This is a genomic window from Streptomyces sp. NPDC050658 (assembly GCF_044457025.1).
Lineage (GTDB): Bacteria > Actinomycetota > Actinomycetes > Streptomycetales > Streptomycetaceae > Streptomyces.
Genome location: NZ_JBITGM010000008.1, coordinates 330,685 through 435,659 on the forward strand (window position 1 = coordinate 330,685; position 104,975 = coordinate 435,659).

Genomic DNA, 104,975 nt, shown 5'->3' on the forward strand with positions numbered 1-104,975 from the left:
CGTGGGCAACCCGGACCGCCCCTGCCGCACCTGCGGCAGCGAGGGCTGGATCGAGCTGGGTGGCTGCGGCATGGTCAACCCGAAGGTCCTCACGGCCTGCGGCGTCGACCCTCAGAAGTACAGCGGATTCGCCTTCGGGTTCGGCATCGAACGGATGCTGATGTTCCGCCACAACGTCGAAGACATGCGAGACATGGTCGAGGGTGACATCCGGTTCACCCGGCCGTTCGGGATGGAGATCTGATGCGGGTCCCGCTTTCCTGGCTGCGGGAGTACGTCGACCTCCCCACCACCGAGACCGGCCGTGACGTACAGGCCAAGCTGATCGAGGTCGGCCTCGAGGTCGAGACCGTCGAGCAGCTCGGCGCCGGCCTCTCCGGCCCCCTGGTCGTCGGCAAGGTCCTCACCATCGAGGAACTGACCGAGTTCAAGAAGCCCATCCGCTTCTGCACCGTCGACGTGGGCTCCGCCAACGGCACGGGCGAGCCGCAGGAGATCGTCTGCGGCGCCCGGAACTTCGCCGTCGGCGACAAGGTCGTCGTCGTGCTGCCCGGCGCCGTCCTGCCCGGCGACTTCAAGATCGCCGCGCGCAAGACGTACGGCAAGACCTCGCACGGCATGATCTGCTCCGGCGACGAGCTGGGCATGGGCGACGACGGCAGCGGCGGCATCATCGTCCTGCCGCCCGAGCACGAGGCCGGCACCGACGCCATCGAGCTGCTCCAGCTGGTCGACGAGGTCCTGGACATCGCCGTCACGCCCGACCGCGGCTACGCGCTCTCGATGCGCGGCGTCGCCCGCGAGACCGCCACCGCGTACGGCCTGCCGCTGCGCGACCCGGCGCTCCTGGACGTGCCCGCGCCGAACTCGTCCGGCTACCCGGTCAAGATCTCCGACCCGCGCGGCTGCGACCGCTTCACCGCGCGCACGGTCACGGGCCTGCAGCCCGAGGCCCGCTCGCCGATCTGGCTCAAGCGCCGCCTGCAGAAGGCGGGCATGCGCCCGATCTCGCTCGCCGTCGACATCACCAACTACGTGATGCTGGAGCTCGGCCAGCCGCTGCACGCCTACGACCGCTCCCGCATCGAGGGCACCATCGGCGTGCGCCGTGCCGAGCAGGGCGAGAAGTTCACGACGCTCGACGGCGCCAAGCGCGTCCTCGACGCCGAGGACCTCGTCATCACCGACGACCGCGGCCCGATCGGCCTCGCGGGCGTCATGGGCGGCGCCAACACCGAGATCGCGGATCACGAGGAGACGGCGGGCACGACGGACGTCGTGATCGAGGCCGCGCACTTCGACGCCATCTCCATCGCCCGCACCGCCCGGCGCCACAAGCTGCCCTCCGAGGCGGCCAAGCGCTTCGAGCGCGGCGTCGACCCGCAGGCCGCGTCCGCCGCCGCGCAGCGCACGGTCGACCTGCTCGTCCTCCTTGCGGGCGGCACCGCCGACGCCGGGGTCACCGAGGTCATCGCGCCCTCCGCGCCCCGCACGATCAGCATGCCGGCCGACCACCCGGACAAGGTCGCGGGCATGGACTACGGCCGCGAGACCGTCGTACGCCGCCTCCAGGAGGTCGGCTGTGACGTCTACGGCCAGGACGCCCTGACGGTCACCGTGCCGTCCTGGCGCCCCGACCTCACCGAGCCGAACGACCTCGCCGAAGAGGTCATCCGGCTTGAGGGGTACGAGAACCTGCCCTCGACGCTGCCCAAGCCCCCCGCGGGCCGCGGCCTGACCGACCGGCAGCGGCTGCACCGCCGCATCGGCCGCGCCCTGGCCGGCAGCGGTTTCGTCGAGGCGCCGAACTACCCGTTCATCGGCGAGTCGGTCTTCGACCAGCTCGGCCTCGAGCCCGGCGACCCCAAGCGCCGCGTCGTGAAGCTGGTCAACCCGCTCTCCGACGAGGAGCCCGCGCTCCGTACGACGCTGCTTCCGGGCCTGCTCGGCGCGCTGCGCCGCAACGAGGGCCGGGGCAGCCACGACCTGGCGCTCTTCGAGACGGGGCTTGTCTTCCAGCCGCGCGAGGAGGCCCGGATCGCGGTCCGGCTGCCCGTCGACCGCCGTCCCACGGACGAGGAGATCGCCTCCCTGACCGAGGCGCTTCCCGTCCAGCCGCGGCATGCCGCCGTCGTCCTCGCGGGCGCCCGCGAGCAGGCCGGCTGGTGGGGCAAGGGCCGCCCGGCGGACTGGGCCGACGCGGTCGAGGCCGCGCGCACCCTGGCCGCCGAGTCGGGCACCGAACTGCTCGTGCGCCAGGGCCAGTACGGTCCGTGGCACCCGGGCCGGTGCGCCGAGCTGGCCGTGGTGATCGACGGTGCGGAGCAGGTCATCGGGTACGCCGGTGAGCTGCACCCGCGTGTCGTCAAGGCGCTGTCGCTGCCCGCGCGCACCTGCGCGATGGAGCTGAACCTGGACCGTCTGGAGGACGCCGGCGCCGGTGTCCCGCAGGGGCCGAAGATCTCCACGTTCCCGGTCGCCACGCAGGACGTCGCGCTGGTCGTCTCCCAGGACGTCCCGGCCGCCGAGGTCGAGAAGGTCCTGCGCGAGGGCGCGGGTGAACTCCTCGAGTCCATCCGGCTGTTCGACGTCTTCACCGGCGAGCAGATCGGCGAGGGCAAGAAGTCCCTGGCGTACGCGCTGCGCTTCCGCGCGGCCGACCGCACGCTGACCGTCGACGAGGCCTCCGCGGCCCGTGACGCCGCCGTCGCCCTCGCGGCGGAGCGTACGGGTGCGGTGCTGCGCGGAGCGTAGTCACCGCCTGTAGTCGTTGCCAGGCGCACAAGGGGCGCAAAGAAGGGCGTATCCGGACTTCCGGATGCGCCCTTCACTCGTTTGAGTGACAAGTAAGCCCTCTCTGACCCGATGGGCCCAGGCGGTCGACAGAATCTATCCGGCCGCGGGGGCTGACCTGCGCGGCTTGTACGGCCAGCACGCTGAACATGGCCTTAGGGGGGCCGTCGGCATGATCCGTATCAGGGCTGGAGCTCCCCGCAGAGTGCTGCTCGGGGTGAGGCGCGGGAGCGCGTTCCGGGCGAGGGCCGGTGCGCGGGCCGACCCGTTCCGTGCGCGTCGGTCGTCCCGTGCCGGACGGTCGCCCCGCGGGGATCCGCCGCGGATCGGGCGGGCCCTGATGCTGGGTCTGCCGACGGTCTGGGGCGCGGTGGCCATCACGTACAAACTCTTCTGCCCGCTCGCCCAGCAGGACGGACTCGGGGCGAGGATCGTCAGCAGCGCGGTCTTCTTCGCCGTCGGTACAGGGCTGATACTGCACGTCCGGAGTGTGCTCCTCGATGAGCTGAGGCAGCTGCGCGAGGTCGCGGGCGCCGCGCAGAACGTCCTGCTGAGGCCGTTGCCGCCGCGCGTCGAGGGCCTCACCGTCGCGGCCGGGCGGCTCTCCGCCTCCCGGGGCGCCAGTGTCGGCGGCGACCTGTACGAGGTGGCGGCCACCGATCACGGCGTCCGCGTCGTGATGGGCGATGTCCGCGGGCACGGCCTCGCCGCGATCGCGACGGCCGCCGCGGTGCTGGGCAGCTTCCGCGAGGCGGCGCACGAGGAGCCGGAACTGCCGCTGGTGCTGCGCCGGTTGGAGCGGGCGCTCGGGCGGCATCTGCGGGAGCGGTCGCGGGCCGAGCATCCGGCGGGCGGTGGAGCGGCGCCGGAGACTCCGGTCGGCGAGGAGTTCGTCACCGTACTCCTGATGGAGATCGGCCCCGACGGCGACATGGCCGCACTGAACTGCGGCCACCCCTGGCCGCACCGGCTGAGCGGAGCCGCGGAGCCGGTGGCCGCCGCCGAGCCGTTGCCACCGCTCGGCCCCTTCCCGCTCCCGGCCGAACTCCCGGTCCTCGACTGCGGATCACTCCTGCCGGGCGAGGCGCTGGTGCTGCACACGGACGGCATGGAGGACGCGAGGGACAAGGCGGGCCGCTTCTTCCCCCTGCGCGCGGCGCTCACGGATGCGGCACGGGTCCCGCCGGTGGTACCGCAGGCGGTGATCCGCACGGTGTACGACCAACTGCTCCGCCACACGGGGAGATTGCCGGCGGACGATGCGGCGTTGTTGGTGCTGCGCAATGACCGGAGGCGGGTGCCGGTGCAGCCGGGGGAGGCGGTGCAGCGGGCGGGGACGTTGGGCTGAGTCCTCGACTGCGGATCACTCCTGCGATGCGGCGTGCACCGCCGGTGCCGGCGCAGCCGACGGCTTCCTGGTGCCGTGGCCGGCCATGCGCCGCCCCGCCCCGCCTGGAGATGTCGGGCAGACGGCGGGGTGGGCGGCGCCTTATGAGGGCCGCCGCACTTTCGAGGGGGAGCCGGCGGCCCGGCCGGCCTCCTTGTGAGGAACCTCAGTGAAGCGTGACGGGAGTGGTCGCGGGCAGAGCGCACACCCCCCGGATTCGCGCACTCCGTTCACACCCCGTGTGAAGTCACCTCTACTACGCTGGCCACACCGAGCCACCGGAGGGCCTCCATGCAGCCCAACACCCTGCTCGACGCGATCCTCGACGAAGCCGGAATCTCCCATGCGGGCCTGGCCGCCCATGTGAATCAGGCCGGCAAGCGGCGGGGACTCGCGTTGCGGTACGAACACACCGCCGTCTCCCGCTGGTTGAAGGGCCAGCGGCCGCGCGGCCAGGTGCCCGACCTGATCTGTGAAGTCCTCGCGGGGCGGCTCCAGCGGACCGTGACCCTCGACGACATCGGCCTCGGCGTGCCGGGCATACCGGCCGCGAGACCAGGATCGGCGGCCTCGACGCTCTCCGGGTTCGTGGAACGGGCCACGGCCCTGTGGCGCTCCGACGAACAGCAGCGCCCGCATCTGCTCGGCGCCCCCGCGGTCACCGGCACGCCCGCCGTGATGCCCGTGTGGGAGTGGGAGAACCCGCCCGAGGACGTGGACGTGTCGCGTGGCGGGCGGCACCAGGTGAGCACGGCCGACATCGACATGATGCGCGCGGCCCGAGCCCACTACGAGCAGATGTACCGCAAGACGGGGGGCATCGCGACCCGCTCCCGCATCGTCGGCTTCCTCAATGCCGAGGCCGCGCCGCTCCTCCGCGGCAGTTACACCGACGCGACGGGGCGTCAACTGCACCGCTCGACAGGTGGGTTGGTGGCCATCGCGGGCATCTGCGCCTATGACTCGAACGCGCACGGTCTCGCGCAGAGGTACTTCCACCAGGCTCTGCGCCTGGCGAAAGCCAGCGGGGACCGGGGACTCGGGGCCTACGTCATCGCGCTGCTCGTCAACCAGTCGCTGTTCATGCGCGAGTACCGGCAGGCGGTCGCCTTCGCCGAGGCCGCGCTGCGCGCCGCGGGGCGTGACCTCACCCCGGCGCTCGCCTCCGATCTGTACGCCATGCAGGCAAAGGCGTACGCGCATCTGGGCGACGGCAGGAGCGCGCTGTCCTGCATCCGGCGTGCGGAGGCCGCGGCGGACCGGATCCGGCGGGGACGCGAACCGGCCGAGACCGGCTATGTCCAGCCGGGCCTGGTCAACGTACAGGTGGCGGAGGCACTGCTCAGTCTCGGCGACCTGGCCGGGGCACATGAACACGCGGCGGCGGCCGTGGACACCCCGGCGCACGACCGGGGCCGGGTCCACCGGCTCGCCATGCTCAGCCAGATCGAACTGCGCCAGGGGAACACCGACGAGGCCGTGGCCACGGCGGTGGAAATGGCAGAACAGGCACGGGGGATGGAGTCCCAGCGGTTGCGCGACCGGCTGCGGGCTGTGCGTGAACATCTCGTACGCAGCGACTGCGCGGGCACGGCCGAGGCGGCCGAACTGATCGACGGGGCACTGCGGGTACCCCTGTGACGTGAATCGCGTACCACTGCTCTGAACCCCCTCCTGCTGCGATATTGCCATCTACTCGGCGGAAGGTGGCAGAACCGTGCAGTGGACGAAACAAAGCGAACAAACTGTGTATGGAAACCGATGGTTCACCGTGAATCTCGCGGACGTCGAGCTGCCGGACGGCCGGCATCTCGACCACTTCCTCATCCGGCTGAGGCCGGTCGCGGTGGCCACCGTCGTCAACGAGGCCAACGAGGTGCTGCTGCTGTGGCGGCACCGCTTCATCACCGACAGCTGGGGCTGGGAACTGGCGGCCGGCGTCGTCGAGGACGGCGAGGACATCGCGTACGCGGCGGCCCGCGAGATGGAGGAGGAGACCGGCTGGCGGCCGGGCCCGTTACGGCACTTGATGAGTGTCGAACCGTCCAACGGGCTCACCGACGCGAAGCACCACATCTACTGGTCGGACGAGTGCACCTACATCGGCCATCCCGAGGACGACTTCGAGTCCGACCGCCGTGAGTGGGTCCCGCTCAAACTCGTCCCCGACATGGTGGCCCGTGGCGAGGTCCCGGCCGCCAACATGGCGGCGGCGCTCCTTCTCCTGCACCATCTGCGACTTGGCCAGGACCCGCACTAGCGGCCGATGGCCTGCCAGATGGCCACGGCGAGCGCGCCCACCGCCGTCAGGGCGAGCAGGGCCGGCAGCGGCCAGCGGGTGTGCTCGAGTGCGGCGACCCGTAGCGTCAGGTCGTCCTGGTTCTTCATGCTCTGTTCGTCGTGTTGGGTGAGCAACGCCAGCCGTCCGTCGACGCGAGCCAGGCCCACGTCCATGCTGCGGCGTAACTCGGCGAGTTCTTCGGGGACCACGCGATGCTCGGGGTCGGCGGCCACGTGTCCGCTCCTTTCTGTAGCTGTCCATCCCCCTGATGCGCACGGAAAGTCAACTCGCCTGGTGGCCAAGGCGGGAGAGTGTGCGAAGGGCATATGCGAGCCCACCGCGCACACGGTGTGTGAACGCCGCGGGCCCGGCACTCTGTCGAGTGCCGGGCCCGTGTGCGCTGACGAGGTGCCGCGTGGTCGGACGCGTCAGCTGTACGGATAGAAGCCCGAGCCGGTCTTGCGGCCGAGCCGGCCCGCGTCCACCATCCGCTGCAGCAGCGGGGGAGCGGCGTACAGCGGCTCCTTGTACTCGGCGTACATCGACTCGGCGATCGAGACGATGGTGTCGAGGCCGATCAGGTCGGCGAGCTTGAGCGGGCCCATCGGGTGGGCGCAGCCGAACTCCATGCCGTTGTCGATGTCCTCGCGGCTCGCGATGCCCGACTCGAACATCCGGATCGCGGAGAGCAGATACGGCACGAGCAGCGCGTTGACCACGAAGCCCGAGCGGTCCTGGGCGCGGATCGCGTGCTTGCCGAGCACCTTCTCGGCGAAGACCTGCGCCCGGCTGATGGTGCCCTCGGAGGTGGTGAGGGCCGGGATCAGCTCGACGAGCTTCTGCACCGGGGCCGGGTTGAAGAAGTGGATGCCGATGACCTGGTCGGGACGCGAGGTCGCGACGGCAAGCTTCACCAGCGGAATCGAGGAGGTGTTGGAGGCGAGGATCGCGTCCTGCCGGGTCACCACCTGGTCGAGGACCTGGAAGATCTCGGTCTTGACCGCCTCGTTCTCGACGACGGCCTCGATCACCAGGTCGCGGTCGGCGAACTCCCCGAGGTCGGTCGTGAAGCTGAGCCGGGCGAGCGTCTCGTCCCGCTCCTCCTCCGTGATCTTTCCGCGCTCGGCGGCCTTGGAGAGGGAGTTGTAGAGCCGGGTGCGGCCGATCTCCAGGGCCTCGCCGGTGGTCTCCGCGACCATCACGTCAAGGCCGGAGCGGGCGCAGACCTCGGCGATCCCGGCGCCCATCTGGCCGCAGCCCACTACTCCGACGCGCTCGATGTCGGGCATAGAGTCGGTCACCTCGTGCCTTTCGCTGATCAACGGGCCGGCAGGTCCCCCGGTCGATAACGGTGCCTGCCCCGCCGATGAACGTTACCGCCGAACCTCCGTTGAATGACGGGCCGGGTCGGGCATGCTGTCCCGTACAAGCAGCGGTTCCGGCGAATATCGGGCTCAGGGGGCGAGCGGATGAGGCGTATGTCACGCCGCGGATTCACGATTGCGGCGGCTGCGATGGTGGCGGGGGTCACAGCGGCGGGGGACGCGGCGGCCCTTCCGGGGCGCGCGCACGCCCGGCGCGAACTGCGCGGGATGTGGCTGGCGACCGTCGCCAACCGGGACTGGCCCTCGAAGCCGGGCCTGACGGCGGACGAGCAGAGAGCCGAGCTGATCGGCCATCTCGACACGGCGGTGCGGCGCCGCCTCAACGTGGTGGTCTTCCAAGTGCGGCCCACCGCCGACGCGTTGTGGCCCTCGCCGTACGAGCCGTGGTCGCAGTACCTCACGGGGGTGCAGGGGCAGGACCCCGGCTGGGACCCGCTGGGCACCGCGGTCCGGGAGGCGCACGCCCGAGGGCTCGAACTGCACGCCTGGTTCAACCCTTTCCGCATCGCCAACCACACGGACCCCTCCCGCCTGGTCCCGACGCATCCCGCGCGGCTGCACCCCGACTGGGTCGTGCCGTACGGCGGGAAGCTCTACTACAACCCGGGCCTGCCCGAGGTCCGGCGCTTCGTGCAGGACGCGATGCTCGACGCCCTGCGGCACTACGACATCGACGCGGTGCACTGGGACGACTACTTCTATCCGTACCCCGTCGCCGGACAGGTCTTCGACGACGACGCGGCGTTCGCGCGCTACGGCGGCGGCTTCCCGGACCGGGCCGCCTGGCGCCGGGACAACATCGACCGTCTGGTGCGGGAGATGGGCAAGCGGGTCCACAAGGTGCGCAAGGGCGCGAAGTTCGGGATCAGCCCGTTCGGGGTGTGGCGCAACGCCTCGACGGATCCGCTCGGTTCGGACACCCAGGCGGGCGTGCAGACCTACGACAACCTGTACGCCGACACCCGCGGCTGGGTGAAGAAGGGCTGGATCGACTACATCTGCCCGCAGCTGTACTGGAACATCGGCTTCACCGTCGCCGACTACGCCAAGCTGCTGCCCTGGTGGGCGGATGTCGTCGAGGACACGGGCGTACGTCTCTATGTGGGCGAGGCGCTCTACAAGGCGGGCGACCCGGCGCAGCCCGCGGCCTGGCAGGACCCTGGAGAGCTGTCCAAGCACCTGACGTATGCCAAGGGCTTCCGGCAGGTGCGCGGACATGTGTACTTCTCGGCCAAGGAAGTCGGCGTGGACAAGATCGGCGCCATGGCGCGGGTGGTCGCCGACCACTATCAGGAGCCGGCCAGGCCCTGAGTCACTCCTCGGTCGCGAAGTGCCGTACGACGGTGTCGGGACCCGGCGACATCAGGGTCTCGTGCCCGTCCTCGAAGCGGACGCGGTACGGGGGGCCGCCGTCCTGGCCGAGCACCTCGATGACCTCCGCGGTCCGGTCGTGCTGCCCGACGATCCTGCCGTGCACCAGCAGCTTGTCGCCTACGCTTGCCTGCATCTGGAGTGACCTCCTCGTCCCCCGGCGGTAGCGATCCGTGGCCATCAGTCTACGTCGGGTGGTGGGACGAAGGCCCTACCCGCGGGCCCGTTGAGTGACCGCGATGCACACCAGGACCGCGGCGGCGGTCAGCGGCGCGGCGACGGTGAGGTGCTCGCCGAGCAGGAACACGGACCAGACCAGGGTGAGCAGCGGCTGGGCCAACTGGAGCTGGCTCGCCTTCGGTACGCCGATGACGGCCATGCCGCGGTACCAGACGACCAGGCCCAGGAACTGTGAGCCGATGGCGGCGTAGAGCAGCCCGGCCGTGCTGTGCCCGGTGAGCTCGAAGGACTCGTACTGGAAGGCGATCACCGCACCCACCACGGAGAGCGGCAGGCACATGACCAGCGCCCAGCCGACGACCTGCCAGCCCGGCATCTCACGGGCGAGCCTGCCGCCCTCGGTGTAGCCGGCCGCGCAGATCAGCAGCGCGCCGAAGAGGTAGAGGTCGGCGGTCGACAGCGCGCCGCCGCTCTGCTGGACGGTGAAGGCGATCACCGCGGCCGCGCCCGCGAGGGCCGCCGTCCAGAACGTCCGCGAGGGCCGGGCGCCCGTGCGCAGGGCCGAGAAGACGGCGGTCGTCAGCGGCAGCAGGCCCACGACCACGGCGGCGTGCGCGGTGGTGGAGGTCTGCAGGGCGAGCGTGGTCAGGAGCGGGAAGCCGACGACGACCCCGGCGACGACGACCGTGAGCCCGGCCCAGTGCCGGCGGGCGGGGATCGGCACCCGCAGGGCGAGCAGCGCGCCGCCCGCGACGACCGCGCTCAGGGCGACCCGCAGAGCCACGAACGACCAGGGGCCGATGCCTTCGAGGCCCCAGGCGGTGGAGGGGAAGGTCAGCGAGAAGGCGATGACGCCGAGCGCGGCCATGAGGGTGCCGGTGCGGCGTGAACCGGACTCGGCCGACTCGGGCCGGGGGCTTGCGCCGTCGGCGGCCGCCGGGTGGAGGGTGCTGCTCGCGGTCTCGGCAACTGCTATCCGGCTCGGGCGAGTAGCGCTATCCTGTGCTGTCATGAGTGAGAGTAGCAGTGTGGCTGAGTTGGCGAAACGGCTGAGGGATGAACTGGATCGCTACTCTCCAGGTGGAAAGCTGCCGTCGAGTCGGGCACTGGTCGAGCGCTTCCGGGTGAGTCCGGTGACCGTGTCGCGGGCCTTGGGGCAGCTGGCCGCCGAGGGGCTCGTCGTGACGCGTCCCGGCGCCGGGGTGTTCCGTGCCGAGCCGCAGGCCGCCGCCGCTCCCGTGGGCGACACCTCGTGGCAGGAGGTGTCGCTGAGCGCGGACTCGGCGGCGGAGCTGGTGCCGCGGGCGGTCGACGCCTCCGGTGTGCTCGTCACCCTCACCGCGCCCTCGCCCGGCGTCATCGAGTTCAACGGCGGCTATCTGCACCCATCGCTGCAGCCCGAGCGCGCGATGGCGGCGGCGCTCGCGCGGGCGGGGCGGCGGCCCGGCGCGTGGGGGCGCCCGCCGATCGACGGGCTTCCCGAGCTGCGGGAGTGGTTCGCGCGCGGCATCGGGGGTGCGATCACCGCGGCCGAGGTGCTGGTCACCGCGGGCGGCCAGAGCGCGCTCACCACGGCGCTGCGGGCCCTCGCGCCGCCCGGCGCACCGGTCCTGGTCGAGTCCCCGACGTACCCGGGCATGCTGGCGATCGCCCGCGCGGCGGGGCTGCGGCCGGTGCCGGTGCCGGTCGACACCGACGGCGTACGCCCGCAGCTGCTCGCGGAGGCGTTCAAGGCCACCGGCGCGCGGGTGTTCGTCTGCCAGCCGCTGTTCCAGAACCCCACGGGGGCCGTGCTCTCGGCGGAGCGGCGCCCCGAGGTGCTGCGGATCGCCCGTGCGGCCGGGGCCTTCGTCGTCGAGGACGACTTCGTGCGGCGCCTGGTGCACGACGACGCGGGGCCGCTGCCGCGCCCGCTCCAGTCCGACGACCCCGACGGCGTCGTGGTGCACGTCTGCTCGCTCACCAAGGCGACGTCGCCGAGCTTCCGGGTGAGTGCGCTGGTCGCCCGCGGCCCGGTCCTGGAACGGCTGCGCGCGATCCAGGTCGTCGACCACTTCTTCGTGCCGAGGCCGCTCCAGGAGGCGGCGCTCGAACTGGTCGGCTCCCCGGCCTGGCCGCGCCATCTGCGGCAGGTGGCGGGCGAGTTGAAGGAGCGCAGGGACGCGATGGCGGCGGCCCTGCGCCTCACCCTGCCCGAGCTGGCCGTGCCGCACATCCCCGCCGGCGGCTACAGCCTCTGGCTGCGCCTGCCCGACGGCACGAACGAGTCGGCCCTGGTGGGCGCGGCCCTGCGCGCGGGCGTCGCGGTGGCCCCCGGCCGCCCGTACTTCGCGGCGGAACCCCCGGCGGCGCACCTGCGGCTGAGCTTTGCCGCGCTCGCGGGGGTCGGCGAGATCAAGGAGGGGGTGCGCAGGCTGCGGGCGGCGTGCGAGGAGGTGGGGGCGGTGGGCGGCTAGCGCCTGCCGTCGGTCTGCTTCCGGCCGGTCCGTTCGGCTTCTGTTCGGCTTCTATCCGATCCGTTCGGCGAGGGCGACGATGATGCCCGAGGGGCCGCGGAGGTTGCAGAGCCGGTAGACGTTCTCGTACCGCGCGACCTCGCCCAGGAGTTCGGCGCCGTGGCGGCGCAGCCGGGCGATCGTGTCGTCGATGTCGTCGACGGCGAACATGACCCGGTGCAGGCCCAGGGTGTTGGGCGGCGGGTCGGGCGGCCCCGCGGTGACCGCCGCGGGGTCGTGGAACTTCGTCAGCTCCAGCTTCCCGTGGCCGTCCGGGGTGCGCATCATCGCGATGGCGCTGCGCACCCCGTCGAGGCCGAGCATCTGATCCACCGGGGCTCCCGCCAACTCCGCCTCGCCCTCCAGCTCCATGCCCAGCTCGGTGAAGAAGTCGACGGCGGCCGCCAGGTCGTCGACGACGATGCCTACGTTGTCCATCCGCTGAATCGTCACGGGGTGCTCCTCTGCCGCGCGTGGTCCGCCCCGGCTACTGGTACCCCTGGGACGGAGCCGGCGCCGCGTTCTCGACGTCCGGTCACCCGGCCCGGCGTCCCTCGTCCACGCATCCGCGTACCCACCGTGAAGCCTTGACCTGGGCTGCTCGGCACTCCACGATCTGCTGATGCACATACGCCTCTCGCTCGTCGCCGCCGCCCGGAGCGCCTCGCTGCTCGCCGAGCGCTTCGACGACGACCGGCCGCTCGACCAGGCGGGCTGGCACGAGGTGCAGCTCGCCGCCCCCGCGCTGCTGCCGCTCGGCGCGGCCGAGCTGCGCTACTGCTCGCCCACGCCGCGCAGCCGGGCCACCGGCGACGCCCTCGGCTTCGCGCCGCTCGCCCAGCCGGCGCTGCGCGACTGCGACATGGGGCGCTGGCGCGGGCTGACCCTCGCCGACGTGACGGCCCGCGAGCCGGCAGCCGTCGACGCATGGCTGGCCGATCCGCGCTCGGCGCCGCACGGCGGCGAGTCGCTCCTCGCGTTCATCTCACGGGTCGGCGGCTGGCTCGACACCCGCCCGGTGGGCGACGGTTCGCGGATCCTCGCCGTGGCGGAGCCCTCGGTGGTCAGGGCGGCCCTGGTCTACGCCCTGAAGGCGCCCCCGTCGACGTACTGGAACATCGACGTCCGCCCCCTGTCGACGGTCACCCTGACCGGCCACGGCGGCCGCTGGAACCTGCGGATCGCGGGAGCGAGCGAAGGCGCCGCCACCGTGTGACGCGGTCAGCCGCGCGTCCGCCGGGTGTACGAGGTCGTGAGGATCAGATCCTTCTCCGGGCCGCCGACGCGCCACCGCGTCCACCAGTGGTCCGCGTCGTACACCTCGAACTCGCCCCGGTAGAGGTCGAGCGCGCACGGGTGGTCGGCGGTGTACCGGCCTGTGCGCAGGTCCAGGTCGTGGAAGGGGCGGCCGTCGGCGAAGCACACCCGTGCGGTGCCCGGAGCATCGCCGGGCAGATAGCGCAGGGTGCGTTCGGCGGGGCGCGCCGTGCCGCGCCAGGTGAAGGTGCCGGACTCGTGGTGCAGCAGGCCGTCCCCGGCCCGGCCGAAGTCCGTCGTACCGGAGAAGAACCCCTCGGCGTCCCCGGCCACGTCCCGCGCCGTCCGCTCCACCTGCCAGGTCCCGGCCAGATACGTCAGCACATCCGGTACGCCGTGGAACTCCCCGCCCCTCACACGCGCCACCCGGTGTCGGCCGCCCAGCGTTCGGCGCCGGCCATCAGGACATCGGTCGCCGGTGCCTTGATCTGGCCGTAGTCCGGCAGCTGCGGCACGCTCAGCGCGAGCCGCTGCTTGAAGGCGCCCCACGCGTCGCGCGCCGCGTCGTGCGCGCGCAGGTAGTCGCGGAACAGCAGGGCATAGCGGGCCCCGGGGCCGCCGTGCTCGCGCAGGTGGACGTTGCAGCGGCGGGCGCCGGGAGCGGGGGCGAGGACCAGCTTGGGGCGGCGGTGTCCCGACGAGGGCTCGGAGCGGTTCCACGGCTCGGGCCGGAGGCGGAAACCGATCGCGGCGAGCGGCGGGACCAGCAGCGCCTCGTCCAGCGCGGCCACCCGCACCTGGACGTCCACACAGTCCTTCGCCGCGAGCCCCGGCACAGACGTCGACCCCACATGGTCGACCGCCACCGCGAGTCCGCCGAGGGCGGCCCGGAGGTCCACGGCCAGCCGCTCGAAGTCAGCGGGCCACGACGGCCGGTACGGCACGACGGTCAGGGACTCGGCTGCTTCATCCGGAAAGGGCATGCCCGCAGGCTACGCGGCGACGGTCAAGGCGCTCAGGTGCTCAGGCGCCCAGGCGCTCGGCTCAGGTCCTCAGCTCTCGTCGGCCGCCCGGTACAGCTCCGCCACGACGATCTTCTTCATGCCGAGCATGGCCTTCATGGCGCGCTGGGCGCGGGCCTCGTCCGGGTCGGACATGAGCTCGCCGAGGGCCTTGGGCACGACCTGCCAGGACAGCCCGTACTTGTCCTTGACCCAGCCGCAGGGGCCTTCCTCGCCGCCTTCGGAGAGCTTCGTCCAGTAATGGTCGACTTCCTCCTGGTCGGCGCAGTCGATGGAGAGGGAGACCGCCTCGTTGAAGGTGAACTCGGGGCCGCCGTTGAGCGCGAGGTACGGCTGGCCGTCCAGCTCGAAGTCGACGGTCAGGACGGACCCGGCGGGGCGCGGTCCGGCCTCTCCGTAGTACGAGACGTTCTTGATCTCCGAATTCGGGAAGACCGAGACATAGAACTTGGCGGCCTCCTCGCCCTGCGTGTCGAACCACAGGTTGGGCGTGATGCGGGGCATGGCTCTCTCCTGTCGTCTGCGGGACCACTCTGACCCTTGCCTCTACAGACCCTGGGTCCGGAGGAAACTCATCGCCACTCCGCCGCCCTGTATTGCATTGCATAAAACTGCGGCCATGCGTATAGTCATGCTCTCTAGGAGGAGGGTTCCATGGCGGTACGCGCAGCAGTGGCAGGAGCGAGTGGGTACGCGGGCGGTGAGCTGTTGCGTCTGCTGCTCGTCCACCCCGAGGTGGAGATCGGCGCCCTGACCGGCAACACGAACGCGGGACAGCGCCTCGGCTCCCTGCAGCCGCATCTGCTGCCGCTCGCCGACCGCGTCCTGGAGCCGACCACCGCCGAGGTCCTCGCCGGTCACGATGTCGTCTTCCTCGCGCTGCCGCACGGTCAGTCCGCCGCCGTCGCCGAGCGGCTCGGCCCGGACGTCCTCGCCGTCGACATGGGCGCCGACTTCCGGCTGAAGGACGCGGGGGACTGGGAGAAGTTCTACGGCAGCGAGCACGCCGGCACCTGGCCCTACGGCCTGCCCGAACTGCCGGGCGCCCGCGCCGCGCTGGAGGGGTCCAAGCGCATCGCGGTGCCCGGTTGCTACCCCACCGCCGTCTCCCTCGCGCTCTTCCCCGCGTACGCGGCGGACCTCGTCGAGCCCGAGGCGGTGATCGTCGCGGCGTCCGGCACCTCCGGCGCGGGCAAGGCGGCCAAGCCGCACCTGCTCGGCTCCGAGGTCATGGGGAACATGTCCCCGTACGGCGTCGGCGGCGTGCACCGGCACACCCCGGAGATGATCCAGAACCTGAGCGGCGCCGCGGGCACCCCCGTCACCGTCTCCTTCACGCCGACCCTGGCCCCGATGCCCCGCGGCATCCTCGCCACCTGCAGCGCGAAGGCGAAGGACGGCGTCACCGCCGACTCCGTGCGCGCCGCGTACGAGAAGGCCTACGCCGACGAGCCGTTCGTACGGCTGCTGCCCGAGGGGCAGTGGCCCACGACGGCCGCGGTGTACGGCTCCAACGCCGTACAGCTCCAGATCGCCCACGACGAGGCGGCGGGCCGTGTCATCGTGATCAGCGCCATCGACAACCTCACCAAGGGCACCGCGGGTGGCGCGGTGCAGAGCATGAACATCGCCCTCGGACTTCCCGAGGACACCGGACTTTCCACGATCGGAGTGGCGCCGTGAGCGTCGCACGCGCGGCCACCGGGCCGCAGACAACGACGAAAGCCGCGCCGCCGCGCCGCGCGGGCGGAGAAGCGAACAAGGAGATGCAGTGAGCGTCACGGCAGCTAAGGGATTCACGGCGGCGGGCATCGCCGCCGGGATCAAGCAGAACGGCAACCCGGACCTGGCCCTCGTGGTCAACACCGGGCCCCGCCTGGCCGCCGCGGGCGTCTTCACCTCCAACCGCGTCAAGGCCGCCCCCGTCCTCTGGTCGGAGCAGGTACTCAAGGGCGGGACCGTCTCCGCGGTGATCCTCAACTCCGGTGGCGCCAACGCCTGTACGGGCCCGCAGGGCTTCCAGGACACGCACGCCACGGCGGAGAAGGTCGCCGAGGTGCTCGACGGGGTGAACGCGGGCGAGGTCGCTGTCTCGTCGACGGGACTCATCGGCGTCACCCTGCCCATGGACAAGCTGCTCCCGGGCGTCGAGACGGCCGCCGCCGAACTCTCCGCGCACGGCGGCGAGAAGGCCGCCATCGCCATCAAGACCACCGACAGCGTCCACAAGACCGCCGTCGTCACCAAGGACGGCTGGACGGTCGGCGGCATGGCCAAGGGCGCGGGCATGCTCGCCCCCGGCCTCGCCACGATGCTGGTGGTCCTGACGACCGACGCCGACCTGGAGTCCGACGCCCTGGACAAGGCGCTGCGGGACGCCACCCGGCTCACCTTCGACCGGGTCGACTCCGACGGCTGCATGTCGACCAATGACACGGTGCTCCTGCTTGCCTCCGGTGCCGCCCAAGTCGTCCCGGAATACGCGGAATTCGCCGAGGCTGTCCGGGAAGTCTGCGACGACCTCGGGCGGCAGCTCATCGGCGACGCCGAGGGCGCGAGCAAGGACATCAAGGTCGAGGTGGTCAACGCGGCGAGCGAGGCCGACGCCGTCGAGGTCGGCCGGTCCATCGCCCGCAACAACCTCCTCAAGTGCGCCATCCACGGCGAGGACCCCAACTGGGGCCGGGTGCTCTCCGCGATCGGCACGACCTCCGCCGCCTTCGAGCCCGACCGGCTCAACGTGGCGATCAACGGCGTCTGGGTCTGCAAGAACGGCAGCGTGGGCGAGGACCGCGAGCTGGTCGACATGCGCTACCGGGAGGTCGTCGTCACCGCCGACCTCGCGGCCGGCGACGAGACCGCGACGATCTGGACCAACGACCTCACGGCCGACTACGTCCACGAGAACAGCGCGTACTCGTCATGAGCGAAGACACGAGCACGGACCCGGGCAAGGACATGAACGGCCATCCCACCGCGCGCAAGCACACCGCGCTGCCCAAGGCGCAGATCCTCGTCGAGGCGCTGCCCTGGCTGACCCGGCACCACGGCAAGACCGTCGTCATCAAGTTCGGCGGCAACGCCATGGTCGACGAGGAGCTGAAGGCCGCCTTCGCGCAGGACGTCGTCTTCCTGCACCACGCGGGCCTCAGGCCCGTCGTCGTGCACGGCGGCGGACCGCAGATCAGCGCCGCCCTCGACCGGCACGGCATCGTCAGCGAGTTCAAGGCGGGCCTGCGCGTCACGACCGAGGACGCCATGGACGTCGTCCGCATGGTGCTCGCCGGACAGGTGCAGCGCGAGCTCGTCGGTCTGCTCAACCAGCATGGCCCGCTCGCCGTCGGCCTCACCGGCGAGGACGCGCACACCATCACCGCCACCAAGCACACGCCCCGCATAGAGGGCGAACTCGTCGACATCGGCCGGGTCGGCGAGATCACCGAGATCGACACGGGCGCCATCGAGGCACTGCTCGCCGACGGCCGTATCCCGGTCGTCTCCTCGATCGCCCGCTCCCAGGACGACGGACATGTCTACAACGTCAATGCTGATACGGCGGCTGCGGCACTTGCGGCTGCGCTGGACGCAGAGACCCTGATGGTCCTCACGGACGTCGAGGGCCTCTACGAGGACTGGCCCAACAGCGACGAGGTGATCAGCCGCCTCACCGCCGCCGAGCTGGAGAAGCTCCTGCCCGAGCTGGCCAGCGGCATGGTCCCGAAGATGGAGGGCTGTCTGCACGCCGTACGCAACGGCGTCGAGACGGCCCGGGTGATCGACGGACGCGTCCAGCACTCGATCCTGCTGGAGATCTTCACGGACGAGGGCATCGGCACGATGGTCGTGCCCGATGCGGAGGGGGAAGCGCAATGACCGGCAACCAGGAGCTGACCGAGCGCTGGCAGGGCGCGCTCATGGACAACTACGGCACGCCCAGGCTGCCCCTGGTGCGCGGCGCGGGCAGCAAGCTGTGGGACGCCGACGGCAATGCGTACGTCGATTTCGTCGGCGGCATCGCGGTCAACGCGCTCGGCCACGCCCACCCGGCGGTCGTCGAGGCCGTGAGCACCCAGATCGGCGCCCTCGGCCATGTCTCGAACCTCTTCGTCGCCGAGCCGCCCGTCGCGCTCGCCGAGAAGCTCCTCGCGCTCTTCGGGCGCGAGGGCAGGGTGTACTTCTGCAACTCCGGCGCGGAGGCCAACGAGGGTGCCTTCAAGCTGGGCCGGCTGACCGGGCGTCCGCACATGGTCGCCACCCAGGGCGGCTTCCACGGCCGGACCATGGGCGCGCTCGCGTTCACCGGGCAGCCCGGCAAGCAGGAGCCGTTCCTGCCGCTGCCCGGCGACGTCACGCACGTACCGTTCGGCGACGTGGAGGCCCTGCGCGCCGCGGTCACCACCGAGACCGCCCTCGTGATCATCGAGCCCATCCAGGGCGAGAACGGCGTCGTCGTGCCGCCCGCGGGCTACCTCAAGGCGGCCAGGGAGATCACCGAGTCCACCGGCACGCTGCTCGTCCTGGACGAGGTGCAGACCGGAATCGGCCGTACCGGCCACTGGTTCGAGTACCTCGCGCACGAGGACGTACGGCCGGACGTCGTCACGCTCGCGAAGGGTCTGGGCGGCGGACTCCCGCTCGGCGCGACCGTCGCGTTCGGCGCGGCGGCCGAGCTGTTCAAGCCCGGTCACCACGGCACGACGTTCGGCGGGAACCCGGTCGCGTGCGCGGCCGGCCTCGCCGTCATCGACACCATCGAGGCCGAGGGCCTCCTGGAGAACACCAAGCGGGCGAGCGAAAAGCTGCGCGACGGAATCGAGTCACTCGGACACCCGCTCGTCGGCCATGTCAGGGGCGCGGGCCTGCTGCTGGGTATCGTGCTCACCGAGCCGCTCGCGCCCCAGGCGCAGCAGGCGGCTCAGGACGCCGGCTTCCTGGTGAACGCGCCCGCCCCCGATGTCGTACGGCTGATGCCGCCGTTGAACGTCCGCGACGACGAGGTGGACGCGTTCCTCCAGGCACTGCCCGGCGTCCTCGACAACGCTTTGAAGGCCGCCAAGGCCAACGGGGACGGACGATCCGGAGAATGAGACGACGATGAGTCATGCGCAAGGCAACGAGCACGCGGAGCACCCGGATCACACCGGGCCCGCGGTGCCGCAGACCCGCACCGCACGCCACCGCCGGATCGTGGACATCCTCAACCGGCAGCCGGTGCGCTCCCAGAGCCAGCTGGCGAAGCTGCTCGCCGACGACGGACTGACCGTCACGCAGGCGACGCTCTCCCGGGACCTGGACGAGCTGAACGCGGTGAAGATCCGCAATGCCGAGGGCGATCTCATCTACGCGGTGCCGAGCGAGGGCGGTTTCCGCACCCCGCGCGCGCCGCTGGGGGAGTCGGCCAAGGAGGAGCGGATGCGGCGCCTCTCCGCCGAGCTGCTGATCTCGGCGGAGGCCTCGGCGAACCTCGTCGTCCTGCGCACCCCGCCGGGCGCGGCCCAGTTCCTCGCGTCGGCGATCGACCAGGCCGAACTGCACGACATCCTGGGCACGATCGCGGGCGACGACACGCTGATGCTGATCAGCCGGGAGGCCACGGGAGGCCAGGCGCTCGCCGACCACTTGCTGCGCCTGGCGTCCAACGAGCACTGATCAGCGGCGCGCCCGGCGTGCCATCCAGGCGGCGACCACCGCGCCGGACACGTTGTGCCACACCGAGAACACCGCGGAGGGCAGCGCGGCGAGCGGGCTGAAGTGGGCCGTGGCGAGCGACGCCGCGAGGCCCGAGTTCTGCATCCCGACCTCGAAGGCCATCGCGCGGGACGCCGGCTGCCCGAGCCGGGCCAGCTTGCCCGCGCCGTAACCGAGCGCGAGCCCGAGGCCGTTGTGCAGGAAGACGGCGAGGAACACCAGTGCCGCGGCCGACTTGATGGCCGCGGCACTGCCCGCGACCACGATCGCCACGATGGCGGCGATCGTCAGGGCGGACAGCCACGGCAGGGCGCTGAGCACCCGCCCGATGTACCGCCCGAAGAGCAGCCGCACGACCAGGCCCGCGACGACCGGCAGCAGCACGGTCTTGAGGATGTCCGTCACCATCGACCCGGCGTCCACGGGCAGATACTCGCCCGCGAGCAGCAGCGTCAGCGGCGGCGTGATGAGCGGCGCGAGCACGGTCGAGACGGTGGCGACCGAGACGGAGAGCGCCACGTCGCCTCGGGCCAGGTACGTCACCACGTTCGACGCGGTGCCGCTGGGCGCGCAGCCGACCAGGATCACTCCGGCCGCCAACTGGGGCGAGAGGCCGAGCGCGTGGGCGATGAGCCAGCCGAGCCCCGGCATGATGATGTAGTGCGCGACCAGGCCGAGCGCGACGGCCCAGGGCCGCTTGACGACGCCCTGGAAGTCGAGCGGGGTCATCGTGAGCCCCATGCAGAACATCACGACGCCCAGCAGGTACGGGACGTTGGTGCCCCATCCCTCGAAGGTGTCCGGCGTCGCGAGGCCGAGCGCTCCGGCGGCGAGCACGAGGACGGGGAAGACGGTGACGGCGAGCCGGGCCGCCTTGTCGCCGCTCTCGGTGGAGTCGGGGATCGTCTGTTCGGTTTGCACCCGGCGATGCAACGCCGCCGTCCCGCGCGGACGCAACCCCGTCTCGATATGTGGTCGCTACATCTACGAGGGCGGCGGACCTGGACTCGGGGCCGCGTGACTCCGTACCGCGTGACTCACTACGGCGTGACTCAGTACCGCGTGATCGCCGTGGGACCCGAACTCGTCCCGATCGCCATGTGCGGCCGCCGCTCCTCGTCCGCCCACCGCAGGATCCGCCGCATCGCGTCCGCGGACACCGACACGCAACCCGCCGTCGCCCCGCGCCCGTTGACGTGCAGGAAGATTCCCGCGCCCCGGCCCCGCACCGGACGGTCGTAGTTGAAGCCGATCACCAGCGCGTGCGCGTACTGGCGGTCGTACGTCACGAGGTGCTCCGACTCGGCGGCGCGGCAGTCGGCGGGGCGGGGCTGGGTCCAGCGGTTGTAGGAGCGGGAGTCGTTGTCCTGGCACCACCAGGAGTCCTTCGTCACGCGGCGGTAGCGGTAGTCCGTGCCGGGCGGCGCGGACTTGATGCCGAAGGCGTACGGAAGGCGGAAGAGCCCGGTGGGCGTCGTGTTCGTGCCCTGTTTGCGCGAGCCGCCCTCCGCCAGGCCCTTCGCGCCGAACCGTGCCGCCGCCGACCCCGCCTTCGTCCACTTTCCGCCGCTGCGGTCCCACCAGGTGACGGTGCCGGTGGTGGAGCCGGTGCGTGCCGCCCGCGCGGTGATGAGCTGGCTGCCGCCTCCGGTGTCGGCCATGCGGTCCGGGAGCGGTCTCGCCGGGGCGCCGGGTGCCGCCGGGACGGTGCCGGCGGTGGCGAGCAGGGCTGCGGACACGAGGGCGGCGGCACGGAGGCGCATGGCTCAGACCGTACTGGGCGGCAGGGGCAACGGCAGCCCCGGCAGGCCGTCGATGCTCTGCGCGATCCACTCCTTCTTGGCGAAGTACGCGCTCAAGGAGTCGTCGTCCTCGCGAGCGAAGCGCTTGCCGTGCAGGTCGCGGTCCTCGTCGTACGACATGAAGGGGACGCCGTATCCGCAGGTGTCGCGGATGAGTTCGGCCGTCACGACGATGATCGCGCGCAGCCCGTGCGGGGTGGGGTCGATGCCGGGGAAGTGCCCGAGCAGCTCCGCCCAGCGCGGATCGTCGCGGAAGACGGGTTCGCCGCGCCCGTGCACCCGGACGATGTTCGGCGGGCCCTGGAACGCGCACCACATCAGGGTGATGCGCCCGTTCTCGCGGAGGTGCGCGACCGTCTCCGCGTTGCTGCCCGCGAAGTCCAGGTAGGCGACGGTGTGTTCGTCGATGACCGCGAAGGATCCGGTCAGGCCCTTGGGGGAGAGGTTGATCGTGCCGTCGTCCGCGAGGGGGGCGGTCGCGGTGAAGAAGATGGGCTGCGCCTCGATGAAGGTGCGGAGCCGGCCGTCTATGCGTTCGTGAGTCTTTCCCATGGCCAGGGATTATTCGGCAGAGGTACTTCGGCTGTCTAACGACTTCGCGGGCGAGTGCCTCGCCGATTCGGGGCGGATTGACGAATCATGCAGGTGACTGCATACTCATGCATAACAGCGAATGTAGACCAGTACTTGAATGCAGACCAGTGCTTGCAGAGCGAGGAGAAGCCCATGACCGAGCGCGTCGTACTCGCCTACTCCGGCGGTCTGGACACCTCCGTCGCCATCGGCTGGATCGCCGAGGAGACCGGCGCCGAGGTCATCGCCGTCGCCGTGGACGTCGGCCAGGGCGGCGAGGACCTGGACGTGATCCGCAAGCGCGCCCTCGCCTGCGGTGCCGTGGAGGCCGAGGTCGCGGACGCGAAGGACGAGTTCGCCGACGAGTACTGCCTCCCGGCGATCAAGGCCAACGCCCTCTACATGGACCGTTACCCCCTGGTCTCCGCCCTCTCGCGGCCCGCCATCGTCAAGCACCTCGTGGCCGCCGCGCAGAAGCACGGCGCCGGGACCGTCGCCCACGGCTGCACCGGCAAGGGCAACGACCAGGTGCGCTTCGAGGCCGGCATCGCCGCCCTCGGCCCCGGCCTGAAGTGCATCGCCCCGGTCCGCGACTACGCGATGACCCGCGACAAGGCGATCGCCTTCTGTGAGGAGAAGGGCCTCCCGATCGCGACCACCAAGAAGTCCCCGTACTCCATCGACCAGAACGTCTTCGGACGGGCCGTCGAGACGGGCTTCCTGGAGGACATCTGGAACGCGCCGATCGAGGACATCTACGAGTACACCTCCGACCCTGCCGAGCCGCGCGAGGCCGACGAGGTCGTCGTCTCCTTCAAGGGGGGCGTCCCGGTCGCGATCGACGGCGAGCCCGTCACCGTCCTCCAGGCCGTCCAGCGGCTCAACGAGCGGGCGGGTGCCCAGGGGATCGGCCGGATCGACATGGTCGAGGACCGGCTCGTCGGCATCAAGTCCCGTGAGGTGTACGAGGCTCCGGGCGCGATCGCGCTCATCACCGCGCACCAGGAGCTGGAGAACGTCACCGTCGAGCGCGAACTGGCCCGCTACAAGCGGCAGGTCGAGCAGCGCTGGGGCGAACTCGTCTACGACGGCCTGTGGTTCTCCCCGCTGAAGCGCGCCCTGGACGGTTTCATCGAGGAGGCCAACCAGCACGTCACCGGAGACATCCGGATGACGCTGCACGGCGGGCGTGCCGTCGTCACCGGGCGCAGCTCCAGCGAGTCGCTCTACGACTTCAATCTCGCCACCTACGATGCGGGCGACACCTTCGACCAGTCCAAGGCGCAGGGCTTCATCGAGATCTTCGGGCTCTCGTCGAAGATCGCCGCGCGGCGGGACCTCGCGTAACCCATTCTCTTTCTCTCTTGTCAGCAACAGCCTTGAGGAGCACGTGCAGTGAGCAGCAACAACGGCGGTGACGTCCGGCTCTGGGGCGGACGGTTCGCCGACGGGCCCGCCGAGGCCCTGGCGAAGCTGTCCGCGTCGGTCCACTTCGACTGGCGTCTGGCGCCGTACGACATCGCCGGTTCCCGTGCCCACGCGCGCGTGCTGCACAAGGCGGGACTGCTCACCGAGGACGAGCTGACCCGCATGCTGGCCGGGCTCGACCAGCTGGAGGCCGACGTGGCCGACGGCTCGTTCGTCGGCACGATCGCCGACGAGGACGTGCACACCGCCCTGGAGCGCGGCCTGCTTGAGCGGCTCGGCCCCGACCTCGGCGGAAAGCTGCGGGCGGGCCGGTCGCGCAACGACCAGGTGGCGACGCTCTTCCGGATGTATCTGCGGGACCACGCCCGGATCATCGGCGGGCTGATCGCCGAGCTCCAGGAGGCGCTCGTCGGCCTCGCCGAAGCGCACCCGGACGTCGCCATGCCGGGGCGTACGCACCTCCAGCACGCCCAGCCGGTGCTCTTCGCGCACCACGTCCTCGCGCACGTCCAGTCCCTTTCGCGGGACGCCGAGCGGCTGCGGCAGTGGGACACGCGGACGGCCGTCTCGCCGTACGGCTCCGGCGCGCTCGCCGGGTCCTCGCTGGGCCTCGACCCGCAGGCGGTCGCCGAGGACCTGGGCTTCGAGCACGGTTCCGCGGGCAACTCCATCGACGGCACGGCATCGCGTGACTTCGTCGCGGAGTTCGCCTTCATCACCGCGATGATCGGCGTGAACCTCTCCCGGATCGCCGAGGAGATCATCATCTGGAACACGAAGGAGTTCTCCTTCGTCACGCTCCACGACGCCTTCTCCACCGGCTCCTCGATCATGCCGCAGAAGAAGAACCCGGACATCGCCGAGCTGGCGCGGGGCAAGTCCGGTCGTCTGATCGGCAATCTGACGGGTCTGATGGCCACGCTCAAGGCGCTGCCCCTCGCGTACAACCGCGACCTCCAGGAGGACAAGGAGCCGGTCTTCGACTCCTGCGACCAGCTGGAGATCCTGCTGCCCGCCTTCACCGGCATGATGGCCACCCTCACCGTCAACCGCGAGCGCATGGAGGAGCTGGCCCCGGCCGGCTTCTCGCTCGCCACCGACATCGCCGAGTGGCTGGTCAAGCAGGGCGTGCCGTTCCGTGTCGCGCACGAGGTCGCCGGCGAGTGCGTGAAGGTCGCCGAGGCCGAGGGCAAGGAACTGGACGGCCTCACCGACGAGCAGTTCGCGAAGATCTCCGAGCACCTCACCCCCGAGGTGCGCACCGTCCTGAACGTGCCGGGCGCCCTGGCCTCCCGCGACGGCCGCGGCGGCACCGCGCCCTCCGCCGTCGCCGTCCAGCTCGCCGAGGTCAAGGCCGATCTGACGGTTCAGCAGGAGTGGGCCGCGGCGCGTAAGTGACGCCGCCGCAGCGCGTGCCGCGTTGACGTGGGCATCGCGGGTTACGTTGGTCGCCGTCCGCAAGGAGCCGACCGAACGGAGCCCGCGATGCCCTTCTCGCGCTTGTCCGCAGCGACCACTCCCACCGCGCACATCGGGTTCGGCCTCGCCGCAGTCGGCAGGCCCGGTTACATCACGCTCGGCCGCGACGCCGATCTGCCGCCGACGCGCAGCGTGGAGGCCCTGCGCGAGCGCACCCTCGAACTCCTCGACGCCGCCTACGCGTCGGGGGTCCGCTACATCGACGTGGCCCGGTCCTACGGCCGCTCCGAGGAGTTCCTCGCCGACTGGCTGAATGCCAGGCCGGACATCCGTGACGTCGTCGTCGGCAGCAAGTGGGGCTACACGTACACGGCGGCCTGGCGCACCGAGGCCGACGGGCCGCACGAGGTCAAGGACCACAGCGTCGCCGCGTACGCCCGTCAGCGCGAGGAGAGCGCCGAACTGCTCGGCGACCGGCTCGACCTCTACCAGATCCACTCCGTCACGCCCGAGAGCCCGGCCCTCACCGACAAGGAACTGCACGCCAGACTGGCCGAACTGGCGGCCGACGGAGTGACCGTGGGCCTCTCCGTGAGCGGCCCGGAGCAGGCGGCCGCCATCCGCGCCGCGCTCGCCGTGACCGTCGACGGCGAGCCCCTCTTCCGTACCGTCCAGGCCACCTACAACGCCCTGGAGACCTCGGCGGAACCCGCGCTCGCCGAGGCCCATGACGCGGGGCTCACCGTCCTGGTCAAGGAGGGCATGGCCAACGGCCGCCTCGCGGGGGAGCACGCCCCGGCGGCCCTGCGCGAGGTCGCCGAGGAGACCGGGCTGGGCTGTGACGCGGTGGCCCTCGCCGTGGTCCTGCGCAAGCCGTGGGCGGGCGTCGTCCTCTCCGGGGCGGCGACCCCGGTCCAGCTCGTCTCCAATCTGCACGCGGCGGCCGTCGACCTCGACGCGGGGCAGCTGGAGCGGCTCGCCGGGCTAGTGGAGGAGCCCGCCGCGTACTGGGAGCGGCGCGGGCAGCTGCCCTGGCACTGAGCCCGACCCCTGAAGTGACCTCTCCATGAGAGCCGTACGCATCTGATGAGACAAAAATGTCTCACATGGCTTATGGTTGTCTCATGTCAGTCGATCGCGACCAGGTGCTCCGCAGCGCCGCGGCGCTCCTCACCCGCAAAGGCTCCGCCACGATGGACGAGGTGGCCCGTGCGGCGGGGATCAGCCGGGCCACGCTGCACCGGCACTTCGCCGGGCGCGACGCCCTCGTCCGCGCCCTCGAAGAGCTCGGGCTCCAGGAGGTCGAGGCGGCCGTCGAGGCCGCCCGGCTCGACGAGGGCCCCGCGGCGGACGCCGTGCGCCGCCTCGTGAAGGAACTCGAGTCCTCGGCAGGGCTGCTCGCGTTCCTCGTCACCGAGAACCAGCTCTTCGAGGGCGACGAGCAGCACGAGGGCTGGGCCCGGCTCGACGCCGAGGTGGCCGCGCTCTTCCGGCGCGGTCAGGAGAGCGGCGAGTTCCGCATCGACCTGACCCCCGCCTGGCTCACGGAGGCGCTGTACGGGCTCGTCGGCTCGGGCGCCTGGGCCGTACTGGACGGCCGAGTGGCCGCCAAGGATTTCTCATACATGATCGCCGAGCTGCTGATCGGCGGCGCGCAACGGAGAGTGGAACCATGACCAGCACCCAACAGCGGACCTCCCCGGCGGAGGTGGAGCGCAGTCCAGGGCGTTGGCTCGCGCTCGCCGTACTGGTGCTCGCCGTGCTGCTCGTCGCCGTCGACGCCACGGTGCTCGGCCTCGCCACGCCGTACATCAGCGAGGACCTCAAGCCGTCCGGCACGCAGCTGCTGTGGATCGGTGACGTCTACTCGTTCGTCATCGCCGGTCTGCTCGTCTCGATGGGCAGCCTCGGCGACCGTATCGGCCGCAAGAAGCTGCTCCTGACCGGTGCCGTCGCCTTCGGCGCGGTCTCGGTGCTCAACGCGTACGCGACCACGCCCGAACTCCTCATGCTGGCCCGCGCGTTGCTCGGTGTCGCGGGCGCCACGCTGATGCCGTCCACGCTCGCGCTGATCCGGAACATCTTCCACGACCCGCGCGAGCGCAGCATCGCCGTCGGCATCTGGGGTGCCATGGCGTCGGCGGGCGCGGCCGTCGGTCCGGTCGTCGGCGGGTTCCTGCTCGAACACTTCTGGTGGGGCTCGGTCTTCCTGATCAACCTGCCGGTGATGGCGGTCCTGGTCGTGGTCGGCATCAAGTTCATCCCCGAGTCGAAGAATCCGGCGCCGGGTCCCTGGGACCTGATCAGCGTCGTGCTCTCGCTCATCGGCATGATCGCCGTCGTGTACGCCGTCAAGGAGGCGGCGGCGCACGGTCCGCGCTGGGACGTCGCGGTGGCGGGCGTGCTCGGCGTGAGCGCGCTGACCTGGTTCGTGCGACGCCAGCTCACGCTGACCGCGCCGCTGCTCGACATGCGGCTGTTCCGCAACCGGGGCTTCTCGGGGGCCGTCCTCGCCGACCTGCTGACCATCCTCGGCCTGTCCGGCCTGGTCTTCTTCCTCTCCCAGTTCCTGCAACTGGTCCAGGGGCGGCGGCCGTTCGAGGCGGGTCTCGCCGAACTGCCCGCCGCGGTGGGCGCGGTGGCCGCCGGTCTGATCGCGGGCATGGTCGCGCGGCGGTTCTCGGTGCGCGCCGTGGTCGCCGGGGGACTCGCGGCGGTCGGCCTCGCGCTCGCGGCGCTCACCACCCTGAGCCAGTCGACCGGCTATCCGCTGCTGGGAGTGCTGCTCCTGGTCGTCGGCGTCGGCGCGGGGTTCTCGTTCACGGTGACCGCCGACGTGATCCTCTCCGGCGTGCCGAAGGAACAGGCGGGCGCGGCGTCGGCCGTCTCGGAGACCGCGTACGAACTGGGCGCGGCACTCGGCATCGCGCTGCTGGGCTCCATCGTGACCGGCGTCTACCGGGACTTCACCGCCCCGGCCGGCACCCCGCCCGAGGTGGCGTCCGCCGCGCATGAATCGCTGGGCGGTGCGGTGGAGTCCTCGGCGGGGCTCCCGGCAGGCCGGGCGGAGGCGCTGCTCGCCTCGGCGCAGGACGCGTTCGTGGACGGGCTTCGCCTGGCGGCGGGCGTGGGAGCGGCAGTGCTGCTCGCCGCCGCGGTGGCGGCCTGGTTCCTGCTGAAGGGCTCGAAGCTGGAGGACGGCGTCGAGCACTGATGAATGTCGAGCACTGATGAATACGGTCGAGCACTGATGAACACGACGGAGGGCCGCACCCCAGGGGGTGCGGCCCTCCGTCGTGCGCGTGAGCGTCAGGCCGCCTTCGCCTTCGTCGCGTACATGTCCACGTACTCCTGACCGGACAGCTGCATGACCTCCGTCATCACGGAGTCCGTCACCGCCCGCAGCACATAGCGGTCGCGGTCCATGCCCTCGTACCGGGAGAACTCCATCGGCTCGCCGAAGCGGACCGTCACCCGGCCGGGGCGGGGCAGACCCTTGCCGCCCGGCTGGAGCTTGTCGGTGCCGATCATCGCGAAGGGGATGACGGGCGCGCCGGTCATCAGGGTGAGGCGCGCGATGCCCGTACGGCCCCGGTACAGCCGGCCGTCGGGGGAGCGGGTGCCCTCGGGGTAGATGCCGAAGAGCTTGCCCTCCTCCAGGACGCGCCGGCCCGTCATCAGCGCCGCGACACCGCCGTGGCCGCCGTCGCGGTCCACGGGGATCATCCCGGAGCCGGTGAAGAACCAGGCCATCAGACGGCCCTTGATGCCCTTGCCCGTGACGTACTCGTCCTTGCCGATGAAGTAGACGGGGCGCGGGCACACGAGAGGCATGATCATCGAGTCGATGAACGTGAGGTGGTTTCCGGCCATGATGACCGGACCGGTGCCGGGAATGTTCTCTGCGCCTTCCACCCGTGGGCGGAACATCAGACGCAGGATCGGTCCGAGCACAGCCTTGATGAGCGCGAGACGGGACAACGGGCCCTCCGGTGTCAACGGGTCGACGACGAGTATGTGCAGGTGAGGACGATACTCGCGGGTCCCCGCACATCGCACATCGGGTTCACGCACTCGATACGCAGAGTTGACCTGAGTTTGCGTGGTGTTGCCCTTGAAGCGTTTCCCCTGGGACGACCGTATCTCCGTGGGGCGGAAGTGGCGCGTCCTAGTGGCTCTTGTCACGCGCCGCGGTCACGCGCGGCCACGATGTGACGGGCCCCGCGCGGCACACGGATCCCACCGAACGGATCCGGCCCTGCACACCAGTAGCCATCCCGCGTCACCCTTCCGTTCGGCCCAGGGTCTCCCATCCGTCACGCCGCGCCACCTACGATCGTGCCGCTTTGTCAGGTGCAAGGCAGCACATCGGGAGGAGCGCTCTATGGCTACGCAGAAGTCGAGGCAGTCGGGTTCGGGGGAGCAGCGGCCGGCGCGGCGCGCGGTACTGGGAGCGGCGGTTCTCGGGGCGGGCACAGCCGTCGCGGGACTGCCCGGCGTGGCGAGAGCCGACGCGAAGCACGGGCACGGGGGGTACAAGGACCTGCCGGTGCCCACGGTCGTCGCGCACCGCGGCACCAGCGGCTACCGCCCCGAGCACACGCTCGGCTCGTACCAACTCGCCCTCGACATGGGCGCCCACGTCATCGAGCAGGACGTCGTGCCCACCAAGGACGGCCATCTCGTATGCCGTCACGAGAACGACATCACCGCGACGACGGACGTCTCGGCGCACCCCGAGTTCGCGTCCCGCAGGACCACCAAGTCGGTCGACGGCACCTCGCTCACCGGCTGGTTCACCGAGGACTTCACGCTCGCCGAGCTGAAGACGCTGCGTGCCAAGGAGCGCATCCCGGGCACCCGGCAGCGCAACACCCTCTACGACGGCCGCTGGGACGTGCCCACCCTGGAAGAGGTCTTCCGGTGGGCCGACAAGCAGGGCAAGCAGCACGGCAGGCCGATCTGGCTGCACATCGAGACCAAGCACCCCACCTACTTCCGCAAGCTGGGCCTCGGCCTGGAGGAGCCGCTCGCCAAGCTCCTTCGCAAGTACGGGCGGCACAAGAAGAACTCGCCGAACTTCCTGCAGTCCTTCGAGCCCAGCAGCATCCAGCGCCTGAACAAGCTGGTCGACGCGCCGCTGGTGGTGCTCCTGTCCACTGCCGCGTCCCGCCCCTGGGACTTCGTCGAGGCGGGCGACCCGCGCACCGTGGCCGACCTCATCAAGCCCGAGGGCCTGGAGTGGATGGCCGGCTTCGCGCAGGGCATCGGCCCCACCCTCGACCTGGTCATCCCGAAGAAGCCCGACGGCAGCCTCGGCACCCCGTCCACGCTCGTCAAGGACGCGCACGCGGCGGGCCTGGTCCTGCACCCGTACACGATGCGCAACGAGAACACCTTCCTGCCGACGAACTTCAGGAAGGGCACCGACCCGGCCGCCTACGGAGACGCCTTCGGCGCCTTCAAGGCGTACTTCGAGACGGGCATCGACGGCATCTTCACCGACAACTGCGACACGGGCCTGCTGGCCCGCGAGGACTTCCTCAAGGGCTGAGGTTTCCGTCCGGGGCCGACGAGCGGCGTCAACAGTCGGCCCTCCGGCCCCGGTTGGGGTGAGAGACGGCCGCTCCGGCAACCGGCGCCGGGGCGGCCGCGTCACGCGGTGCATGACCCACCAGATCATCCCCGCGCTGCGTCCGCTCCTCGCCGCGGAGGCGTCCGCCGCGGCCCACGGCTCCGGCACCGACCCCTGCGACCTCGAACAGGCCGTCTGGCTGCGCCTCCTGGAGCGGATGGACGCCGACGGCCCGCCCGCCGACCCGGCCGCCTGGCTGAGCGGGGCGGTCGCCGCCGAGGCGAGCCGCAGCCGGCGGACGGCGGAGCGCGAGGTGCGATACGTGACCGAGCCCGCCGACGACACCGAGCGCGGGCCCGAACAGCGGGCGCTGCGCGCCGACCGTGACCGCACCCTGCACGCGGCGGTGCGCAGGCTGCCCGGCCGCTGCCCCGGCCTCATGGCCGCACTCCTGTCTCCCGCGGACCTCACCTACCGGGAGATCGCAGGCGAGTTGGGAATGTCACAGGGCAGTCTGGGGCCGGAACGTTCCCGATGCCTGGGATGCCTGCGCAGAATGCTCGCGGCGGAGGTTGCAGCTCCTGAACCGCGGGGAAAGGAGCGATAGACAACCGGCGGAGCAGGTGAGCGGGAGGCATGCACACATGGGCATGAGCGTGACCATCTCGGCGGCGGACGGCACGGACGCCGAGAAGATCCTCAAACTGCAGTACCTGTGCTACCAGAGCGAGGCCGAGCTGTACGGCGACTACTCCATCGAGCCGCTGACCCAGCCCCTCGACTCCATCAAGGCCGAACTGGCCGCGGGCGACGTCCTGGTGGCACGGCTCGGCGACGAAGTGGTGGCCTCCGTACGTGGATCGGTCGACCCCGACGGCACGGCGCGCATCGACAAACTCATCGTCCACCCCAGAATGCAGCGGCACGGCCTGGGCGGCCGGCTCCTGGACGCGATAGAACAGCGCCTCGGGGCGGGCGGTACGGCCAAGTCCTTCCAGCTGTTCACGGGGCACCGCAGTGAGCAGAATCTGCAGCTCTACCGCAAGCACGGCTATACGGCGGTGCAGACCCGGCACGTGAACGAACGGCTCACGGTGGTCACGCTCGCCAAGGACGCCGAGGCGAACACGTACGCCGCCAGCGTGTGATCCCGTACGGCCGCGGCTCGGGACGCTAGGACCCCTGGGCCGCGGCCTTGCGTGCCTTGTTCAGCCAGAACATCGCCGTCACCGGCAAGATCACCGGAATGAACAGATAGCCCATCCCGAAGTCCGACCACACCGTGGCGTCGGGGAAGGCGGACGGTTCGACCAGGGTCCAGGTGCCCACCGCGAGGACGCCCACCAGCTCGGCGGCGCAGCACACCAGCGCCGCCTTGCGGGCCTTCTCGCCGCCCCGCACCAGCGAGTACGTGATGAAGCCGTAGACGAGGCCCGCGAGCGCGGACAGCGTGTACGCCAGCGGGGCCTTGTGGAAGTCCGAGGAGATCTGCACGGCGGAGCGCGACACCGCGCCGACGACCATCACGCCGTACAGCCACACCAGGAGAATGCCCGGCCCGGTGATCAGCTTCTGCCGGGCGCCCGGCGTCTCTCCCTCTTCGGTCACCGTCACCTCAGCCTCCCCAGATGTCGTAGAGCCGCACCTGGAGCACGGCGAGCACCACGCCACCGGCGGCGACGGTGATGGAGCCCCAACGGGTGCGCTCCGCGAGCGACATGAACCCGGCGGCGGGAACGCAGGCGAAGGAGCCGAGCAGATACGCCACGAAGATCGTCGTGCCCTGGTCGGGCTTCTCGCCGCGGGCCAGCTGGACGATGCCGACGATCAGCTGGACGGTGGCCAGGAAGGTCACCACGCCCATCCCGATGAAGTGCCAGTCCTTGGTCGGCTGGTCCCGGTAGGCGGCGAAACCGCACCACGCGGCGAGCGCGAGCGCGGCCACGGCGGTCGCGATCGTCAGGGCAACAAGCATGCCGTGACTTTATTACGGGTCCTTCGACCCGATGCGCCCGCCCCTGGGGTGCCCCGTAGGCTCGGACACCATGAAGATCCAGGCTGAAGCGCTCCTGTTCGACAACGACGGCACCCTCATCTCCTCCATGGAGTCGGTGTACCGCTGCTGGACCCGCCTGGCGCAGGAGTACGGGATCACCGCCGAGGACTTCGGCAGGGTCGAGCTGCACGGCCGCCCCGCCGTCGAGATCATCCGCGACCTGCTGCCCGCCGAGCGTGTCGCCGAGGCCGTCGCCCGCATCGAGGAGCTGGAGGTCTCGGACGTCGCCGGCGGTGTCGTGCTGCTGCCCGGCACCCGTGAGCTGCTCGAATCGCTGCCCCCGGAGCGCTGGGCCGTCGTCACCTCCGCAGGACGCCGGCTCGCCGAGGCACGGCTCGCCGAGGTCGGCATCCGCCCCGAGATGCTCATCGCCGCCGACGACATCACGCACGGCAAGCCCGACCCGGAGCCCTTCCTCCTCGCGGCCCGGAAACTCGGCGTCGACCCGGCCCGCTGCGTGGTCTTCGAGGACGCGCCCGCCGGTCTCACCGCGGGCCGCGCGGCCGGCATGACGACCGTGGCGTTGACCACAACGCACCAGGCCGACGAGCTCGCCGCCGATGTCACAGACGTCGTCGTCAAGGACCTCTCGGCCGTGTCCGCGCAGGTCATCGCGGGTGGCGTGGAGATCACCGCCCAGGCCTGAGCACCGCCCCGCGGGTGTCCGCGACCGTCCACCGGTTGTCCGTATAGCGGACAACGGTGGCGGGGCGCGAGCCGACGCGTGTTTTACTGGTCCGCATGACCACGACGAGCAACCGCACCCCTGCGACCGAGGCGACCACGACGCCCGGTGCTCGTTGTATGTGTCGAATGTGCGCCTTCTGAGGGCCCCCGCACCACCCCTGAGCATCGCGCCCCGAAGCGAAGCCGCCGTGCCACGCCCCTGCGCCACGTACGCCTTACGTACCTGACGCGGGAAGCGAGCCCGCCCCGCGCACACGTCCCTCCGGTTCTTTTCGCCACCGCGAGAAACCGTGCCGCGTTCCCCACGAATGCCCCGTGCCCGGCTCCACCCGGCCGCGCACTCGACAGTGACGGAAACCCCTGTGATCACCACTTCCGGCCTCACCAAGGTCTACCGCTCACGCGGTCGTGAAGTAACCGCTCTCGACGGCGTCGATCTGCATGTCCGCGAAGGCGAGGTGTACGGCGTCATCGGCCAGTCCGGCGCCGGCAAGTCCTCGCTCATCCGCTGCGTCAACCTCCTGGAGCGCCCCACGTCCGGCACCGTGACGGTGGCCGGCCAGGACCTCACCGCCCTCGCGGGGCGCGGCAGCCGCGCGAGCAAGGAGCTGCGGCGGGCCCGCAGCCGTATCGGCATGGTCTTCCAGCACTTCAACCTGCTGTCGTCGCGCACCGTCCAGGACAACGTCGAGCTGCCCCTGGAGATCCTCGGCCTCAGCGGCGCCGAGCGCTCCCGCAAGGCCCTCGAACTGCTCGACCTGGTCGGCCTCGCCGACAAGGCGAAGTCCTACCCCGCGCAGCTCTCCGGCGGCCAGAAGCAGCGCGTCGGCATCGCCCGCGCGCTCGCCGGCGACCCGAAGGTGCTGCTCTCCGACGAGGCGACCAGCGCCCTCGACCCGGAGACCACCCGCTCCATCCTCCAGCTCCTTCGCGACCTCAACCAGCAGCTCGGCCTGACCGTCCTGCTGATCACGCACGAGATGGACGTCGTCAAGAGCGTCTGCGACTCGGCCGCGCTCATGCAGAACGGGCGGATCGTCGAGTCCGGCACCGTCACCGAGCTGCTCGCGACGCCCGGCTCCGAGCTCGCCACCGCGCTCTTCCCGGTCAGCGGCGACGCCACCGGCGAGGACCGCACCGTCGTCGACGTGACCTTCCACGGCGAGGCCGCGACCCAGCCGGTCATCTCCCAGCTGTCGCGCACGTACAACATCGACATCTCGATCCTCGGCGCCGCGATGGACACCGTCGCGGGCCGCCAGGTCGGCCGCATGCGCATCGAACTGCCCGGCCGCTTCGAGGAGAACGTCGTCCCGATCGGCTTCCTGCGCGAGCAGGGCCTTCAGGTCGATGTCGCAGGACAGGAAGCGCCTGTACCGCAGGACGCCACGCTGCTGGTCAAGGAAGGTGCCAAGTGACCTGGTCGGAGATGCAGCCCCTGCTGGAGCAGGCGTGTTGGGACACCCTCTACATGGTCGGCTGGTCGACGCTCATAGCCGTCGTCGCCGGACTGCCGCTCGGTATCCTGCTCGTCCTCACCGAGCGCGGCGGGCTGCTGCAGAACGCCTTCCTCAACAAGGTGATCGGGCAGATCGTGAACATCGTGCGCTCGATGCCCTTCATCATCCTCATGGTCGCGCTGATGGGCTTCACGCGCTGGGTCGTCGGCACCACGATCGGCCGCGAGGCCGCCCTCGTGCCGCTCGCCATCGGCGCCATCCCGTTCTTCGCACGACTCGTGGAGACCTCGATCCGTGAGGTCGACGGCGGGCTCGTCGAGGCCGTCCAGTCGATGGGCGGCTCCACCTGGACCGTCGTACGCAAGGTCCTCGTCCCGGAGTCGCTGCCCTCGCTGATCGCGGGCGCCACCACCACGATCGTCGCGCTCATCGGCTACTCCGCGATGGCGGGCACGGTCGGCGGCGGCGGACTCGGCGACCTCGCGCTGCGCTACGGCTACCAGCGCTTCGAGACCGAGCTGATGTGGATCACCGTGGCGATCCTCGCCGTGGTCATCTCGATCATCCAGTTCGCGGGCGACTACGCGGCCCGCAGGCTGCACCAGCGAGGCGGCAAATCCGGCGCCGCGCCGCGCCTGCGCTTCCTCAAGGTCGCGCCCTCGAAGGCTTCCTGAACCCACCCCGCACACCCACGCGGGGCCGCACCACAGAGCACCACAGAGCACCACCCATGGAGAAAGGCACTTTTCGTGCGTAACACCGCCAAGATCACCACCGCTGTCCTCGCCACCGGCGCCCTCACCCTCGGGCTCTCCGCCTGCGGCTCCGACAAGGACTCCGCAGGGGACAAGGACGGCAAGCTCGTCGTCGCCGCCACCCCGACGCCGCAGGGCGAGATCCTGGACTACGTCCAGAAGAACCTCGCCAAGAAGGCCGGCCTCGACCTCGAGGTCAAGGAGTTCACCGACTACGTCACGCCGAACACCGCCGTCCAGCAGGGCGAGGTCTTCGCGAACTACTTCCAGCACAAGCCGTACCTGGACGACTTCAACAAGAAGAACGGCACGGACATCGTGCCCGTCCCCGGTGCCACGGTTCACCTGGAGCCCCTCGGCGTCTACTCCAAGAGCCTCAAGAAGCTCGGTGACCTGAAGGACGGCGCCACCGTCGCCGTCCCGAACGACACCACCAACGAGGCCCGCGCGCTCAAGCTCCTCGCCGACAACGGCATCATCGAGCTGAAGAAGGGCGTCGGCTACGAGGCCACCCCCAAGGACATCGCCAAGAACCCCAAGAACATCAAGTTCAAGGAGCTCGAGGCCCCCACGCTGCCGCGCAGCCTGGGTGACGTCGACGCCGCGGTGATCAACGGCAACTACGCCCTGGAGGCCAAGCCCGCGCTCAGCCCCGCCAAGGACGCCATCGTCGCCGAGTCCGCCAAGGACAACCCCTACGGCAACTTCCTCGCCGTGAAGAAGGGCGACGAGAACGACCCGCGCGTGAAGAAGCTCGCCAAGCTCCTCACCTCGCCCGAGGTCAAGAAGTTCATCGACGACAAGTACGACGGCGCCGTCGTCGCGGCGTTCTGATCATGCGTACGTCCGTCATCGCCGCCGGGGCGGGCACCCTGGCCCTCGGCCTCGGCCTCACCGCGTGCGGCGCCGGATCGGACGGCGGCTCGGGAGGCTCCGACGACACGCTCGTCGTCGGGGCCACCCCGACCCCGGCCGGCGAAGTCCTCACGTACGTCAAGGAGAACCTCGCGAAGAAGGCGGGACTCGACCTGCGGATCACGGAGTTCACGGACTACGTCTCGCCGAACACCGCGCTCCAGGAGGGCTCCCTCGACGCCAACCTGTACCAGCACACCCCGTACCTGGAGGACTTCAACGAGTCCAAGGACACGGACCTGGCACCGGTCGCCGAGGTGTACCTGCCTCCGATGGGCGTGTACGCGAAGCAGCTGAAGGACGTCTCCGGGCTCCGCTCCGGCGCCACCGTCGGCGTGCCCAACGACACGACCAACGAGGGCCGGGCGCTCCAACTCCTCGCGTCCAAGGGCGTCATCGGGCTCAAGAAGGGCGTCGGCGGCACCGCGACGCCCGAGGACATCACGTCCAACCCGAAGAAGCTCACCGTCAAGCCGCTCGACCCCGCGCAGCTGCCCCGCTCGCTCGACGACCTCGACGCGGCGGTCATCAACAACAACTACGCGCTCGACGCCGGCTTGAGCCCCAAGAAGGACGCCATCCTTCTGGAGTCACCCAAGGGCAACCCGTACAACAACGTGCTCGCCGTCAAGAAGGGCGACGAGGACGACCCACGGGTCGAGAAGCTGGCGAAACTGCTCACTTCACCCGAGGTCAAGCGGTTCATCGAGGACAAGTACAAGGGCTCCGTCCTGCCCGTTTCGGCGAGCTGACGCACAGTCCGTTTCCGTCCCCACCACGGGGTCCGTTCCAGCTGAAGGAGCGGACCCCGTGGTGCGTCCGCGCCGAGACATGCTGCATGCTGGGCTCTTCAGCAGGCCCGAGGGTTCCAGGTTACGGAGCAGCGCATGACTACCACCTTCCCCGACATCTCCATCAGCACGGAGCGGTTGGTGCTGCGCCCGTTCGAGGACGCCGACGTCCCCGCGTACGCGGAGATGATGAACGACGAGCTGGTCACCGCCTGGACCTCCGTGCCCCAGCCGTACACCGAGGACCACGCCCGCCGGTGGATCACCGACCTCGCGCCCGCCGAGCGCACCGAGGGCCGCGGCATCGTCCTCGCCGTCACCGAGTTCCTCACCCAGCGCCTGGTCGGCATCGTCCAGCTGCGGGACACCGACTGGCGGGTGCGCTCCAGCGAACTCAGCTACGTCGTCGCCCCCTGGGCCCGCGGCGAGGGCTATGCGTCGGAGGCGGCGCTCGCCACCGCCCAGTGGCTCTTCAACGACCAGCGCTTCGAACGCATCGAGCTGCGCACCGCCGCCGACAACACCGCCGCCCAGCAGGTCGCGCAGAAGATCGGCTGCATCAGCGAGGGCGTCCTGCGGGGCGCCTGGATAGCGCGTACGCGCAACGGCGGCGACCCCTTCGGCGGCTGGCTCGACGTGCGGACCGACCTCATCGTGTGGAGCCTGCTCCCGGAGGACCTGGAGGGCGTCGGCGAGCAGCTCGCGGACAGCGGGTTCAGCGCGTTCTCCGACTGGAACTGACCCCTCGGGCGCCGCCCGGACCCACCAGGTACGCTCGCCCCTGGCCGCACCTCCGGTTGCCCCCTGCACCAAAACCCGGCCCCTTCACGCTTTGCCGACCCGCGAGACCCAGGAGACAGACGACGATGGCCGACCGGGTCACGGTGATCGGCTGGGACGGCTCGCCGCTGACCGCCGCGGCGCGCTCGGCGCTCGGCGCCGCGACGCTCGTCGCGGGCGCCGCCCACCATCTGGCACTCGCCGAGGTCCCGCAGGGCGCCGAAAGGATCCGCCTGGGCAGCGTGAGCCTGGCCGCCCGCCGGATCGCCGCCCACCGCGGCACCGCGGTGGTCCTCGCGGACGGCGACCCCGGCTTCTTCGGCGTCGTCCGCACCCTGCGCGCCCCCGAGTTCGGCCTCGAGGTCGAGGTCGTGCCCGCCGTGTCCTCGGTCGCCCAGGCCTTCGCCCGCGCAGGGATGCCCTGGGACGACGCCCAGGTCGTCGTCGCCCACCCGCGCACCCTGCGCCGGGCCGTGAATGTCTGCCGCGCCCACACCAAGGTCGCCGTCCTCACCTCGCCCGGCGCGGGCCCCGCCGAACTCGGACTGCTGCTCCAGGGCGTCCACCGCACCTTCGTGATCTGCGAGGAGCTCGGCACCGAGCGTGAGCAGGTCACCGTCCTCACCTCGGACAAGGCCGCCGACCACACCTGGCGCGACCCGAACGTCGTCATCGCCATCGGCGGCCCGGTCGCCGCGTCCGACACCGGCTGGATCGCGGGCCGCGATCCGGGCGCCCCGCGCGGCTGGGCGCTGCCCGCCGACGTGTACGGCGGCGACGCGCGGCTCGGCGAGGGCGAGAGTGAGCGGCTGCGGGCCGCCCAACTCGCCCGCATCGGCCCGCGCGTGGGCGACCTCGTCTGGGACATCGGCTGCGGCAGCGGCGCCTTCAGCACGGAGGCCGCGCGATTCGGCGCCGCCGTCATCGCCGTCGACCGCGATCCGGACGCCTGCGCCCGCACCACGGCCGTTTCACGCCATTTCGGCGTACAGCCGCAGATCGTGCACGGCACCGCCCCGCACATCCTCGAGGATCTGCCCGAGCCCGACGTCGTACGCGTCGGGGGCGGCGGAGCCGAAGTGGTCTCCGCCGTCGCCGACCGCCGCCCGGCCCGCATAGTGACGCACGCTTCCACGCGCGACGAGGCCGAACTCATCGGCAGGGACCTGACGGAGCACGGATACGCGGTGGAGTGCGCGCTGCTCCAGTCCGTCGAGCTGGACACGCGCGCGTGGACAGAACGCGAACGGACCGTCGTCTTCGTGCTGTCCGGACTGCTGCCCGATCGCGCCCCGTGACCCTGTGGCCGCGCGGTGCGAGGTAGGCTGGCCGATCGTTGTACCGCACCAGAGCGTCCGGCAAATAGTTGGTCAATGTCCGGAAAGCTCGCCCGTTTTGGGGGGTGTGTGGTACGGCATGACCGGAGGGCGCGCAACGTGGCGCAGTCCACAGCGAACCCTTGCGGATCAAGCTGCCGCGAGGGCGGCCCGACCGCGACAATGCCTGTTGTCCGTACGCGGTTCGTGCCGCGCGGCGCGCACGCTCGTTGAGAATGACGGGCGGTTGGTGCGCCGCTCCGGGCAATGGGGCTTCCCCGGCCGAAGGCTGAGGGGCGGTCGAAGAAGCACTAACCGATGGGCGAGGGGTTAAGCATGACCGACACCGGCCAGGTCCCGGCCGAGGGACTGCCGGAGAACGCAGGCTTGGTGGAGCAGCCGGGCGTCCCCGCCCCGGGTGCGTACACCTACCTCGACCCCTCCGAGAATCCCGCCGAGACCGTCGCGTCCGCCGAGGACGACGACCTGCTCCTGATGCCGGGCGCGCAGGGTGCCTGGAGCGAGCCGCAGCAGGGCGCGCCGCTGGGTGTCGCCCCGCAGCAGGGCGCGCAGCCCGTCGCGGCTCCGGCCGCCGCGTACGTCGACCAGTCGGCCGCGGGTCAGTATGCGGGCCAGCCGGTGGCGCAGCCGCAGGTCGCACAGGCGCAGCCCCAGGCCGTGCGGGCGCAGGCCGCGCACCAGCCGGGTCCGCACGAGACGGCGGGGCGCGACAGCGGCTCGGTCGATCTGAACGGCGTCCAGCTGCCGGGCACGGCGACTCCGCCGCCCGCGTCGCACGCGGGTCCCGCCCGCCGCCCGCTGCACCGTGGACCCTCGGGGCCCGTCGTGCCCGACGGCACGGGAAGTCCCGTACGGTCGCTGGCCGACCGGGGCCCCGCCGGAGCGCCGCAGCACGTGGCGCCGGTGCGGCACGCGGGTCCGCCGACCACGGGGCCCGAGTACCTGGACGTCCCGCGCGAGGGCGAGGGGATGCAGCCGGGTCCGCAGCTCGGCGAGATTCCGCCCCAGGGGGCCACGCCGTGGATGCCGCAGCCGGAGCCGCAGGTGCCTGCGCAGGCGGAGCACGCCGTTCAGGGCGAGCAGCCCGCGCAGCCCGTGCCGGCTGAAGCGCCGGTTCAGGCGCCGGTCCAGATGGCTCCGGTGGAGCAGCCCGCGCAGCCGGTCGCACCAGCAGAAACGGTCGTCCCAGAGGCCACCCCCGTACCGCAGAACGCACACGCCACACAGGGCGCGCAGGAACCGCAGGGCGCACAGGCCGCGCAGGAGACGCCCGTCGCCGAGCAGGCGCAGGCCGCGCAGCCCGCGCCCGTCACTGAGCTGCCGGAGCCCGTTCCCGCGGCTGCCCCCGCCCCGGAGGCCGTGCTGGCGCCGCCCGTCGCCGAGCAGCCGGTGCCGGTGCAGGGCCAGCAGCAGTTCGCCGTGGCCGCAGCGCAGCCCTGGGCGGACGCGCCTGCCATGGGCAGCGGACACCTCCCGCACGCCGGGCAGGGCCCGCACATCCCGCAGGACGCTCAGCAGGCAGAGCCTGTCGTGGCCCATGAGCCCGCGCCGCTCGGCCAGTTCGTGCCGGTCGAGGGCTCGGTGCCGACCACGCCCCACCTGGCGCCGACCCCTCCGCACCCGGTGGTCGTGGCCCCGGAGCACTTCGAGGCCCCGCAGCCCGAGGCCGCCGAGCCCGAGCCCGCCGCCGAGGCGGAGCCGCTCGCGGTCGCACCGCAGGCCGAGGCCCCGCAGACGCCGGAAGTCCTGGACACCCCGGCCCCCGTGGAGGCCGCGGAGGCCGCGGAGGTCGTGGAGGCCCCCGAGACTGCACCGGCCCCCGAGACGGCACTGGCCCGCGAGACCGAGCCGATCGCCGAGGCCGCGCCGGTCACCGACGCCCCCGAGGTCATCGAGACCCCGGAGATTCCTGAGATCACCGAGGCCGTCGAGGCCGTCGAGACCGTCGAAGCCCCCGAGATCCTCGAGCCCGCACCGCAGCCCGCGGCCACCGTCCCCGCCCCGCGTGACGGCGCGGAGCCCGCGGCTGAGGCGCCCGTGCCGGACGCGGCGGCAACTCCCGTACCGGAGCAGCCGGAAGAGCCCGTCGAGGCGCCCGAGCCGGTCGTGGCCGAGGCACCTGTAGTGGTCGGACCGGAGGCCGCGGCCGAGCCCGCCGAAGCAGCCGAGCCCGTCCAGGCCGACGGCCAGGCGGAGCCCCTGGAAACTCCCGCCGCCGACGTGACGGAGTCCGCCGCCGCTCCCGGCTACGAGGACGCCGAGCGCGAGGCCGTGCTGCGCGTGATGCGCGAGCGCCGCGACATCCGCAACGGCTTCCGCAGCGACCCGATCCCGCACGAGGTCCTCCTGCGCGTCCTGGAGGCGGCCCACACCGCGCCGTCCGTCGGCCACTCGCAGCCCTGGGACTTCGTCGTCATCCGCTCGGCGGAGACCCGGCGCACCATGCACGAGCTGGCGATGCGCCAGAAGGACGCGTACGCCAAGTCGCTCCCCAAGGGCCGAGCGAAGCAGTTCAAGGAACTGAAGATCGAGGCGATCCTCGACACCCCGGTGAACATCGTCGTCACCGCCGACCCGACCCGCGGCGGCCGGCACACCCTGGGCCGCCACACGCAGCCGCAGATGGCTCCGTACTCCTCGGCCCTCGCCGTCGAGAACCTCTGGCTCGCCGCGCGCGCCGAGGGCCTCGGTGTCGGCTGGGTCAGCTTCTTCGACGAACGCGAGATGGTCAGGACCCTCGGTCTTCCCGAGCACCTCGAAGTGGTGGCCTATCTCTGTGTCGGATACGTCGACGAGTTCCCGGAGGAGCCCGAGCTGATGCAGGCAGGCTGGTCCAAGCGCCGCCCGCTCTCCTGGGTCGTACACGAGGAGACGTACGGCCGGCGCGCGCTGCCCGGCGAGGACCCGCACGACCTGCTGGCCGAGACCGTCTCCAACATCCGCCCGCTGGACGCGAAGGCGCTCGGCGAGGCCTGGGAACGCCAGAAGCGGATGACGAAGCCGCCGGGCGCGCTCGGCATGCTGGAGATCATCTCCGCGCAGCTGTCCGGCCTGTCCCGGCAGTGCCCGCCGCCGATCCCGGAGCCCGCGGCCGTCGCGATCTTCGCGGGCGACCACGGCGTGCACGCCCAGGGCGTCACGGCCTGGCCCCAGGAGGTGACGGCCCAGATGGTCGCCAACTTCCTCGGCGGCGGGGCTGTCTGCAACGCCTTCGCCAACCAGGTGGGCGCCGAGGTCTGCGTCATCGACGTGGGCGTGGCCAGTGAACTCCCGGCAACCCCCGGCCTGTTGCCCCGCAAGGTCCGCGCGGGCACGGCCGACATGACGACCGGGCCCGCCCTGACCCGCGAAGAGGTCAAGGCGGCCATCGAGGTCGGCATCGAGACGGCCCGCGATCTCGTCGCGGCGGGCAACAAGGCGCTTCTCACCGGCGAGATGGGCATCGCGAACACGACCGCGTCCGCGGCCCTGATCTCCGTCTACACGGACACGGACGCGGCCGAGGTCACCGGCCGCGGCACCGGCATCAACGACGAGATGCACACCCGCAAGGTCGAGGTCGTCCGCCGCGCCCTGGAGCTCCACAATCCGGACCCGGCGGACCCGGTCGGCGTCCTCGCGGCCATCGGCGGCCTGGAGCACGCGGCGATGGTCGGCCTCCTCCTGGGGGGCGCGTCCCTGCGGACCCCCGTCATCCTGGACGGCGTCAGCGCCGGCGCCGCCGCCCTGGTCGCCCGCGCCATCGCCCCCGAGGTGCTCGCGGCCTGCATCGCGGGCCACCGCAGCGCGGAGCCGGGCCACGTGGCGGCCCTGAACAAGCTGGGCCTGCGCCCCCTGGTCGACCTGGACCTCCGCCTCGGCGAGGGCACGGGCGCCCTGCTTGCCCTCCCGGTGGTGCAGAGCGCGGCCCGCGCCATGCACGAGGTGGCGACGTTCGACTCGGCGGGCGTCACCGAGAAGTAGCCACGCCCGACACGGGGTGGGCAGGCCTCACACAGTCCCTGCCCACCCGCTGAGCCGCCCCGTTGGCGGGGCGGACCCGCAGACCTCGCCCACCTGTTGACCCGCCCCGTTTGTGGTGTGTCCCGCAGACCCCGCCCACCCCTTGCCCGGCCCCGTTTGTGGGCAGGCGTTCCGCACGGCGAGTGGGGTCTCCCCTGCTCGAGCGAAGCCGAGAGCTTGGGGAAGGGTGGGCACAAACGCCCACGGTCCGCAGCCGAAGTCGGGCCTGGGGCGAAGCTCCAGTTTTCGGGAAGGGGCGGGCTTGGGGAAGGAAACACCACCCCCGCCCAGCCATACTGAACCCGCACGTCAGAACAGCAGCCGCTCCACCGCCGCAGCGGCAGCCGCAGAGCAACGCAGCGCCCCGCACGGAGGAGCCCCGCCATGGCAGAAAACCCCGCCTACCCCGTAGGCCTCCGCCTCACCGGCCGCCGAACGATCGTCCTCGGCGGCGGCCAGGTCGCCCAGCGCCGCCTCCCCGCCCTCATCGCGGCCGGCGCCGACATCCTCCTCGTATCGCCGAGCGCGACCCCCTCCGTGGAGGCGATGGCGGACGCGGGCGAGATCACCTGGGAGCGCCGCCGGTACGCGGAGGGCGACCTCAAGGACGCCTGGTACGCCCTCATCGCCACCGGCGACACGGAGGCGAACACCGCCGCCTCCGCCGAAGCGGAGGCGAACCGCGTCTGGTGCGTCCGCTCCGACGACGCGGACGCCGCCACCGCCCTGACCCCCGCCACCGGCCGCTCCGAAGGCGTCACGGTCGCCGTCCTCACCACGGACATCCACGACCGCGACCCCCGCCGCACCGCCGCCATCCGCGACGCCCTCGTCGAGGGCCTGCGCGACGGCAGCCTCGTGGCCCCGCACCAGCGCAGCCGCACCCCCGGCGTCGCGCTCGTCGGCGGCGGCCCCGGCGACCCGGACCTGATCACGATCCGCGGCCGCCGGCTGCTCGCCGAGGCGGACGTCGTCATCGCCGACCGGCTCGGCCCGCGCGACCTCCTCGACGAACTGCCGCCGCACGTCGAGGTGATCGACGCCGCGAAGATCCCGTACGGCCGTTTCATGGCCCAGGAGGCCATCAACAACGCGCTCATCGAGCACGCCAAGCAGGGCAAGTCGGTGGTCCGGCTCAAGGGCGGCGACCCGTTCGTCTTCGGCCGCGGCATGGAGGAGGCGCAGGCGCTCGCCGAGGCGGGCATCTCCTGCACCGTCGTACCCGGCATCTCCAGCTCGATCTCGGTCCCGGGTGCCGCGGGCATCCCCGTCACGCACCGCGGTGTCGCGCACGAGTTCACCGTCGTCAGCGGTCACGTCGCGCCGGACGACGAGCGCTCCCTGGTCGACTGGCCGTCCCTGGCCAAGCTGCGCGGCACCCTCGTGGTCCTGATGGGCGTGGACAAGATCGGCAAGATCGCCGAGGCGCTCGTCGCCCATGGCCGGTCGCCCGAAACCCCCGTCGCCCTGATCCAGGAGGGCACCACCGCGGCCCAGCGCCGCGTGGACGCCACGCTCGCCACGGTCGCCGCCCAGGTCGCGGCGCACGAGGTGAGGCCCCCGGCGGTCATCGTCATCGGCGAGGTGGTGAACGTGGGCCCGGGCGACCCCGCGTGACCGCGCGCACCCCCGCGTAACCACCACGAGCCCCAACGTAACCACCGGTAACCCAACCCGCCCCCGGGCGTTGGCACCGCACCCAGGACAAGGCAGTATCACCCTGTGGCTGATCTCATCACCGTTGACGACCCCGCCGACCCGCGGCTGCGCGACTACACGGGTCTGACCGACGTCGAACTGCGCCGCAAGCGCGAACCCGCCGAAGGCCTGTTCATCGCCGAGGGCGAGAAGGTGATCCGGCGGGCCAAGCAGGCCGGCTACGAGATGCGCTCGATGCTGCTCTCCGCGAAGTGGGTCGACGTCATGCGCGACGTCATCGACGAGGTCCCGGCACCCGTGTACGCGGTCAACCCGGACCTCGCCGAGCAGGTCACCGGCTACCACGTGCACCGCGGCGCCCTCGCCTCGATGCAGCGCAAGCCGTTGCCGACCGCCGACGAACTCCTGACCACGGCCCGCCGGGTCGTGGTCATGGAGTCGGTCAACGACCACACCAACATCGGCGCGATCTTCCGCAGCGCTGCCGCCCTCGGCATGGACGCCGTCCTGCTCTCGCCGGACTGCGCCGACCCGCTCTACCGGCGCTCGGTGAAGGTCTCCATGGGCGCGGTCTTCTCCGTCCCGTACGCCCGCCTGGAATCCTGGCCCAAGGGCCTGGAGGGCGTACGCGAGGCGGGATTCAACCTCCTCGCGCTCACCCCGGACGAGAAGGCGAAGACCCTGGACGAGGCGGCGCCGCACCGCATGGACCGGGTCGCGCTGATGCTCGGCGCGGAGGGCGAGGGCCTCTCCACGCAGGCGCTGATGGCGGCCGACGAATGGGTCCGCATCCCGATGGCCCATGGGGTCGACTCGCTCAACGTGGGCGCGGCGGCCGCGGTCGCCTTCTACGCGGTGGCGACGGGCCGCCCCAACCTCTGACCGCCTAGGGCCTGTCCGGCGGATCAGGCCGCGCGAGGGTGGCGGCCACTCTTCGGTGCTGGTGAGCGGGGTCTGGTGCGTCGAGATGCAAGGCGGAGGAGGCGAAAACGCGGTGGGTTCTCCCCTGCTCGAGCGAAGCCGAGAGCTTGGGGAGGTTGGCAACCGACGGCAACGCCGCAGATCGCAGTGCCAGACCCCGCGACCCGCGGCATGATCCGCCGGACAGGCCCTAGGCCCTAGGCCCTAGGCCCTAGGCGCCCGGCCCCGGATCCAGTTGCTGGATCGCCCGTACGTCGCGTCCTTCGGGTACGCCGCTGTCGCCGAGCCCCTTCGCGGGGCCCTGGCAGCCCTGCGCCGCCGCGATGCCGAGCGCCACCAGGAGCGTCACGACCACGAACACGAAGAGCCGCTGCCGCAGCAGCCGCGGGTTGGCGGGCCTGCGGCCGGTGCCGGTGGTCCGGGGGCCGGTTCTGCCTCCGGAGCGGGTGGTGTTCCTGGACGGCGCGGGACGCGAGCCGGACCGGGAGGAGCTGTTGCCGGCCCGCGATGAGCCGGTCCGCGACCCACCCGGCCGTGACGCGCTGGGCCGCGGCGGGGGAGTGCCCTGCGGATTGCGCCGCTGGGTGCGCTGGTCCGCGTACTCCTCGGCGAGCCGCCCGGTGGGCCGGTCCTGGTCGTGCCGGGGCGCGGGCGGCCGCACATCGGAGAGACCGCCCTGGGCCTCACGCGCCGCGATCTCCTTGAGCCTGAGCGACAGTTGCAGCGTGCTGGGACGCTCCTCCGGAGCCTTCGCGAGGCAGGCCCGGATGAGCGGCGCGAGCGCGTCCGGCACCCCGGCGAGCTGCGCCTCCTCGTGCACCACGCGGTAGAGCATGACCTCCGAACTGCCGTGTCCGAAGGGCGAGTCCGCCATCCCCGCGTACGCGAGCGTGGCGCCGAGGGCGAAGACGTCGGTGGCGGGCGTGACGGCGGCGCCGCGCACCTGCTCGGGTGCCAGGAAGCCGGGCGAACCGACGGCGGTGCCGACATGGGTCAGGGTCGAGGCACCGGTCGCCCACGCGATCCCGAAGTCGATGATCCGCGGCCCCTTCGGGGACAGCAGGATGTTCGACGGCTTCAGGTCCCGGTGCACGACACCGGCTTCATGTACGGCGACGAGTCCCTCGGCAAGCGCCGAACCGACCACCGCCACCTCGGCCGCGGTGAGCGGCCCCTCGGCGGCGACCTTGTCGTGCAGCGAGGGCCCGGGAACGTACTGGGTGGCGAACCACGGCCGGTCGGCGTCGAGATCGGCGGCGACGAGCCGCGCCGTGCACCCGCCGCGAATGCGCCGGGCGGCCGAGACCTCGCGGGCGAACCGCGAACGGAACTCCTGATCCTCCGCCAGATCGGGCCGGATCACCTTCAGGGCGACGCGCTGCCCCCGCCGGTCCGACCCCAGGTAGACGACCCCCATGCCGCCGGCGCCCAGCCGCCTGTGCAGTCTGAACGAGCCGACGACACGCGGGTCCTCGCGCCGGAGCCGCATCATCGCCATGTCCATCCCCGCTGCCCGGTCCGTTGTCGAGCCACAGCTTACGTTTCCACGGCCGGGCAGGTGCAGAGGCCGCGCCCTCACGCCCCGACCGATTGTCAGTGCCGGGTGGGAAACTTGAAGAGTGTTCAGGGGACCTGGGGCGAGCGGCCGTTGGGCCGGCCGCTGCCCCCAACCATCCATCGCTGAAGGGGGATTGATCCCGTGAAGGGTGATCGCGTGGAGATAGTCGTGGACGCCGGGGACACGACACGGACGTACGAGGTGGTGGCGAGCCGAGCGGGCCGCCGGGTGGAGACGGCGGTGCGCAGGGGAGTGGTCGAAGTGAGCGAAGTCACCCGCAGCGGCTCCGTCGTGCGGACGGCGCGGTTCATGGCGACGAGGGTGCTCGCCCTCGTCGAGCAGCCCGTCCCGCGGGAGGACACATCCGAGCAGGCCGCCCGCCCCCTCCGGGAAGACCCTGAGACCTAGGCCCCCATCTCCACCCATGGGAGTACACGAGGGGCGATCGGTCATCCTCCGGGAGGCCCGGCAATCGGTACGAGGGCATGACGTCGCGGGCGGTCGGCGCACCTAGATTTGAAGTCAAGCGGCGGGTGCAGCACTCGTCCCCCGAGGTCAGACACCCGCCGCTGCCAGATCCACTACAGACCGGTCAGGAGAGGAACCATGGCGGACACGGCATCGCGGACGATGATCCGCACGCAGGGACGTAAGGCTTTCGCCACGTTCGGCGTCCGCCCGTCCGGCACGCGCCATCCCTTGGTGGCGACGGCCATGGTCCTTCCCCTGGCGGCCCTGCTCGTAGTCGTCTTCGGCGGCTGGGAAGCGGTGGTCACACAAGCGTCGTCCGTGGGCGTGATGCTGGGGCGCTGAGCGGCGCCCCGGGCCCGGATGAGCGGTCCGGGCGGGGACATCCGGCCAGGAAACCCCGTGGGGACGGGGGTGCGGCGGACGGCAGATGGGAACGCCCGCGCAGCTGGGGAGCTGCGCGGGCTTTTCCCTTTCTTGCGCCTGAGCCGGCGCCGCTCTCGCGTAGGTGGTTGATCGCCGTTGGGGTTGCTCAGTTGATGGTTGCGGCACCAGGCCCCCGGAAGTACCCCCGGAAGTACCCGCTGCCGGTGCGTACCCTCGGGGGGACCTGTCGACGCACCCCGAGGGACTCGTGACCGCACTGCTCCCCGCTCTCATCGCCAAGCTCCGCGCCGCGGTCCACACGGCCCCCTGCGACTGCCGCCCCCCGGATACCGTCCTCGCCGACCGCGACGACGCGACCGTCGTCCGCCACGGCGGCACGGTCGCCAAGGCCCACGCCCCCGGCACCGATCCCGCGGAGCTCGCGACCCGCCTCCAGGTGGCCGCCGCCCTCCACGGCACGCTCCTGCCCCCGCTGGACGAGACGGCGATCCCGCTCCACGGCCGCCTGGTCACCCTCTGGGAGGCCGGCACCCCCGTGGATCGCGACGACCCCGACGCCGCCCCCTGGGAGGAAGTCGCCATCCTCCTGGCCCGCCTGCACGCCACACCCCCCGCCGAACTCCCTCACCCGCTCCCGGACATGCGGGGCCCCGCGAAGGCCGCCCGCGCCATGGCCCGGATGCGCGCGGCCGGCCCGCACCCCGCCCAGGTCCCCGTGGAGCGCGCCTGGGCCACCCTCCCGCCCTGGGCGCGCGCCGAGGCCCCCGCACCACCCCCGGGGCTCCTGTGCCACGGAGACCTCCACCTCGGCCAGCTGGTCCGCGCCCCGCGAGGGCACTGGCTGCTGATCGACGTGGACGACCTGGGGCTCGGCAACCCCGCCTGGGACCTGGCCCGCCCCGCCGCCTGGTACGCCTGCGGGCTCCTCGGCCCGGACGAGTGGACCCGCTTCCTCGCCGCCTACCAGGCCGCCCAAGGCCCCGCGATCCCGCCCGCCGGCGCCGACCCCTGGCCCGCCCTGGACGTCCCCGCCCGCGCCCTCACCGCACAGACCGCGGCCCTCGCCGTGGCCAAGTCCGTCACCGGCGGCCGGCTCCTCGACGAGATCGAGCAGGCCGTCGTCGACGCCTGTGATCGAATGGCCGCCCTCCCGCCGGAGTTGGCGTCCACCACCACGAAGTAGGGTGCAACGCACCGAAGCCGGGCAGAGATCCGGCGAAGCAGTCACGACCGGCGAGGAGTTGAGCCGACCATGCAGTGCCCCAAGTGCCACGCACCGATGCACACGTACAACCGCAATGGCGTCCAGATCGAGCAGTGCAGCGGCTGCCGCGGGATATTTCTCGACTACGGCGAGCTGGAGTCCCTGACCCGGCTCGAGGGCCAGTGGGGCGCCCAGCAGGCACCGCCCGCGCCGCCCGCCCCGCAGCAGGGCTACCCGGCCGCCGCTCCCGCACCGCAGTGGGGCGCTCCGCAGCACGGCGGCCACCACGGCGGTCACGGCGGGCACTACGGCCACAAGCGCCACAAGAGCTTCGGGCACATGCTCTTCTCCTCCTGACCGGAGGAACGACGAAGCCCCCGGCCGTGGGAACGGCCGGGGGCTTCGTACGGATGGTGCGCGATACTGGGATTGAACCAGTGACCTCTTCCGTGTCAGGGAAGCGCTCTCCCGCTGAGCTAATCGCGCAGGTCAACCTGCGTGTGTAGCGTACTGCGTGCGCGATACTGGGATTGAACCAGTGACCTCTTCCGTGTCAGGGAAGCGCTCTCCCGCTGAGCTAATCGCGCGGGACCGGTCCCACACCATACGGGACCAGGGATTATTCAGTTCTGCGTGCGCGATACTGGGATTGAACCAGTGACCTCTTCCGTGTCAGGGAAGCGCTCTCCCGCTGAGCTAATCGCGCTTGGAGGTGGAGACGGGATTTGAACCCGTGTAGACGGCTTTGCAGGCCGTTGCCTCGCCTCTCGGCCACTCCACCAGGAGTGCGGGGTCTCGGGAAGATCCCCCACTTTCCTGCGAGCGGACGACCAGGTTCGAACTGGCGACCTCAACCTTGGCAAGGTTGCGCTCTACCAACTGAGCTACGTCCGCTTGTCTTTCCCGTTCCGCTTGCGCGTCCCGGCGACGTGTTGAACTCTAGCGGATTCCTGGGCCAGTACAAAAACGCGTTTGCGCAGCGTGCTGCGCTGTCGTCGGCCCGGGGCGCCACCAGGACGCCGGTCATAGACTCGCAGACGTGCACAGCCCCCCTCAGATGTCCTCCCAGCGGCCCTCCGGGACGCTCCCGCCCATGGCGCGCTTCGGCGGCCTGGTGGCCACCGGCCTCAGCGATGTGACCAGCGATCCCGCCGCCCTGGAAGCGGGCGGCTTCTGGGCCGTCGCGGCCGATTTCGAGGGCGGTCTCGTCTGCGCCCGCTTCGACGACGTACGCCAGGAGCCCGTGCCCGCCCCCGTGCCGGGCGCCTGGCACGGACCGGCCGCCGATGACTGGACGTCCTCGCTCGACCGCGCCGCGTACATGGACGGCGTACGACGAGTGCGCGAACACATCGCGGCCGGCACGGTCTATCAGGCGAACCTCTGCCGCGTCCTGTCCGCGCCGGTGCCCGCCGACGCCGACGTGGACGCCCTGACCGCCCTCCTCGCGCGCGGGAACCCCGCTCCCTACGCCGGGACGATCCGGCTGCCCGAGCACGGCGTGGAGATAGCCACGGCCTCTCCCGAGCTGTTCCTGCGGCGCGAGGGACGTGTCGTGGAGTCGGGGCCCATCAAGGGCACCGGCCGCACCGAGGCGGATCTCCTGGAGAAGGACTACGCCGAGAACGTCATGATCGTGGACCTCGTCCGCAACGACCTCGGGCGGATATGCGTGACCGGCTCCGTCACCGTCCCCGACCTGTGCGTGGTCGAGAAGCACCCCGGCCTGGTCCACCTCGTCTCCACTGTCCGCGGCGAGCTGCTGCCCGACGCGGGCTGGCCCGAACTCTTCGCCGCCGCGTTCCCGCCCGGTTCCGTGACCGGCGCCCCGAAGTCCAGCGCCCTGCGCATCATCGACGCCCTGGAGACCGCGCCGCGCGGCCCCTACTGCGGCGGCATCGGCTGGGTCGACGCCGACCGGGGCACCGGTGAACTGGCCGTCGGGATCCGCACCTTCTGGATCGACCGCCCCGACGGGGCCTTGCGCTTCGGCACCGGAGCGGGCATCACCTGGGGCTCGGATCCGGCAGGGGAGTGGCGGGAGACCGAGCTGAAGGCCCAGCGGCTGCTGGCGGTAGCGTCGGGGACGTACGAAGTGAGTGGAGGGACCCCTCGGTGAAGATCTGGCTCAATGGTGGCCTGCATGACCTCGATACCGCCCGCGTCTCCGTGCTGGACCACGGTCTGACCGTGGGGGACGGCATCTTCGAGACGGTGAAGACGGCCGAGGGGCGGACCTTCGCGCTGACCCGGCACCTGGACCGGCTCGCCCGCTCGGCGCGCGGCCTCGGCCTTCCCGAGCCGGACCTGGACGAGGTCCGCGCGGCCTGCGCCGCCGTCGTCGGGGCCAACCCGATGCCGCTGGGCCGGCTGCGCATCACGTACACCGGAGGCCTCTCGCCGCTCGGCTCGGACCGCGGGGACCAGGGGCAGACGCTGGTCGTCGCCCTCGGGGAGACCTCGCGGCGCCCCGACGCGACCGCCGTGATCACGGTTCCCTGGACCCGCAACGAGCGCGGCGCCCTGACCGGCCTGAAGACCACGTCGTACGCCGAGAACGTCGTCGCCTTGGCCCGCGCCCACGAACAGGGCGCTTCGGAGGCGCTGTTCGGCAACACCGTGGGGCAGCTGTGCGAGGGCACGGGGTCGAACGTCTTCGTCGTGCTCGACGGCGAGATCCACACGCCCCCGGTCGCCTCCGGGTGCCTCGCGGGCATCACGCGCGCGCTGGCCGTCGAGTGGACGGGCGCGCGGGAGACCGATCTTCCGCTCGACGTCCTGGACCGCGCCGACGAAGTGTTCCTGACCTCGACGCTTCGCGACATCCAGGCCGTACACCGGATCGACGGACGTGAACTGCCGGGCGCACCCGGCCCGGTGACCGTCAAGGCGATGCGGATCTTCGACGAGCGTGCCGCGGACGACCTCGACCCGTAGGCCGACCGGCAAGCGGGCGAAATAGTGGTGACGACGCGGTCCCGTGGCGGGTACAACACCACTGATGACGACGACCCTGCGGCCGACCGGGCCGCTTCAGCAGAGCGCTGACGGCGCGAAGTCACGCACGTACGAGGTGTGTGTGAACAGCCGTCCGGTGGGCGGGATAGAACTCGCCACGCACCCTGTGTTCGGCCCCGCGGTCGCACAGATCAAGGACCTGCAGATCGGTGAGTCCGACCGGCGGCGCGGCCGCGCGACGGTCGCCGCGCTCGCCGCGGAGGAGGTCGTGCGCGGCTGGGGCTGCGCGCGGATCGAGACGGCGGTGCCCGCCGAGGCCGCGGCGGCGCACCGGCTCGTGCTGGCGCTCGGCTACGTGGAGCGCAACCGGCAGCTGGCCAAGACCCTGGCCGGCGAGCCCCCCGCGCTGCCCGTGGGCACCGAGGGCCGGCCGATGAGCGACGCCGAGTACGAGGTGTGGCTGGCCCGCGAGAAGGAGGACTACGCCCGCACCTGGGTGGAGCGCGGCGTACCGGAGGCCGAGGCGCGAGCCAAGTCCGAGGCCGACCACGCGAAGAACCTGGGGCAGGGCCTGGCCACCCCCGGGATGCGGCTGAGCGTGCTCGCCCACGAGGGCACGCGGGTCGGCACGCTGTGGCTCGCGGTGCGCGACGACTCCGCGTTCGTCTACGACGTCGAGGTCGACGAGGAGTACCGGGGGCGCGGTCACGGCCGTTCCCTGATGCTCCTCGCGGAGGCCCAGGCCCAGGAGGCGGGCAGCAGCCGCATCGGCCTCAATGTCTTCGCGGGCAACACCCCGGCCCAGCGGCTGTACGAGTCGCTGGGGTACGAGCCGATCACGTACTACGTCTACAAGCAGCTTCTTTAAGAAGTCTCTCCAAGCGCAGCTTCTTTACGAAGCGGCGAGCAGGCGGTCCGTGATCTCCTCGACGCGCTCGCGCAGGCCCTCCTGGCTCTTGCCGCCGTCGAGACGCTCGCCGCCGACCACGTACGTCGGCGTGCCCGTGACGCCGATGGCCTTGCCCTCCGCCTGGTCGGCGTCGACGATCAGGATGTGCCGGCCGTCGATCAGCGCGGTGTCGAACTCCTCGGCGTCCAGGCCCAGGCTCCGGGCCGCGTCGACGAGGACGGCCTCGCCCTTGGCGTCGAGATCGTCGACCCTGCCGAGCACCGCCTCGACGTACGGCCAGCCCTTGCCCTGCTCGAAGGCCTCCTCGGCGGCCTGGGCGGCGGCGAAGGCGTGCTTGTGCTTCTCGAGGGGGAAGTGGCGCAGGCGCAGCTCCACGCGGTCGCCGTAGCGCTCCCGCAGGGCGTGTACGTCGTCGAGGGCGCGGGTGCAGTCCGGGCACTGGAGCTCGCACCAGAGTTCGATGACCACGGGGCCGGCGGGGGTGGCGGGGGAGGAGTCGTTCATGGGCCCAGTCTTCCACCGACCGGGACCTGGGGAGGATGCCGGACCCGGAGATGTCCCTGAGGTCGGCCCCGGGCGTGGCTCGGGGAGGCCCACCCGGTGCAGGATGGAGAGGACGACACCGTCACCGTCTATGCCGCATGCCTGGAGGACCGGATGATTGCCGAGACCGTCTGTTCCGCCGTGTCCGCGGCCGGCCTGGGCATCGCCGCGGTCACCGCCTACCGCAAGCGCTTCCTCGCGGCGACGCGCCTCGCCGCCTACTCCCTGATCCCGGTCGGCCTGGTGATGACCGGCGTCGTCGGCTGGCTGGCCGACACCGCCTTCAGCGTGAAGGCGTGGGCGGGCTTCGGCGTCCTCGGCTTCGCCTGGCTGCTCTTCATGACGACACGGGCCGTGGAGCGCCGCAGCGTCGGCACCCGCAAGGAGCGCAAGGCCGCCAAGGCCGCCCAGCGCGAGGCCGTCGCCCCCGCGGCCTCGGCGCCTTCGCTGGGCCAGACCGCCCGCCCCGCCGCGAAGGCCGAGGTCAAGGCCAAGCCGAAGGCCGCAGCGCCTTCGGAGGACTTCAGCGACATCGAGGCCATCCTGAAGAAGCACGGCATCTGACACCCCGGACGGCATCTGACACCCCCGATCCCCCGAGGGCGGGCTGCGTGAGCTGGGCGGCTAGCCGCCCAGCCGCAACTCGGCGAGGACGTTCACGTCGCTGATCCACGGCGTGGAGCCGTTGGCGCAGCGCACCGCGCGCCCCCGGCCCGGGAAGGCCGGATCCGGCAGGGCGAGGCCAAGGCGGTGGCGGCCGTGCGTCCCGGGCGGCAGGGCCAGCTCTCCGCGCACCGTCACGGTCTTCGGGCCCGCATGGCCGTCGTCCGTCTCCGCCCGCCCCTGTGGCAGCCACGCGCGCCAGTCCGCGCCCGTGTCCGCCGACGTGACTGCCTTGCCGTCCGCGTCCAGGAGCACGAAGCGCACCGGACGCGGGTGCTTGGGCGCCGCGAAGCCGCGGTTCACCAGGTCGACCTCGATCGGGAGGCGGCCGGCGCGGGCCCCCGACAGGTCGTAGCGGGCCTCGCGCACCTCGATCCGGTAGCCCAGGTGGTCCCGCAGGTATTCGAAGTGCGTGCGCGCCACGGGCCGCCCGTCACGCCCCCGGAAGTAGCCGTCCGAGACCGGGAGCAGCGCGTCCGCCGTCTGCCGCTCGGTCAGCTCCGCCGCCTTCCAGGCGGGCACGGTGACCGTCGCGTTGTGCACCAGGGACAGGCTGTCGAAGCGCAGCGTCTGAAGCCGCCGCGCGGCGGGCACGCCGGGGATGACGGTGCTCCAGGCGTAGGGATCGGAGCTCTGGCCCTTGTCCCAGGGCATCTCGCCGTCCACCATCCGTGTCTGTGACACGTCGAGATAGCTGGGCCAGCCGGGGTTGTCCGGGACGTAGTAGTCCCACTCGCCCTCGCCGAGCGTCACGTAGTCGTTGTGGTAGCCGACCCGGTCCAGGATCGCCCGGTTGGTGATGAGGTCGCGCTTCTCGGCGTACCGGACCTGGGTGTGCATGCCCGGCGGGAGCGCCTCGACGAGCGTCGTCATGATGGCGGTGACGGCGTCGGGGTACGTCTCGTGCTTGTAGTAACTCCCGTGCCACTCGCCCCAGGTGCCGAGGAATCCCGCCTGCCAGACGGCCACCACGTCGCTGTTGCGCGCCACGACCGGCGCGAGCTGCCCGATGTGCCGCTGGATGTCCTGCACGGTGTAGCGCCGGTTCTCCCGCACGCCGTCGTCGTACACGAAACGGAGGACGGCCGCGTACCCCTTCGCGCGCAGTCCGCGGAAGACGCTCTCGATGTTGTCGAGAGCGCTCTGCGGGATCGTGGTCGTCGCGAAGTCCCAGAGGTAGAAGTACAGCTGGGTCAGATGCGCGCCAAGGCCGTACTCGCGCTCCAGGACCTCAAGGGTCTTCGCCGCGTCGGGGAAGTGGTCCTGCTCGTTGGGCCAGGGGCTGGTCAAGTCCCGTGCGTTGTACGACATCTCGTAGCGGAAGCCGCGGCGCGGATTGGCCAGCGGGGCGCGGCCCGCTGGGTCGTCGGGGCGGATGCCGCGATGCGGGACCCGCTGCCAGGCCGCGGCGCGGGCGCCGGGTGCGGCGGACGCGGTGGAGAGCGGGACCATCGCGGCCGTGGCCGTGCCCAGGGCGGTCGTCAACAACCGTCTGCGATTCACTCGCATGTGGGACTCCCTCGTTCGTGTGGACGGCGGGCGAGCCGAGTCTGACGAGGTGCCGCGCTGGTGGGCCATGGACTTAAGCGCGCCGGGCACTGGACTTTTCCGGTCACGGAATTTGGCGAACTCCCGCCCTTTCCGGGCGTGTTGGTCGGCGGGGGTACGCCGACTGCGTCATCATCGCCGCGAGATGCTGGACACCACCACACCGGGCGATGCCGCCCCGCCGACCGATGAGCGAGCCGCGACGCCGCAGGAGCCGCAGGGCTGTCTCTTCGCGCTCTCCCAGCCACCCCTGATGATCTTCCTGGCGGTGATCGGCTTCCTGCTCCTGATGGGTTCGTTGCACGATCTGCTGAGCCTGTAGCGGCCGGCGGCGGGGCTCAGCCCGCGGCTTCCTTGCGCCGGGCCCGGTAGGCGGCGACGTGCAGCCGGTTCCCGCAGGTGCGGCTGTCGCAGTAGCGGCGCGAACGGTTGCGGGAGAGGTCCACGAAGGCGCGCCGGCAGTCCGGCGCCTCGCAGCGCCGCAGCCGCTCCTGCTCCCCGGCGACCACGAAGAACGCGAGCGCCATCCCGCAGTCCGCCGCGAGGTGGTCGGCGATGGAAGCGCCCGGCGCGAAGTAGTGCACGTGCCAGTCGTAGCCGTCGTGGTCGGTGAGCCGGGGCGTGGTGCCCGCCGCGGCGACCAGCTCGTTGATCACCGTGGCCGCCGCCTGCGGCTCGGGCGAGGCGAAGACCTGGCTGAAGCGCCCGCGGATCTGTCGTACGCCCTCGAGGTCACGCTCGGTGAGCACGCCGACGTCGCTGATGTCGTGGCTTCGCACGAATTCGCCCAGGGCTGCCACGTCCGCGAGCCCTTCGGTCTTCTCGGCGCCCGCGGCATCCGCGGCGTCTTCGTCGTCTGGTGCGGTGTTCACCAGATCGACCACGGCGTCGAGTGCGCACCGGGTGTCGTGGGTGATCAGCACGATTCGCTCCCTGGCCTGGGGGTCGGGCAGGTGTGCCCGCCGATGCCGGTCGATGCTAGCGGCTTCCCGACACACCGCACCGGCGCCGTCCCCGCGGGAATCCGCGGCGACGGCGCCGGTGCCTGGCCTATGCGGTTGTCGTGCCCGTGCCGTCGCCCCGAGTCGGACGGCGCCGGGCGCTCTCGCGCCGCCTGGATCTAGCTTTCGGCCAGGATGTGCGAGAGCTCCGTATCGAGATCGAAGTGGCGGTGTTCTGTGCCGGGCGGCACGGCCGCGTCCGTTCGCTTGAGGAACGATTCCAGGGCCCGCGCCGGGGCCTCGAGCAGAGCCTCACCCTCCGGGGAACTCAGGGCGATGCAGACGACGCCCTGACCGTGGCTCCGGGACGGCCAGACTCGGACGTCGCCGGTACCGGTGGGCCGGTGCAGGCCCTCGGCGAGGAGGTCGCGGGCGAACACCCACTCGACGGTTTCCTCGGCTCCGGTGTGGAAGGTGGCGTGCACGGCATAGGGATCGGCCGTGTCATACCGCAGTCCTGCGGGTACAGGCAGTGAGGACTCGCTCGACACAACGAGGCGCAGGTGCAGCTCGCAGCTGACCGTGGTGTTCATAAGCGCCAGGGCCTTTCGCTCAGTGTGCGCTCGGGGATTCGCACGTCGGCGAAATCGACATGCCACCTACGGTGCCGTTGTAAACCCCTCTGAGGGTTTTGCGTGTCTTTAGGTAGCTCGTACGGCGGGGTGTCGGTTCGGGGAGTGGAGCCATTCCGGTGACGGGTTTCCGTCCGGTAGGGTTTGGCCGTATGAATACGGGGAGTAACGAGCCGGGAGTCGCCGAGCCGACCACCGGTGAGAAGGCCGAACAGCCGCTTGGATCGCGTGCGCCGGAGTTCGTCCAGGCGCGCAAGGCGCTGCACCTCAGCTGGCAGGTGGGCGTGTTCATAGTGGGGCTCGCGGTCGTCGCCGCGGGCATCGTCATGTTGCCGCTGCCCGGACCGGGCTGGCTCGTGATCTTCGGTGGAATGGCGATCTGGGCGACCGAGTTCGTCTGGGCCCAGCTGGTCCTTCGCTGGACGAAGCGGAAGGTCACCGAGGCCGCGCAGCGTGCGCTCGACCCCAAGGTGCGCCGCCGCAACATCATCCTGACGACCATCGGTCTGGTGATCGTCGCCGTGCTCGTGGCGGTCTACGTCTGGAAGTTCGGCCTCGAGATGCCGTGGAAGATCAAGGAGTGACCTTCGGGTGACTCCGGGGTGGTCGGAGGCACCCGCTGACATGCGGTAATGTTCTCCGTGCGCCCGGGGCGATTAGCTCAGTGGGAGAGCGCTTCGTTCACACCGAAGAGGTCACTGGTTCGAACCCAGTATCGCCCACCCCGGAACTGCGGCCCGGAGGCTTTAAGCCTCCGGGCCGCAGTCGTGTTTCCCGTGTTCCCTTGTCTTTTACGGGAATTGACGGACCGTCCGAGAAAAGCGGACGGAAGCGGACGCAAGCGGAGTGGAGAGCGCGGAAAACGGATCAGCGCATTCTGCCGAGTGCGGAACGGACTTTACGGGCGTCGCGCAGTCGTTGTTCGTACGTCGCGCCGACGGCGAGCAGCAGCAGACCGGCGAGCGCGGGCGGCAGCCAGCGCGGCAGGGCGTCCACCACCTGGGCGACATGGGGCGCCAGTTCGTGCAGCGTGTCCAGGGCGAGCACGGCGGAGCCGAGGACGAGCGGCGCCTGCAGCCGCTGCCGGGCGCCCGCCAGGGTGATCAGGAGTGCCGCGATCCCCAGGAGCAGCGGCCGCTGCCAGTGCGGGTCGCTCCAGGCCGCGGCGAGGCTCGGCAGCAGGGTCGCCGCGAGGCCGGGACCGTAGGCCGTCCAGGAGGACGTGGCGGGGTCGCTGCGCCGCCGCAGGGCGCCGAGCAGCAGGGCGGGGACGGTGGCGGGCAGGGTGTACGCCTCGGGTGTCGTGACGTCCCAGGCGGCGAGGCGGACCCAGCTCGCGAGCAGGAACAGCACCCCGGCCGCGTAGCCGACACCGCGCCGGTCAGGGCGGACGGCCGTGCCCGCGGCGATGACACCGCCGAGCGCGAGCGCCAGGGCGAGCGTCGTGGCGTGCCCGGCGGCGAGCACGATCCCGAGCCCGCCGGCCCCGGCCCCGGCGACCTCGACCGGCACGGTCAGCCGGTGCCGGCCGAGCGGCGCGGCGGCGCAGGCGGCGAGCGCGGGGACGGCGAGGACGAGCAGCCCCGTGTGGTCGACGCGGAGGTCCATGGCAGCCCCCACGGCGCAGGCGAGTGCGGTGGCGTACGCGACGGCGGCGCAGACGGCGGGGACGGCCTCGTCGCGGCGGTCGGCGTAAGCGGCAGTGGCCAGGAACAGGGCCGTCAGGGCGCCGAGAGTGCCGAGCGTCGCCGCGGTGGTGGCCAGCGCGAGTGCCGCGACGCTGACGGAGGTCGCGAAGGCCAGCCCCAGGGCGGTGCGGGCCACGGCCTTCGAGTCGACGCGGGTGGCGAGGACGAGCAGCGCGGCGGTCACCGCGACGTGGGCCGACACCCCGGCCGCGTACGGGAGTTGGAGCGCGAACGGCAGGGTGAGGAGCGCGGCCCAGGCGAGGGAGAGGGCGAGGGCGAGGACGGCGACGCGGGCTGCGGCGGGCTTGGTGTGCGCTTCCGGGGTGGGCGCTTCGGCCTCCGTGGATACGCCCGGGCCCTGCTCGCTCGGCAGTGCCGCCCCGGTGCCCACCAGGCGGACCCCCGCGTACACCACCCCCGCCACCACGGCGAGCACGAGGGACGCCATCACCGGGTGCGGTGTGGGCAGTTCGGACACCGTGGCCCCTGCGCGGGCGTCCGTGGGAGCGCCCGACCAGGCCTCTCCGGTCCACCGCGCCGGGCCGAGCAGCACCGTGAGGAGTACCGGCAGCGCCCACAGCACCGCGAGACCGTGCACCAGGAGTGCCGCTGCGGCGGTGCCGCTTCGTACAGGGCGCGGCAGCGTGTCGCGTACGACCACCGCCAACAGCGTTACGGCGCACGCCAGATAGGCGGGGACGGTCCACGCGGCGGGCAGCGCCTCGCGGAGTACGCCGCCGGTCGCGGCGGCCAGGCACAGGGCGCCCGCAGCGGCCGCCCCCGTCGCCTGCTCCGGATTCGGCAGCAGCCACGCGGCGACGAGTGCGACCGCCGCGGCGAGCGCGAGGAGCGCGCCCGCGCGTGCCGCCTCCGGCACGTCCGAGGCCGCCCAGGACAGCCACCCCGAACTCAGCGTTCCCCACAGCCCCGCGGCGCAGGCGCCGACCGTGGCGACGACGCGTACGGCATCGTCGCCGGCCCGCAGCGCGAGCGCCGTGTCGAACGCCGCCGTCACCAGGAGCGCGGCCGCGACCGAGTGGTCGCCGGAGTCCGACGCCCAGAGGAACAACGGGAGTTGAGCCGCGGCCACAGCCACCGGCAGGGGCAGCCGCAGCTCGCGGAAGACGACTCCGTACGCCGCCCACAGCGCGGCAAGCACCGCCGACGCGGCCGCCGCGTACGCCACCGGGTCGGCGTCCGGCAGGGTGACGGCATGGAGGGCGTACGCGTCGAGGACGGTGAGCGCGAGGCCCAGCGCCGCGACCGTCTCCGCCGTCGAACGCAGCGAGCGGCGCAGCAGCACCGCGGGCACGGCGAGCGCCGTCAGGGTCAGCGCGGCCAGGACCGCGCTGCGGCCCCCGATGCCCAAGTGCCCCCAGCTGACCACCGTGAAGGCGACCGCCGCGACGGTCAGCAGGATGCCGCCGAGGGTGAGCAGCGCGTTCTGCACGTTCGGCGGCGTGGCCTCGGACGTGCGCGGGGGCTGCGGGTGCCGGGGCGGCTGCGCCGCCTGGAGGGTGCCGAGCAGCCAGGCGCGGCGCCGCAGCAACTGGGCCCGGCGCGCGTCGAGGTGGCGCAGCTCCTGGTCGAGGATCCGCAGCTCCTCGGCCGGGGGCGGGATGTTCGTCATGGACCGGAGTGTGGTCCAGGGCACAGTCCCGGACATCGGTGCGGATACTCAGGACGTACTCAGATCGCCCGCCTGCCGGACGAGCACGCCCTGGAGCGGCAGACTCGGTCCATGGACTGGTGCCACTACCGCTTCCGCAGCGTCTGGAATCTGCCCGCGCCGCCCGCCGACGTGTACGCGGCCCTCGAAAGTGCCGAGGACTATCCCCAGTGGTGGCCGCAGGTGCGCGCGGTGACCCCGGTCGACGAGCGCAGCGGCACCGCCCGGTTCCGCTCCTTCCTGCCGTACGACCTGTATGTGACGGCTCAGGAGCGGCGGCGCGACCCCGGCGCGGGGGTCCTGGAGATCGCGATGACCGGCGACCTGGAGGGCTGGGCGCGCTGGCAGGTCACCGCCGTGCCGGGCGGGACGCGGGCGCTCTACGACCAGGAAGTGGTGGTGCGCAAACCGCTGATGCGGCGCTTCGCCGTCCCCGGCCGTCCCGTCTTCCTGCTCAACCACGCCCTGATGATGCGCGGGGGAGAGCGGGGCCTGCGGGCGTACCTGGCGGACCGCTGACCGAGCGGGCGGAAGCGGTCCGAGGGAAGCGGTTTGATGGAAACCCGCCGGGACCTGTATTGTTCAGTCCGTTCCCGGGCGATTAGCTCAGTGGGAGAGCGCTTCGTTCACACCGAAGAGGTCACTGGTTCGAACCCAGTATCGCCCACCCGGAGAATGCCGGTCCGTCACCGACGGACCGGTTTTTTCATGCCTGCTTCCATGCCTGTACGGCACTGAAGGTCAAGCTGCCGCAGGCAGTTCGGGCCGCAGCGGCCACGCGGGATCCACCGCCTCCGGCGTACCACTGCGCGCGAACCACGCCTGCAGTCCCCGCGCCTGCGCCGCGTGCCACACCGCCTGCAACGCGTGCAGCTCGGCCGGCGAGAGGCGCTCCAGACGGGACGCGAAGCGCCGCCCCACGGCACGGACGACGTCGAGCGCCGCCTGTGCGTCGGCCGCCGCGTCGTGCGCCTCGTCCAGCTCCACCGCGTAGTGCGCGCACAGATCGGTCAGCGTGCGGCGGCCCTTGCGGTAGCGGTCCAGCTGCTTGTCCAGGACCCGTGGATCCAGGACGCACAGGGGGGAGCCCCCCATGTAGTGGCTGAGCGACGACGCGCGGTGCCTGCGCAACTCCCGGTCCAGGAGCGTCAGATCGAAGGGCGCGTTCATGACGACGATCGGCCGGCCCGCCGCGCCCTGCTCGGCCAGCTCGCGGGCTATCTCCTCCATCACCGGCGCGGGCCAGCGGCCGTTGCGCTGGAGATGATCCTCCGTCAGTCCGTGCACCGCGGTGGCGGCCTCGGGCACCGGAACGCCCGGGTTCACCAGCCAGCGGCTGATCCGCGGGCGGGTGCCCGCGCCTTGCTGGACGACGACGGCGGCCGACACAATGCGGTCGGTCTCGACGTCGACGCCCGTGGTCTCCGTGTCGAATGCGGCCAAGGGCCCCTCGTACCAGCACGCCATAGTGACGCAACTCCTCGTTCATGTCCGGCAGATGGCTTTCCTCCCCTGCCCACACCGGTGATACCCGGGCCGTTTGCGCTGTACGCGGCCCGGAGACAACACAGGTACAGGGCTTGGCGGTTGACCGGCCCGAAGCGGGGATTCACTGGTTCGGAAGGCTCGTTGGACATGGCGCTCGCGCAGCCCGAACAGGGTGGGCTGCTGCCCGAGCGGATCGCACCGCCGCGCGGCACACTCGCCACCACCGCCTGTATGGAGACCCTTCAGGTGGGCTATCTGCACGCCGTCGCCGCCGCGGCGGGGTGCTCGCTCTCCCAGCCCTTTCCGGACAACGGCATCGACTGGCACGTCAGCCACAGCGCCCCCGGGCACACGGTCGACGACGAAGTCACCATCAAGGTGCAGCTCAAGTGCACGTACCAGCTGGCCCCGAACCCTCCGGGGCCCGCCTTCTCCTTCACGCTGGACAACCCGCACCTGGAGAAGCTCGCCCGCACTCCGGTCTCGGTGCACAAGATCCTGGTCGTGATGATCGTGCCCAGATCGCGGGACGACTGGCTGCGCGCCGGCCACGACCGGCTCGACCTGCGGCACTGCTGCTACTGGACCAACCTCGCCGGACACCAGGTCACCGGCCGGCGCAGGACCACCGTGCGCGTCCCGACCTCGCGGATCTTCGACGACAGGGCCCTCTGCGAGATCATGACGCGGGTCGGGACGGGAGGGAGACCTTGATGCACCGCCCGATCGATGAACCAGTACGACCCGTCCGCCCGCACCCCGCCGAAGCGGGATGGCCGAGCCCGGCCGATCTGCCGGGCCCGCCCGCACCGGAGCAGGTCGACCCCGCCGTGCTCGGCGCGTTGCTCGGCCGCCACGGCTGGCATCGGCGAGGCGGCGCCGCGGGCCGATACGCCCGGTGGACCCCGCCCGGCCCCGGAGGCGGCGGCACCAGCCTGCTCGTACCGGAGAGCAGGGCCTTCCCCGACTGTGCGGACCTCATCGGCGAGGCGCTCGTCGCGCTGTCCCGCAGCGCGTCGCCGTCCGCCCGCGAGGTGCTCGTCGGCCTCGCCGTGCCCAGCGACGAGATCCGCTGGTGGCGGGATGTCCCGGCCGGGCCCGCGGGCGCCGCGACCTGGACGGCCGAGGAGCAACTGCGTACGGCGGCACGGCAGATGCTGCTCGCGGGCGCTCTCGCAGCGCGGGGCCGCGCCGGGTACTACGGGGCGCGGCACCGCGGGCCCGCCGCCGCGTCCCTGGAGAACGTCCTTGTGGGGCCCGCTCCCGGCGGGCGGCAGCTCACCGCGTTCGTGCCCGTCGCGACCGGGCGGCAGCTCGCGGTGCGGCTGCACCAGGCGCTGTTCGCCGCCCGCGAGGCCGTCGACTACCAGCGCGCCGCGGGTGGCATGGACGCCTTCGACGGGGCCGTGGAGGCGGGGGTCAGCCATGAGCTGACGGAGGCGATCGTGTCCCTGGTGCGGGGCACGGAAGGCGCGCGGATCGCGGTGCGGTGGGCGCCCGGAGCCGGGGTGCCCGAAGGGTGCGCGGCGCCCGCCGAGCCCGTCGAGTTCTCGCCCGGCGACCTGCCGGTGCTGCGTGAGGCGGGCGCCCGCTATCTGCGGGACGAGCCCGCGGTGGCGGTGCGGATCACCGGGGCCGTGGTGCGGATGCGGCGGTCGGGGCCGCGCGGGGACGGGACGGTGCGGGTGCGGGTGCTCGCGGGGGCCGAGGTCCCCCACGTACGCATGACGCTGGACGAGGAGGCGTACCGCATTGCCGGGCACGCGCATCTGGTGGGTCTGCCGATCCGGGTGCACGGCCGGCTGGAGAGCCGGGGCGGCTTCCGGCGGCTCACCGGGGCCTGCAAAGTGGTGCCGGTGCAGGTCGACGAGGCCGAGCGGGACCGGCTGATGAAGTCGCTCCAGGAGAATCTCGACTTCTTCGAGGAGGCGTGCAGCGGTGACTGAGGAGGGCTGCGGCGGTGACTGAGTAGGCCTGCGGCGGCGACTGAGTAGGCCTGCGGCGGCGACTGAGGGCGGGCGCGGCCGGTGCCGGAGGGCTGCCGGGGGATAACCGTTTCGCGATGGGTGCCCCGGGCTCGGTACGATTCGTTTCGCGTGCAGGAGCAGATCTGCCGCGACCCCCTTCAGGCAGGAGAGACCGGTGTCAGACGTCCGTGTGATCATCCAACGCGATTCCGAGCGGGAAGAGCGCGTGGTGACGACGGGCACTACGGCCGCCGAACTCTTCCCCGGTGAGCGCACCATCGTCGCCGCGCGCGTGGGCGGCGAGCTGAAGGACCTGGCGTACGCCGTCCAGGACGGCGAGGAGATCGAGCCGGTCGAGATCTCCTCCGAGGACGGCCTGAACATCCTGCGGCACTCCACCGCGCACGTGATGGCGCAGGCCGTGCAGGAGCTCTTCCCCGAGGCCAAGCTGGGCATCGGCCCGCCGGTCAAGGACGGCTTCTACTACGACTTCGACGTCGAGAAGCCGTTCACGCCCGAGGATCTCAAGGCCATCGAGAAGAAGATGCAGGAGATCCAGAAGCGCGGCCAGCGCTTCTCGCGCCGCGTCGTCACCGACGAGGCCGCCCGCGAGGAGCTGGCGAACGAGCCGTACAAGCTGGAGCTCATCGGCATCAAGGGCTCCGCGTCCAGTGACGACGGCGCGGACGTCGAGGTGGGCGGCGGCGAGCTGACCATCTACGACAACCTTGACCCGAAGTCCGGCGACCTGTGCTGGAAGGACCTCTGCCGCGGTCCCCACCTGCCCACCACCCGGAACATCCCGGCGTTCAAGCTGATGCGCAACGCCGCGGCGTACTGGCGGGGCAGCGAGAAGAACCCGATGCTCCAGCGCATCTACGGCACCGCGTGGCCCACCAAGGACGAGCTCAAGGCGCACCTGGAGTTCCTCGCCGAGGCCGAGAAGCGCGACCACCGCAAGCTGGGCAACGAACTGGACCTGTTCTCCATCCCGGAGCAGATCGGCTCCGGCCTCGCGGTCTTCCACCCCAAGGGCGGCATCATCCGCCGGGTCATGGAGGACTACTCGCGCCGTCGGCACGAGGAGGAGGGGTACGAGTTCGTCTACACCCCGCACGCCACCAAGGGGAAGCTCTTCGAGACCTCGGGCCACCTGGACTGGTACGCCGACGGCATGTACCCGCCCATGCAGCTCGACGAGGGCGTGGACTACTACCTCAAGCCCATGAACTGCCCGATGCACAACCTGATCTTCGATGCGCGCGGGCGTTCCTACCGTGAACTGCCGCTGCGCCTCTTCGAGTTCGGCACCGTGTACCGGTACGAGAAGTCCGGCGTCGTGCACGGTCTGACCCGTGCCCGCGGCTTCACCCAGGACGACGCGCACATCTACTGCACCAAGGAGCAGATGGCGGACGAGCTGGACAAGACGCTCACCTTCGTCCTGAACCTGCTGCGCGACTACGGCCTGACCGACTTCTACCTGGAGCTGTCCACCAAGGACCCGGAGAAGTTCGTCGGCTCGGACGAGATCTGGGAGGAGGCCACCGCGACGCTGCAGCAGGTCGCCGAGAAGCAGGGCCTCCCGCTGGTCCCGGACCCGGGCGGCGCCGCCTTCTACGGCCCGAAGATCTCCGTGCAGTGCAAGGACGCCATCGGCCGCACCTGGCAGATGTCGACCGTGCAGCTCGACTTCAACCTGCCGGAGCGCTTCAACCTGGAGTACACCGGCCCGGACGGCTCCAAGCAGCGCCCGGTCATGATCCACCGTGCCCTGTTCGGTTCCATCGAGCGGTTCTTCGCGGTGCTCCTGGAGCACTACGCGGGCGCCATGCCGCCGTGGCTCGCCCCGGTCCAGGCGGTGGGCATCCCGGTCGGCGACGCGCACGTCCCGTACCTCCAGGAGTTCGCGGCCGACGCCAAGAAGAAGGGCCTGCGGGTCGAGGTGGACGCCTCCTCGGACCGCATGCAGAAGAAGATCCGTACGCAGCAGAAGCTGAAGGTCCCGTTCATGATCATCGTCGGTGACGACGACATGAACGCGGGCACGGTCTCCTTCCGCTACCGCGACGGCTCGCAGGAGAACGGCATCCCGCGCGACGAGGCGCTCGCCAAGCTCCTCGGCGTGGTGGAGCGTCGCGAGCAGGTCTGATCGTTCCCCGCGCGAGCGGGGCAGGAGGCCCCCGGAGAGCTCAGCTTTCCGGGGGCCTCCTCTCGTCCTCGCGCGTGAACACCTGGAGCAGCCAGGAGGAGAACGACCCCGTCACCGCCCCGAGCAGCGCGAGCCCACCGCACATCAGGCCCACCGCGACGAACCTGCCGAGCCCCGTGACCGGCGCCAGATCGCCGTACCCGACCGTCGACAGCGTGGTGCAGGTCCACCACACGGAGTCGCCGAACGTCCGGATCGTCGCGTCCGGCGCGGTGTGCTCCTGCTGGTAGACGGCGAGCGCGCCCGCGAAGCCGAGCAGCAGCGCCGAGAGGCCCGCGTAGGCCATCACGCGCGCGTGCAGCGCGAGCCGCGGCTGTGCGTGGCGGCGCTGCACGGCCTCGTAGAGCCGCACGATCCGCAGCGGTCGCAGCAGCGGCAGGACGAGTACGAGGGTGTCGAGCCAGTGTCTGCGTACGAAGCCGAACCGCTGCCCGCTCAGCCGCCACCGCACCGCGTAGTCCACGGCGAACGCCGCCCACGCGGCCAGCGTGAGGGCGAGGAACAGGTCATGCCAGGCGTCCGGCAGGCCGGGGGCGAGGACCAGTACCGCGTACGAGGCGAGGAACAGCACCGAGGCGAGGAACAGCGGGGCCTCGGTGCGGTCCTCCCAGCGTGCCTGTCGGCTGTCTTCGGTCATCGGCCCAGCTTCCCCCGTGAGGCACCCGGCGGCTGCCCCGCCGACACGCTCCGAACGGGCGAAGTCATATGCTGCACTGCATGACGAGTGAGCCGGAGCAGCAGATCGGAGTGGGGACGCAGGACGCGTTCCAGCGCCTGTGGACGCCCCACCGGATGGCGTACATCCAGGGCGAGAACAAGCCGAGCGGTCCGGGGGCGGACGACGGCTGTCCGTTCTGCTCCATCCCGGCCAAATCCGACGAGGACGGTCTGGTCGTCGCACGCGGCGAGCACGTCTACGCGGTCCTGAACCTCTACCCGTACAACGGCGGGCACTTGATGGTCGTCCCGTACCGTCACGTCGCCGACTACACCGAGCTGACGGCCCCGGAGACGGCCGAGCTCGCCGAGCTCACCAAGCAGGCCATGACCGCGCTGCGGACGGCGTCGGGCGCGCACGGCTTCAACATCGGCATGAACCAGGGGACGGTGGCGGGGGCCGGCATCGCCGCGCATCTGCACCAGCACATCGTGCCCCGCTGGGGCGGGGACACGAACTTCATGCCGGTCGTCGGGCACACCAAGATCCTTCCGCAGCTGCTCGCGGACACCCGCAAGATGCTCGCGGACGCCTGGCCGACGAGCTAGGGACCGGTCCCCCAGCGGAGCGCCTACGCGTCGTACACATCCGCCTTCCTCGGCATCGGGTCCTGGACCGCGCCGCTGAGGAAGCCGGAGCGGGCGCCGAACTTCTCGGTGTCCACGCCGTTCTCGGCGAGGACCTTGATGGCCGCCGAGTGCACCACGCGAAGCACCGGTGTGGCCGCGCGCAGGGCGTCGTCGGCCATGAAGCGGTGCCGCCACGGCTTGTCCGCCCAGGCGTGCCGCAGGCCGAAGGGCTCGGGCAGGACCAGCTTGCCGCCGAGGTAGTCCAGGAGCGGCGGGTACCAGGTGAAGGGGGCGCGGACCGCGAGGCGTACGACCTCGTCCGCGTCGACCAGCGGCAGCTTGCGGTCGGTGGTCTCCCAGAACTTGATCGGCTTGGCGACCGTCTTCGTCTTGGGGTCGGGCTTGCTGGTGAACAGGGAGTGCACCGGGCCGAGCGCGTGACCGGTCACCTCGATGCGCAGCGTCTCGTGCAGGACCGTCACCGTGATCAGCATCGTGATGACCAACTGGCCGTCCCAGAGCGTGAACTGCACGCCCAGATAGTGCCGGTCGCCGCTGCCGAACTGCTGCTCGTTGCAGATCCGCTGTATCTCGTGGCCGCGGACCTGGAAGGCCTCGACGTCGGTGCCGCTGGGGCGGGCGACCGCCTTCGCGTTCTCCCCGATGGGGGAGACGATCCAGTGCTTGATCGACGGGGTCGGGAAGCCGCCGGTGTGCAGCGGGCCGCGCTCCAGCATGCGCAGCTGGTCGTGCACCGCCCGTATGACGTCCCAGCTGCGGAACGGGTGGATCTCCGTGCCGTCCTCGCCGGCCACCAGCTCCTCGGCCAGCTGCCAGCTGCCCCAGCGCGTGCCCATGCCCAATATGCCCTTGGGGCCCGCGTAGAAGACGGAGTTGCTCTGCTGCTCCGCGGAGAGCCGGGCCAGGCCCTGACGCAGCTGCTCGGCGGCCGTCTCGCCCGGGCTGCCCGGCACCGCCTCGGGGATCTTGGCGCCGATGCCGCCGCCCGCGAGCAGGCTGTCCCAGCGCTCCCGCAGATCCCTGGCCGTGCGCTCGGCGATCAGCTTCGCCCAGAACCAGCCGATCACCGGGACCACGATCGCCGCCCGTATGTACCAGGCCCAGAAGCCGTCGAAGGGCAGCCGGATCAGGAAGACCGCGGCGAGCACGCCGACGGCCACCAGGACGGCCGTGGCGATCGCGTTCGCCCGCTTGTCGTCCCGCTTCATCACCGCCTGCTTGCCCGTGAAGACAAGCAGCCAGGCCAGCAGGCCGGGCAGGAAGATCAGGCCGCACAGGGCCATCACGGCCGTCAGCCAACGGTCGCGGTCCTTGCGGATGTTGTTCGCCGCGAGGCAGTGCTCGACGATCGACTGGGGCTCCGTCCCGAAGGACTGGATCAGCGGCTTGCGGCCGCCGCCGAGCATACGCACCTGCACGGCGCGCGCGAACGCCTCGCCCAGATTCGGCGCGAAGAGCTTGAACAGGCCGCTCTTCACGTCGGACTTGTGCCACTCGCTGTTGGCGTCGAGGATCTTCTCCGCCGGGCTGTCCCGGTATGCCGCCGACGCGAGGGCGTGCGTCGCCGCCGTCTGCCCCGCGGCACCCGACAGCGGGACCTGCGCGCCGGGCTTGAAGTCGAATACGTCGTCCGCCACTGCCGCCCCCATCGCCGCAAGAACCTCGCTGCTGCGGCTTTTCCCGACTTCCGTCCCTGGCACACCTGTTGATCAGGTCATCGTTGATCAGGTCATCAGCGTATCGGTGCGCACCGACATCTGTCATGGGGCGGCCGGATGGCGCTCGCCCGGAGGGGAGAGAGCCAGCGGCAACCGGCCGCCCGGATCCCTGACGGTGCCTCAACTACGAGACGTCCTGCGCCTGTTCACGGATCCTCTCGGAGAGCTGCGGGGGCATGGGCTCGTGCCGGGCGTAGCTGCGGCTGAACCGGGCGGTGCCCTGTGAGAGCGACCGCAGGTCGACCGCGTACCGGCCGATCTCGATCTCGGGCACCTCGGCCCGCACGAGTGTCCGGCCGCCGGGCGCCTGCTCGGTGCCGACCACCCGGCCGCGGCGCCCGGACAGATCGCTCATCACCGAGCCCACGTGCTCGTCGCCGACCAGGACCCGCACCTCGGCCACCGGCTCCAACAGGTGGATCCTGGCGTCCGCCGCGGCCTCGCGCAGGGCGAGCGCGCCCGCCGTCTGGAACGCCGCGTCGGAGGAGTCCACCGAGTGCGCCTTGCCGTCGAGCAGCGTGATCCGTACGTCGATGAGCGGATACCCGGCGGCCACGCCCTTCGCGGCCTGCGCCCGCACCCCCTTCTCGACGGACGGGATGAACTGCCGGGGGACCGCGCCGCCCACCACCTTGTCGACGAACTCGATGCCGGAGCCGCCCGGCAGCGGCTCGACCTCGATCTCGCAGATCGCGTACTGCCCGTGGCCGCCCGACTGCTTCACATGACGGCCGCGCCCGGCGGACTTGCCGGCGAACGTCTCCCGAAGGGAGACCTTGTGCGCGACGACGTCCACCTGTACGCCGTACCGGCTGCGCAGCCGCTCCAGGGCGACGTCCGCGTGCGCCTCGCCCAGGCACCACAGGACCACCTGGTGGGTGTCCTGGTTCTGCTCCAGACGCATCGTCGGGTCCTCGGCGACAAGCCGCGAGAGCCCCTGCGAGAGCTTGTCCTCGTCCGCCTTGCTGTGCGCCTGGATGGCCAGCGGGAGCAGCGGGTCGGGCATGTCCCAGGGCTCCATCAGGAGCGGGTCGTCCTTGGCGGACAGGGTGTCGCCCGTCTCGGCGCGGTTCAGCTTGGCGACACAGGCCAGATCGCCCGCGACGCAGTGGGTGAGGGTGCGCTGGTGCTTGCCGAAGGGCGAGGACAGCGCGCCGACCCGTTCGTCGACGTCGTGATCCTCGTGCCCGCGGTCGGCGAGCCCGTGCCCCGAGACATGCACCGTCTCGTCGGGCCGCAGGGTGCCCGAGAAGACCCGTACGAGGGAGACGCGCCCCACGTACGGGTCGGACGCCGTCTTCACCACCTCCGCGACGAGCGGGCCCTCCGGGTCGCAGGTCAGCGCGGGCCGCGCCTTGCCGCCCGGTGTGGTGACGGCCGGCGCCGGATGCTCCAGGGGTGTGGGGAAACCGCCCGTGATCAGTTCGAGCAGCTCGACCGTGCCGATGCCCTGCCGGGCGCCCTCGGCCGCGGGCGCCGCCGCGAGGACCGGATGGAAGATGCCGCGGGCCACGGCCCGCTCCAGATCGTCCACGAGTGTCTTGAAGTCGATGTCCTCGCCGCCGAGATAACGGTCCATGAGGGACTCGTCCTCGCTCTCGGCGATGATCCCCTCGATCAGCTTGTTCCGCGCGTCCTCGATCAGCGGCAGCTGGTCCTCGCCCGGTTCCGACTCCTTCCGCTCCCCGGACGCGTAGTCGAAGATCCGCTGCGAGAGCAGCCCGATCAGGCCGGTCACCGGCGCGTGCCCGTCCGGACCCTGCGCGCCGTGCAGCGGCAGATACAGCGGAAGCACGGCGTCCGGGTCATCGGCCCCGAAGGCGTCCGCGCAGGTCCGCGTCATCTCGGTGAAGTCGGCGCGGGACGCCTCCAGGTGCGTCACCACGATCGCCCGCGGCATGCCGACCGCCGCGCACTCCTCCCACACCATGCGGGTCGCGCCCGTGATGCCCTCGATGCCCTCGGCCGCCGAGACCACGAAAAGGGCCGCGTCCGCCGCGCGCAGACCGGCCCTCAGCTCCCCGACGAAGTCGGCGTATCCGGGAGTATCGAGCAGATTGATCTTGTACCCGCCCCATTCCACGGGGACCAGGGACAGCTGCACCGAGCGCTGCTGGCGGTGCTCGATGTCGTCGTAGTCGGAGACGGTGCCGCCGTCCTCCACGCGGCCCGCCCTGTTCACCGCCCCCGCGGTCAGCGCGAGGGCCTCCACCAGAGTCGTCTTGCCCGATCCGCTGTGGCCGACCAGCACCACATTCCGTACGGACGCGGGGTGGTCGGCCGTCGCTGCCCTGCCGGCGGCTCCGGGGTGTGCGTTCGCCTTGTCGCCCATGCCTTGGCCTCCCGGTTACGTGCACGGCGAGGAGGCGCACAGCCCCCTCGGGGATGCTGGCTGTTCGCGGACACGCGGGGCCGCGTGCGGGTCGACTCCGGCGACGCCCGCGGTGCTTTCGAGCTTTCCACTCGCGTCACGGTGCGTCCATACGTCGTACGCGATCGTGAGGGGGCGAGCCGGTCCGTCAAGGGCGTGACTACGATGGGCCAGCCGGTGGCCAACAGGGCCGCGCGGTCCACCGACCCCTCGGGAAGGCCATGCTGAACAAGTACGCGCGTGCTTTCTTCACGCGTGTTCTCACACCGTTCGCCGCGTTTCTCATCCGGCGCGGGGTGAGCCCTGACGCGGTCACGTTCATCGGCACGGCCGGTGTGGTGGCGGGAGCGCTGGTCTTCTTCCCCCGCGGCGAGTTCTTCTGGGGCACGGTCGTGATCACGCTCTTCGTGTTCTCCGACCTCGTCGACGGGAACATGGCACGGCAGCTGGGCCGCTCCAGCCGCTGGGGCGCCTTCCTCGACTCCACGCTCGACCGCGTCGCCGACAGCGCGATCTTCGGCGGCCTGGCGCTCTGGTACGCCGGTTCGGGCGACGACAACATCCTGTGCGCCGTCTCCATCTTCTGCCTGGCCAGCGGCCAGGTGGTCTCGTACACCAAGGCGCGCGGCGAGGCGATCGGCCTGCCCGTCGCGGTCAACGGTCTGGTGGAGCGCGCCGAGCGGCTGGTCATCTCGCTGGTCGCCGCGGGCTTCGCGGGGCTGCACAAGTTCGGCGTACCCGGCATCGACATCCTGCTGCCGATCGCCCTGTGGATCGTCGCGGTCGGCAGCCTCGTGACCCTCGTCCAGCGCGTCGTGACCGTGCGCCGCGAATCCGCGGAGGCCGATGCCGCCGCGGCGGCCGAGGCCCCGGAGAGTGAGGCCGCACAGTGAAGGACCGACTGACGGACGCGCTGTACGGGCTCGGCTGGAGCACCGTCAAGAAGCTGCCCGAGCCGGTCGCCGTGCGGCTGGGCAGGACCATCGCCGACACCGCGTGGAAGCGCCGCGGCAAGGGCGTACGGCGCCTTGAGGCCAACTACGCGCGCGTGGTGCCCGACGCGACTCCGGAGCGGCTCGCCGAACTCTCCAAGGCCGGCATGCGCTCGTACATGCGCTACTGGATGGAGTCCTTCCGGCTGCCCGCCTGGAGCAGGGACCGCGTCAAGGACGGCTTCGTACCGAAGGACGTCCACTATCTGACCGAGGGCCTGGCCGCCGGAAAGGGCGTCATCCTCGCCCTGCCGCACCTGGGCAACTGGGACCTCGCCGGCGCCTGGGTCACCACCAAGCTCGAGACGCCCTTCACGACCGTCCAGGAACGCCTGAAGCCCGAGTCCCTGTACGACCGGTTCGTCGCCTACCGCGGCAAGCTCGGCATGGAGGTCCTGCCGCACGTCGGGGGCTCCGCCTTCGGCACGCTGGCACGGCGGCTGCGCGCGGGCGGACTCGTCTGCCTGGTCGCGGACCGCGACCTGTCGGCCTCCGGCGTCGAGGTGAAGTTCTTCGGGGACACCGCGCGGATGCCCGCGGGCCCCGCGATGCTCGCCCAGCAGACCGGCGCACTGCTGCTGCCCGTGACGCTCTGGTACGACGAATCCCCGGTCATGCAGGGCCGCGTCCATCCGCCCATCGATGTCCCCGAGACAGGTACCCGTACCGAGAAGACGTCTGTCATGACGCAGGCGCTGGCCGACGCCTTCGCCACGGGTATCGCCGACCATCCGGAGGACTGGCACATGCTGCAGCGTTTGTGGCTCGCGGACCTGGACCCCGCCAAGGGGCCCGCAGACGGCGCCGAAGGCCCCGCAGAGGGGACCGCCCGGTGAGGATCGGCATCGTCTGCCCCTACTCGTGGGACGTGCCGGGCGGTGTCCAGTTCCACATCCGTGACCTCGCGGAGCATCTGATCCGGCTCGGCCACGAGGTGTCCGTGCTCGCCCCGGCGGACGACGAGACACCGCTTCCGTCGTACGTCGTCTCGGCGGGCCGCGCCGTGCCCGTGCCGTACAACGGCTCGGTGGCCCGGCTCAACTTCGGGTTCCTGTCCGCCGCGCGGGTGCGCCGCTGGCTGCACGACGGCACCTTCGACGTCATCCACATCCACGAGCCGGCCTCGCCGTCGCTCGGGCTGCTCAGCTGCTGGGCGGCCCAGGGGCCGATCGTCGCGACGTTCCACACGTCCAATCCGCGCTCCAGGGCCATGATCGCCGCGTATCCGATCCTGCAGCCCGCCCTGGAGAAGATCAGCGCGCGCATCGCGGTGAGCGAGTACGCGCGGCGCACCCTCGTCGAGCACCTGGGCGGCGACGCGGTCGTCATCCCGAACGGCGTCGACGTCGACTTCTTCGCCGACGCAGAGCCCAAGGCCGAGTGGCAGGGCCAGACGATCGGCTTCATCGGCCGCATCGACGAGCCCCGCAAGGGCCTGCCGGTGCTGATGCGGGCCCTGCCGAAGATCCTCGCGGAGCGCCCGGACACCCGGCTGCTCGTCGCGGGGCGCGGCGACGAGGAGGAGGCCGTCGCCTCGCTGCCGGCCGAGATGCGCGACCGCGTCGAGTTCCTCGGCATGGTCAGCGACGAGGACAAGGCGCGGCTGCTGCGCAGCGTCGACGTGTACGTGGCGCCCAACACCGGCGGCGAGAGCTTCGGGATCATCCTGGTCGAGGCGATGTCGGCGGGCGCGCCCGTCCTCGCCAGCGATCTGGACGCCTTCGCCCAGGTCCTCGACCAGGGCGCCGCGGGCGACCTCTTCACGAACGAGGACGCCGACTCGCTGGCGGCGGCGGCCGTGCGGCTGCTCGGCGACCCCGAGCGGCGCGAGGAACTGCGCGAGCGCGGCTCCAAGCACGTACGCCGCTTCGACTGGTCGACGGTCGGCGCGGACATCCTCTCCGTGTACGAGACGGTGACGGACGGCGCGGCGGCGGTCGCCGCGGACGAACGGACGGGCCTGCGGGCACGGTTCGGGCTCGCGCGGGACTGAACCCCTTGGTGCCGCCGGGTGTTCGGGGCGCCCGGCGGTGAATCCGTTCGGCCGTTGCGGCTAGCCTCGTGCCGGTGACCTCGACATTGATCTGGATCGCGGCGGCCCTCTTCGCGATCGGCCTCTACCTGAGCTGGACCGCCGGACGGCTCGACCGGCTGCACGCGCGCCTCGACGCGGCTCGTGCCGCCCTCGACGCGCAGCTCCTGCGCCGCGCCTCGGTGGCCCAGGAAGTGGCCACCTCCGGAGTGCTCGATCCGGCGGCCTCCATCGTGCTCTACGAGGCGGCGCACGCGGCCCGGCAGGCGGAGGAGGAGCAGCGCGAGGTCGCCGAGAGCGAGCTCAGCCAGGCGCTGCGGGCGATCTTCGGAGAGGCCCAGCAGGTCGAGGCGGTGCGTGAGGCGCCGGGCGGCGACGAGGCCGCGGGGGAGCTGGCGGCGGCCGTGCGCCGGGTCCCGATGGCCCGCCGCTTCCACAACGACGCCGTACGCGCGGCCCGCGCCCTGCGCAGGCACCGCAAGGTCCGCTGGTTCCGCCTCGCGGGCCACGCGCCGTTCCCGATGGCCTTCGAGATGGACGACGAGCCGCCCGCGGCACTGGCCGACCGGGCCGGTGCTTAGCAGCCCCATACGCCCCTGACCAGGGACGTACGGGAAAAATGAGCCACCGGTCATTCATTGGCCCTTGCTGTGGACTGGTCGCCGGGAGTTTCCTCATAGACGCAGGAACCCGTCGTCAGCAATCGAGGTCAACTCCGTGTCCAGCACCCTCTCCAGCAGCAACCCGTCGCCCGAGACCGGCACCGCGCGCGTCAAGCGCGGCATGGCCGAGCAGCTCAAGGGCGGCGTCATCATGGACGTGGTCAACGCCGAGCAGGCGAAGATAGCCGAGGACGCCGGCGCCGTCGCCGTCATGGCCCTGGAGCGGGTCCCCGCCGACATCCGCAAGGACGGCGGCGTGGCCCGGATGTCCGACCCGAACATGATCGAAGAGATCATCGAGGCCGTCTCCATCCCGGTCATGGCCAAGTCCCGCATCGGCCACTTCGTCGAGGCGCAGGTCCTGCAGTCGCTCGGCGTCGACTACATCGACGAGTCCGAGGTCCTGACCCCGGCCGACGAGGTCAACCACAGCGACAAGTTCGCCTTCACGACCCCCTTCGTCTGTGGCGCCACCAACCTGGGCGAGGCCCTGCGCCGCATCGCCGAGGGCGCGGCCATGATCCGCTCGAAGGGCGAGGCCGGCACGGGCAACGTGGTCGAGGCCGTGCGCCACCTGCGCCAGATCAAGAACGAGATCGCCAAGCTGCGCGGCTTCGACAACAACGAGCTGTACGCCGCCGCCAAGGAGCTGCGCGCCCCGTACGAGCTCGTCAAGGAGGTCTCCGAGCTGGGCAAGCTGCCGGTGGTCCTCTTCTCGGCCGGTGGCGTCGCCACCCCCGCCGACGCCGCCCTGATGCGCCAGCTCGGCGCCGAGGGTGTCTTCGTCGGCTCCGGCATCTTCAAGTCCGGCGACCCGGCCGCGCGCGCCGCCGCCATCGTGAAGGCCACGACCTTCTACGACGACCCGAAGGTCATCGCCGACGCGTCCCGCAACCTGGGCGAGGCCATGGTCGGCATCAACTGCGACACCCTGCCCGAGGCCGAGCGCTACGCGAACCGGGGCTGGTAATGACCACTCCCGTAGTGGGCGTCCTCGCCCTTCAGGGGGACGTACGGGAGCACCTGATCGCCCTGGCCTCGGCTGACGCCCTGGCCAGGCCGGTCCGGCGCCCCGAAGAGCTGGCCGAGGTGGACGGCCTGGTCATCCCCGGCGGTGAGTCCACCACCATCTCCAAGCTGGCCACCCTGTTCGGCCTCCTGGAGCCGCTGCGCGCACGCGTGCGTGCCGGTATGCCGGTCTACGGCACCTGCGCGGGCATGATCATGCTCGCCGACAAGATCCTGGATCCGCGCTCGGAGCAGGAGACCGTCGGCGGCATCGACATGATCGTGCGGCGCAACGCCTTCGGGCGGCAGAACGAGTCCTTCGAGGCGGCCGTCGACATCGCCGGCATCGAGGGCGCTCCCGTGGAGGGCGTCTTCATCCGCGCCCCCTGGGTGGAGTCCGTCGGCGCCGGCGCCGAGGTGCTCGCCGAGCACGAGGGCCACATCGTCGCCGTACGGCAGGGCAACGCGCTCGCGACGTCGTTCCATCCGGAGCTGACGGGCGACCATCGGGTGCACGAGCTGTTCGTCGGGATGGTGCGGGAGAACGCGGCGGCGGGATCCTTGTAGGATCTCTCGGGTTCGTACTGAGTTGGGTAACGCGAAGGAGACAGGCAGATGTCCGGCCACTCTAAATGGGCTACGACGAAGCACAAGAAGGCCGTGATTGATGCCAAGCGCGGCAAGCTCTTCGCGAAGATGATCAAGAACATCGAGGTCGCGGCCCGCACGGGCGGCGCCGATGTGTCCGGCAACCCGACCCTCTTCGACGCCATCCAGAAGGCGAAGAAGAGCTCGGTGCCGAACAAGAACATCGACTCCGCGGTCAAGCGCGGCGCCGGTCTCGAGGCCGGTGGCGCCGACTACGAGACGATCATGTACGAGGGCTACGGCCCCAACGGTGTCGCGGTGCTCATCGAGTGCCTCACCGACAACCGCAACCGCGCCGCCTCGGACGTACGTGTCGCCATGACCCGTAACGGCGGCTCGATGGCCGACCCGGGCTCCGTCTCGTACCTGTTCAACCGCAAGGGCGTCGTGATCGTCCCCAAGGGTGAGCTGTCCGAGGACGACGTCCTCGGTGCCGTCCTGGACGCGGGCGCCGAAGAGGTCAACGACCTCGGCGAGTCCTTCGAGGTGCTCTCCGAGGCCACCGACATGGTCGCGGTCCGCACCGCGCTGCAGGAGGCCGGGATCGAGTACGACTCGGCGGACGCCAACTTCGTCCCGACCATGCAGGTCGAGCTGGACGAGGACGGCGCGCGCAAGATCTTCAAGCTGATCGACGCGCTGGAGGACAGCGACGACGTGCAGAACGTCTTCGCCAACTTCGACGTGAGCGACGAGGTCATGGAGAAGGTCGACGCGTAGCGCTGCCGCGAGCTGAGCAGTTTCGGCGGGCCGGATAGGACACACGTCCACCGGCCCGCCGCTGTTGTCAGTGGCAGCGGATAGCCTGGCGTGAAGTCAATGATCACCGCTGTGACGAGGGGAGGGGCGCGCATGCGCGTACTGGGGGTGGACCCCGGACTGACCCGGTGCGGTGTCGGGGTCGTCGACGGAGTCGCCGGACGACCGCTCACGATGCGCGGGGTCGGCGTCGTCCGCACGCCGCCGGACGCCGAGTTGGGCCACCGCCTCGTCGTCATCGAGCAGGGCATCGAGCAGTGGCTCGACGAGCACGAGCCCGAAGTCCTCGCCGTGGAGCGGGTGTTCAGCCAGCACAACGTCCGTACGGTGATGGGCACGGCCCAGGCCAGTGCCGTCGCCATGCTCTGCGCCTCGCGCCGCGGCATTCCCGTCGCCCTGCACACGCCGAGCGAGGTCAAGGCCGCCGTCACCGGCAGCGGCCGGGCCGACAAGGCGCAGGTCGGCGCGATGGTGACCAGGCTCCTGAGGCTCGACGCGCCGCCGAAGCCGGCCGACGCGGCGGACGCCCTCGCCCTCGCCATCTGCCACATCTGGCGCGCCCCCGCGCAGAACCGCCTCCAGCAAGCCGTGGCCCAGAACCGCCTCCAGCAGGCCGCAGCCCTGCACGCATCGAAAGGCCGTACCGCATGATCGCCTTCGTCAGCGGCCCCGTAGCCGCCCTCGCCCCCGATACCGCGGTGGTCGAGGTCGGCGGCGTCGGCATGGCCGTCCAGTGCACGCCGAACACGCTCTCCACGCTCCGCGTCGGACAGCAGGCCAAGCTCGCCACCTCCCTCGTCGTCCGGGAGGACTCCCTGACCCTGTACGGCTTCGCGGACGACGACGAGCGGCAGACCTTCGAGCTGCTGCAGACCGCGAGCGGCGTCGGACCGCGCCTGGCCCAGGCGATGCTCGCCGTGCACAGCCCGGACGCCCTGCGCCGCGCGGTCTCCACCGGCGACGAGAAGGCGCTCACCGCCGTCCCCGGCATCGGCAAGAAGGGCGCCCAGAAGCTCCTCCTGGAGTACAAGGACCGCCTCGGTGAGCCGCTCGGCACCGGCGGCCCCGCCATCGGCAAGGCCGTCACCGCCGGCTGGCGCGACCAGCTGCACGCCGCACTGATCGGCCTCGGGTACGCGACCCGCGAGGCCGACGAGGCGGTCGCCGCCGTCACCCCGCAGGCCGAGGCCTCCGAGACGCCGCCCCAGGTGGGCCAGCTCCTGAAGGCCGCCCTGCAGACGCTGAACCGCACCCGCTAAGCGCTCAAGCGCTCCGCGGGAAGCGCGGTACTCCGTCTGTGGGTACGTCGTGGCTGGTCGCTCCCCCAAGTTCTCGGCTTCACTCGAACAGGGGGAACCCCCTTCGCACCGGAGCCGCATATGTCACAGCCCCGCGCCCCCTCGGGGCGCTCCCGAACCGCAGCGGACTCAGCCCGACCGCTCAGCCCCCGACCACCAGAAACACAGAGCGAGGCGACCTCATGAACTGGGACGAGACCACCGACGACACGACCGCACCCGGCGCGGCCGAGCGGCTCGTCGGTCCCGCCGCGGAGCGGCTGGTGGGCTCAGTCGCCGACGGGGAGGACCAGGCCGTCGAGGCCGCCCTGCGCCCCAAGGACCTGGGCGAGTTCATCGGCCAGGAGAAGGTCCGCGAGCAGCTCGACCTGGTCCTGCGCGCCGCCCGCGCGCGCGGCGCCACCGCCGACCACGTGCTGCTCTCCGGCGCCCCCGGCCTCGGCAAGACGACCCTCTCCATGATCATCGCGGCCGAGATGGGCGCCCCGATCCGCATCACCAGCGGCCCCGCCATCCAGCACGCGGGCGACCTCGCCGCGATCCTCTCCTCCCTCCAGGAGGGCGAGGTCCTCTTCCTCGACGAGATCCACCGGATGTCCCGGCCCGCCGAGGAGATGCTCTACATGGCGATGGAGGACTTCCGCGTCGACGTCATCGTCGGCAAGGGCCCCGGCGCCACCGCCATCCCGCTCGAACTGCCGCCCTTCACCCTGGTCGGCGCCACCACACGCGCGGGCCTGCTGCCGCCGCCGCTGCGCGACCGCTTCGGCTTCACCGCCCACATGGAGTTCTACGAACCGGCCGAGCTGGAGCGGGTCGTCCACCGCTCCGCGCACCTGCTCGACGTGGAGATCGACCCGGCCGGCGCCGCCGAGATCGCGGGCCGCTCCCGAGGCACGCCCCGTATCGCCAACCGCCTGCTGCGCCGCGTGCGCGACTACGCCCAGGTCAAGGCGGACGGCGCGATCACCAGGGACATCGCCGGTGCGGCCCTCAAGGTCTACGAGGTCGACGCCCGCGGTCTCGATCGCCTCGACCGCGCCGTGCTCGAAGCCCTGCTCAAGCTGTTCGGCGGCGGCCCCGTCGGCCTGTCGACCCTCGCCGTCGCGGTGGGGGAGGAGCGCGAGACGGTCGAAGAGGTGGCCGAGCCCTTCCTCGTACGGGAAGGGCTGCTCGCCCGCACGCCCCGCGGCCGCGTCGCGACGCCCGCGGCATGGGCGCATCTCGGCCTTGTCCCCCCGCGCCAGGCGGGCGGAATCGGACAAGGGGACCTGTTCGGGGCGTGACGGCGCGGGTACTCGCCGGGTCAGGAACTGCGGTGCCATGCTGAGCGTTGTTCGTTAGGTGCGGACTCGCTTAGACTCCGCCGATGCCGCCTTTGCGGGCGGCGTGCCCACCCCCATCCATCAGGCCGCCCACCTGCGCGGTCGTGCGAAGGAAACTCCGTCCCGTGAATATCGTGACCCTCCTCCCGTTCATCGTGCTCATCGGGGCCATGTTCCTGATGACCCGGTCCGCCAAGAAGAAGCAGCAGGCGGCCGCGCAGATGCGCAACGAGATGCAGCCCGGCACCGGCATCCGCACGATCGGGGGCATGTACGCCACCGTCAAGGAGGTTCACGACGACGCGGTCCTCCTTGAGGTGGCTCCGGGCGTGCACGCGTTTTACGCGAAGAACGCCGTCGGCGCCGTCCTCGAGGACGACGAGTACAACCGCATCGTCCACGGCGAGGGCGCGAGCCTGAAGTCGAACACCCCCATCGTCCCGGACGACGCCTCCTCCCTGACCGAGACCGACGAGCCCGCCGACGCTTCCGACGACTCGCCCATCGACCTCGGCAAGAAGGACGCGGACACCGCTCCCGAGGCCGACGACGCCGAGCCGAAGAAGACCGACGGCGAGTCCGACGCGAAGTAGCCACCACCGGGGACCGTGGGGCGCGCCGCTCGCGCTGCCACGGCCCCCGCAGTGCGTGGGTCCAGCGACGGGTCTCGACACCATTTCATGGCCGCCCACCCGGGAACTCCCCGCTCAGTGACGGGGCAGCGCACCGGAGACCGGGCGGTTGGACAGGGAGAACGAGAAGGTGGCAGCACCTAAGAAGGGCCGAAGGCAGAGCGCCCCGGGCAAGCCGGGCCGCTCTTTGGTCTTCATCCTGATCGCCCTCGTGGCGCTCACGGGAGGGATGTTCCTCTCCGGGAACACGACGCCTCGCCTCGGCATCGACCTCGCCGGCGGCACGAGCATCACGCTCCAGGCGAAGGATGAGCCGGGCCAGAAGAAGAGCGCGATCAACCCGACCAACATGAACACCGCGGTCAGCATCATCAACAACCGCGTCAATGGTCTGGGTGTGTCCGAGGCCGAGGTGCAGACCCAGGGCGACGACAACATCATCGTCAACATCCCCAAGGGCACGAACGAGAAGCAGGCGCGCGAGCAGGTCGGCACGACCGCTCAGCTCTACTTCCGTCCGGTCCTGACGGTGGCCGCCGGCGAGCCCACCCCCGATCCGTCCGCCAGCTCCTCCTCCAAGGAGAAGGACAAGGACAAGGCGACCGACAAGGGCGAGGACAAGGCGACGCCCTCCTCGACTCCCACGGCGACGCCCAGCTCCCAGGGCCGTGCCGTCACCGACGGTCTGAAGGCCGACGCGACCCCGTCGCCCGGCGCCTCGGACAAGGACGGCAAGAAGGACGACGGCGACAAGGACAAGGCGTCTCCGACCCCGGACCCGGCCACCGCCGCCCTGCAGAAGAAGTTCACCGAGCTCGACTGCACGGACAAGGCGCAGCGCGGCAAGGTCGGCGACGGCGTCAAGCCCTCCGAGCAGACCATCGCCTGCGGCAAGAACAACGCCGGCCAGTGGGAGAAGTACGTCCTTGGCCCCGCCGAGCTGAACGGCAAGGACGTCGACGACGCCAAGGCGGCGATCAACCAGCAGAGCGGTGCCTGGGTCGTCAACATGGAGTTCACGGGCGGCGGCTCGAAGAAGTTCTCGAAGACCACCGGCAAGCTCTCGCAGCAGCAGCCTCCGATGAACCAGTTCGCCATCGTCCTGGACGGCGAGGTGGCCTCGGCCCCCAGCGTCAACCAGGCGCTGAGCTCGAACGCCGAGATCTCCGGCAGCTTCACCCAGGAGTCGGCGCAGGACCTCGCGAACATCCTGTCGTACGGCGCGCTGCCGCTGACCTTCCACGAGCAGAGCGTCACGACCGTCAGCCCGGCCCTCGGCGGCGAGCAGCTGCACGCCGGTCTGATCGCCGGCGCCATCGGTCTCGCGCTCGTCATCATCTACCTGGTCGTCTACTACCGGGGCCTCTCGCTGATCGCCATCGCGAGCCTCCTGGCTTCGGCGGCCCTGACGTACACCCTGATGACGCTGCTCGGCCCGGCCATCAGCTTCACCCTGAACCTGCCGGCCGTCTGTGGTGCGATCGTCGCGATCGGTATCACCGCCGACTCGTTCATCGTGTTCTTCGAACGCGTCAGGGACGAGGTCAGGGAGGGCCGCACGCTGCGGCCCGCCGTCGAGCGTGCCTGGCCGCGTGCCCGGCGCACCATCCTGGTCTCCGACTTCGTGTCGTTCCTCGCGGCCGCGGTGCTCTTCATCGTGACGGTCGGCAAGGTCCAGGGCTTCGCGTTCACGCTCGGCCTGACCACGCTGCTCGACGTCGTCGTGGTGTTCTTCTTCACCAAGCCGCTGATGACGATCATGGCGCGCAAGAAGTTCTTCGCGAACGGCCACAAGTGGTCCGGGCTCGACCCGAAGCGCCTCGGCGCCAAGCCGCCGCTGCGCCGTACCCGCCGCCCCGCCGCCACCGTCGACCCGAAGGAGGCGTGAGATGTCGAAGCTCGGCAATCTCGGCGCCAGGCTCTACCGCGGCGAGGTCGGCTACGACTTCGTCGGCAAGCGCAAGATCTGGTACGGCATCTCGATCCTGATCACCATCACGGCGATCGTCGGCCTCGCGGTGCGCGGCCTGAACATGGGCATCGAGTTCGAGGGCGGCGCCGTCTTCACGACGCCGAAGACCAGCGTCTCGGTCTCCCAGGCGGAGAAGTACGCGGAGGACGCGTCCGGCCACGACGCGGTCGTCCAGGAGCTGGGCTCCGGCGGTCTGCGCATCCAGGTCGCCGGTGTGGACACGGCCAAGTCCGACCAGATCAAGTCCGATCTGGCGAAGGACATGGACATCCCCGCCAACGACATCAACGCCGACCTCGTGGGCCCCAGCTGGGGTGAGCAGATCAGCCAGAAGGCCTGGACGGGCCTGATCATCTTCATGGTCCTCGTGGTGATCTATCTGGCGATCGCCTTCGAGTGGCGGATGGCGCTGGCCGCGCTGATCGCCCTGATCCACGACATCACGATCACCGTCGGTGTCTACGCCCTGGTCGGCTTCGAGGTCACCCAGGGCACGATCATCGGTCTGCTGACGATCCTCGGTTACTCGCTGTACGACACGGTCGTGGTCTTCGACAGCTTGAAGGAGCAGTCGAAGGACCTCACCAAGCAGACCAGGTGGACCTACAGCGAGGTCGCCAACCGCAGCATCAACAGCACCCTGGTGCGTTCGATCAACACCACGGTCGTCGCGCTGCTCCCGGTGGCTGGCCTGCTCTTCATCGGTGGCGGTTTCCTCGGCGCGGGCATGCTCAACGACATCTCGCTGTCGCTGTTCGTCGGCCTCGCGGCCGGTGCGTACTCGTCGATCTTCATCGCCACGCCGCTCGTCGCCGACCTCAAGGAGACCGAGCCGGCGATGAAGGCGCTCAAGAAGCGCGTCCTCGCCAAGCGTGCCGCCGCGGCGGCCAAGGGCGAGTCCGCCGAGAGCGCGGCGCCGGACGACGCCGAGCCGCAGGACGAGGTGCCGGAGGACGCCGCCCCCGCGGGCGTCGTCGGCCCGCGCACCCAGCCCGCGTCCCGCAACCGGGGCCGCGGCCGACCCTCGGGGAAGCGCCGATGACCGAGACCACGGCCACCACGGAGCTGCTGCTCAGCCGCATCCGGGACGTCGCGGACTACCCGGAGCCGGGCGTGATGTTCAAGGACATCACCCCGCTCCTGGCCGACCCGGTGGCGTTCGCCGCGCTGACCGACGCCTTCGCTGAGCTCGCGGCGCGCACCGGTGCCACGAAGATCGTCGGCCTGGAGGCGCGCGGCTTCATCCTGGGCGCCCCCGTCGCACTCCGCGCCGGGCTCGGCTTCATCCCCGTACGCAAGGCGGGCAAGCTCCCCGGAGCGACGCTCAGCCAGGCCTACGACCTGGAGTACGGCAGCGCCGAGATCGAGGTGCACGCCGAGGACCTGTCCGCCGACGACCGCGTCATGGTCATCGACGACGTCCTGGCGACCGGCGGCACCGCCGAGGCCTCGCTGCGGCTCATCCGCCGGGCCGGCGCGCAGGTCGCGGGCGTGGCCGTGCTCATGGAGCTCGGCTTCCTCGGCGGCCGCGCCAAGCTGGAGACCGCCCTGGAGGGCGCGCCTCTGGAGGCTCTCCTGACGGTCTGAGCACCACCGCGCACACCCCGAGGCGGGCCCGGAGGAATCCGGCGCCCGCCTCGGGTGTTTCCCTCGTAGAGGCCTCGGGTTCGCCGTGTGGAGAACCTCAGGTGTTTCTCCCGGCCCGACCCGTCTCACGGGCTGAGGGCGAGCCGAAGGTCCAGGATCGATACCATGGGCTCTTCGGGGCCTGACCGGGGGACCCGGATCGCGCACAGGGAGCGCTCTTGCCAGACGAGTCCAAGGCACTCACCGCCGCGAAGGCCGCAGAGCAGGCCGAGCGCGCGGCGGCGACCAATGCCGCGCCCGCGAAGAACGCGACGCCCGCCAAGGACGCGCGGAGCGCGCGCGGCGATGCGCCCGCGAAGCAGCCGGACAGCGCGGCCACCGGCCCCCGGCCCGCACCAAGCCCGCCCGGCGGCGGCGGCGCGCGCCGCGACAAGCCCGCCGAGCCCGCCGAGCCGCCACGCCCCGCGCCCCCCGCGGGCGGCACACCCCCGACGATCCGCCCGGCAGCGGCCAAGAACGAGCGCTCCGGCTCCTCCAACCGCGTCCGCGCCCGCCTGGCCAGGCTCGGCGTCCAGCGCTCGAACCCGTACAACCCGGTCCTGGAGCCGCTGCTGCGGATAGTGCGCAGCAACGACCCCAAGATCGAGACAGCCACGCTCCGCCAGATCGAGAAGGCCTACCAGGTCGCCGAGCGCTGGCACCGCGGCCAGAAGCGCAAGAGCGGCGACCCGTACATCACGCACCCGCTCGCCGTGACGACGATCCTCGCCGAGCTGGGCATGGATCCGGCCACCCTGATGGCGGGGCTGCTGCACGACACCGTCGAGGACACCGAGTACGGCCTCGACACCCTCAAGCGCGACTTCGGCGACCAGGTCGCGCTGCTCGTCGACGGCGTCACCAAGCTCGACAAGGTCAAGTTCGGCGAGGCCGCGCAGGCCGAGACCGTACGCAAGATGGTCGTCGCGATGGCCAAGGACCCCCGCGTCCTGGTCATCAAGCTCGCCGACCGCCTGCACAACATGCGCACGATGCGGTACCTCAAGCGCGAGAAGCAGGAGAAGAAGGCGCGCGAGACCCTGGAGATCTACGCGCCGCTCGCCCACCGCCTGGGCATGAACACCATCAAGTGGGAGCTGGAGGACCTCGCCTTCGCGATCCTCTACCCCAAGATGTACGACGAGATCGTGCGGCTCGTCGCCGAGCGGGCCCCCAAGCGCGACGAGTACCTCGCCATAGTGACCGACGAGGTCCAGGCCGACCTGCGCGCCGCCCGCATCAAGGCCACCGTCACCGGGCGCCCGAAGCACTACTACAGCGTCTACCAGAAGATGATCGTGCGAGGCCGTGACTTCGCCGAGATCTACGACCTGGTGGGTATCCGCGTCCTTGTCGACACGGTCCGCGACTGCTACGCCGCCCTCGGCACCGTGCACGCGCGATGGAACCCGGTCCCCGGCCGGTTCAAGGACTACATCGCGATGCCCAAGTTCAACATGTACCAGTCGCTGCACACGACGGTCATCGGCCCCAACGGCAAGCCCGTCGAGCTCCAGATCCGTACGTTCGACATGCACCGCCGCGCCGAGTACGGCATCGCCGCGCACTGGAAGTACAAGCAGGAGGCCGTCGCCGGAGCCTCCAAGGTGCGCACCGACGTACCGAAGAAGGCCGGCGGCAAGGACGACCACCTCAACGACATGGCGTGGCTGCGCCAGCTCCTGGACTGGCAGAAGGAGACCGAGGACCCCAGCGAGTTCCTGGAGTCGCTGCGCTTCGACCTCTCGCGCAACGAGGTCTTCGTCTTCACGCCGAAGGGCGACGTCATAGCGCTCCCGGCGGGCGCCACCCCCGTCGACTTCTCGTACGCCGTGCACACCGAGGTCGGCCACCGCACCATAGGGGCGCGGGTCAACGGACGGCTCGTGCCGCTCGAATCGACCCTGGACAACGGCGACTTGGTGGAGGTCTTCACCTCCAAGGCGGCCGGCGCGGGCCCGTCCCGCGACTGGCTCGGCTTCGTCAAGTCGCCGCGGGCGCGCAACAAGATCCGCGCGTGGTTCTCCAAGGAGCGCCGCGACGAGGCCATCGAGCAGGGCAAGGACGCCATCGCGCGCGCCATGCGCAAGCAGAACCTGCCGATCCAGCGGATCCTGACCGGCGACTCCCTGGTCACCCTCGCCCACGAGATGCGCTATCCCGACATCTCCTCGCTGTACGCGGCGATCGGCGAGGGACATGTCACCGCGCAGTCCGTCGTACAGAAGCTCGTCCAGGCGCTCGGCGGCGAGGAAGCCGCCAACGAGGACATCGCCGAGAGCGCGCCGCCCGCGCGCGGGCGCAGCAAGCGCCGCGCGAACGCCGATCCGGGCGTCGTGGTCAAGGGCGTCGAGGACGTCTGGGTCAAGCTGGCCCGCTGCTGTACGCCCGTCCCCGGCGACCCCATCATCGGCTTCGTCACGCGCGGCAGCGGCGTATCGGTTCACCGCAGCGACTGCGTGAATGTGGAGTCACTCTCGCGCGAGCCCGAGCGGATCCTGGAAGTCGAGTGGGCGCCCACCCAGTCGTCGGTCTTCCTGGTCGCCATCCAGGTCGAGGCGCTCGACCGGTCCCGGCTGCTCTCGGACGTCACGCGCATCCTCTCGGACCAGCACGTGAACATCCTGTCGGCGGCCGTGCAGACCTCCCGCGACCGGGTCGCCACGTCCCGCTTCACCTTCGAGATGGGCGACCCGAAGCACCTGGGGCACGTCCTCAAGGCGGTCAGGGGAGTCGAGGGCGTGTACGACGTGTACCGCGTGACGTCGGCGCGCAGGCCGTAAACCGGTCCGCTACGCAGAGGGGCTCCCGTACATCACGTACGGGAGCCCCTCTACGCAGCAAGCGGAAAACCGCTCGGCCGGCCTCAGCCGCCGAACTCGTGCAGGCCCTTCAGCGCCTGGTCCAGCAGCGCCTGGCGGCCGTCCAGCTCCTTCTGGAGCTTGTCCGCCTTGGCGTTGTTGCCCGCCGCGCGCGCCTTCTCGATCTGCTCGGCCAGCTTGTCCACCGCCGCCTGCAGCTGGCCGGTGAGACCCTCGGCACGCGCGCGTGCCTCCGGGTTCGTCCGCCGCCACTCGGCTTCCTCGGTGTCCTGGAGGGCCCGCTCCACGGCGTGCATCCGGCCCTCGACCTTCGGCCGCGCGTCGCGCGGGACGTGGCCGATGGCCTCCCACCGCTCGTTGATCGAACGGAAGGCGGCACGCGCCGACTTGAGGTCCTTCACCGGGACGAGCTTCTCGGCCTCCTCGGCCAGCTCCTCCTTCAGCTTCAGGTTCTCCGTCTGCTCGGCGTCCCGCTCCGCGAAGACCGCGCTGCGCGCCGCGAAGAACACGTCCTGGGCGCCGCGGAAGCGGTTCCACAGATCGTCCTCGTGCTCGCGCTGGGCGCGGCCCGCGGCCTTCCACTCGGTCATCAGGTCGCGGTAGCGCGCGGCCGTCGGACCCCAGTCGGTCGACCCGGAGAGCGCCTCGGCCTCGCCGACCAGTCGCTCCTTGGTCTTGCGGGCCTCCTCGCGCTGGGCGTCCAGCGAGGCGAAGTGGGCCTTGCGGCGCTTGGAGAACGCCGAGCGGGCATGCGAGAAGCGGTGCCACAGCTCGTCGTCCGACTTGCGGTCGAGCCGCGGCAGGCCCTTCCACGTGTCCACCAGGGCGCGCAGCCGCTCGCCCGCGGCCCGCCACTGCTCGCTCTGGGCGAGTTCCTCGGCCTCGGCGACCAGCGCCTCCTTGGCGTGCCGCGCCTCGTCCGACTGCTTGGCCTTCTGGACCTTGCGCTCCTCGCGGCGCGCCTCGACGGTCTCGACGAGCTTGTCGAGCCGCTTGCTCAGGGCGTCCAGATCGCCGACCGCGTGCGCCTCGTCCACCTGCTGGCGCAGATGGTCGACGGCGGTCATGGCGTCCTTGGCCGACAGGTCGGTCGTCTTCACCCGGCGCTCGAGAAGTCCGATCTCGACGACCAGACCGTCATACTTGCGCTCGAAGTAGGCAAGGGCCTCGTCGGGAGATCCAGCCTTCCACGAACCGACTTCACGCTCGCTGCCGTCGGCCTTGCGCACGTACACGGTCCCCGTCTCGTCGACGCGGCCCCACGGGTCGCTGCTCACAGCGCCTCCTCCACATGATGCCTGCGCAGGGCCTCGGGGCCCCCGGCATCGTCCACAGTTTCGTCACCGCCAACATAGGCGACCGGCGGGGCGGCTGTCCGCATCCCGCGCGACCGAAGTTTGCCCGCGGGCGGTCAGGATTTCGACACGGACGCCTTGTCGATGACGACCGTCGCGTTCGGGGCGCCGTCACCCTGCCCGCTGCTCTCGCCGGCATTGGCGATCTTCTTGAGCACCTTCATCCCGGAATCGGAAATGGTCCCGAACGGTGTGTAGTCGGGCGGGAGCTGACTGTCCTGGTAGACCAGGAAGAACTGGCTGCCCCCGGAGTTCCGGCCGGTCTTCTTCTCGGCGTTGTACTGATTGGCCATCGCCACCGTGCCCGCCGGATACACGTTCCCCTTCAGGCTCTTGTCCTTCAGGTTCTCGTCCGGGATCGAGTAGCCGGGACCCCCCTCGCCGGTGCCCTTCGGGTCGCCGCACTGCAGGACGTAGATGCCGCCCGTGGTGAGCCGGTGGCACGAAGTGTGGTCCAGGTAGCCCTTGTTCACCAGGAAGTCGAAGGAGTTGACCGTGTGCGGGGCCTTGGCCGCCGAGAGGTTCAGGTCGATGTCGCCGCACGTCGTGCCGAGCTTCATCGTGTAGTCCGCCGACTTGTCGATCGTCAGCTTCGGTTCCTTCTTGAAGCTGAGCGGCTTCACCTTGCCGCCCGCGGGCTTCTCGCACGGGTCCACCGGGGCGGTGGGCTTCGCGCCCGCCTCGTCCGACGGCTTTCCGTCGTCTTCGAAGGCGCCCGCCGCGTACGACACCGCGCCGCCGGCCACCACCACCGCGAGCGCCGATGCGATCACCGCGTTGCGCATTCGCGCCCTGCGCCGCGCGGTCTCCCGCCGCTGCTGCTGCCGCAAGAACTTCTCCCGGGCGAGCTGACGCCGCCGCTGATCGCTGCTGACCACCGGGTTCTCTCTCCTCTGCGTGGGTGAGCGCGGGTGACCGCTCCGTGTGCCCCGTACCGTATATGGGTTACCTGTGGAATCGGCAGCGCCGGTAGGCTCTGACCCGCCGCGATCTGCGCGGTCATCCCCGCCGGACGACGAACGAAGGACGATCGTGCTCATTGCCGGGTTCCCCGCCGGGGCCTGGGGCACCAACTGCTACTTGGTCGCCCCCGCCGCAGGCGAGGAGTGCGTGATCATCGACCCGGGCCACCAGGCCGCCCAGGGAGTCGAGGACGCACTCGCGAAGCATCGGCTCAAGCCCGTCGCGGTCATCCTCACCCATGGCCACATCGACCATGTCGCCTCGGTCGTCCCGGTCTGCGGGGCGCACGACGTGCCCGCGTGGATCCACCCCGAGGACCGCTACATGATGAGCGACCCGGAGAAGGCCCTCGGCCGGTCCTTCGGGGCGCAGCTGATGGGCGAGCTGACCGTGGGGGAGCCCTCCGACGTGCAGGAGCTGACCGACGGCGCCGAGCTGAAGCTGGCCGGTCTCGACTTCTCCGTCGCGCACGCGCCGGGCCATACGAAGGGGTCGGTGACCTTCCGGCTCCCCGAGTCCGCCGAGGTCCCCTCGGTGTTCTTCTCGGGCGACCTGCTCTTCGCCGGCTCCATCGGACGCACCGACCTGCCCGGCGGATCGCACGCCGACATACTCGAGTCGCTGGCGCGTGTGTGCCTGCCGCTCGACGACTCGACCGTGGTCCTGCCCGGCCACAACGAGCACACGACCATTGGCCGTGAGCGCGCCACCAACCCGTATCTGCGCCAGGTGGCCGCCGGCCTGGGAGCCGACGAGGCTCCCCGACGAGGAATGTGACGAGAGAACTCCCGTGAGCACCTTCAAGGCCCCCAAGGGCACCTACGACCTGCTTCCGCCGGACTCCGCGAAGTACCTCGCGGTCCGCGAGGCGATCGCCGCGCCGCTGCGGAACTCCGGGTACGGCTATGTGGAGACGCCCGGCTTCGAGAACGTCGAGTTGTTCTCGCGCGGTGTCGGCGAGTCCACCGACATCGTCTCCAAGGAGATGTACGCCTTCGAGACGAAGGGCGGCGACCAGCTGGCGCTGCGCCCCGAAGGCACCGCGTCCGTGCTGCGCGCGGCCCTGGAGGCCAACCTGCACAAGGCGGGCAACCTCCCGGTCAAGCTCTGGTACTCGGGCTCGTACTACCGCTACGAGCGCCCCCAGAAGGGCCGCTACAGGCACTTCTCGCAGGTCGGCGCCGAGGCGATCGGCGCCGAGGACCCGGCGCTCGACGCCGAGCTGATCATCCTGGCCGACCAGGCGTACCGCGCGCTCGGCCTGCAGCAGTTCCGCATCCTGCTGAACTCGCTCGGCGACAAGGAGTGCCGCCCCGTCTACCGCGCCGCGCTGCAGGACTTCCTGCGCCGGCTCGACCTGGACGAGGAGACACGTCGACGTATCGACATCAACCCGCTGCGCGTCCTGGACGACAAGCGCGACGACGTCCAGAAGCAGCTGGTCGGCGCCCCGATGCTGCGCGACTACCTGTGCGACGCGTGCAAGGCGTACCACGAGCAGGTGCGGGAGCTGCTGACCGCGGAGGGCGTCGCCTACGAGGACGACCCGAAGCTGGTCCGCGGCCTGGACTACTACACGCGCACGACCTTCGAGTTCGTCCACGACGGCCTCGGCTCGCAGTCCGCGGTGGGCGGCGGCGGCCGCTACGACGGCCTGTCCGAGATGATCGGCGGTCCCTCGCTGCCGTCCGTCGGCTGGGCGCTCGGCGTGGACCGCACGGTGCTCGCCCTGGAGGCGGAGGGCGTCGAGCTCGAACTGCCCTCGGCGACCAGCGTGTTCGCGGTGCCGCTGGGCGACGAGGCGCGCCGGGTGCTCTTCTCCAAGGTGACGGAGCTGCGTCGGGCGGGCGTCGCGGCGGACTTCTCGTACGGCGGGAAGGGCCTGAAGGGAGCCATGAAGAACGCGAACCGCAGTGGCGCGCGGTTCACGGTCGTGGCCGGCGAGCGCGACCTCGCCGAGGGCGTCGTCCAGCTGAAGGACATGGAGTCCGGCGAGCAGACCGCCGTCGCGGTGGACGAGCTGGTGGGAGAGCTGAAGGCACGACTGGGCTGAGGCGAAGCGCGCGGCGGGCCTCTTCGAACGCCTGGGGGCCCGCCCGCGTACCTCCTTATGCCCATCTTCCTTATGTCCATCGAACGGTGGACAGCCGGTCGAGTGCGGCACAATGTGCGTGCCCGCAGGCCACTCACGAGCGACGGAACGGCGTGATGAGCAAAACGATGTCAGCGAAGGACGATGCCGTGGACGGGACGGAGCCGAAGGACGCTCCGGGTGCCGTCGGCGGGAGCCGTGCGCTAGCCCTGCTCCTGGTGATCACGGGTGCGGCCGGCCTGCTCGCCTCCTGGGTGATCACCATCGACAAGTTCGAGCTCCTGAAGGACCCGAACTTCACGCCGGGCTGCAGCATCAACCCCATCGTCGCCTGCGGCAGCATCATGAAGAGCGAGCAGGCCGAGGCCTTCGGGTTCCCCAACCCGATGCTGGGCCTCGTCACCTACGCCGTCGTGATCTGCGTCGGCATGAGCCTGCTCGCCCGCGCCCGCTTCCCGCGCTGGTACTGGCTGACCCTCAACACGGGCATGCTCTTCGGCGTCGGATTCTGCACGTGGCTGATGATCCAGTCGCTGTACCACATCAACGCGCTCTGCCTGTGGTGCTGCCTGGCCTGGGTCGCCACGCTCCTGATGTTCTGGTACGTCACGTCGTTCAACGTCCGCAGCGGTTTCCTGCCCGCGCCGCGCCCCGTGAAGAGCTTCCTGGAGGACTTCACCTGGGCCCTGCCGGTCATGCACACCGGCGTCATCGCCATGCTGATCCTCACGCGATGGGGCGCGGACCTCTGGGCCTGATTCCGGGGCCCGGAAGGATTGTCAGTGGGGTGACATAGGGTTCTGGACGTGGAGCCCGACCTGTTCACCGCAGCCGCCGAGGACCGCCAGGAGAAGGACCCGTCCGCAAGTCCCCTGGCCGTCCGGATGCGCCCGCGCACCCTCGAGGAAGTCGTCGGCCAGCAGCACCTCCTGAAGCCGGGCTCGCCCCTGCGCAGGCTGGTGGGCGAGGGCGGCGGCGGACCGGCAGGACCCTCGTCCGTCTTCCTCTGGGGCCCGCCCGGCATCGGCAAGACGACTCTCGCGTACGTGGTCTCGAAGGCGACGAACAAGCGCTTCGTGGAGCTCTCCGCGATCACCGCCGGCGTCAAGGAGGTCCGCGCGGTCATCGACGGCGCGCGCCGCGCGATGGGCGGCCACGGCAAGGAGACCGTCCTCTTCCTCGACGAGATCCACCGCTTCAGCAAGGCCCAGCAGGACTCGCTCCTTCCGGCCGTCGAGAACCGCTGGGTGACGCTGATCGCGGCGACCACCGAGAACCCGTACTTCTCGATCATCTCCCCGCTCCTGTCCCGCTCCCTGCTCCTGACCCTCGAACCGCTCACGGACGACGACCTGCGCGGACTCCTGCGGCGCGCCCTCGAAGAGGAGCGGGGCCTGGGCGGCGCGGTCACGCTGCCCGACGAGGCGGAGGAGCACCTCCTGCGCATCGCGGGCGGCGACGCCCGGCGCGCGCTCACAGCCCTGGAGGCGGGCGCCGGTTCGGCCCTCGCCAAGGGCGAGAAGGAGATCACCCTCCAGACCCTGGAGGAGTCCGTCGACCGGGCGGCCGTGAAGTACGACCGGGACGGCGACCAGCACTACGACGTGGCGAGCGCCCTGATCAAGTCCATCCGCGGCTCGGACGTGGACGCGGCGCTGCACTATCTGGCCCGCATGATCGAGGCGGGTGAGGACCCCCGCTTCATCGCCCGCCGCCTGATGATCTCCGCGAGCGAGGACATCGGCCTCGCCGACCCGACGGCCCTGCCCACGGCCGTCGCCGCCGCCCAGGCCGTCGCCATGATCGGCTTCCCGGAGGCCGCGCTCACCCTCAGCCACGCGACGATCGCCCTCGCGCTCGCCCCGAAGTCGAACGCGGCGACGATCGCGATCCAGCAGGCCCAGGCCGACGTCCGCGGCGGCCTCGCCGGACCCGTCCCGCCCCACCTGCGCGACGGCCACTACAAGGGAGCGGCCAAGCTCGGCCACGCCCAGGGCTATGTGTACCCGCACGACGTGCCGGGCGGCATCGCGGCCCAGCAGTACGCGCCGGACACCATCGAGGGCAAGCGCTACTACCAACCCACGAGGTACGGCGCGGAGGCGAGGTACGCCGACGTGGTCGAGCGGGTCCGCGCCCGCCTCAAGGGCGAGCAGCCCGAGGGCTAGCGGCCGGCGGCCCCCAGCGGCCCTGCGGCTGAGGCACCCCCGCCCACCCGGTACACTTGCCCGCAGTGCTGCGTCCCGTGTCCGGTTTCGTACCGGCACCACCAGAACGGGACATCCAGCCGGAACCCCACGCCGCGAGGCAGCGGGGATCCAGGAGCGTCGCGCACCGTCGAAGGTGTCGCGGGCAGCCCACCACCATCTCGTACGTCGAGAACCGGTCGGTGGGCCACTCGCGTGCTGCACGTATGTGCCCAGACCAGGGAGCGGCTGCCCGCCGGGTCCAGAACCACCGGATCCGATGGGTTTCCCAGGCTGCGGATTGCGACCTCCCTTAACCCTGGTGAAGCCGTATTCACAGAGAACAGAGAGGTTGGTTCATGCCGAACCAGTCCCGCCCCAAGGTCAAGAAGTCGCGTGCCCTCGGCATCGCGCTGACCCCGAAGGCCGTCAAGTACTTCGAGGCCCGTCCCTACCCGCCGGGCGAGCACGGCCGTGGGCGCAAGCAGAACTCGGACTACAAGGTCCGTCTGCTCGAGAAGCAGCGTCTGCGCGCGCAGTACGACATCAGCGAGAAGCAGATGGCCCGTGCCTACGACCGCGCCAAGAAGGCCGAAGGCAAGACCGGTGAGGCCCTGGTCATCGAGCTGGAGCGTCGTCTCGACGCCCTGGTTCTGCGTTCGGGCATCGCCCGCACGATCTACCAGGCCCGCCAGATGGTCAGCCACGGCCACATCGAGGTCAACGGCGGCAAGGTCGACAAGCCGTCGTTCCGCGTCCGTCCCGACGACGTCGTGATGGTCCGCGAGCGCAGCCGCGAGAAGCCGCTGTTCCAGGTCGCGCGTGAGGGTGGCTTCGCCCCCGACGGTGAGACCCCGCGTTACCTCCAGGTCAACCTGAAGGCCCTGGCCTTCCGCCTGGACCGTGACCCGAACCGCAAGGAGATCCCCGTGATCTGCGACGAGCAGCTCGTCGTCGAGTACTACGCCCGCTGACCCGGACGTAGCTCTCCCTGCTTCAGCCCGTCGCCCGGCCGCCCCTCGTGGGCGGGCAGGCGGCGGGTTTTCGCGTGCTCGGGGCCGGTGCCGAGCGCCCGGGCCACCGCCGCGTCGGGGCTGAGCCGGGTGCCGGCCTCCCGGCACTCCTCGAAACGCGCGTCGCCCAGCAGCTCCCTGGCCTGCGACTCGCACAGCGCGTGCGGTCCGCCGAAGTAGTCGGAGCCGAACAGCGCGAGGCCCACCGACGGCCAGATGCGCGACGCGGCCCCCTGCAGCACCGCCGCCTCGGCGGGATCGCCCTCCGCCACCGTGAACAGCGCGAGCAGCTCGATCGCGAGCACCGTGCCGAGCAGATCGTTGAAGGCGTGGTCCAGGGCCAGACACCGCTCCACCAGGTCACGGGCGGTCGCCGCCTCGCCGCGCGTCCAGGCCGCGAAACCGAGCACGTACAGGGCGTACGCGAGAGTCCAGCGCTCCCCGTGGTCCTCGCAGACCCGGCGCACGTCCTCGCACAGCTCGACCGCGCCGCCGAGATCACCCCGGAAGGCCAGCGCCATCGCCAGCTCGACCTGGCCCATCAGTACGTTGCTGTTCAGCTCGCCGATCTCGCGGTACTGGTCGAGGGCCGAGCGCAGCAGGGCCTCGGCCCGCGGCATGTCGTCGTCGATCAGCGCCAGACAGCCGATGCGATGGACGGCGTACGCGGCCGCGACGGCGCTGCCGGTCCGTTCCGCCTCGTCCCTGCACTCCTGCAGCGCGGCGAGCGCGGCGACCTTGTCGCCCTGCAGCACCGCGACATAGCCGAGCACCCACAGCGCCTTCAGCCGCGAGTCGTCATGGCCGCCGTCCAGCTCCAGCGCCCGGTCCAGCCAGTGCCTGCCCTCGGCCAGGCGTCCGCAGCCGACCCAGTAGAACCACAGGCTGCCCGCCAGGTACTGGCCCAGATGCGTCTCGTCCGGCTCGGTCAGGCAGTACTCCAACGCGCCCCGCAGATTGGGCAGTTCGGCGTCCACGAGCGCGGCGACCCGCGCCTGCCGGGGCGAGAACCAGTCCAGCTCGCACCAGGTGGCGAGCCCCATGTACCAGTCGCGGTGCCGGCGCCGCATCCGGGCGGCGTCCCCCGTCGCCTCCAGCCAGTCCGCGCCGTACGCGCGCACCGTGTCGAGCATGCGGTGGCGCAGGCCCGTCGGACCCTCCTCGCGGGTGACCACCGACTGCGCGAGCAGTTCACCGAGTACGTCGAGGATGTCCTCGGAGCGCAGCCCGTCCCCGCTGCAGATGTACTCGGCCGCCTCCAGGTCGAAGGGGCCGCAGAACACCGAGAGCCGCGCCCACAGCAGCCGCTCCTGCGCGGTGCACAGCTCATGGCTCCAGCCGATCGCCGTACGCAGCGTCTGGTGCCGCGGCGGCGCGTCCCGCCGGCCGCCCGTCAGCAGGCCGAAGCGGTCGTCGAGCCGGTCGAGCAGCTGAGCGGGGGAGAGCGACCGCAGCCGCCCCGCGGCCAGCTCGACGGCCAGCGGGATGCCGTCGAGGCGGCGGCACACCTCGGCCACCTCGGCGTCGTTCTCCTCGTCAAGAGCGAAGCCGGGCAGACCCGCCGCCGCCCGGTCCGCGAAGAGCGCGGCGGCGTCCTCGGCGGGCAGCGGCGCCAGCGGGAAGATCCGCTCGCCGCTCGTCTCCAGCGGCCGGCGTCCCACCGCGAGGACCCGCAGGCCGGGGGAGCGCACCAGGAGCTCCCGCACCAGCGAGGCGCAGGCGTCCACCAGATGCTCGTACCCGTCCAGGACCAGCAGGACCTCCCGCCCGGCGAGATGGTCGACGAGCACCTGGCGCGGCGCCCGGTGCGTGTGGTCCGTGAGCCGCAGCGCGTCCGCGACCGCGTGCTCCACGAGATCCGGGTCGCGCACCGCGGCGAGCTCCACCAGCCAGGCGCCGTCACGCGGGGCTTGGCCGGCGGCGGCCCGCAAGGCGAGCCGGGACTTGCCGACACCGCCGACGCCGGTCACCGTGACCAGCCGTCCGGCCGTCAACGCCGAGGCGAGATCCGTGAGTTCGGCCGACCGCCCGACGAAGGCATTGAGCTCGAGGGGGAGGTTGCCGGTGCCGACCGGAGGGGCTGGGGAATCGGTTCGGCCGTCGCCCGGGCGCTGATCGCGTCGCATGAGATACGGAGCGTACTCATCCGTACGCGGTCGGTACAATCAGTGCGGGCAACTCCCTTGGCCGTACGCGGTAATGCGGTGCGGAGCCGTCGCCCCGGCGCGATAGGGTCGGGGGACGACTTTTCGATGTTCAGGGCCGATGTTCAGGGAGCGGTGCACAGTGTCCGGTGGAGAGGTGGCCGGGATTCTCGTGGCCGTCTTCTGGGCGATCCTGGTCTCCTTCCTGGCCGTGGTGCTGGTGAGGCTGGCGCAGACGCTCAGGGCGACCACCAAGCTCGTCGCGGAAGTGACCGAGCAGGCCGTCCCGCTCCTCGCGGACGCCTCCACCGCGGTGCGCTCCGCGCAGACCCAGATCGACCGGGTCGACGCCATCGCCTCCGACGTCCAGGAAGTCACGTCGAACGCCTCCGCGCTCTCCACCACGGTGGCCTCCACCTTCGGCGGCCCGCTCGTCAAGGTCGCGGCGTTCGGCTACGGAGTGCGCCGGGCCCTGGGCCGCAAGGCCGGCCCGGAAGCAGACAATGTGCCCCCGGCACCCGCCCGACGTACCGTGATCGTGGGGCGCACGATCCCCTCCGCGCGGCGGCGGGGCAAGCGGAAGAAGGACTGACGCAGCGATGTTCCGCCGTACGTTCTGGTTCACCGCGGGCGCCGCTGCCGGTGTGTGGGCCACCACCAAGGTCAACCGCAAGCTCAGGCAGCTGACCCCCGAGAGCCTTGCCGCGCAGGCGGCGAACAAGGCCATCGAGGCCGGGCACCGCCTCAAGGACTTCGCCCTCGACGTCCGGGACGGCATGGTCGAGCGCGAGTCCGAACTCGGCGAGGTGCTGGGCCTGAACCACCACCCCGACGCCGAACTGCCCGCGCAGCGGCGCTTCGCGGTCATCGAGAATTACAGCGACAAGAAGTACACGAAGTCCGGCAAGGACATCGCGAACACCGAGAACACGAAGTTCTCGTACAACCGGAATGAGGACCACTGATGGAGTCGGCTGAAATTCGTCGCCGCTGGCTGAGCTTCTTCGAGGAGCGCGGGCACACCGTCGTCCCTTCGGCGTCGCTCATCGCGGACGACCCGACTCTGCTCCTCGTCCCGGCCGGCATGGTGCCCTTCAAGCCCTACTTCCTGGGTGAGGTCAAGCCGCAGTTCTCGCGCGCCACGAGCGTGCAGAAGTGCGTGCGCACGCCGGACATCGAAGAGGTCGGCAAGACCACCCGGCACGGCACGTTCTTCCAGATGTGCGGCAACTTCTCCTTCGGCGACTACTTCAAGGAAGGCGCCATCAAGTACGCCTGGGAGCTGCTCACCAGCTCCGTGGCGGACGGCGGCTACGGCCTCGACCCCGAGCGCCTCTGGGTGACGGTCTACCTGGACGACGACGAGGCCGAGACGATCTGGCGCGAGAAGGTCGGCGTCCCCGCCGAGCGCATCCAGCGCCTGGGCAAGAAGGACAACTACTGGTCCATGGGCGTCCCCGGACCCTGTGGCCCCTGCTCCGAGATCAACTACGACCGCGGCCCCGAGTTCGGCGTCGAGGGCGGCCCGGCCGTCAACGACGAGCGCTACGTGGAGATCTGGAACCTGGTCTTCATGCAGTACGAGCGCGGCGAGGGCACCTCGAAGGAGGACTTCGAGATCCTCGGCGAGCTGCCCAGCAAGAACATCGACACCGGCCTCGGCCTCGAACGTCTCGCCATGATCCTGCAGGACGTGCGGAACATGTACGAGACCGACACCCTCCGCGTCGTCATGGACAAGGCCACCGAGCTGACCGGCGTCCGCTACGGCGCCGACCAGGGCTCGGACGTCTCCCTGCGCGTCGTCGCCGACCACATGCGTACGTCGGTGATGCTCATCGGAGACGGTGTGACGCCCGGCAACGAGGGCCGCGGCTATGTGCTGCGCCGCATCATGCGCCGCGCCATCCGCAACATGCGACTGATGGGCGCCACCGGGACGGTCGTCAAGGACCTGATCGACGTCGTGATCGACACGATGGGCCAGCAGTACCCGGAGCTCATCACCGACCGCAAGCGCATCGAGACCGTCGCCCTCGCCGAAGAGGCCGCCTTCCTGAAGGCCCTCAAGGGCGGCACGAACATCCTCGACACCGCCGTCACCGAGACCAAGGCCGCCGGCGGCAAGGTCCTCTCCGGCGACAAGGCGTTCCTGCTGCACGACACGTGGGGCTTCCCGATCGACCTCACCCTGGAGATGGCCGCCGAGCAGGGCCTCTCCGTCGACGAGGCCGGCTTCCGGCGCCTGATGAAGGAGCAGCGGGACCGGGCCAAGGCCGACGCCATGGCCAAGAAGACCGGCCACGCCGACCTCGGCGCCTACCGCGAGATCGCCGACGCCTCCGGGGCCACGGACTTCACCGGCTACACCCTCACCGAGAACGAGGCCGTGATCGTGGGCCTCCTGGTCGACGGCGTCTCGTCCCCGGCCGCCCGCGAGGGCGACGAGGTCGAGGTCGTCCTCGACCGCACCCCGTTCTACGCCGAGGGCGGCGGCCAGATCGCCGACTCCGGCCGCATCCGCCTCGACAGCGGCGCGGTCGTCGAGATCCGCGACGTCCAGAAGCCGGTGCCCGGCGTGCACGTCCACAAGGGCGTCGTCCAGGTCGGCGAGGTCACCGTCGGCGACCAGGTGTGGGCCTCCATCGACGTGCACCGCCGCAACGCCATCGCCCGCGCCCACTCCGCCACGCACCTCACGCACCAGGCGCTGCGCGACGCGCTCGGCCCCACGGCCGCCCAGGCCGGTTCGGAGAACCAGCCCGGCCGTTTCCGCTTCGACTTCGGCTCCCCGTCCGCCGTACCCACGGTGGTCATGCGGGATGTCGAGCAGAAGATCAACGAAGTGCTCTCGCGTGAACTCGCCGTGCAGGCCGAGGTCATGTCGATCGACGACGCCAAGAAGCAGGGCGCCATCGCCGAGTTCGGCGAGAAGTACGGCGAGCGCGTGCGCGTCGTCACCATCGGCGACTTCTCCAAGGAGCTGTGCGGCGGTACGCACGTCCACAACACCGCCCAGCTGGGTCTGGTGAAGCTGCTCGGCGAATCGTCCATCGGCTCCGGCGTGCGCCGCATCGAGGCCCTGGTCGGCGTCGACGCGTACAACTTCCTCGCCAAGGAGCACACGGTCGTCGCCCAGCTCCAGGAGCTGATCAAGGGCCGTTCCGAGGAGCTGCCCGAGAAGGTCTCCGCGATGCTCGGCAAGCTGAAGGACGCCGAGAAGGAGATCGAGAAGTTCCGCGCGGAGAAGGTCCTCGCGGCCGCCGCCGGTCTTGTCGACTCGGCCAAGGACATCCGCGGTGTCGCCCTGGTCACCGGCCAGGTCCCGGACGGCACGGGCGCCGACGACCTGCGCAAGCTGGTCCTCGACGTACGCGGCCGCATCCCCGGCGACCGTCCGGCTGTCGTTGCCCTCTTCACCACGGCCAACGGCCGCCCGCTGACGGTCATCGCCACCAACGAGGCGGCCCGCGAGCGCGGCCTCAAGGCCGGCGACCTGGTCCGTACGGCGGCCAAGACCCTCGGCGGCGGTGGCGGCGGCAAGCCGGACGTCGCCCAGGGCGGCGGCCAGAACCCGGCCGCCATCGGCGACGCCATGGCCGCCGTCGAGCGCCTCGTCACCGAGACGGCCTGATGTCCGAGTCTGCTGGGTCTTCCGGGTCCTCTGGATCCTCTGGCGGCATGAGAAGGGGCCGGCGTCTGGCCATCGACGTCGGTGACGCCCGTATCGGGGTCGCCTCGTGCGACCCCGACGGGATCCTCGCCACCCCGGTGGAGACGGTGCCGGGACGCGACGTCCCGGCCGCCCAGCGCCGGTTGAAGCAGCTCGTCGACGAGTACGAGCCGATCGAGATCGTCGTCGGCCTCCCTCGCTCCCTCAAGGGGGGCGAGGGCCCGGCGGCCGTCAAGGTGCGCGCCTTCACCCAGGAGTTCGCCCGCATGGTGGCACCCGTACCGGTGCGACTGGTGGACGAGAGGATGACCACAGTGACGGCCAGTCAGGGGCTGCGCGCCTCGGGCGTGAAGTCCAAAAAGGGCAGGTCTGTCATCGATCAGGCGGCCGCCGTCATCATCTTGCAGCAGGCCCTGGAGTCCGAACGGGCGTCAGGTAAAGCTCCGGGCGAGGGCGTCGAAGTGGTCATCTGATCGCGATACGGTAACGTTCCGCGCGATGCGGCGGCGTTCGAACAGCTGCCGCACAGCATCAAGAGGCGGAACGGTTGCCCGACGACTCAGACGGCGGCCCCGCCTCGCGGCATGTAGGGGATCGATGACTGAGTATGGCCGGGGCCCAGGCTCCGAACCGTGGCATCCCGAGGACCCGTTGTACGGGGACGGCGGATGGGGAGGACAGCAGCCCGCGGGCGGCCCGTCCACCTACGGCGGCCAGGGGCAGTACCACCCGCAGCAGCCGCATCACCCCCAGCAGGGCCAGTACGACGACTGGAGCACGGGGCAGCAGCAGGCCTACGGCCAACAGCAGTACGACACGTCCGGCGGCCAACAGCAGTACGACACGTCAGGCGCCCAGCAGCAGTACAACGGCGGCTGGGACACCGGCCAGCAGGGTCAGGTCCCCTACGGCGGCGACCCGGTCGACCCTTATGGCGGCCAGCCGGGCGGCTACACCGGGGAGAGCGCCGACTACTACGGCACCCCCGACGCCTACCCGCCGCCGGAGCCGCCGCACCGCCGCCGCCCCGCCCCCGAGCCGGAGCCGGACTGGGATCCGGGCCCCGATCAGGGCGAGCACGCGTTCTTCGCGGACGGCGCCGACGATGAAGACGACGAGTACGACGACGAGCCGGGCCGCAAGGGCGGTCGCGGGGACCGTCGCGGTGGCCGGGGCGGCAAGAAGCCGAAGAAGCGCCGCAGCGGCTGCGCCTGCCTGGTCGTGACGCTGGTGTTCGCCGGCGGTCTGGGCGGCGTCGGCTATTTCGGCTACCAGTTCTACCAGGACCGTTTCGGTACGTCGCCGGATTACGCGGGCGAGGGAACCGGCACGGCCACGGTCGACATTCCCAAGGGTTCCGGCGGATATGTGATCGGCCAGAAGCTGAAGGACGCGGGGGTCGTCAAGAGCGTGGACGCGTTCGTGTCCGCGCAGGCGCAGAATCCCAAGGGCGAGTCGATTCAGGCCGGCGTCTATGTCCTGAAGAAGGAAATGTCGGCGAAGAGTGCCGTCGAATTGATGCTGAGCCCCAAGAGCCGGAACAACCTCATTATTCCTGAGGGCAGGCGGAATGCTTGGGTCTACAAGCAGATCGATACCCGGCTGGATCTTGACAAGGGTACGACTGCGGACATCGCCAAGAAGGAATGGAAGAGTCTCGGACTTCCGGACTGGGCGAACACGGGCAAGGACATCAAGGACCCGCTCGAAGGCTTCCTGTATCCGTCGAGCTATCCGGTCGCCAAGGGCCAGAAGCCCGAGGACGTACTCAAGAAGATGGTCGCCCAAGCCAGCGAGAAGTACGACGAGTTGGGCCTCAAGTCGAAGGCCGACGCGCTGCAGTTGAAGGACCCGCTGCAGGTCCTCACGGTGGCGAGCCTCGTGCAGGCCGAGGGCATGACGCACGACGACTTCAAGAAGATGGCGGCGGTCGTCTACAACCGCCTCAAGGTGTCGAACACGGTCACCAACCAGAAGCTTGAATTCGACTCGACGTACAACTACCTCAAGGGCCAGAGCGAGATCAATATCCCGATCTCGAAGATCCGGAGCGATCCTGACCCGTACAACACCTACTACCACAAGGGCCTTCCGCCGGGGCCGATCGGCAACCCGGGCGATGATGCGCTGAAGGCCACCGTGGATCCGGACGGCGGCGGCTGGATGTTCTTCATCTCCGTCGACGGAAAGAAGACCCAGTTCACCAAGACGCTGTCCGAGCACGAGAAGCTGGTCGCGGAATTCAATGAACGGCAGAAGAATGGCGACTGAACACGGCGGCAGCCGCCGCGCCGCAGTTCTGGGCTCCCCGATCGCCCACTCCCTCTCCCCGGTGCTGCACCGCGCCGCATATGGGGAGCTGGGGCTTGTCGACTGGGCGTACGACCTGTTCGACGTCGACGAGGCCGCTCTGCCCGGCTTCGTCGAGGGGCTCGGTCCCGAGTGGGCCGGGCTCTCGCTGACCATGCCGCTCAAGCGCGCGGTGATCCCGCTGCTCGACGAGGTCAGCGAGACCGCCGCCTCCGTGGAGGCCGTCAACACCGTCGTCTTCAAGGAGGACGGCCGCCGCGTCGGCGACAACACCGACATCCCCGGCATCGTCGCCGCCCTGCGCGAACGCGGCATCGAGGAGGTCGAGACGGCCGCGATCCTCGGTGCCGGCGCCACCGCCTCGTCCGCGCTCGCCGCGCTCGCGCGGATCTGCACCGGCGAGGTCGTCGCCTACGTACGCAGTGAGGCCCGCGCCGCGGAGATGCGGCAGTGGGGCGAGCGCCTCGACGTGGAGGTGCGTACGGCGGACTGGGCGGACGCCGAGCAGGCGCTGACCGCGCCGCTGGTGATCGCCACGACCCCGGCGGGCACCACGGACGCGCTGTCGGGCGCCGTGCCCGAGCGTCCCGCGACCCTCTTCGACGTGCTGTACGACCCATGGCCCACCGCGCTCGCGGCCCGCTGGTCGGCGTACGGCGGGGCGGTCGTCAGCGGCCTCGACCTGCTCGTGCACCAGGCGGTGCTGCAGGTCGAGCAGATGACGGGGTGCGCTCCCGCGCCGCTCGACGTCATGCGCAAGGCGGGGGAGCAGGCGCTCGGCGGACGAGCGGGATGACGCTGGCTTCGGGTGGCCGGGCCGACCTCGTGTTCGAGCTGCTGGTCCGGCTCCTGCTGCTCCGGTTCCTGCCGTTCTGGCTGCAGTTGACGATCTACGGCCTTGTGCCGGCCGCCGTCGTCACCGTGTGGGTCGTCAAGCGATCGAGGTCCCGTGCCGCGCGCCGGGAGCTGGTCGCGGAGCCCCAGACCTGACATATGCCGTCCGCGTTATGGACCGGGGGCCGGGTCAACCGCTCCGGCGTGGGAGGATCGGGTGTGGCGGGCCAGGGCCGCGCACCCGGTCGCGCCACGCAGTTCCAGGCGCGAGCATGAGGAGCACCGTTGAGCAGGTTGCGTTGGCTGACCGCGGGCGAGTCCCACGGACCCGCACTTGTGGCGACGCTGGAGGGTCTTCCCGCCGGCGTGCCGATCAC

General features: G+C 71.1%; 101 protein-coding genes and 7 tRNA genes (1 of these 108 running past the window's edge). 76 read left to right on the top strand and 32 right to left on the bottom strand.

What is annotated here, in order from left to right; translation table 11 throughout:
* From pheS to ACIBKX_RS27575, 5 genes are all read left to right on the top strand, one after another.
* Positions 1–244, top strand: partial view of a phenylalanine--tRNA ligase subunit alpha gene (gene pheS, locus ACIBKX_RS27555; protein WP_363274356.1) — the 3' end only. 884 nt of this gene lie to the left of the window's left edge; the window shows 244 of its 1,128 coding nt (coding positions 885–1,128); its start codon lies off the left edge, out of view; its stop codon occupies positions 242–244.
* The gene (pheT, locus tag ACIBKX_RS27560; RefSeq protein ID WP_363274357.1) at positions 244–2,754 is read left to right on the top strand and encodes a phenylalanine--tRNA ligase subunit beta; all 2,511 of its coding nucleotides are present in this window, start codon (positions 244–246) and stop codon (positions 2,752–2,754) included. Before pheS ends, pheT begins: the two co-directional genes overlap by 1 nt.
* Positions 2,755–3,133: 379 nt before the next feature.
* Complete coding sequence (locus tag ACIBKX_RS27565; protein ID WP_363274358.1) at positions 3,134–4,141, top strand: PP2C family protein-serine/threonine phosphatase; 1,008 nt, start codon at positions 3,134–3,136, stop codon at positions 4,139–4,141.
* A 330-nt stretch (positions 4,142–4,471) separates the two neighbouring features.
* Entirely contained in the window at positions 4,472–5,821 is a 1,350-nt protein-coding gene (locus tag ACIBKX_RS27570) for a transcriptional regulator (RefSeq protein WP_363274359.1), read from the top strand.
* Positions 5,822–5,897: 76 nt separating this feature from the next.
* Complete coding sequence (locus ACIBKX_RS27575) at positions 5,898–6,440, top strand: NUDIX hydrolase (protein WP_363274360.1); 543 nt, start codon at positions 5,898–5,900, stop codon at positions 6,438–6,440.
* On the opposite strand, the gene ACIBKX_RS27580 is transcribed toward ACIBKX_RS27575, so the two are convergent.
* Positions 6,437–6,694: a hypothetical protein gene (locus ACIBKX_RS27580; protein WP_363274361.1), complete on the bottom strand. Its 258-nt coding sequence runs from the start codon at positions 6,692–6,694 to the stop codon at positions 6,437–6,439. The genes ACIBKX_RS27575 and ACIBKX_RS27580 overlap by 4 nt on opposite strands.
* Positions 6,695–6,889: 195 nt before the next feature.
* Positions 6,890–7,750, bottom strand: coding sequence for a 3-hydroxybutyryl-CoA dehydrogenase (locus ACIBKX_RS27585; RefSeq protein ID WP_363274362.1), 861 nt, complete (start codon positions 7,748–7,750; stop codon positions 6,890–6,892).
* A gap of 180 nt (positions 7,751–7,930) precedes the next feature.
* Here ACIBKX_RS27585 and ACIBKX_RS27590 point away from each other — a divergent pair, with 180 nt between their 5' ends.
* A complete protein-coding gene (locus ACIBKX_RS27590) occupies positions 7,931–9,157 on the top strand; it encodes a family 10 glycosylhydrolase (protein ID WP_363274364.1) in 1,227 nt (408 codons plus the stop codon).
* A gap of 1 nt (position 9,158) precedes the next feature.
* Here ACIBKX_RS27590 and ACIBKX_RS27595 read toward each other — a convergent pair whose 3' ends face one another.
* Positions 9,159–9,353 (bottom strand): DUF1918 domain-containing protein, encoded by a 195-nt coding sequence (locus tag ACIBKX_RS27595; RefSeq protein WP_363274365.1) that lies wholly within the window; start codon positions 9,351–9,353, stop codon positions 9,159–9,161.
* 75 nt (positions 9,354–9,428) lie between these two features.
* A complete protein-coding gene (locus tag ACIBKX_RS27600) occupies positions 9,429–10,409 on the bottom strand; it encodes a DMT family transporter (protein WP_363274366.1) in 981 nt (326 codons plus the stop codon).
* Between ACIBKX_RS27600 and ACIBKX_RS27605 the strand changes: the two genes are divergently transcribed.
* Complete coding sequence (locus ACIBKX_RS27605) at positions 10,408–11,853, top strand: PLP-dependent aminotransferase family protein (RefSeq protein ID WP_363274368.1); 1,446 nt, start codon at positions 10,408–10,410, stop codon at positions 11,851–11,853. The two genes, ACIBKX_RS27600 and ACIBKX_RS27605, sit on opposite strands and share 2 nt — an antisense overlap.
* A gap of 51 nt (positions 11,854–11,904) precedes the next feature.
* Here the strand turns inward: ACIBKX_RS27605 and ACIBKX_RS27610 are convergent, their stop codons facing one another.
* The gene (locus tag ACIBKX_RS27610; RefSeq protein WP_363274415.1) at positions 11,905–12,330 is read right to left on the bottom strand and encodes a VOC family protein; all 426 of its coding nucleotides are present in this window, start codon (positions 12,328–12,330) and stop codon (positions 11,905–11,907) included.
* Positions 12,331–12,514: 184 nt separating this feature from the next.
* On the opposite strand from ACIBKX_RS27610, the gene ACIBKX_RS27615 reads away from it, so the two are divergent.
* Positions 12,515–13,108 carry a histidine phosphatase family protein gene (locus ACIBKX_RS27615; protein ID WP_363274369.1) on the top strand — a complete coding sequence of 198 codons (594 nt, stop codon included), beginning with the start codon at positions 12,515–12,517 and terminating at the stop codon, positions 13,106–13,108.
* Positions 13,109–13,113: 5 nt separating this feature from the next.
* Here ACIBKX_RS27615 and ACIBKX_RS27620 read toward each other — a convergent pair whose 3' ends face one another.
* From ACIBKX_RS27620 to ACIBKX_RS27630, 3 genes are all read right to left on the bottom strand, one after another.
* The gene (locus tag ACIBKX_RS27620; RefSeq protein WP_363274371.1) at positions 13,114–13,566 is read right to left on the bottom strand and encodes a DUF6314 family protein; all 453 of its coding nucleotides are present in this window, start codon (positions 13,564–13,566) and stop codon (positions 13,114–13,116) included.
* On the bottom strand, positions 13,563–14,132 hold the full coding sequence (locus ACIBKX_RS27625; protein ID WP_363274372.1) for a GrpB family protein: 570 nt from the start codon (positions 14,130–14,132) through the stop codon (positions 13,563–13,565). The genes ACIBKX_RS27620 and ACIBKX_RS27625 overlap by 4 nt, the downstream gene beginning before the upstream one ends.
* Positions 14,133–14,201: 69 nt before the next feature.
* Positions 14,202–14,675, bottom strand: coding sequence for a VOC family protein (locus ACIBKX_RS27630; protein WP_363274373.1), 474 nt, complete (start codon positions 14,673–14,675; stop codon positions 14,202–14,204).
* Between the two features lie 150 nt (positions 14,676–14,825).
* Between ACIBKX_RS27630 and argC the strand changes: the two genes are divergently transcribed.
* From argC to ACIBKX_RS27655, 5 genes are all read left to right on the top strand, one after another.
* Positions 14,826–15,854, top strand: a complete 1,029-nt coding sequence (argC, locus tag ACIBKX_RS27635) for an N-acetyl-gamma-glutamyl-phosphate reductase (RefSeq protein ID WP_363274374.1) — start codon at positions 14,826–14,828, stop codon at positions 15,852–15,854.
* A gap of 88 nt (positions 15,855–15,942) precedes the next feature.
* On the top strand, positions 15,943–17,097 hold the full coding sequence (gene argJ / locus ACIBKX_RS27640) for a bifunctional glutamate N-acetyltransferase/amino-acid acetyltransferase ArgJ (protein WP_363274375.1): 1,155 nt from the start codon (positions 15,943–15,945) through the stop codon (positions 17,095–17,097).
* Positions 17,094–18,044, top strand: coding sequence for an acetylglutamate kinase (gene argB / locus ACIBKX_RS27645; RefSeq protein WP_399376267.1), 951 nt, complete (start codon positions 17,094–17,096; stop codon positions 18,042–18,044). The genes argJ and argB overlap by 4 nt, the downstream gene beginning before the upstream one ends.
* Positions 18,041–19,258 carry an acetylornithine transaminase gene (locus ACIBKX_RS27650; RefSeq protein ID WP_363274376.1) on the top strand — a complete coding sequence of 406 codons (1,218 nt, stop codon included), beginning with the start codon at positions 18,041–18,043 and terminating at the stop codon, positions 19,256–19,258. Before argB ends, ACIBKX_RS27650 begins: the two co-directional genes overlap by 4 nt.
* Positions 19,259–19,265: 7 nt before the next feature.
* On the top strand, positions 19,266–19,820 hold the full coding sequence (locus tag ACIBKX_RS27655) for an arginine repressor (protein WP_135330399.1): 555 nt from the start codon (positions 19,266–19,268) through the stop codon (positions 19,818–19,820).
* On the opposite strand, the gene ACIBKX_RS27660 is transcribed toward ACIBKX_RS27655, so the two are convergent.
* The 3 genes from ACIBKX_RS27660 to ACIBKX_RS27670 all read right to left on the bottom strand — a co-directional run bounded on the left by ACIBKX_RS27660 (position 19,821) and on the right by ACIBKX_RS27670 (position 22,213).
* Positions 19,821–20,780, bottom strand: a complete 960-nt coding sequence (locus ACIBKX_RS27660) for a bile acid:sodium symporter family protein (RefSeq protein WP_363274377.1) — start codon at positions 20,778–20,780, stop codon at positions 19,821–19,823. It abuts the gene before it with no gap.
* 131 nt (positions 20,781–20,911) lie between these two features.
* On the bottom strand, positions 20,912–21,622 hold the full coding sequence (locus ACIBKX_RS27665; protein WP_363274378.1) for a L,D-transpeptidase family protein: 711 nt from the start codon (positions 21,620–21,622) through the stop codon (positions 20,912–20,914).
* A gap of 3 nt (positions 21,623–21,625) precedes the next feature.
* The gene (locus ACIBKX_RS27670; protein WP_363274379.1) at positions 21,626–22,213 is read right to left on the bottom strand and encodes a pyridoxamine 5'-phosphate oxidase family protein; all 588 of its coding nucleotides are present in this window, start codon (positions 22,211–22,213) and stop codon (positions 21,626–21,628) included.
* A gap of 174 nt (positions 22,214–22,387) precedes the next feature.
* Between ACIBKX_RS27670 and ACIBKX_RS27675 the strand changes: the two genes are divergently transcribed.
* The 5 genes from ACIBKX_RS27675 (at position 22,388) to ACIBKX_RS27695 (ending at position 28,295) form a co-directional block, all read left to right on the top strand.
* Complete coding sequence (locus ACIBKX_RS27675) at positions 22,388–23,581, top strand: argininosuccinate synthase (RefSeq protein ID WP_363274380.1); 1,194 nt, start codon at positions 22,388–22,390, stop codon at positions 23,579–23,581.
* Positions 23,582–23,629: 48 nt separating this feature from the next.
* A complete protein-coding gene (argH, locus tag ACIBKX_RS27680; RefSeq protein ID WP_363274381.1) occupies positions 23,630–25,060 on the top strand; it encodes an argininosuccinate lyase in 1,431 nt (476 codons plus the stop codon).
* Between the two features lie 87 nt (positions 25,061–25,147).
* Positions 25,148–26,122, top strand: coding sequence for an aldo/keto reductase (locus ACIBKX_RS27685; RefSeq protein ID WP_363274382.1), 975 nt, complete (start codon positions 25,148–25,150; stop codon positions 26,120–26,122).
* 83 nt (positions 26,123–26,205) lie between these two features.
* The gene (locus ACIBKX_RS27690; protein WP_363274384.1) at positions 26,206–26,757 is read left to right on the top strand and encodes a helix-turn-helix domain-containing protein; all 552 of its coding nucleotides are present in this window, start codon (positions 26,206–26,208) and stop codon (positions 26,755–26,757) included.
* Entirely contained in the window at positions 26,754–28,295 is a 1,542-nt protein-coding gene (locus tag ACIBKX_RS27695; protein ID WP_363274385.1) for an MFS transporter, read from the top strand. The genes ACIBKX_RS27690 and ACIBKX_RS27695 overlap by 4 nt, the downstream gene beginning before the upstream one ends.
* A 95-nt stretch (positions 28,296–28,390) precedes the next feature.
* Here the strand turns inward: ACIBKX_RS27695 and ACIBKX_RS27700 are convergent, their stop codons facing one another.
* Positions 28,391–29,080, bottom strand: coding sequence for a lysophospholipid acyltransferase family protein (locus ACIBKX_RS27700; protein WP_363274386.1), 690 nt, complete (start codon positions 29,078–29,080; stop codon positions 28,391–28,393).
* 385 nt (positions 29,081–29,465) lie between these two features.
* Here ACIBKX_RS27700 and ACIBKX_RS27705 point away from each other — a divergent pair, with 385 nt between their 5' ends.
* The 3 genes from ACIBKX_RS27705 (at position 29,466) to ACIBKX_RS27715 (ending at position 31,804) form a co-directional block, all read left to right on the top strand.
* Positions 29,466–30,635, top strand: coding sequence for a glycerophosphodiester phosphodiesterase (locus tag ACIBKX_RS27705; RefSeq protein WP_363274387.1), 1,170 nt, complete (start codon positions 29,466–29,468; stop codon positions 30,633–30,635).
* Between the two features lie 112 nt (positions 30,636–30,747).
* Positions 30,748–31,263 (top strand): sigma-70 family RNA polymerase sigma factor, encoded by a 516-nt coding sequence (locus tag ACIBKX_RS27710; RefSeq protein ID WP_363274388.1) that lies wholly within the window; start codon positions 30,748–30,750, stop codon positions 31,261–31,263.
* Positions 31,264–31,300: 37 nt separating this feature from the next.
* Positions 31,301–31,804, top strand: coding sequence for a GNAT family N-acetyltransferase (locus tag ACIBKX_RS27715; RefSeq protein WP_363274389.1), 504 nt, complete (start codon positions 31,301–31,303; stop codon positions 31,802–31,804).
* A gap of 25 nt (positions 31,805–31,829) precedes the next feature.
* Here the strand turns inward: ACIBKX_RS27715 and ACIBKX_RS27720 are convergent, their stop codons facing one another.
* A complete protein-coding gene (locus ACIBKX_RS27720; RefSeq protein ID WP_399376275.1) occupies positions 31,830–32,270 on the bottom strand; it encodes a hypothetical protein in 441 nt (146 codons plus the stop codon).
* Between the two features lies 1 nt (position 32,271).
* Positions 32,272–32,631 carry a hypothetical protein gene (locus ACIBKX_RS27725; protein ID WP_363274390.1) on the bottom strand — a complete coding sequence of 120 codons (360 nt, stop codon included), beginning with the start codon at positions 32,629–32,631 and terminating at the stop codon, positions 32,272–32,274.
* Between the two features lie 70 nt (positions 32,632–32,701).
* Here ACIBKX_RS27725 and ACIBKX_RS27730 point away from each other — a divergent pair, with 70 nt between their 5' ends.
* The 10 genes from ACIBKX_RS27730 (at position 32,702) to ACIBKX_RS27775 (ending at position 45,980) form a co-directional block, all read left to right on the top strand.
* Entirely contained in the window at positions 32,702–33,358 is a 657-nt protein-coding gene (locus tag ACIBKX_RS27730; protein ID WP_363274391.1) for an HAD family hydrolase, read from the top strand.
* A 403-nt stretch (positions 33,359–33,761) separates the two neighbouring features.
* The gene (locus tag ACIBKX_RS27735; RefSeq protein ID WP_363274392.1) at positions 33,762–34,817 is read left to right on the top strand and encodes an ATP-binding cassette domain-containing protein; all 1,056 of its coding nucleotides are present in this window, start codon (positions 33,762–33,764) and stop codon (positions 34,815–34,817) included.
* Positions 34,814–35,533 (top strand): methionine ABC transporter permease, encoded by a 720-nt coding sequence (locus ACIBKX_RS27740; protein WP_363274393.1) that lies wholly within the window; start codon positions 34,814–34,816, stop codon positions 35,531–35,533. The genes ACIBKX_RS27735 and ACIBKX_RS27740 overlap by 4 nt, the downstream gene beginning before the upstream one ends.
* Positions 35,534–35,608: 75 nt before the next feature.
* Positions 35,609–36,448: a MetQ/NlpA family ABC transporter substrate-binding protein gene (locus tag ACIBKX_RS27745; protein WP_363274394.1), complete on the top strand. Its 840-nt coding sequence runs from the start codon at positions 35,609–35,611 to the stop codon at positions 36,446–36,448.
* Between the two features lie 2 nt (positions 36,449–36,450).
* On the top strand, positions 36,451–37,281 hold the full coding sequence (locus tag ACIBKX_RS27750; protein WP_363274395.1) for a MetQ/NlpA family ABC transporter substrate-binding protein: 831 nt from the start codon (positions 36,451–36,453) through the stop codon (positions 37,279–37,281).
* 135 nt (positions 37,282–37,416) lie between these two features.
* Positions 37,417–38,061, top strand: a complete 645-nt coding sequence (locus ACIBKX_RS27755) for a GNAT family N-acetyltransferase (RefSeq protein WP_363274396.1) — start codon at positions 37,417–37,419, stop codon at positions 38,059–38,061.
* Positions 38,062–38,186: 125 nt separating this feature from the next.
* Complete coding sequence (cbiE, locus tag ACIBKX_RS27760) at positions 38,187–39,398, top strand: precorrin-6y C5,15-methyltransferase (decarboxylating) subunit CbiE (protein ID WP_363274397.1); 1,212 nt, start codon at positions 38,187–38,189, stop codon at positions 39,396–39,398.
* 354 nt (positions 39,399–39,752) lie between these two features.
* The gene (gene cobT, locus ACIBKX_RS27765; RefSeq protein WP_363274398.1) at positions 39,753–43,400 is read left to right on the top strand and encodes a nicotinate-nucleotide--dimethylbenzimidazole phosphoribosyltransferase; all 3,648 of its coding nucleotides are present in this window, start codon (positions 39,753–39,755) and stop codon (positions 43,398–43,400) included.
* A 423-nt stretch (positions 43,401–43,823) separates the two neighbouring features.
* Positions 43,824–45,056, top strand: a complete 1,233-nt coding sequence (cobA, locus tag ACIBKX_RS27770; RefSeq protein WP_363274399.1) for a uroporphyrinogen-III C-methyltransferase — start codon at positions 43,824–43,826, stop codon at positions 45,054–45,056.
* A gap of 105 nt (positions 45,057–45,161) precedes the next feature.
* The gene (locus tag ACIBKX_RS27775; RefSeq protein WP_363274400.1) at positions 45,162–45,980 is read left to right on the top strand and encodes an RNA methyltransferase; all 819 of its coding nucleotides are present in this window, start codon (positions 45,162–45,164) and stop codon (positions 45,978–45,980) included.
* A 250-nt stretch (positions 45,981–46,230) separates the two neighbouring features.
* Here ACIBKX_RS27775 and ACIBKX_RS27780 read toward each other — a convergent pair whose 3' ends face one another.
* The gene (locus tag ACIBKX_RS27780) at positions 46,231–47,523 is read right to left on the bottom strand and encodes a serine/threonine-protein kinase (protein ID WP_363274401.1); all 1,293 of its coding nucleotides are present in this window, start codon (positions 47,521–47,523) and stop codon (positions 46,231–46,233) included.
* 195 nt (positions 47,524–47,718) lie between these two features.
* Between ACIBKX_RS27780 and ACIBKX_RS27785 the strand changes: the two genes are divergently transcribed.
* From ACIBKX_RS27785 to ACIBKX_RS27800, 4 genes are all read left to right on the top strand, one after another.
* Positions 47,719–47,985 (top strand): hypothetical protein, encoded by a 267-nt coding sequence (locus ACIBKX_RS27785; protein WP_266868958.1) that lies wholly within the window; start codon positions 47,719–47,721, stop codon positions 47,983–47,985.
* Between the two features lie 198 nt (positions 47,986–48,183).
* Complete coding sequence (locus ACIBKX_RS27790; RefSeq protein WP_135336237.1) at positions 48,184–48,390, top strand: hypothetical protein; 207 nt, start codon at positions 48,184–48,186, stop codon at positions 48,388–48,390.
* Between the two features lie 289 nt (positions 48,391–48,679).
* Positions 48,680–49,615 (top strand): aminoglycoside phosphotransferase family protein, encoded by a 936-nt coding sequence (locus ACIBKX_RS27795; RefSeq protein ID WP_363274402.1) that lies wholly within the window; start codon positions 48,680–48,682, stop codon positions 49,613–49,615.
* Positions 49,616–49,684: 69 nt separating this feature from the next.
* A complete protein-coding gene (locus ACIBKX_RS27800; protein ID WP_363274403.1) occupies positions 49,685–49,993 on the top strand; it encodes a zf-TFIIB domain-containing protein in 309 nt (102 codons plus the stop codon).
* A gap of 54 nt (positions 49,994–50,047) precedes the next feature.
* Here the strand turns inward: ACIBKX_RS27800 and ACIBKX_RS27805 are convergent.
* The 5 genes from ACIBKX_RS27805 to ACIBKX_RS27825 form a co-directional block, all read right to left on the bottom strand.
* Positions 50,048–50,122: transfer RNA gene (locus ACIBKX_RS27805), tRNA-Val, on the bottom strand.
* 29 nt (positions 50,123–50,151) lie between these two features.
* Positions 50,152–50,223 (bottom strand) — tRNA-Val (locus tag ACIBKX_RS27810).
* 47 nt (positions 50,224–50,270) lie between these two features.
* Positions 50,271–50,342 (bottom strand) — tRNA-Val (locus ACIBKX_RS27815).
* A 1-nt stretch (position 50,343) separates the two neighbouring features.
* Positions 50,344–50,417 (bottom strand) — tRNA-Cys (locus ACIBKX_RS27820).
* Between the two features lie 40 nt (positions 50,418–50,457).
* A tRNA-Gly gene (locus ACIBKX_RS27825) sits at positions 50,458–50,530 on the bottom strand.
* Positions 50,531–50,693: 163 nt separating this feature from the next.
* On the opposite strand from ACIBKX_RS27825, the gene ACIBKX_RS27830 reads away from it, so the two are divergent.
* The 3 genes from ACIBKX_RS27830 to ACIBKX_RS27840 all read left to right on the top strand — a co-directional run bounded on the left by ACIBKX_RS27830 (position 50,694) and on the right by ACIBKX_RS27840 (position 53,462).
* Complete coding sequence (locus ACIBKX_RS27830; RefSeq protein ID WP_363274418.1) at positions 50,694–51,755, top strand: chorismate-binding protein; 1,062 nt, start codon at positions 50,694–50,696, stop codon at positions 51,753–51,755.
* Positions 51,752–52,573: an aminodeoxychorismate lyase gene (locus ACIBKX_RS27835; RefSeq protein WP_363274404.1), complete on the top strand. Its 822-nt coding sequence runs from the start codon at positions 51,752–51,754 to the stop codon at positions 52,571–52,573. The genes ACIBKX_RS27830 and ACIBKX_RS27835 overlap by 4 nt, the downstream gene beginning before the upstream one ends.
* 64 nt (positions 52,574–52,637) lie before the next feature.
* Positions 52,638–53,462 (top strand): GNAT family N-acetyltransferase, encoded by an 825-nt coding sequence (locus ACIBKX_RS27840; RefSeq protein WP_363274405.1) that lies wholly within the window; start codon positions 52,638–52,640, stop codon positions 53,460–53,462.
* 24 nt (positions 53,463–53,486) lie between these two features.
* On the opposite strand, the gene ACIBKX_RS27845 is transcribed toward ACIBKX_RS27840, so the two are convergent.
* On the bottom strand, positions 53,487–54,008 hold the full coding sequence (locus ACIBKX_RS27845) for a DsbA family protein (protein ID WP_363274406.1): 522 nt from the start codon (positions 54,006–54,008) through the stop codon (positions 53,487–53,489).
* A gap of 153 nt (positions 54,009–54,161) precedes the next feature.
* On the opposite strand from ACIBKX_RS27845, the gene ACIBKX_RS27850 reads away from it, so the two are divergent.
* Positions 54,162–54,611, top strand: coding sequence for a hypothetical protein (locus tag ACIBKX_RS27850; protein ID WP_363274419.1), 450 nt, complete (start codon positions 54,162–54,164; stop codon positions 54,609–54,611).
* 60 nt (positions 54,612–54,671) lie between these two features.
* On the opposite strand, the gene ACIBKX_RS27855 is transcribed toward ACIBKX_RS27850, so the two are convergent.
* Positions 54,672–56,219: a DUF4874 domain-containing protein gene (locus ACIBKX_RS27855; protein WP_363274407.1), complete on the bottom strand. Its 1,548-nt coding sequence runs from the start codon at positions 56,217–56,219 to the stop codon at positions 54,672–54,674.
* 184 nt (positions 56,220–56,403) lie between these two features.
* On the opposite strand from ACIBKX_RS27855, the gene ACIBKX_RS27860 reads away from it, so the two are divergent.
* On the top strand, positions 56,404–56,580 hold the full coding sequence (locus tag ACIBKX_RS27860) for a hypothetical protein (RefSeq protein WP_363274408.1): 177 nt from the start codon (positions 56,404–56,406) through the stop codon (positions 56,578–56,580).
* A 16-nt stretch (positions 56,581–56,596) separates the two neighbouring features.
* Here ACIBKX_RS27860 and ACIBKX_RS27865 read toward each other — a convergent pair whose 3' ends face one another.
* Both ACIBKX_RS27865 and ACIBKX_RS27870 read right to left on the bottom strand, forming a co-directional pair.
* On the bottom strand, positions 56,597–57,181 hold the full coding sequence (locus tag ACIBKX_RS27865) for a CGNR zinc finger domain-containing protein (RefSeq protein WP_363274409.1): 585 nt from the start codon (positions 57,179–57,181) through the stop codon (positions 56,597–56,599).
* A gap of 197 nt (positions 57,182–57,378) precedes the next feature.
* Complete coding sequence (locus tag ACIBKX_RS27870; protein ID WP_003959770.1) at positions 57,379–57,792, bottom strand: SsgA family sporulation/cell division regulator; 414 nt, start codon at positions 57,790–57,792, stop codon at positions 57,379–57,381.
* A 191-nt stretch (positions 57,793–57,983) separates the two neighbouring features.
* Between ACIBKX_RS27870 and ACIBKX_RS27875 the strand changes: the two genes are divergently transcribed.
* Both ACIBKX_RS27875 and ACIBKX_RS27880 read left to right on the top strand, forming a co-directional pair.
* The gene (locus ACIBKX_RS27875) at positions 57,984–58,415 is read left to right on the top strand and encodes a TIGR02611 family protein (protein WP_363274410.1); all 432 of its coding nucleotides are present in this window, start codon (positions 57,984–57,986) and stop codon (positions 58,413–58,415) included.
* Positions 58,416–58,481: 66 nt separating this feature from the next.
* A tRNA-Val gene (locus tag ACIBKX_RS27880) sits at positions 58,482–58,553 on the top strand.
* A 145-nt stretch (positions 58,554–58,698) separates the two neighbouring features.
* On the opposite strand, the gene ACIBKX_RS27885 is transcribed toward ACIBKX_RS27880, so the two are convergent.
* The gene (locus tag ACIBKX_RS27885) at positions 58,699–61,149 is read right to left on the bottom strand and encodes an SCO7613 C-terminal domain-containing membrane protein (RefSeq protein ID WP_363277206.1); all 2,451 of its coding nucleotides are present in this window, start codon (positions 61,147–61,149) and stop codon (positions 58,699–58,701) included.
* 111 nt (positions 61,150–61,260) lie between these two features.
* On the opposite strand from ACIBKX_RS27885, the gene ACIBKX_RS27890 reads away from it, so the two are divergent.
* Positions 61,261–61,707, top strand: coding sequence for an SRPBCC family protein (locus ACIBKX_RS27890; RefSeq protein WP_363277205.1), 447 nt, complete (start codon positions 61,261–61,263; stop codon positions 61,705–61,707).
* 76 nt (positions 61,708–61,783) lie between these two features.
* Positions 61,784–61,855 (top strand) — tRNA-Val (locus ACIBKX_RS27895).
* A 74-nt stretch (positions 61,856–61,929) separates the two neighbouring features.
* Here ACIBKX_RS27895 and ACIBKX_RS27900 read toward each other — a convergent pair.
* Positions 61,930–62,655, bottom strand: coding sequence for a 3'-5' exonuclease (locus ACIBKX_RS27900; RefSeq protein WP_363277204.1), 726 nt, complete (start codon positions 62,653–62,655; stop codon positions 61,930–61,932).
* Between the two features lie 168 nt (positions 62,656–62,823).
* Between ACIBKX_RS27900 and ACIBKX_RS27905 the strand changes: the two genes are divergently transcribed.
* The 3 genes from ACIBKX_RS27905 (at position 62,824) to thrS (ending at position 66,795) form a co-directional block, all read left to right on the top strand.
* Positions 62,824–63,390 (top strand): DUF4365 domain-containing protein, encoded by a 567-nt coding sequence (locus ACIBKX_RS27905; protein WP_363277203.1) that lies wholly within the window; start codon positions 62,824–62,826, stop codon positions 63,388–63,390.
* Positions 63,387–64,622, top strand: a complete 1,236-nt coding sequence (locus ACIBKX_RS27910; protein ID WP_363277202.1) for a hypothetical protein — start codon at positions 63,387–63,389, stop codon at positions 64,620–64,622. Before ACIBKX_RS27905 ends, ACIBKX_RS27910 begins: the two co-directional genes overlap by 4 nt.
* Before the next feature lie 196 nt (positions 64,623–64,818).
* Entirely contained in the window at positions 64,819–66,795 is a 1,977-nt protein-coding gene (gene thrS / locus ACIBKX_RS27915; RefSeq protein ID WP_363277201.1) for a threonine--tRNA ligase, read from the top strand.
* Between the two features lie 40 nt (positions 66,796–66,835).
* Here the strand turns inward: thrS and ACIBKX_RS27920 are convergent, their stop codons facing one another.
* Positions 66,836–67,492 (bottom strand): potassium channel family protein, encoded by a 657-nt coding sequence (locus tag ACIBKX_RS27920; RefSeq protein WP_363277200.1) that lies wholly within the window; start codon positions 67,490–67,492, stop codon positions 66,836–66,838.
* Positions 67,493–67,560: 68 nt separating this feature from the next.
* Between ACIBKX_RS27920 and ACIBKX_RS27925 the strand changes: the two genes are divergently transcribed.
* The gene (locus ACIBKX_RS27925; RefSeq protein ID WP_363277199.1) at positions 67,561–68,121 is read left to right on the top strand and encodes an HIT domain-containing protein; all 561 of its coding nucleotides are present in this window, start codon (positions 67,561–67,563) and stop codon (positions 68,119–68,121) included.
* Positions 68,122–68,144: 23 nt separating this feature from the next.
* On the opposite strand, the gene ACIBKX_RS27930 is transcribed toward ACIBKX_RS27925, so the two are convergent.
* Together ACIBKX_RS27930 and ACIBKX_RS27935 are read right to left on the bottom strand one after the other, a co-directional pair.
* Entirely contained in the window at positions 68,145–69,812 is a 1,668-nt protein-coding gene (locus tag ACIBKX_RS27930; RefSeq protein ID WP_363277198.1) for a hypothetical protein, read from the bottom strand.
* Positions 69,813–70,005: 193 nt separating this feature from the next.
* Positions 70,006–72,213, bottom strand: a complete 2,208-nt coding sequence (locus ACIBKX_RS27935; protein ID WP_363277197.1) for an elongation factor G-like protein EF-G2 — start codon at positions 72,211–72,213, stop codon at positions 70,006–70,008.
* A gap of 260 nt (positions 72,214–72,473) precedes the next feature.
* Between ACIBKX_RS27935 and pgsA the strand changes: the two genes are divergently transcribed.
* The 15 genes from pgsA (at position 72,474) to ACIBKX_RS28010 (ending at position 87,989) form a co-directional block, all read left to right on the top strand.
* On the top strand, positions 72,474–73,145 hold the full coding sequence (gene pgsA / locus ACIBKX_RS27940; protein ID WP_363277196.1) for a phosphatidylinositol phosphate synthase: 672 nt from the start codon (positions 72,474–72,476) through the stop codon (positions 73,143–73,145).
* On the top strand, positions 73,142–74,080 hold the full coding sequence (locus tag ACIBKX_RS27945; RefSeq protein ID WP_363277195.1) for a phosphatidylinositol mannoside acyltransferase: 939 nt from the start codon (positions 73,142–73,144) through the stop codon (positions 74,078–74,080). Before pgsA ends, ACIBKX_RS27945 begins: the two co-directional genes overlap by 4 nt.
* Positions 74,077–75,237 carry a glycosyltransferase family 4 protein gene (locus ACIBKX_RS27950; RefSeq protein WP_363277194.1) on the top strand — a complete coding sequence of 387 codons (1,161 nt, stop codon included), beginning with the start codon at positions 74,077–74,079 and terminating at the stop codon, positions 75,235–75,237. The genes ACIBKX_RS27945 and ACIBKX_RS27950 overlap by 4 nt, the downstream gene beginning before the upstream one ends.
* 74 nt (positions 75,238–75,311) lie before the next feature.
* On the top strand, positions 75,312–75,857 hold the full coding sequence (locus tag ACIBKX_RS27955; RefSeq protein WP_363277193.1) for a hypothetical protein: 546 nt from the start codon (positions 75,312–75,314) through the stop codon (positions 75,855–75,857).
* Positions 75,858–75,993: 136 nt separating this feature from the next.
* On the top strand, positions 75,994–76,908 hold the full coding sequence (gene pdxS, locus ACIBKX_RS27960; protein WP_363277192.1) for a pyridoxal 5'-phosphate synthase lyase subunit PdxS: 915 nt from the start codon (positions 75,994–75,996) through the stop codon (positions 76,906–76,908).
* Complete coding sequence (pdxT, locus tag ACIBKX_RS27965; protein WP_363277191.1) at positions 76,908–77,513, top strand: pyridoxal 5'-phosphate synthase glutaminase subunit PdxT; 606 nt, start codon at positions 76,908–76,910, stop codon at positions 77,511–77,513. Before pdxS ends, pdxT begins: the two co-directional genes overlap by 1 nt.
* A gap of 48 nt (positions 77,514–77,561) precedes the next feature.
* On the top strand, positions 77,562–78,314 hold the full coding sequence (locus tag ACIBKX_RS27970) for a YebC/PmpR family DNA-binding transcriptional regulator (protein WP_363210989.1): 753 nt from the start codon (positions 77,562–77,564) through the stop codon (positions 78,312–78,314).
* Positions 78,315–78,446: 132 nt separating this feature from the next.
* A complete protein-coding gene (gene ruvC, locus ACIBKX_RS27975) occupies positions 78,447–79,004 on the top strand; it encodes a crossover junction endodeoxyribonuclease RuvC (protein WP_363277190.1) in 558 nt (185 codons plus the stop codon).
* Complete coding sequence (gene ruvA, locus ACIBKX_RS27980) at positions 79,001–79,612, top strand: Holliday junction branch migration protein RuvA (protein WP_363277189.1); 612 nt, start codon at positions 79,001–79,003, stop codon at positions 79,610–79,612. The genes ruvC and ruvA overlap by 4 nt, the downstream gene beginning before the upstream one ends.
* Before the next feature lie 221 nt (positions 79,613–79,833).
* Complete coding sequence (gene ruvB / locus ACIBKX_RS27985; protein ID WP_363277188.1) at positions 79,834–80,937, top strand: Holliday junction branch migration DNA helicase RuvB; 1,104 nt, start codon at positions 79,834–79,836, stop codon at positions 80,935–80,937.
* 164 nt (positions 80,938–81,101) lie between these two features.
* Positions 81,102–81,569 (top strand): preprotein translocase subunit YajC, encoded by a 468-nt coding sequence (yajC, locus tag ACIBKX_RS27990; protein ID WP_363277187.1) that lies wholly within the window; start codon positions 81,102–81,104, stop codon positions 81,567–81,569.
* 169 nt (positions 81,570–81,738) lie between these two features.
* A complete protein-coding gene (gene secD, locus ACIBKX_RS27995) occupies positions 81,739–83,496 on the top strand; it encodes a protein translocase subunit SecD (RefSeq protein ID WP_363277186.1) in 1,758 nt (585 codons plus the stop codon).
* 1 nt (position 83,497) lies between these two features.
* Entirely contained in the window at positions 83,498–84,622 is a 1,125-nt protein-coding gene (secF, locus tag ACIBKX_RS28000) for a protein translocase subunit SecF (RefSeq protein WP_363277185.1), read from the top strand.
* A complete protein-coding gene (locus tag ACIBKX_RS28005) occupies positions 84,619–85,167 on the top strand; it encodes an adenine phosphoribosyltransferase (RefSeq protein ID WP_363277184.1) in 549 nt (182 codons plus the stop codon). Before secF ends, ACIBKX_RS28005 begins: the two co-directional genes overlap by 4 nt.
* Before the next feature lie 218 nt (positions 85,168–85,385).
* On the top strand, positions 85,386–87,989 hold the full coding sequence (locus tag ACIBKX_RS28010) for a bifunctional (p)ppGpp synthetase/guanosine-3',5'-bis(diphosphate) 3'-pyrophosphohydrolase (RefSeq protein WP_363277183.1): 2,604 nt from the start codon (positions 85,386–85,388) through the stop codon (positions 87,987–87,989).
* Between the two features lie 83 nt (positions 87,990–88,072).
* Here ACIBKX_RS28010 and ACIBKX_RS28015 read toward each other — a convergent pair whose 3' ends face one another.
* A complete protein-coding gene (locus ACIBKX_RS28015; RefSeq protein WP_363277181.1) occupies positions 88,073–89,305 on the bottom strand; it encodes a DUF349 domain-containing protein in 1,233 nt (410 codons plus the stop codon).
* Positions 89,306–89,439: 134 nt separating this feature from the next.
* The gene (locus ACIBKX_RS28020; protein WP_363277179.1) at positions 89,440–90,261 is read right to left on the bottom strand and encodes a peptidylprolyl isomerase; all 822 of its coding nucleotides are present in this window, start codon (positions 90,259–90,261) and stop codon (positions 89,440–89,442) included.
* Positions 90,262–90,415: 154 nt separating this feature from the next.
* Between ACIBKX_RS28020 and ACIBKX_RS28025 the strand changes: the two genes are divergently transcribed.
* The 5 genes from ACIBKX_RS28025 (at position 90,416) to rpsD (ending at position 95,598) form a co-directional block, all read left to right on the top strand.
* The gene (locus tag ACIBKX_RS28025) at positions 90,416–91,123 is read left to right on the top strand and encodes an MBL fold metallo-hydrolase (RefSeq protein WP_363277178.1); all 708 of its coding nucleotides are present in this window, start codon (positions 90,416–90,418) and stop codon (positions 91,121–91,123) included.
* Between the two features lie 13 nt (positions 91,124–91,136).
* Positions 91,137–92,399 carry a histidine--tRNA ligase gene (gene hisS / locus ACIBKX_RS28030; RefSeq protein ID WP_363277177.1) on the top strand — a complete coding sequence of 421 codons (1,263 nt, stop codon included), beginning with the start codon at positions 91,137–91,139 and terminating at the stop codon, positions 92,397–92,399.
* Positions 92,400–92,554: 155 nt separating this feature from the next.
* Positions 92,555–93,196, top strand: coding sequence for a vitamin K epoxide reductase family protein (locus tag ACIBKX_RS28035; protein ID WP_363277175.1), 642 nt, complete (start codon positions 92,555–92,557; stop codon positions 93,194–93,196).
* A gap of 48 nt (positions 93,197–93,244) precedes the next feature.
* Complete coding sequence (locus ACIBKX_RS28040; protein WP_363277174.1) at positions 93,245–94,606, top strand: replication-associated recombination protein A; 1,362 nt, start codon at positions 93,245–93,247, stop codon at positions 94,604–94,606.
* Between the two features lie 377 nt (positions 94,607–94,983).
* Positions 94,984–95,598 carry a 30S ribosomal protein S4 gene (gene rpsD / locus ACIBKX_RS28045; protein ID WP_363277173.1) on the top strand — a complete coding sequence of 205 codons (615 nt, stop codon included), beginning with the start codon at positions 94,984–94,986 and terminating at the stop codon, positions 95,596–95,598.
* Here rpsD and ACIBKX_RS28050 read toward each other — a convergent pair.
* Complete coding sequence (locus ACIBKX_RS28050; protein ID WP_363277171.1) at positions 95,586–97,763, bottom strand: regulator; 2,178 nt, start codon at positions 97,761–97,763, stop codon at positions 95,586–95,588. The genes rpsD and ACIBKX_RS28050 overlap by 13 nt on opposite strands.
* 160 nt (positions 97,764–97,923) lie before the next feature.
* On the opposite strand from ACIBKX_RS28050, the gene ACIBKX_RS28055 reads away from it, so the two are divergent.
* The 8 genes from ACIBKX_RS28055 to ACIBKX_RS28090 all read left to right on the top strand — a co-directional run.
* Positions 97,924–98,373 (top strand): DUF948 domain-containing protein, encoded by a 450-nt coding sequence (locus tag ACIBKX_RS28055; RefSeq protein ID WP_363277170.1) that lies wholly within the window; start codon positions 97,924–97,926, stop codon positions 98,371–98,373.
* 7 nt (positions 98,374–98,380) lie between these two features.
* Positions 98,381–98,746 carry a DUF6167 family protein gene (locus ACIBKX_RS28060; protein WP_363277169.1) on the top strand — a complete coding sequence of 122 codons (366 nt, stop codon included), beginning with the start codon at positions 98,381–98,383 and terminating at the stop codon, positions 98,744–98,746.
* Positions 98,746–101,415: an alanine--tRNA ligase gene (alaS, locus tag ACIBKX_RS28065; RefSeq protein WP_363277167.1), complete on the top strand. Its 2,670-nt coding sequence runs from the start codon at positions 98,746–98,748 to the stop codon at positions 101,413–101,415. The genes ACIBKX_RS28060 and alaS overlap by 1 nt, the downstream gene beginning before the upstream one ends.
* 47 nt (positions 101,416–101,462) lie before the next feature.
* A complete protein-coding gene (gene ruvX, locus ACIBKX_RS28070) occupies positions 101,463–101,927 on the top strand; it encodes a Holliday junction resolvase RuvX (protein WP_363277166.1) in 465 nt (154 codons plus the stop codon).
* A gap of 124 nt (positions 101,928–102,051) precedes the next feature.
* Positions 102,052–103,725, top strand: coding sequence for an endolytic transglycosylase MltG (gene mltG, locus ACIBKX_RS28075; RefSeq protein WP_363277165.1), 1,674 nt, complete (start codon positions 102,052–102,054; stop codon positions 103,723–103,725).
* Positions 103,715–104,560 carry a shikimate dehydrogenase gene (locus tag ACIBKX_RS28080; RefSeq protein ID WP_363277164.1) on the top strand — a complete coding sequence of 282 codons (846 nt, stop codon included), beginning with the start codon at positions 103,715–103,717 and terminating at the stop codon, positions 104,558–104,560. The genes mltG and ACIBKX_RS28080 overlap by 11 nt, the downstream gene beginning before the upstream one ends.
* Complete coding sequence (locus ACIBKX_RS28085; protein WP_363277163.1) at positions 104,557–104,754, top strand: hypothetical protein; 198 nt, start codon at positions 104,557–104,559, stop codon at positions 104,752–104,754. Before ACIBKX_RS28080 ends, ACIBKX_RS28085 begins: the two co-directional genes overlap by 4 nt.
* A 129-nt stretch (positions 104,755–104,883) precedes the next feature.
* Positions 104,884–104,975, top strand: a 92-nt coding sequence (locus ACIBKX_RS28090) for a chorismate synthase (RefSeq protein ID WP_351336173.1), incomplete at its 3' end; no start/stop codon positions are given.

Coding starts and splice junctions, on each gene's coding strand:
- ACIBKX_RS27710 (WP_363274388.1), top strand. CDS start 30,748: ATGACCCACCAGATCATCCCCGCGCTGCGTCCGCTCCTCGCCGCGGAG.
- ACIBKX_RS28085 (WP_363277163.1), top strand. CDS start 104,557: ATGACGCTGGCTTCGGGTGGCCGGGCCGACCTCGTGTTCGAGCTGCTG.
- ACIBKX_RS28035 (WP_363277175.1), top strand. CDS start 92,555: ATGAGCAAAACGATGTCAGCGAAGGACGATGCCGTGGACGGGACGGAG.
- ruvC (WP_363277190.1), top strand. CDS start 78,447: ATGCGCGTACTGGGGGTGGACCCCGGACTGACCCGGTGCGGTGTCGGG.
- ACIBKX_RS27705 (WP_363274387.1), top strand. CDS start 29,466: ATGGCTACGCAGAAGTCGAGGCAGTCGGGTTCGGGGGAGCAGCGGCCG.
- ACIBKX_RS28050 (WP_363277171.1), bottom strand. CDS start 97,763: ATGCGACGCGATCAGCGCCCGGGCGACGGCCGAACCGATTCCCCAGCC.
- ACIBKX_RS27565 (WP_363274358.1), top strand. CDS start 3,134: ATGCTGGGTCTGCCGACGGTCTGGGGCGCGGTGGCCATCACGTACAAA.
- ACIBKX_RS27590 (WP_363274364.1), top strand. CDS start 7,931: ATGAGGCGTATGTCACGCCGCGGATTCACGATTGCGGCGGCTGCGATG.
- secF (WP_363277185.1), top strand. CDS start 83,498: ATGTCGAAGCTCGGCAATCTCGGCGCCAGGCTCTACCGCGGCGAGGTC.
- ACIBKX_RS27885 (WP_363277206.1), bottom strand. CDS start 61,149: ATGACGAACATCCCGCCCCCGGCCGAGGAGCTGCGGATCCTCGACCAG.
- ACIBKX_RS27690 (WP_363274384.1), top strand. CDS start 26,206: ATGTCAGTCGATCGCGACCAGGTGCTCCGCAGCGCCGCGGCGCTCCTC.
- ACIBKX_RS28005 (WP_363277184.1), top strand. CDS start 84,619: ATGACCGAGACCACGGCCACCACGGAGCTGCTGCTCAGCCGCATCCGG.
- pdxT (WP_363277191.1), top strand. CDS start 76,908: ATGACCACTCCCGTAGTGGGCGTCCTCGCCCTTCAGGGGGACGTACGG.
- ACIBKX_RS27655 (WP_135330399.1), top strand. CDS start 19,266: ATGAGTCATGCGCAAGGCAACGAGCACGCGGAGCACCCGGATCACACC.
- cobA (WP_363274399.1), top strand. CDS start 43,824: ATGGCAGAAAACCCCGCCTACCCCGTAGGCCTCCGCCTCACCGGCCGC.
- ACIBKX_RS27610 (WP_363274415.1), bottom strand. CDS start 12,330: ATGGACAACGTAGGCATCGTCGTCGACGACCTGGCGGCCGCCGTCGAC.
- ACIBKX_RS27755 (WP_363274396.1), top strand. CDS start 37,417: ATGACTACCACCTTCCCCGACATCTCCATCAGCACGGAGCGGTTGGTG.
- ACIBKX_RS27875 (WP_363274410.1), top strand. CDS start 57,984: ATGAATACGGGGAGTAACGAGCCGGGAGTCGCCGAGCCGACCACCGGT.
- ACIBKX_RS27840 (WP_363274405.1), top strand. CDS start 52,638: ATGACGACGACCCTGCGGCCGACCGGGCCGCTTCAGCAGAGCGCTGAC.
- pgsA (WP_363277196.1), top strand. CDS start 72,474: ATGCTGAACAAGTACGCGCGTGCTTTCTTCACGCGTGTTCTCACACCG.
- ACIBKX_RS27595 (WP_363274365.1), bottom strand. CDS start 9,353: ATGCAGGCAAGCGTAGGCGACAAGCTGCTGGTGCACGGCAGGATCGTC.
- ruvA (WP_363277189.1), top strand. CDS start 79,001: ATGATCGCCTTCGTCAGCGGCCCCGTAGCCGCCCTCGCCCCCGATACC.
- mltG (WP_363277165.1), top strand. CDS start 102,052: ATGACTGAGTATGGCCGGGGCCCAGGCTCCGAACCGTGGCATCCCGAG.
- ACIBKX_RS27570 (WP_363274359.1), top strand. CDS start 4,472: ATGCAGCCCAACACCCTGCTCGACGCGATCCTCGACGAAGCCGGAATC.
- ACIBKX_RS27860 (WP_363274408.1), top strand. CDS start 56,404: ATGCTGGACACCACCACACCGGGCGATGCCGCCCCGCCGACCGATGAG.
- ACIBKX_RS27675 (WP_363274380.1), top strand. CDS start 22,388: ATGACCGAGCGCGTCGTACTCGCCTACTCCGGCGGTCTGGACACCTCC.
- ACIBKX_RS28060 (WP_363277169.1), top strand. CDS start 98,381: ATGTTCCGCCGTACGTTCTGGTTCACCGCGGGCGCCGCTGCCGGTGTG.
- ACIBKX_RS27890 (WP_363277205.1), top strand. CDS start 61,261: ATGGACTGGTGCCACTACCGCTTCCGCAGCGTCTGGAATCTGCCCGCG.
- ACIBKX_RS27905 (WP_363277203.1), top strand. CDS start 62,824: ATGGCGCTCGCGCAGCCCGAACAGGGTGGGCTGCTGCCCGAGCGGATC.
- ACIBKX_RS27920 (WP_363277200.1), bottom strand. CDS start 67,492: ATGACCGAAGACAGCCGACAGGCACGCTGGGAGGACCGCACCGAGGCC.
- ACIBKX_RS27800 (WP_363274403.1), top strand. CDS start 49,685: ATGCAGTGCCCCAAGTGCCACGCACCGATGCACACGTACAACCGCAAT.
- argC (WP_363274374.1), top strand. CDS start 14,826: ATGGCGGTACGCGCAGCAGTGGCAGGAGCGAGTGGGTACGCGGGCGGT.
- pheT (WP_363274357.1), top strand. CDS start 244: ATGCGGGTCCCGCTTTCCTGGCTGCGGGAGTACGTCGACCTCCCCACC.
- ACIBKX_RS27730 (WP_363274391.1), top strand. CDS start 32,702: ATGAAGATCCAGGCTGAAGCGCTCCTGTTCGACAACGACGGCACCCTC.
- ACIBKX_RS27725 (WP_363274390.1), bottom strand. CDS start 32,631: ATGCTTGTTGCCCTGACGATCGCGACCGCCGTGGCCGCGCTCGCGCTC.
- ACIBKX_RS28080 (WP_363277164.1), top strand. CDS start 103,715: ATGGCGACTGAACACGGCGGCAGCCGCCGCGCCGCAGTTCTGGGCTCC.
- ruvX (WP_363277166.1), top strand. CDS start 101,463: ATGAGAAGGGGCCGGCGTCTGGCCATCGACGTCGGTGACGCCCGTATC.
- ACIBKX_RS27670 (WP_363274379.1), bottom strand. CDS start 22,213: ATGGGAAAGACTCACGAACGCATAGACGGCCGGCTCCGCACCTTCATC.
- ruvB (WP_363277188.1), top strand. CDS start 79,834: ATGAACTGGGACGAGACCACCGACGACACGACCGCACCCGGCGCGGCC.
- alaS (WP_363277167.1), top strand. CDS start 98,746: ATGGAGTCGGCTGAAATTCGTCGCCGCTGGCTGAGCTTCTTCGAGGAG.
- ACIBKX_RS27845 (WP_363274406.1), bottom strand. CDS start 54,008: ATGAACGACTCCTCCCCCGCCACCCCCGCCGGCCCCGTGGTCATCGAA.
- ACIBKX_RS27600 (WP_363274366.1), bottom strand. CDS start 10,409: ATGACAGCACAGGATAGCGCTACTCGCCCGAGCCGGATAGCAGTTGCC.
- ACIBKX_RS27930 (WP_363277198.1), bottom strand. CDS start 69,812: ATGGGGGCGGCAGTGGCGGACGACGTATTCGACTTCAAGCCCGGCGCG.
- ACIBKX_RS27780 (WP_363274401.1), bottom strand. CDS start 47,523: ATGGACATGGCGATGATGCGGCTCCGGCGCGAGGACCCGCGTGTCGTC.
- ACIBKX_RS27855 (WP_363274407.1), bottom strand. CDS start 56,219: ATGCGAGTGAATCGCAGACGGTTGTTGACGACCGCCCTGGGCACGGCC.
- ACIBKX_RS27650 (WP_363274376.1), top strand. CDS start 18,041: ATGACCGGCAACCAGGAGCTGACCGAGCGCTGGCAGGGCGCGCTCATG.
- ACIBKX_RS27900 (WP_363277204.1), bottom strand. CDS start 62,655: ATGGCGTGCTGGTACGAGGGGCCCTTGGCCGCATTCGACACGGAGACC.
- argB (WP_399376267.1), top strand. CDS start 17,094: ATGAGCGAAGACACGAGCACGGACCCGGGCAAGGACATGAACGGCCAT.
- ACIBKX_RS27850 (WP_363274419.1), top strand. CDS start 54,162: ATGATTGCCGAGACCGTCTGTTCCGCCGTGTCCGCGGCCGGCCTGGGC.
- ACIBKX_RS27870 (WP_003959770.1), bottom strand. CDS start 57,792: ATGAACACCACGGTCAGCTGCGAGCTGCACCTGCGCCTCGTTGTGTCG.
- cbiE (WP_363274397.1), top strand. CDS start 38,187: ATGGCCGACCGGGTCACGGTGATCGGCTGGGACGGCTCGCCGCTGACC.
- ACIBKX_RS27935 (WP_363277197.1), bottom strand. CDS start 72,213: ATGGGCGACAAGGCGAACGCACACCCCGGAGCCGCCGGCAGGGCAGCG.
- ACIBKX_RS27625 (WP_363274372.1), bottom strand. CDS start 14,132: ATGCCCTTTCCGGATGAAGCAGCCGAGTCCCTGACCGTCGTGCCGTAC.
- ACIBKX_RS27685 (WP_363274382.1), top strand. CDS start 25,148: ATGCCCTTCTCGCGCTTGTCCGCAGCGACCACTCCCACCGCGCACATC.
- ACIBKX_RS27665 (WP_363274378.1), bottom strand. CDS start 21,622: ATGCGCCTCCGTGCCGCCGCCCTCGTGTCCGCAGCCCTGCTCGCCACC.
- ACIBKX_RS27630 (WP_363274373.1), bottom strand. CDS start 14,675: ATGCCCCGCATCACGCCCAACCTGTGGTTCGACACGCAGGGCGAGGAG.
- cobT (WP_363274398.1), top strand. CDS start 39,753: ATGACCGACACCGGCCAGGTCCCGGCCGAGGGACTGCCGGAGAACGCA.
- ACIBKX_RS27615 (WP_363274369.1), top strand. CDS start 12,515: ATGCACATACGCCTCTCGCTCGTCGCCGCCGCCCGGAGCGCCTCGCTG.
- ACIBKX_RS27605 (WP_363274368.1), top strand. CDS start 10,408: ATGAGTGAGAGTAGCAGTGTGGCTGAGTTGGCGAAACGGCTGAGGGAT.
- ACIBKX_RS27715 (WP_363274389.1), top strand. CDS start 31,301: ATGGGCATGAGCGTGACCATCTCGGCGGCGGACGGCACGGACGCCGAG.
- ACIBKX_RS27585 (WP_363274362.1), bottom strand. CDS start 7,750: ATGCCCGACATCGAGCGCGTCGGAGTAGTGGGCTGCGGCCAGATGGGC.
- ACIBKX_RS27750 (WP_363274395.1), top strand. CDS start 36,451: ATGCGTACGTCCGTCATCGCCGCCGGGGCGGGCACCCTGGCCCTCGGC.
- ACIBKX_RS27790 (WP_135336237.1), top strand. CDS start 48,184: ATGGCGGACACGGCATCGCGGACGATGATCCGCACGCAGGGACGTAAG.
- ACIBKX_RS27925 (WP_363277199.1), top strand. CDS start 67,561: ATGCTGCACTGCATGACGAGTGAGCCGGAGCAGCAGATCGGAGTGGGG.
- ACIBKX_RS27695 (WP_363274385.1), top strand. CDS start 26,754: ATGACCAGCACCCAACAGCGGACCTCCCCGGCGGAGGTGGAGCGCAGT.
- rpsD (WP_363277173.1), top strand. CDS start 94,984: ATGCCGAACCAGTCCCGCCCCAAGGTCAAGAAGTCGCGTGCCCTCGGC.
- ACIBKX_RS27830 (WP_363274418.1), top strand. CDS start 50,694: ATGTCCTCCCAGCGGCCCTCCGGGACGCTCCCGCCCATGGCGCGCTTC.
- ACIBKX_RS27970 (WP_363210989.1), top strand. CDS start 77,562: ATGTCCGGCCACTCTAAATGGGCTACGACGAAGCACAAGAAGGCCGTG.